General features: G+C 42.0%; 98 protein-coding genes, 7 tRNA genes, 1 other RNA gene, 1 pseudogene and 2 riboswitches (2 of these 109 cut by a window edge). Of the genes and pseudogenes, 60 read left to right on the forward strand and 47 right to left on the reverse strand.

Going from position 1 to position 115,343, the window contains the following annotated elements; all coding sequences use genetic code 11:
• The 3 genes from CHJ_RS09705 to CHJ_RS09715 all read right to left on the reverse strand — a co-directional run.
• On the reverse strand, positions 1 to 1,599 hold the 5' portion of the coding sequence (locus CHJ_RS09705; protein WP_317917566.1) for a fused response regulator/phosphatase. The gene continues 75 nt to the left of window position 1, outside the view; the window shows 1,599 of its 1,674 coding nt (coding positions 1–1,599); the start codon lies at positions 1,597 to 1,599; its stop codon lies beyond the left edge, outside the window.
• Positions 1,600 to 1,608: 9 nt separating this feature from the next.
• Positions 1,609 to 1,905, reverse strand: coding sequence for an STAS domain-containing protein (locus CHJ_RS09710; protein ID WP_171753207.1), 297 nt, complete (start codon positions 1,903 to 1,905; stop codon positions 1,609 to 1,611).
• A gap of 106 nt (positions 1,906 to 2,011) precedes the next feature.
• Positions 2,012 to 3,646, reverse strand: a complete 1,635-nt coding sequence (locus CHJ_RS09715) for a methyl-accepting chemotaxis protein (protein WP_317917567.1) — start codon at positions 3,644 to 3,646, stop codon at positions 2,012 to 2,014.
• A gap of 293 nt (positions 3,647 to 3,939) precedes the next feature.
• Between CHJ_RS09715 and CHJ_RS09720 the strand changes: the two genes are divergently transcribed.
• A complete protein-coding gene (locus tag CHJ_RS09720) occupies positions 3,940 to 4,089 on the forward strand; it encodes an MbcA/ParS/Xre antitoxin family protein (protein WP_317917568.1) in 150 nt (49 codons plus the stop codon).
• The gene (locus CHJ_RS09725; protein WP_317917569.1) at positions 4,086 to 4,595 is read left to right on the forward strand and encodes an RES family NAD+ phosphorylase; all 510 of its coding nucleotides are present in this window, start codon (positions 4,086 to 4,088) and stop codon (positions 4,593 to 4,595) included. Before CHJ_RS09720 ends, CHJ_RS09725 begins: the two co-directional genes overlap by 4 nt.
• 302 nt (positions 4,596 to 4,897) lie before the next feature.
• Here CHJ_RS09725 and dpaL read toward each other — a convergent pair whose 3' ends face one another.
• The 3 genes from dpaL to CHJ_RS24110 form a co-directional block, all read right to left on the reverse strand.
• On the reverse strand, positions 4,898 to 6,082 hold the full coding sequence (dpaL, locus tag CHJ_RS09730; RefSeq protein ID WP_317917570.1) for a diaminopropionate ammonia-lyase: 1,185 nt from the start codon (positions 6,080 to 6,082) through the stop codon (positions 4,898 to 4,900).
• 75 nt (positions 6,083 to 6,157) lie between these two features.
• Positions 6,158 to 6,544 (reverse strand): RidA family protein, encoded by a 387-nt coding sequence (locus CHJ_RS09735; RefSeq protein WP_171753202.1) that lies wholly within the window; start codon positions 6,542 to 6,544, stop codon positions 6,158 to 6,160.
• 16 nt (positions 6,545 to 6,560) lie between these two features.
• Entirely contained in the window at positions 6,561 to 6,791 is a 231-nt protein-coding gene (locus CHJ_RS24110; protein WP_411861542.1) for a helix-turn-helix domain-containing protein, read from the reverse strand.
• Between the two features lie 473 nt (positions 6,792 to 7,264).
• Between CHJ_RS24110 and CHJ_RS09740 the strand changes: the two genes are divergently transcribed.
• The 4 genes from CHJ_RS09740 (at position 7,265) to CHJ_RS09755 (ending at position 11,503) form a co-directional block, all read left to right on the forward strand.
• Positions 7,265 to 8,428 carry a M24 family metallopeptidase gene (locus CHJ_RS09740; RefSeq protein WP_216613391.1) on the forward strand — a complete coding sequence of 388 codons (1,164 nt, stop codon included), beginning with the start codon at positions 7,265 to 7,267 and terminating at the stop codon, positions 8,426 to 8,428.
• A 57-nt stretch (positions 8,429 to 8,485) separates the two neighbouring features.
• A complete protein-coding gene (locus tag CHJ_RS09745) occupies positions 8,486 to 9,256 on the forward strand; it encodes an aspartate/glutamate racemase family protein (RefSeq protein WP_317917571.1) in 771 nt (256 codons plus the stop codon).
• 68 nt (positions 9,257 to 9,324) lie between these two features.
• Entirely contained in the window at positions 9,325 to 10,281 is a 957-nt protein-coding gene (locus CHJ_RS09750) for a DMT family transporter (RefSeq protein ID WP_317917572.1), read from the forward strand.
• A gap of 559 nt (positions 10,282 to 10,840) precedes the next feature.
• The gene (locus CHJ_RS09755) at positions 10,841 to 11,503 is read left to right on the forward strand and encodes a transcriptional regulator (RefSeq protein WP_171753199.1); all 663 of its coding nucleotides are present in this window, start codon (positions 10,841 to 10,843) and stop codon (positions 11,501 to 11,503) included.
• Between the two features lie 434 nt (positions 11,504 to 11,937).
• Here CHJ_RS09755 and CHJ_RS09760 read toward each other — a convergent pair whose 3' ends face one another.
• Both CHJ_RS09760 and CHJ_RS09765 read right to left on the reverse strand, forming a co-directional pair.
• Complete coding sequence (locus CHJ_RS09760) at positions 11,938 to 12,345, reverse strand: hypothetical protein (RefSeq protein ID WP_317917573.1); 408 nt, start codon at positions 12,343 to 12,345, stop codon at positions 11,938 to 11,940.
• Positions 12,346 to 12,463: 118 nt separating this feature from the next.
• Positions 12,464 to 12,790, reverse strand: coding sequence for a hypothetical protein (locus CHJ_RS09765; protein ID WP_317917574.1), 327 nt, complete (start codon positions 12,788 to 12,790; stop codon positions 12,464 to 12,466).
• Between the two features lie 858 nt (positions 12,791 to 13,648).
• Here CHJ_RS09765 and CHJ_RS09770 point away from each other — a divergent pair.
• Entirely contained in the window at positions 13,649 to 13,831 is a 183-nt protein-coding gene (locus tag CHJ_RS09770) for a hypothetical protein (RefSeq protein WP_317917575.1), read from the forward strand.
• Between the two features lie 73 nt (positions 13,832 to 13,904).
• Here CHJ_RS09770 and ffs read toward each other — a convergent pair.
• Positions 13,905 to 14,001, reverse strand: an RNA gene (gene ffs, locus CHJ_RS09775) — signal recognition particle sRNA small type.
• Positions 14,002 to 14,254: 253 nt separating this feature from the next.
• Here ffs and CHJ_RS09780 point away from each other — a divergent pair.
• Entirely contained in the window at positions 14,255 to 14,557 is a 303-nt protein-coding gene (locus tag CHJ_RS09780) for an MGMT family protein (protein ID WP_317917576.1), read from the forward strand.
• 13 nt (positions 14,558 to 14,570) lie between these two features.
• On the opposite strand, the gene CHJ_RS09785 is transcribed toward CHJ_RS09780, so the two are convergent.
• Positions 14,571 to 15,017, reverse strand: coding sequence for a YbaY family lipoprotein (locus CHJ_RS09785; RefSeq protein WP_171753186.1), 447 nt, complete (start codon positions 15,015 to 15,017; stop codon positions 14,571 to 14,573).
• Positions 15,018 to 15,128: 111 nt separating this feature from the next.
• Between CHJ_RS09785 and tesB the strand changes: the two genes are divergently transcribed.
• Positions 15,129 to 15,989, forward strand: a complete 861-nt coding sequence (gene tesB / locus CHJ_RS09790) for an acyl-CoA thioesterase II (protein ID WP_171753185.1) — start codon at positions 15,129 to 15,131, stop codon at positions 15,987 to 15,989.
• Positions 15,990 to 16,055: 66 nt separating this feature from the next.
• Here the strand turns inward: tesB and CHJ_RS09795 are convergent, their stop codons facing one another.
• Positions 16,056 to 16,529 carry an Lrp/AsnC family transcriptional regulator gene (locus CHJ_RS09795; protein ID WP_171753184.1) on the reverse strand — a complete coding sequence of 158 codons (474 nt, stop codon included), beginning with the start codon at positions 16,527 to 16,529 and terminating at the stop codon, positions 16,056 to 16,058.
• 388 nt (positions 16,530 to 16,917) lie between these two features.
• Between CHJ_RS09795 and CHJ_RS09800 the strand changes: the two genes are divergently transcribed.
• Positions 16,918 to 17,058 (forward strand): hypothetical protein, encoded by a 141-nt coding sequence (locus tag CHJ_RS09800; RefSeq protein WP_171753183.1) that lies wholly within the window; start codon positions 16,918 to 16,920, stop codon positions 17,056 to 17,058.
• Positions 17,059 to 17,262: 204 nt separating this feature from the next.
• Here the strand turns inward: CHJ_RS09800 and CHJ_RS09805 are convergent, their stop codons facing one another.
• A complete protein-coding gene (locus CHJ_RS09805; protein WP_317917577.1) occupies positions 17,263 to 20,373 on the reverse strand; it encodes a multidrug efflux RND transporter permease subunit in 3,111 nt (1,036 codons plus the stop codon).
• A complete protein-coding gene (locus CHJ_RS09810; protein WP_411861543.1) occupies positions 20,373 to 21,470 on the reverse strand; it encodes an efflux RND transporter periplasmic adaptor subunit in 1,098 nt (365 codons plus the stop codon). The genes CHJ_RS09805 and CHJ_RS09810 overlap by 1 nt, the downstream gene beginning before the upstream one ends.
• A gap of 291 nt (positions 21,471 to 21,761) precedes the next feature.
• Between CHJ_RS09810 and CHJ_RS09815 the strand changes: the two genes are divergently transcribed.
• From CHJ_RS09815 to CHJ_RS09835, 5 genes are all read left to right on the forward strand, one after another.
• Positions 21,762 to 21,846: transfer RNA gene (locus tag CHJ_RS09815), tRNA-Tyr, on the forward strand.
• 103 nt (positions 21,847 to 21,949) lie between these two features.
• Positions 21,950 to 22,034, forward strand: a tRNA-Tyr gene (locus CHJ_RS09820).
• 103 nt (positions 22,035 to 22,137) lie between these two features.
• A tRNA-Tyr gene (locus CHJ_RS09825) sits at positions 22,138 to 22,222 on the forward strand.
• Positions 22,223 to 22,324: 102 nt separating this feature from the next.
• A tRNA-Tyr gene (locus tag CHJ_RS09830) sits at positions 22,325 to 22,409 on the forward strand.
• A 384-nt stretch (positions 22,410 to 22,793) separates the two neighbouring features.
• Positions 22,794 to 24,275 carry a peptide MFS transporter gene (locus CHJ_RS09835; protein WP_317917578.1) on the forward strand — a complete coding sequence of 494 codons (1,482 nt, stop codon included), beginning with the start codon at positions 22,794 to 22,796 and terminating at the stop codon, positions 24,273 to 24,275.
• 208 nt (positions 24,276 to 24,483) lie between these two features.
• Here CHJ_RS09835 and oppF read toward each other — a convergent pair whose 3' ends face one another.
• The 10 genes from oppF to moaA all read right to left on the reverse strand — a co-directional run bounded on the left by oppF (position 24,484) and on the right by moaA (position 33,321).
• Positions 24,484 to 25,473 carry a murein tripeptide/oligopeptide ABC transporter ATP binding protein OppF gene (gene oppF, locus CHJ_RS09840; RefSeq protein ID WP_171755034.1) on the reverse strand — a complete coding sequence of 330 codons (990 nt, stop codon included), beginning with the start codon at positions 25,471 to 25,473 and terminating at the stop codon, positions 24,484 to 24,486.
• On the reverse strand, positions 25,473 to 26,444 hold the full coding sequence (locus CHJ_RS09845; protein ID WP_171755033.1) for an ABC transporter ATP-binding protein: 972 nt from the start codon (positions 26,442 to 26,444) through the stop codon (positions 25,473 to 25,475). Before CHJ_RS09845 ends, oppF begins: the two co-directional genes overlap by 1 nt.
• 33 nt (positions 26,445 to 26,477) lie before the next feature.
• The gene (oppC, locus tag CHJ_RS09850) at positions 26,478 to 27,380 is read right to left on the reverse strand and encodes an oligopeptide ABC transporter permease OppC (protein WP_171755032.1); all 903 of its coding nucleotides are present in this window, start codon (positions 27,378 to 27,380) and stop codon (positions 26,478 to 26,480) included.
• A gap of 15 nt (positions 27,381 to 27,395) precedes the next feature.
• Positions 27,396 to 28,316 (reverse strand): oligopeptide ABC transporter permease OppB, encoded by a 921-nt coding sequence (oppB, locus tag CHJ_RS09855; protein ID WP_171755031.1) that lies wholly within the window; start codon positions 28,314 to 28,316, stop codon positions 27,396 to 27,398.
• Between the two features lie 100 nt (positions 28,317 to 28,416).
• Positions 28,417 to 30,045, reverse strand: coding sequence for an ABC transporter substrate-binding protein (locus CHJ_RS09860; protein WP_317917579.1), 1,629 nt, complete (start codon positions 30,043 to 30,045; stop codon positions 28,417 to 28,419).
• Positions 30,046 to 30,605: 560 nt separating this feature from the next.
• Positions 30,606 to 31,067 carry a molybdopterin synthase catalytic subunit MoaE gene (gene moaE / locus CHJ_RS09865; RefSeq protein WP_171755029.1) on the reverse strand — a complete coding sequence of 154 codons (462 nt, stop codon included), beginning with the start codon at positions 31,065 to 31,067 and terminating at the stop codon, positions 30,606 to 30,608.
• A 2-nt stretch (positions 31,068 to 31,069) separates the two neighbouring features.
• On the reverse strand, positions 31,070 to 31,315 hold the full coding sequence (moaD, locus tag CHJ_RS09870; RefSeq protein ID WP_171755028.1) for a molybdopterin synthase sulfur carrier subunit: 246 nt from the start codon (positions 31,313 to 31,315) through the stop codon (positions 31,070 to 31,072).
• A complete protein-coding gene (gene moaC, locus CHJ_RS09875; protein ID WP_171755027.1) occupies positions 31,312 to 31,791 on the reverse strand; it encodes a cyclic pyranopterin monophosphate synthase MoaC in 480 nt (159 codons plus the stop codon). Before moaC ends, moaD begins: the two co-directional genes overlap by 4 nt.
• Positions 31,792 to 31,797: 6 nt before the next feature.
• On the reverse strand, positions 31,798 to 32,310 hold the full coding sequence (gene moaB, locus CHJ_RS09880) for a molybdenum cofactor biosynthesis protein B (protein WP_317917580.1): 513 nt from the start codon (positions 32,308 to 32,310) through the stop codon (positions 31,798 to 31,800).
• Positions 32,311 to 32,331: 21 nt separating this feature from the next.
• Positions 32,332 to 33,321, reverse strand: coding sequence for a GTP 3',8-cyclase MoaA (moaA, locus tag CHJ_RS09885; RefSeq protein ID WP_171755025.1), 990 nt, complete (start codon positions 33,319 to 33,321; stop codon positions 32,332 to 32,334).
• Positions 33,310 to 33,449, reverse strand: a riboswitch (molybdenum cofactor riboswitch). Its footprint overlaps the gene before it by 12 nt.
• 160 nt (positions 33,450 to 33,609) lie before the next feature.
• Here moaA and yvcK point away from each other — a divergent pair.
• Positions 33,610 to 34,494: a uridine diphosphate-N-acetylglucosamine-binding protein YvcK gene (gene yvcK, locus CHJ_RS09890; RefSeq protein WP_171755024.1), complete on the forward strand. Its 885-nt coding sequence runs from the start codon at positions 33,610 to 33,612 to the stop codon at positions 34,492 to 34,494.
• A gap of 35 nt (positions 34,495 to 34,529) precedes the next feature.
• Here yvcK and CHJ_RS09895 read toward each other — a convergent pair whose 3' ends face one another.
• The 3 genes from CHJ_RS09895 to uvrB form a co-directional block, all read right to left on the reverse strand.
• On the reverse strand, positions 34,530 to 34,868 hold the full coding sequence (locus tag CHJ_RS09895) for an Hpt domain-containing protein (protein WP_171755023.1): 339 nt from the start codon (positions 34,866 to 34,868) through the stop codon (positions 34,530 to 34,532).
• A gap of 40 nt (positions 34,869 to 34,908) precedes the next feature.
• Positions 34,909 to 36,321: a quorum-sensing sigma-54 dependent transcriptional regulator LuxO gene (gene luxO / locus CHJ_RS09900; protein WP_317917581.1), complete on the reverse strand. Its 1,413-nt coding sequence runs from the start codon at positions 36,319 to 36,321 to the stop codon at positions 34,909 to 34,911.
• Between the two features lie 530 nt (positions 36,322 to 36,851).
• Positions 36,852 to 38,882 carry an excinuclease ABC subunit UvrB gene (gene uvrB, locus CHJ_RS09905; protein ID WP_317917582.1) on the reverse strand — a complete coding sequence of 677 codons (2,031 nt, stop codon included), beginning with the start codon at positions 38,880 to 38,882 and terminating at the stop codon, positions 36,852 to 36,854.
• A gap of 843 nt (positions 38,883 to 39,725) precedes the next feature.
• Here uvrB and CHJ_RS09910 point away from each other — a divergent pair.
• The 9 genes from CHJ_RS09910 to gloA all read left to right on the forward strand — a co-directional run bounded on the left by CHJ_RS09910 (position 39,726) and on the right by gloA (position 47,497).
• A tRNA-Asn gene (locus tag CHJ_RS09910) sits at positions 39,726 to 39,801 on the forward strand.
• 345 nt (positions 39,802 to 40,146) lie between these two features.
• A complete protein-coding gene (gene rsxA, locus CHJ_RS09915) occupies positions 40,147 to 40,728 on the forward strand; it encodes an electron transport complex subunit RsxA (protein ID WP_171755020.1) in 582 nt (193 codons plus the stop codon).
• Positions 40,728 to 41,309 (forward strand): electron transport complex subunit RsxB, encoded by a 582-nt coding sequence (rsxB, locus tag CHJ_RS09920; RefSeq protein WP_171755019.1) that lies wholly within the window; start codon positions 40,728 to 40,730, stop codon positions 41,307 to 41,309. The genes rsxA and rsxB overlap by 1 nt, the downstream gene beginning before the upstream one ends.
• An 8-nt stretch (positions 41,310 to 41,317) precedes the next feature.
• Complete coding sequence (gene rsxC / locus CHJ_RS09925; RefSeq protein ID WP_411861544.1) at positions 41,318 to 44,077, forward strand: electron transport complex subunit RsxC; 2,760 nt, start codon at positions 41,318 to 41,320, stop codon at positions 44,075 to 44,077.
• Positions 44,040 to 45,086, forward strand: a complete 1,047-nt coding sequence (rsxD, locus tag CHJ_RS09930; protein WP_317917583.1) for an electron transport complex subunit RsxD — start codon at positions 44,040 to 44,042, stop codon at positions 45,084 to 45,086. The genes rsxC and rsxD overlap by 38 nt, the downstream gene beginning before the upstream one ends.
• A 9-nt stretch (positions 45,087 to 45,095) precedes the next feature.
• Positions 45,096 to 45,731: an electron transport complex subunit RsxG gene (gene rsxG, locus CHJ_RS09935; RefSeq protein WP_317917584.1), complete on the forward strand. Its 636-nt coding sequence runs from the start codon at positions 45,096 to 45,098 to the stop codon at positions 45,729 to 45,731.
• Positions 45,724 to 46,413: an electron transport complex subunit E gene (locus tag CHJ_RS09940; RefSeq protein WP_171755015.1), complete on the forward strand. Its 690-nt coding sequence runs from the start codon at positions 45,724 to 45,726 to the stop codon at positions 46,411 to 46,413. The genes rsxG and CHJ_RS09940 overlap by 8 nt, the downstream gene beginning before the upstream one ends.
• 20 nt (positions 46,414 to 46,433) lie before the next feature.
• Positions 46,434 to 47,078 (forward strand): endonuclease III, encoded by a 645-nt coding sequence (gene nth / locus CHJ_RS09945; protein ID WP_171755014.1) that lies wholly within the window; start codon positions 46,434 to 46,436, stop codon positions 47,076 to 47,078.
• 2 nt (positions 47,079 to 47,080) lie between these two features.
• A complete protein-coding gene (gloA, locus tag CHJ_RS09950) occupies positions 47,081 to 47,497 on the forward strand; it encodes a lactoylglutathione lyase (RefSeq protein ID WP_171755013.1) in 417 nt (138 codons plus the stop codon).
• A 60-nt stretch (positions 47,498 to 47,557) separates the two neighbouring features.
• Here gloA and CHJ_RS09955 read toward each other — a convergent pair whose 3' ends face one another.
• Positions 47,558 to 48,157, reverse strand: coding sequence for a VOC family protein (locus tag CHJ_RS09955; protein WP_317917585.1), 600 nt, complete (start codon positions 48,155 to 48,157; stop codon positions 47,558 to 47,560).
• Between the two features lie 231 nt (positions 48,158 to 48,388).
• On the opposite strand from CHJ_RS09955, the gene argS reads away from it, so the two are divergent.
• Positions 48,389 to 50,122 carry an arginine--tRNA ligase gene (gene argS, locus CHJ_RS09960; RefSeq protein WP_317917586.1) on the forward strand — a complete coding sequence of 578 codons (1,734 nt, stop codon included), beginning with the start codon at positions 48,389 to 48,391 and terminating at the stop codon, positions 50,120 to 50,122.
• A 482-nt stretch (positions 50,123 to 50,604) separates the two neighbouring features.
• Positions 50,605 to 51,036, forward strand: coding sequence for an HIT domain-containing protein (locus tag CHJ_RS09965; protein WP_317917587.1), 432 nt, complete (start codon positions 50,605 to 50,607; stop codon positions 51,034 to 51,036).
• A gap of 106 nt (positions 51,037 to 51,142) precedes the next feature.
• Here the strand turns inward: CHJ_RS09965 and CHJ_RS09970 are convergent, their stop codons facing one another.
• The 4 genes from CHJ_RS09970 to znuA form a co-directional block, all read right to left on the reverse strand.
• On the reverse strand, positions 51,143 to 51,373 hold the full coding sequence (locus tag CHJ_RS09970) for a FeoC-like transcriptional regulator (protein ID WP_171752187.1): 231 nt from the start codon (positions 51,371 to 51,373) through the stop codon (positions 51,143 to 51,145).
• Positions 51,370 to 53,646: a Fe(2+) transporter permease subunit FeoB gene (gene feoB, locus CHJ_RS09975; protein ID WP_317917588.1), complete on the reverse strand. Its 2,277-nt coding sequence runs from the start codon at positions 53,644 to 53,646 to the stop codon at positions 51,370 to 51,372. The genes CHJ_RS09970 and feoB overlap by 4 nt, the downstream gene beginning before the upstream one ends.
• A gap of 2 nt (positions 53,647 to 53,648) precedes the next feature.
• Entirely contained in the window at positions 53,649 to 53,873 is a 225-nt protein-coding gene (locus CHJ_RS09980; protein ID WP_171752196.1) for a ferrous iron transport protein A, read from the reverse strand.
• 192 nt (positions 53,874 to 54,065) lie between these two features.
• A complete protein-coding gene (znuA, locus tag CHJ_RS09985; protein ID WP_317917589.1) occupies positions 54,066 to 54,983 on the reverse strand; it encodes a zinc ABC transporter substrate-binding protein ZnuA in 918 nt (305 codons plus the stop codon).
• Between the two features lie 114 nt (positions 54,984 to 55,097).
• Between znuA and znuC the strand changes: the two genes are divergently transcribed.
• The 4 genes from znuC (at position 55,098) to CHJ_RS10005 (ending at position 58,129) form a co-directional block, all read left to right on the forward strand.
• Positions 55,098 to 55,880: a zinc ABC transporter ATP-binding protein ZnuC gene (gene znuC / locus CHJ_RS09990; protein WP_171752184.1), complete on the forward strand. Its 783-nt coding sequence runs from the start codon at positions 55,098 to 55,100 to the stop codon at positions 55,878 to 55,880.
• Entirely contained in the window at positions 55,873 to 56,658 is a 786-nt protein-coding gene (gene znuB, locus CHJ_RS09995; protein WP_171752183.1) for a zinc ABC transporter permease subunit ZnuB, read from the forward strand. Before znuC ends, znuB begins: the two co-directional genes overlap by 8 nt.
• Positions 56,659 to 56,726: 68 nt before the next feature.
• Positions 56,727 to 57,248 (forward strand): VC2046/SO_2500 family protein, encoded by a 522-nt coding sequence (locus CHJ_RS10000; protein ID WP_317917590.1) that lies wholly within the window; start codon positions 56,727 to 56,729, stop codon positions 57,246 to 57,248.
• 200 nt (positions 57,249 to 57,448) lie between these two features.
• Positions 57,449 to 58,129, forward strand: coding sequence for an SDR family oxidoreductase (locus tag CHJ_RS10005; protein ID WP_171752181.1), 681 nt, complete (start codon positions 57,449 to 57,451; stop codon positions 58,127 to 58,129).
• Between the two features lie 150 nt (positions 58,130 to 58,279).
• Here CHJ_RS10005 and adhE read toward each other — a convergent pair whose 3' ends face one another.
• The gene (adhE, locus tag CHJ_RS10010) at positions 58,280 to 60,952 is read right to left on the reverse strand and encodes a bifunctional acetaldehyde-CoA/alcohol dehydrogenase (RefSeq protein ID WP_317917591.1); all 2,673 of its coding nucleotides are present in this window, start codon (positions 60,950 to 60,952) and stop codon (positions 58,280 to 58,282) included.
• 583 nt (positions 60,953 to 61,535) lie between these two features.
• On the opposite strand from adhE, the gene CHJ_RS10015 reads away from it, so the two are divergent.
• Positions 61,536 to 62,381 carry an ion transporter gene (locus CHJ_RS10015; RefSeq protein ID WP_171752179.1) on the forward strand — a complete coding sequence of 282 codons (846 nt, stop codon included), beginning with the start codon at positions 61,536 to 61,538 and terminating at the stop codon, positions 62,379 to 62,381.
• A gap of 110 nt (positions 62,382 to 62,491) precedes the next feature.
• Here CHJ_RS10015 and asd read toward each other — a convergent pair whose 3' ends face one another.
• Positions 62,492 to 63,604, reverse strand: coding sequence for an aspartate-semialdehyde dehydrogenase (asd, locus tag CHJ_RS10020; protein WP_317918103.1), 1,113 nt, complete (start codon positions 63,602 to 63,604; stop codon positions 62,492 to 62,494).
• 163 nt (positions 63,605 to 63,767) lie between these two features.
• A complete protein-coding gene (yejK, locus tag CHJ_RS10025) occupies positions 63,768 to 64,769 on the reverse strand; it encodes a nucleoid-associated protein YejK (protein ID WP_171752178.1) in 1,002 nt (333 codons plus the stop codon).
• Positions 64,770 to 64,854: 85 nt separating this feature from the next.
• Between yejK and CHJ_RS10030 the strand changes: the two genes are divergently transcribed.
• The 3 genes from CHJ_RS10030 (at position 64,855) to CHJ_RS10040 (ending at position 67,067) form a co-directional block, all read left to right on the forward strand.
• On the forward strand, positions 64,855 to 65,082 hold the full coding sequence (locus CHJ_RS10030; protein ID WP_171752177.1) for a YejL family protein: 228 nt from the start codon (positions 64,855 to 64,857) through the stop codon (positions 65,080 to 65,082).
• 23 nt (positions 65,083 to 65,105) lie between these two features.
• Positions 65,106 to 66,917, forward strand: coding sequence for a DUF3413 domain-containing protein (locus CHJ_RS10035; protein WP_171752176.1), 1,812 nt, complete (start codon positions 65,106 to 65,108; stop codon positions 66,915 to 66,917).
• A 73-nt stretch (positions 66,918 to 66,990) separates the two neighbouring features.
• Positions 66,991 to 67,067: transfer RNA gene (locus CHJ_RS10040), tRNA-Pro, on the forward strand.
• A 72-nt stretch (positions 67,068 to 67,139) separates the two neighbouring features.
• Here the strand turns inward: CHJ_RS10040 and add are convergent.
• From add to CHJ_RS10055, 3 genes are all read right to left on the reverse strand, one after another.
• Positions 67,140 to 68,138 carry an adenosine deaminase gene (gene add / locus CHJ_RS10045; protein WP_317917592.1) on the reverse strand — a complete coding sequence of 333 codons (999 nt, stop codon included), beginning with the start codon at positions 68,136 to 68,138 and terminating at the stop codon, positions 67,140 to 67,142.
• Between the two features lie 26 nt (positions 68,139 to 68,164).
• Positions 68,165 to 68,265, reverse strand: a riboswitch (purine riboswitch).
• 260 nt (positions 68,266 to 68,525) lie between these two features.
• The gene (locus tag CHJ_RS10050) at positions 68,526 to 69,032 is read right to left on the reverse strand and encodes an SRPBCC family protein (RefSeq protein WP_317917593.1); all 507 of its coding nucleotides are present in this window, start codon (positions 69,030 to 69,032) and stop codon (positions 68,526 to 68,528) included.
• Between the two features lie 34 nt (positions 69,033 to 69,066).
• Complete coding sequence (locus CHJ_RS10055) at positions 69,067 to 69,717, reverse strand: TetR/AcrR family transcriptional regulator (RefSeq protein WP_317917594.1); 651 nt, start codon at positions 69,715 to 69,717, stop codon at positions 69,067 to 69,069.
• A gap of 159 nt (positions 69,718 to 69,876) precedes the next feature.
• On the opposite strand from CHJ_RS10055, the gene CHJ_RS10060 reads away from it, so the two are divergent.
• The 3 genes from CHJ_RS10060 (at position 69,877) to CHJ_RS10070 (ending at position 72,938) form a co-directional block, all read left to right on the forward strand.
• Entirely contained in the window at positions 69,877 to 70,665 is a 789-nt protein-coding gene (locus tag CHJ_RS10060; protein WP_317917595.1) for an EAL domain-containing protein, read from the forward strand.
• A gap of 60 nt (positions 70,666 to 70,725) precedes the next feature.
• Positions 70,726 to 72,363 (forward strand): methyl-accepting chemotaxis protein, encoded by a 1,638-nt coding sequence (locus CHJ_RS10065; protein WP_317917596.1) that lies wholly within the window; start codon positions 70,726 to 70,728, stop codon positions 72,361 to 72,363.
• 422 nt (positions 72,364 to 72,785) lie between these two features.
• Positions 72,786 to 72,938 (forward strand): hypothetical protein, encoded by a 153-nt coding sequence (locus CHJ_RS10070; RefSeq protein ID WP_317917597.1) that lies wholly within the window; start codon positions 72,786 to 72,788, stop codon positions 72,936 to 72,938.
• A gap of 78 nt (positions 72,939 to 73,016) precedes the next feature.
• On the opposite strand, the gene CHJ_RS10075 is transcribed toward CHJ_RS10070, so the two are convergent.
• Positions 73,017 to 75,119: an alpha-galactosidase gene (locus CHJ_RS10075; RefSeq protein WP_317917598.1), complete on the reverse strand. Its 2,103-nt coding sequence runs from the start codon at positions 75,117 to 75,119 to the stop codon at positions 73,017 to 73,019.
• Between the two features lie 259 nt (positions 75,120 to 75,378).
• Here CHJ_RS10075 and CHJ_RS10080 point away from each other — a divergent pair, with 259 nt between their 5' ends.
• Positions 75,379 to 76,443 (forward strand): LacI family DNA-binding transcriptional regulator, encoded by a 1,065-nt coding sequence (locus CHJ_RS10080; protein WP_317917599.1) that lies wholly within the window; start codon positions 75,379 to 75,381, stop codon positions 76,441 to 76,443.
• Between the two features lie 88 nt (positions 76,444 to 76,531).
• On the opposite strand, the pseudogene galK reads toward CHJ_RS10080, so the two are convergent.
• The 8 genes and pseudogenes from galK to aceA form a co-directional block, all read right to left on the reverse strand.
• Positions 76,532 to 77,704, reverse strand: a pseudogene (gene galK / locus CHJ_RS10085) (galactokinase).
• A 23-nt stretch (positions 77,705 to 77,727) separates the two neighbouring features.
• A complete protein-coding gene (locus tag CHJ_RS10090) occupies positions 77,728 to 78,783 on the reverse strand; it encodes a UDP-glucose--hexose-1-phosphate uridylyltransferase (protein ID WP_317917600.1) in 1,056 nt (351 codons plus the stop codon).
• Between the two features lie 547 nt (positions 78,784 to 79,330).
• Positions 79,331 to 81,103 carry a solute:sodium symporter family transporter gene (locus CHJ_RS10095; RefSeq protein WP_317917601.1) on the reverse strand — a complete coding sequence of 591 codons (1,773 nt, stop codon included), beginning with the start codon at positions 81,101 to 81,103 and terminating at the stop codon, positions 79,331 to 79,333.
• A 390-nt stretch (positions 81,104 to 81,493) separates the two neighbouring features.
• Positions 81,494 to 81,581, reverse strand: a tRNA-Ser gene (locus CHJ_RS10100).
• 316 nt (positions 81,582 to 81,897) lie between these two features.
• Complete coding sequence (locus tag CHJ_RS10105; protein WP_317917602.1) at positions 81,898 to 82,257, reverse strand: glutathione S-transferase N-terminal domain-containing protein; 360 nt, start codon at positions 82,255 to 82,257, stop codon at positions 81,898 to 81,900.
• A gap of 71 nt (positions 82,258 to 82,328) precedes the next feature.
• On the reverse strand, positions 82,329 to 83,243 hold the full coding sequence (locus tag CHJ_RS10110; protein ID WP_317917603.1) for a GGDEF domain-containing protein: 915 nt from the start codon (positions 83,241 to 83,243) through the stop codon (positions 82,329 to 82,331).
• Between the two features lie 127 nt (positions 83,244 to 83,370).
• Entirely contained in the window at positions 83,371 to 85,797 is a 2,427-nt protein-coding gene (locus CHJ_RS10115; protein ID WP_317917604.1) for a GGDEF domain-containing phosphodiesterase, read from the reverse strand.
• Positions 85,798 to 86,503: 706 nt separating this feature from the next.
• Positions 86,504 to 87,808, reverse strand: a complete 1,305-nt coding sequence (gene aceA, locus CHJ_RS10120) for an isocitrate lyase (protein WP_171752160.1) — start codon at positions 87,806 to 87,808, stop codon at positions 86,504 to 86,506.
• 1,340 nt (positions 87,809 to 89,148) lie between these two features.
• On the opposite strand from aceA, the gene allE reads away from it, so the two are divergent.
• The 20 genes from allE (at position 89,149) to CHJ_RS10210 (ending at position 112,997) form a co-directional block, all read left to right on the forward strand.
• Positions 89,149 to 89,931 carry a (S)-ureidoglycine aminohydrolase gene (allE, locus tag CHJ_RS10125; RefSeq protein ID WP_171752159.1) on the forward strand — a complete coding sequence of 261 codons (783 nt, stop codon included), beginning with the start codon at positions 89,149 to 89,151 and terminating at the stop codon, positions 89,929 to 89,931.
• Between the two features lie 91 nt (positions 89,932 to 90,022).
• A complete protein-coding gene (locus CHJ_RS10130) occupies positions 90,023 to 91,063 on the forward strand; it encodes an aspartate carbamoyltransferase (RefSeq protein ID WP_171752158.1) in 1,041 nt (346 codons plus the stop codon).
• Between the two features lie 101 nt (positions 91,064 to 91,164).
• Positions 91,165 to 92,556 carry an allantoinase AllB gene (allB, locus tag CHJ_RS10135; RefSeq protein ID WP_171752157.1) on the forward strand — a complete coding sequence of 464 codons (1,392 nt, stop codon included), beginning with the start codon at positions 91,165 to 91,167 and terminating at the stop codon, positions 92,554 to 92,556.
• Positions 92,557 to 92,623: 67 nt separating this feature from the next.
• Positions 92,624 to 93,559: a carbamate kinase gene (gene arcC / locus CHJ_RS10140; protein ID WP_171752156.1), complete on the forward strand. Its 936-nt coding sequence runs from the start codon at positions 92,624 to 92,626 to the stop codon at positions 93,557 to 93,559.
• Between the two features lie 92 nt (positions 93,560 to 93,651).
• Complete coding sequence (locus CHJ_RS10145) at positions 93,652 to 95,001, forward strand: NCS1 family transporter (RefSeq protein WP_171752155.1); 1,350 nt, start codon at positions 93,652 to 93,654, stop codon at positions 94,999 to 95,001.
• A gap of 69 nt (positions 95,002 to 95,070) precedes the next feature.
• Positions 95,071 to 95,595 (forward strand): ureidoglycolate lyase, encoded by a 525-nt coding sequence (locus CHJ_RS10150; RefSeq protein ID WP_317917605.1) that lies wholly within the window; start codon positions 95,071 to 95,073, stop codon positions 95,593 to 95,595.
• 128 nt (positions 95,596 to 95,723) lie between these two features.
• Complete coding sequence (gcl, locus tag CHJ_RS10155) at positions 95,724 to 97,466, forward strand: glyoxylate carboligase (protein ID WP_317917606.1); 1,743 nt, start codon at positions 95,724 to 95,726, stop codon at positions 97,464 to 97,466.
• 78 nt (positions 97,467 to 97,544) lie between these two features.
• Complete coding sequence (gene hyi / locus CHJ_RS10160; RefSeq protein ID WP_317917607.1) at positions 97,545 to 98,327, forward strand: hydroxypyruvate isomerase; 783 nt, start codon at positions 97,545 to 97,547, stop codon at positions 98,325 to 98,327.
• A 17-nt stretch (positions 98,328 to 98,344) separates the two neighbouring features.
• Positions 98,345 to 99,232, forward strand: a complete 888-nt coding sequence (gene glxR / locus CHJ_RS10165) for a 2-hydroxy-3-oxopropionate reductase (protein WP_317917608.1) — start codon at positions 98,345 to 98,347, stop codon at positions 99,230 to 99,232.
• Positions 99,233 to 99,654: 422 nt separating this feature from the next.
• Complete coding sequence (gene allB / locus CHJ_RS10170; protein WP_317917609.1) at positions 99,655 to 101,034, forward strand: allantoinase AllB; 1,380 nt, start codon at positions 99,655 to 99,657, stop codon at positions 101,032 to 101,034.
• A gap of 83 nt (positions 101,035 to 101,117) precedes the next feature.
• Positions 101,118 to 102,581, forward strand: a complete 1,464-nt coding sequence (locus tag CHJ_RS10175) for an NCS1 family nucleobase:cation symporter-1 (protein ID WP_171752149.1) — start codon at positions 101,118 to 101,120, stop codon at positions 102,579 to 102,581.
• A gap of 190 nt (positions 102,582 to 102,771) precedes the next feature.
• Positions 102,772 to 104,007: a Zn-dependent hydrolase gene (locus CHJ_RS10180; protein ID WP_317917610.1), complete on the forward strand. Its 1,236-nt coding sequence runs from the start codon at positions 102,772 to 102,774 to the stop codon at positions 104,005 to 104,007.
• A 230-nt stretch (positions 104,008 to 104,237) separates the two neighbouring features.
• Entirely contained in the window at positions 104,238 to 106,163 is a 1,926-nt protein-coding gene (locus CHJ_RS10185) for a methyl-accepting chemotaxis protein (RefSeq protein ID WP_171752147.1), read from the forward strand.
• Between the two features lie 70 nt (positions 106,164 to 106,233).
• Complete coding sequence (locus CHJ_RS10190) at positions 106,234 to 107,379, forward strand: M20 family metallopeptidase (RefSeq protein WP_317917611.1); 1,146 nt, start codon at positions 106,234 to 106,236, stop codon at positions 107,377 to 107,379.
• 208 nt (positions 107,380 to 107,587) lie between these two features.
• Positions 107,588 to 109,189 (forward strand): diguanylate cyclase domain-containing protein, encoded by a 1,602-nt coding sequence (locus CHJ_RS10195; protein WP_317917612.1) that lies wholly within the window; start codon positions 107,588 to 107,590, stop codon positions 109,187 to 109,189.
• 160 nt (positions 109,190 to 109,349) lie between these two features.
• Positions 109,350 to 109,451, forward strand: coding sequence for a tryptophanase leader peptide (tnaC, locus tag CHJ_RS24115; protein ID WP_171752144.1), 102 nt, complete (start codon positions 109,350 to 109,352; stop codon positions 109,449 to 109,451).
• A gap of 144 nt (positions 109,452 to 109,595) precedes the next feature.
• Complete coding sequence (tnaC, locus tag CHJ_RS24120) at positions 109,596 to 109,697, forward strand: tryptophanase leader peptide (protein ID WP_411861562.1); 102 nt, start codon at positions 109,596 to 109,598, stop codon at positions 109,695 to 109,697.
• A gap of 202 nt (positions 109,698 to 109,899) precedes the next feature.
• Positions 109,900 to 111,306: a tryptophanase gene (locus CHJ_RS10200; RefSeq protein WP_171752142.1), complete on the forward strand. Its 1,407-nt coding sequence runs from the start codon at positions 109,900 to 109,902 to the stop codon at positions 111,304 to 111,306.
• 63 nt (positions 111,307 to 111,369) lie between these two features.
• Complete coding sequence (locus tag CHJ_RS10205; RefSeq protein ID WP_317917613.1) at positions 111,370 to 112,602, forward strand: aromatic amino acid transporter; 1,233 nt, start codon at positions 111,370 to 111,372, stop codon at positions 112,600 to 112,602.
• 14 nt (positions 112,603 to 112,616) lie between these two features.
• Positions 112,617 to 112,997 (forward strand): Rid family detoxifying hydrolase, encoded by a 381-nt coding sequence (locus tag CHJ_RS10210; RefSeq protein ID WP_171752140.1) that lies wholly within the window; start codon positions 112,617 to 112,619, stop codon positions 112,995 to 112,997.
• Between the two features lie 80 nt (positions 112,998 to 113,077).
• On the opposite strand, the gene CHJ_RS10215 is transcribed toward CHJ_RS10210, so the two are convergent.
• Complete coding sequence (locus tag CHJ_RS10215) at positions 113,078 to 115,012, reverse strand: DNA topoisomerase III (RefSeq protein ID WP_317917614.1); 1,935 nt, start codon at positions 115,010 to 115,012, stop codon at positions 113,078 to 113,080.
• A gap of 230 nt (positions 115,013 to 115,242) precedes the next feature.
• Between CHJ_RS10215 and CHJ_RS10220 the strand changes: the two genes are divergently transcribed.
• A protein-coding gene (locus CHJ_RS10220) for a hypothetical protein (protein ID WP_317917615.1) crosses the window boundary here: on the forward strand, positions 115,243 to 115,343 show its 5' end (the start). The gene runs 1,060 nt beyond the window's last position; only the first 101 of its 1,161 coding nucleotides appear in the window; it begins with the start codon at positions 115,243 to 115,245; the stop codon falls past the right edge of the window.

A 115,343-nucleotide genomic window follows, 5' to 3' on the forward strand; every position in this document is an offset into this window, starting at 1 on the left:
GCTTACAATGGCTATCCCCCTTCCACATACCTGGTTATTTGAGATGTCAGGTATTAGATTGCTATGCTCAAACCCTCTACCGTTGTGCTCAACGACCAACACAAAGTGCTTTTTATCTGAGTCATGCTTGGCATTAAACGTTAACCACTTTTCATCACTTAATTGGTTCAGTTTTTCCTGACGCTGTTGAAAATACAGATAAAAACCATCTTCTTCTTGTTTCAGGTCGGATTCAAGCTCTAGTAATCCATGATCAATCGCGTTACTAAGCAGTTCAGACAACACGGTACAGATTAGATCTAAATGACTTCCTGCAATGATACCGTTCAAAACTTTTCTGACTTCATTCATCAAAATGACCTCCCTGATCAACGAAGCATCGAAGTGGATTGACAGGTCGCAAGGCAACTGACTTATATGCGCTTCTGCGGCATCGGTTCTTTCCGGACAGCCACTTATCAATGGGAAATCCAAAATTAAAATAGACAGATCATCGTCTACCGATCTGTTCGAATGATTGTGAACAGAGTGGTAAATCTTTGAGATAGTCAGAGATGAACAGCTCAAAACCTCTTCCAGTCTTGCCTCTCCAAACAGTTCACCGTGAGCATTCTTCGCTTCAATAACGCCGTCGGTATAACAGCACAGTTTTTGCTGAGGAAGCACCTGAATGACTTCTATATTCGCTTCAAACTCATTGCTCTTTAAGACGCCAAGAGGCATATGTTTAGATTTAAGTCTGCTCGCTACTGTGCCATCAGCGTTCAGTAAAAATCCATCGGGTAACCCTCCTCCCCAGAATGCGAATTCAAGACCACTGGCCTTAATTTCAAATACGCTGGCAGCCAGCATCATTCCAACCGGAAGAAACCTCTCCATCACCGAGTTAAGCTCAGTTACGATCTCCCCTAATGACAACCCTTTTTTAGCCATGCTAAAGAAATCCCGAGCAGCCGGAAGCGTTGAAATTGCGGCAGGAAGACCATGCCCAGTCGCATCGGCAACCATAATGTAGGCTCCACCATGAGGACGGCAAGCCGCAATGATCAAGTCACCATTAAATAGAGTTGATGGGGTTGATAAATAGTCGACTCCTGAGATGTTCTTTAAATGTAAGTTCATCTCATTTTTTAAGTTTGAAAATATCGAATCCGCAACAGAGTGCTCATATTCAATCAACTCATGAAACTGTTTCAGTTCATCTCTTTGTTGTTTCACCTCGTTGTGCATATGAGATATTCTGAAATGCGCCTGCACCTTAGCTTGAATAACGCTTTTCTCTACCGGCTTAAGTATAAAGTCGTCACCCAGAGATAAGCATTGTTCGAATGATGAGTCGTCATCCAGCGCAGTTAAAAAAATGATAGGAATGTGATGCTGCGGGAACCGTTCTCGGATTTCACACGCCGCAATAAATCCATTCTTAACCGGCATCATCACATCCAATAAAATAACATCCGGTAAAGCAGAAGCGTTCAGTAAAGCATCGATCAACTCTTGCCCATTGGCGTACATCTTAATGTCGCTAGCAATAGGCTTTAACAGCAACCGGCAAAGCTCTCTATTACTAGCTTGATCATCTACAATAATTACATTCATCGAAGGCTCTTAATCAATAATAAACTTCTTATCAAACCTCGATATCATTAGTATTTTCTTTACCTGAGGTAATGGGTTAGTTATACGGATCTCTAAATCCTTTTTTTCCAGATAGTTTTGCATGTTAAGTAGCATCCCTAACCCGGCGCTATCGATATAGTCCACCTTTCGAAAATCAACAGTAAAATCATACTCCTTATACTCTACGTAACTATTTCGAAACTCACTCACCATGTTAAAGCCGAAAGCGCCTTCTGCTGAAATAGTAATATGATTGCCATTTGTATCTACATCTGTTTTTACCATCTTTGTCTATCCCCGAGTTATGGCCGACATACCGCCCAGCCAAAAGTCACCTATAGAAAGCGATAGCAACATCGCAAATGCTATCGACTTATTAATCAGTACCTAACTATTTGGTTGCCAGTGTGAACTCATTTAAGGTGGAAGAAATTCCCTTGGCCATATCGCTCATATCCACGGCAATCTGAGAACTGCTGGTGATTTTTTTATTGGTGTTCTCAAGCAAATTAGTTAAGTAATCCTGTGCTTTTTTAAGCTCATTAATACTCATTGACTGCTGTTCGATCAAAGACGCTATTTCGTTTTGCTGCCCCACCGTTAATTCAATTGAACTGGTAATAAGCTCAATGCTCTGCTCGGTTTCATGGCTGCACCTTTTGCTGTTTTGAACTTCGACCTGAAGTTGCTCTACAGAGTCGACAGATATTTTGACCCGCTCGGTTAATTGGTTAAGCAAGTTACTTATCTCTACGGTGGAGTGATTGGTTTTTTGTGCAAGAACACGCACTTCATCCGCGACAACAGCAAAACCCCGACCTTGTTCACCGGCTCTTGCCGCCTCAATAGCAGCATTGAGCGCCAGTAAGTTGGTCTGCTCAGCTATGGTTTGTATTACGTCAATAATACTGTAGACATGCTCTGCAACCGTGCTCAGTTCTTGAACATTGGCCGATACTTTTTCAGACTCGATTGATGCCAACTCAACGGTTCTAATGTTCTCACTCACTGAGTTTAAACCTTTGCTTGCGCTCTGTTGGCTCTGACTTGCTGATTCAAGGGTTTGTGTCACCGTAAATGACACTTTATCAAAGGTGGCTACCAGCTCATCAGAGATTGCCGAGATCTCTTCGTATTTGCTTTTTTCATCCTGATAACTGCTGTTTACTTCATGGGACAAGGTTTCGACACGAGAAGATAAGTTAGTGATATTTACCGCACTCGTCTTAAGGCCTTTTACAACGGAAGAGAGCGCATGCCTCATGGATTGAACGTTCTTGGCGAGAATACCTAACTCGCTATTGTTAACCAGCATATTTATTTCAGAGCGCTCTTCCAGATCACCTTTACTGGTTGCCAAACTTACATCAACGAGCTTATGAATCGGGTTGGTAATCGTTCTTCCTATTACTGCGGTAACGAGAATACATATCGTGACACCGATTAGAGAGATATAAATAATATCCTGTTTTAGTACCTGTATGTTTTCTCCTGCGTACTGATTATAAATAAGTACTGCGTCATTCATGGAGTTAAGGGTTTCTTGATTGGCAAGCATGAATTGATCGACTTGCGCTTCCGTTGGTTTACTCGTTGAACTGATAAGCGCATTGGCCATCGATTTTTGTCTGTCCCACAACTGCTCTGTTTTACTCACTTGGTTGATAAACAGTTGAGCTTGATTGCTGGGTAACTCTAGCGATTTACTCATGGATATATCTTCGAATGTCTCTCCTCCATTTTTTAGAGCATTCAGAGACAACTCATACAGTTTTCCTGTGTTGTTGTAGTCCAGCGTAGCGTGAACCGAACGGTGACCTTCATAGACTGATAACATGATTTCGCTCGCGTACTTGGTCGTGAGCGTTCGTTGACGAGTAGCGATATTCATTATCGTACTGTCAATTTTGTTTTTTTCTAATGTTAAAATAATATCCGTTGCGATGAGGATAGTGGTTACAGCAAATAGGAACACTATCACCCCCAAACGCCGCGTTACAGAGAGCTTGGAGAGTATACTTTTCATTATTCTACCTATTACATATTAGCCAACTTATTTAACGTAGTTTAGATTTTGAGCAATGACAAACTAACACCTCTATTAACAAAACTATCATTTCAATAAGGTTCTAAATATGTACCGGAGAAATTAGAGGCTATTGGGGTTAAGAAGCGTCAGCAAAAACAGAAGGATTTCATTGTCTTGTGCCGAGACTAGACGTTTAAGATACATGACTTCGACCAAAGCATCTGACCATCCCACAAAGTCAGGATATCAGTGATTTAACGGCTTTCTGGGCTGAAATGCGAGATGTGTTTATGGGTGATTCCGAGCTCATCGATGAATGGTTAAACGATGCATTGCCCTCTTTGGATGGACGAGCTCCCATAGAGTTAGTACAAACGTTGGCAGGTAGAAAGGCACTTCGAGAAGTTATCGAGCGACTGCGCTATGGTGATTTTTCATGATTTTGTTTCGAGCCCTACACAAAAAAAATGCAAAGACATGGACTGACTACAAAAAAGGCAGCTCTTACAAAGTGGGGGCACGTTGGAACGTAGCATCAACCCCAGTGATGTATTTTAGCAGCAACGTACAAAATGCGATGCTGGAGCTTGGCAGTTATGTCAAATCCCCAAAAATAGCGAATAAATTGTTCGCCATTGGTGTGTTCGAATGCCCTACTTTAAAGCTGAAGGAAATCCAGCCAGAAGAGCTCCCAACGAATTGGCAGCAGTACCCATTTAACATCGCGACACAAAAAAACGGCACCGAGATATTGAATGACGAGAAGTACGATGGGTTAATTGCTCCATCAGCGACTATTAATCCAGAACTCGCGGCTTCAATGCAGAACGAATTGCGAAACTGTATCTACGCGAATGTCATCGTTAATCCAGAAAAAGACGCTCTGAAACGTATGACTCTGCTCGAAAGTTTCGAGCCTATTTACTCAAACAGAATGTTCATATAAACACCGAGTGCGAACCACAAGGGAGCATCGTTTTAACTTAGCTTTTGGAGTGACGCAAGATGATAACGCGACGACAATTGGGTAACAGCTCCTGCTAGGACAGGCACATTAAGTAACACTATTTATATTGAATGAAATCAAACACAAATACGCCATTGCACCACAGCCATCGAAGCGCAACATTATAAAAAGTTGCGTAGCGAATTAAGACAAGTCGCTAATAAAAACAAATATATAAAAAAATTCCTCTCAAAACACTAAGGTCATGAGAGGAATATCAGGGTATCAAGAATACAGTTCCATTACTCCGCTAAAGGAAGCATGCCCTGCCAAACAATTTGATGGTAACGGATAGGGTTAGTATCTCCTTCGGTATTAAATAGCATGACAATAGAATCTTTGTTTAAACCGATTTCTTGTGCTGCTTTCTTACCCTCAGGATGATTAGCCAATAAGTAAAGCAAACCCGTAGTGATAGCACCAGACTCTCCACTTATTACAGCAGGATCACCAGACAAAGGATTACCTAGCATTCTCATTCCTGTAGCAGAAACGTTATCATCAACAGAAGCAAACTGTTGAGTACAATCTCTTAAGATAGGCCAAGTTACTGGGTTAGGTTCACCACAAGCCAACCCTGCCATAATTGAATTTAGATCACCCGTGACATTGACCATTTCGCCAGCTTCACTAGTCCCAGAGCGATAAATACAATCTGCTGCACTTGGTTCTGCAATAATTGTTTTGAATGTATCTGAGCCTAACTCATCTGCAAGGCAACCAAGTACACCACCAGCCATTGCACCGACACCTGCTTGCAAAATAACGTGAGTGGGTAACTGCTCTAATTCTTTAGCTTGTTCAACGGCTTCTAATGCCATTGTCATATAACCTTGAGAAATCCATGTTGGGATCTTGTCGTAGCCTTCCCATGCCGTATCTTGAACCAACATCCAGTTGTTCTCTTGAGCGGTTTGGTTAGCTAGACGCACCGTATCATCGTAATTTACATCGGTCACGATACATTCCGCGCCTAAGCCCTTAATACGGTCAACACTTGTTTGTGCAGCACCTTTTGGCATATATACAACCGCTTTTTGGCCCATTTCTCTTGCCGCCCAAGCAACGCCTGTTCCGTGGTTACCCGCAGTAGCAGTAGTAAATACCAAAGGGTTTTCTAACTTTGAAGCCACTGTTTTTAAATTGATATCTGAAATATCTTCACCAAGGTGTTCGGCCAGTAGCTTTCCTAAAGCGTAAGAGCCACCAAGGACTTTAAATGCGTTTAGTCCAAAGCGTTTAGATTCATCTTTCACTAGGATAGATTTCACACCAAGCTGCTCAGCTAATTTAGTTAAAGAAACTAAAGGTGTTTCTTGATAGCCTTCTATTTTTTTATGGAAATCAAGCGCTTCCCTAGCGACCGACTCATTGAAGAGTGGCGATGTCTTACCCGTGTAAAACGTATTTTTTGATATCTTCAGCATAATAACTTCTTTCAAATGAGTAGTTGATAATAAGTAAAAATCGAGCGGCCATAGTAACTATGGCCTTTCCCACGGCTACTTATTAATGTAAGCAACTGCTTCGATTTCAACGAGCGCGTCTTTTGGAAGACGAGCGGCCTGTACGCATGAGCGTGCTGGCGCGTTTTCAGTTCCAAATATTTCTGTATACATTTCATTGAATGCAACAAAATCTTCCATATCAGCTAAGAAACAGGTCGTTTTAAGAACTGTATCTATAGAAGCGCCACTTGCTTCCAGTACAGCCTTAAGATTTTTTAACGATTGTAGTGCCTGCTCTTTGATCCCGCCTTCAGGAAAAGCCATCGTTGCAGGGTCTAAAGGTAACTGGCCTGATGTGAACACGAGTTCCTGGAATGCAAGTGCTTGTGAGTAAGGGCCGATTGCTGCTGGAGCTGAGTCAGTGTGAATTTTAGTTTTCATTGTATATCTCTCTTGTTTATTTTTGTGTTTTGAACTCGCGGTTATATATGTATATAGCGTGACGAGTAGTTTCAAAGCATTTAGATACGAGTGCAGCCGTCTCTTTAAGCTCAAAAATTCCATTTTCACAAAGCCGTTTTGTTATGGCTCTAATTTTTCTTGTACGGTTAATCGTTGCATTGCTATTAACGTCAGCGATTACTTTCTCTAGAGCGCTCTTTGACTCTATTTGCGAGATGAGTATCAAATGGTCTATACGATAAAACGTTCATGTCTGACCACTAATTAAACAGCACCTCCCAGCCAATAGTAAACAAAAGTTAACCGGAGTCCACACTCAACCTAATAGTCAAATAATGTTAACTATTAATGCTTGTGCATACAATCTTTTTTCTTGCTTTTATTTAAAATCGTGATTTTAAATGTCCTTTTAGTGCATTGGAAAGCACTACACTACTCACTAAACTGTTGTAACCCCCTTTGATGACAGGGAAAAATACGTATTACAGCCACGGATATGAAACTCGTCGTAAGTATTGTTCTTATTGATAAAAGTAACATTTTGTAACCGAAAAGTTACCACAAGGGTTACAAATGTTAACCCTAGGAGCTTCATCACAATAATGAATAGATACAAGCATTCTAATCTTTACATATATGGTTAACTATATTTAACTGAAAAGGTAATCAAATAATCTAATAAGAAAAAAAAGGAATATCATGAATTTTGTAAAAAGAGGCTTTGAACAAGCCGAATTTGAAAACAGAACTGAAAGAGCCCAAAAAATCATGCACGACCAAAAACTGGACGCGATGATTTTTACTACCGAACCTAACGTGCGCTACTTTACTGGTTTTCACACTCAGTTCTGGCATAGCCCAACTCGTCCTTGGTTTGTTGTGGTTCCAGCAGAAGGCAAGCCAACGGCTATTATTCCTGAAATCGGCGCAAGTGGTATGGCTGGTACTTGGATTGACAACATCATTACTTGGCCGTCGCCACGTCCAGAAGACGACGGCATCAGCCTAGTCGCGAGTGTACTGAACTCTCTACCATGTAAGCATGGTCGTGTCGGTGCAACGCTTGGAATAGAGTCACATTTGCGTATGCCAGTGAACAACTACCTACAGTTGACCACAATGGTTAAAAAAGAGTTTGTTGATGTTTCTTTATCTATTCATGAACTTCGTCAAATTAAATCTCAAGCTGAAATCGAAAAAACAAGAGAAATTTGCCGTATCACCAATGTCGGTTTCGCTAAGATTCCAGAATATGCAAAAACAGGAATGACAGAACGAGAAATTTGTAAACAATTCCGTGTTGATATGCTTTTGGAAGGTGCAGACGAATGCCCATACATCATTGCTGGCTCTGGTGCTGACGGTTATGACAGCATCATTATGGGACCGACCGATCGTGTTATTGAGCATGGTGATGTACTAATCATCGATACTGGTGCTGTACGTGACGGTTACTTCTCTGACTTCGACCGCAACTGGGCATTCGGAGATGCAAGTGAGCAGACCAAAGCCGCTTACCGCGCAACATACGAAGCAACAACCAAAGGTTTTGAAGCAGCTCGTCCGGGTGCAACTACCACTGATATTTACAACGCAATGTGGAAAGTACTTGAAGAAAATGGTGCATTAGGAAATGACGTCGGTCGTCTTGGCCATGGTCTTGGAATGGAATTAACAGAGCGTCCATCAAACACCGCAACAGATAATACCGTTCTTAAGCCCGGCATGGTCATGACTTTAGAACCAGGAATGGTATACGCACCTGGTAAGTCAATGGTTCATGAAGAAAACATTGTCATCACTGAAGATGGTGCAGAGTGGCTGAGTGAACGCGCTGAACCTGAACTAATTGTCATTAAATAAACCGCTATAATTAGTCATATTATTCCTTGGATATGACATCCGAATTTGAGTGTATTTATGAAATCATTTGAAGAATTTAAAAAGTTTGAAGTGCCATTAGAACACGAACAAGCACCAAGAATTGACCGTGTGCATATTGGCTTAGTTCAGCTAAGCACCGACCATTCTTTAGAGATGGACTGGGCGAAGCTTTTAGGCACGCAAGCTGGGGTATTTAGCTCTCGTGTTTACTACAGCAGTGAAATGACACCAGAAGCGTTAGATCAAATCAAGATAGGTATCAGTGATGCGTCAGACTTGATAGCAACTGGATTGCCAATGGACGTAATGGCATTTGGGTGTACTTCTGCCTCGATCATTATTGGTGAAGAAAAAGTATCTCAGCTACTGACTAAAAACCGCGGTGATATCCCTGCCACCAACCCTTGGACGGCTGCTCAGGCGTCATTCAAGCATTTAGGTGCTAAGAAAATCGCCGTTTTTTCCCCTTATCCAACAGGTGTTAACTTTCCATTATATGAACAGTTAACCAATGCAGGGTTTGAAGTGGTTGTTCTGGGTTCTCTTGGAATCGAAAAAGACACCAACATCACTACAGTATCTAAAGAATCAATGCTGGCGGCTTTAGAAAAAATATTGCCTGAATCTGGTGCTGATCTTGTCTTTATGTCGTGCACCAATTTACGTGTTCTTGACCATATTCAGGAAATTGAAGACACGTTTAATATTCCAGTGGTGTGCAGCAATTCCGCTATGTTCTGGCACGCCATGCACTTAACTGGAAAGAAAGCTTCTTGTCCAGGTTATGGGCGTCTGCTGAATCAGTAATTAACAAATAATACAGGTGCCCTGTCTATGGGCACTCAATAAACAATAAACAAAAGAGAAATAAAATTATGAGTAATCAAGTTAAAGGTTGGTGCGCAGCAATTTTCATTGGCTTGCTTTGGGGCATCCCTTGGATTGTAGGCACACCTATTCTTGAAGTAATGGATGCACAGGTACTAGTATGGGTTCGTTATACGGTTGCATTTATTACACTTGGCACGGTTTTCAACATTGGCCTAGCAAGTGGAAAAATGGAAAGAAAGAAAAAATTTGAAATAAGCTGGGCCAACAGAAGTGATCTTTTCTGGACTGCAGCCTGTGGTATTATCGGTCAAGGCGCATTCAGCTATCTATCATTCCTATCTCTTGACTATATCACCGCATCAGAAAATGGCGTGATTCAAGGTCTAATTCCTATTCTAATTCTGTCAGTTGGTTTCCTTCGTCATAACGCACGTTTCACTGTTATGCAAATAGGAGCGGCTCTTGGTGCGTTTGCTGGTGTTGCCATTCTGGTTATGGATCCAACAGCAGAAACGAATGGATTTAACATCGGTCACCTTATCTGTCTTCTAAGTGCCGCTAGCTTCTCATGTACTGCATACAGCCGCGCAATCCTTGCTGAGAAGTATGGTTCTGTAGCAACCATGTTCCACCAGTTCATCTTTGCATCACTTGGTTTTGGTTTGTATTTGATGGTTTCTGGCGCAGACTTCTCTTCTGCACTAAACGTATTTAGTTCTCCTTTACGTATCTTAGCCATTTGTATTCTTGGTGTGGGCATCTCAGGTACAAGTTACCTTATCTACATCTACGCAATGGAACGTGTTGGTGTTGATGGTACAGGTATGGCTCTTAACTTAATGCCTCTATCTTCATTTGTTCTTGCTGTATTCGCACTAGGTGAAGAAGTGACTGTAATCCGTTTGGTTGCTATTGCTGTCGTTATCATCTCGATGGTCGCGTTTATGAAATTTGCAGCAAAAGACAAAGAAGAAAATCTAGAACTCGCAACTGAGTCATAAGTTTAAATAGTTTGTCCGATAAGCCTCTTCCTCAATAGAGAAAGGGGCTTATTTTTTTGCGTTTCATTAGATAGCGATTTTATTATTCTTACGGGTACTATTGCTTCAGGAGGTGTTTTTGTTAATAATATGGCTCCTGTTTCAAACGCATCAGCAGCATCTGTTAATAGGTAATAATTTCAGGACGATCTCCCACTGATGCAACTAAAGGTTTTTCTATTCAGCCACATTGTTCGCCGAACTATCAATTGCACTAATTGCTGGATAGAGGGAGAAATTACGAAAGTGAGTATTAATTTCAACTGACTAAAACACTTTCAAAATGTATAAATTAATCTGACTTATAATAGTCGTTTAATGAAGTAAATATTAGGAAAAGGGAGCAGTTGCTGAACGTAACTGCTCCCTTTTTAAAATTGTAGGCGTTAAAACAGCATATCATTCTCTATAACTGAATCGCTCCTACTTTCCTCGACAAATCAAACCACAAAGTTTTAATATTTGTTAGAATTTTGTGGTTGTGAAAATAGAAACATAATGCAATAAAACGGAGATTTTCATGTACAAATCTGCAAGCCGCTCTTTTAACTTTAACCAAGAAGATCAAGAAGTATTGGAGAAATACTTTGATATCGCAGATCTAGTGGCGTCAATAAATGGTGAACATTGCGAAGTTGTCGTTCACTCTCTTGAAGATGTTGAAATGTCCGTCGTAAAAATTGTCAATGGTGGTATCAGTCACCGTAAAGTAGGAGATCCCATTTCAGACAAAGCGTTACGAGTTGTATTTGAATATCAATCGACAGGTGAGAACCGAGTTCAGCCTTACTTTGTTGAGGTTGGTGACACTATGTTAAAGTCTTCGATACTGGTAATTACTAACGGTAGTAAGCCTATTGGCCTGATCAGTATTAACATTAACATGTCTGTACCACTCAATGAGTTCCTCGCCAGTTATACCATTCCTAATGAAAGTTCAAAAGCGAGTGAAGTTCTTGTTTCTGATCCAACTTCGAGCATAAAAAATGCACTTGACCAAGCAATTGAAACCGTTGACAACGCTAGTCATGTAACGGCTAAACGTCGAAATAAGTCAATTTGTGAAATCCTATATAGCAACGGTATTTTTGAATTCAAAGAATCTGTTCTTATAGTTGCTGGAAAACTAAATATTACCCGACATACTATCTATAAATTTATTCGCGAATTTAAAAAGGGATAAGTAAAGCAGCTGTTTTAACTCCATTTATATTTAGTTGTGCAAATCATTATGACGCGCTTACATTTTAACGACTTCATTAACGCTATAGGTATTCTTTAATTTGGCAAACGCTAAATAACAAAACGGTCAGTGCCCTGTAATTAGCTTTCATTAAATCAACAATGATACTCGGCACTGTCTAAGATAGGTTTCACTCTAACTACTACACCATTGCAATCAATCCGACAGTCCCTTGCATCTATTAAACATCATATTGCAGAGTATCGTTCTCTGAAACATTTGTGGTCAGTTTCAAGTTAGAACTGCAGATTTGGTAACGTCCTTGCTAAGTGGCTGACGACGCATAGCTAATCTGCTTGAACAAACCACCGTAAACACTATATCAAGCTAGAATCAAAATTGCCGAGCGTTAGCAGTCCATCTTAAGCAGTTTGTTAAGTGTCATAACCTAACTCTAGGCTACAGACTGTAAAACCAAATTCATTGGCAAGTTCAATTTGAACCTCACTCAACCATTCCAATGATTTAATTGAATATCTAGCACTACCTAATGATCCAATGCTGCGATTATTGAAACCATATGCTTCCAATGATACCCAACCTTGCCCTTTTGCAGGTTTTACATACTCTAATACTATTGAGTGGATATCCGCACGCTTACAGCAGAAACTTCTTAACACCTTTGATACACCAAACAGGTTACTATCGTCGGTCAGCCAAAAGCAAAGTTGCTTATCGCCATGTTGAATGTAGTAATCCGTAACATGTTGAGGAGCAGCCATTTCTGATTTTAGATCAACTTCAGAATCAATAGGGATTTTGATTTTCAACCAGTGGTTCATACATCCTCTGTCATATTTGATAGACACTTAACGCCGCATTAAGCGGACAAAAGTAGTTGGCTACACTTGTTGAGGCACGAAACAAAGCCAACTGTATTTGTCCCGTTTAAAGGCCTTGTTAGCTGTTGAACGGAAAAAACGCATCATTTTCGTAATAGTATTTTACAGCATTAAAAAGTTCGCTCTGACTGTGGCTGGTTCTTTGCTCAAGTAAGTTACCTTTGATACTTTGTAGGTCAGCAACACTCATAAAACTCTTATAGCCTTTTGAAGCAGGATAAAGTGGCTCATCATTTTCATCTCGCTCGTCTTCTTCGTCATCATCAATAATAAGTATTGAAGACGACATGCATAATGGCTCATTAGAAGATACATATGCATCCAGATGCCACTCAAAAGAGTCAATTTCACTCAATACGTTTTCAAGATTTGATTCTAGCCGCAAGATACCACCTTAATAAAAACAGCTAACATTCTTAATAACAGGCAGTCTCGTTTTCCTGTCTGCCTGACTTTCCATCAACTTATCATAACTCACTAAAAATTAAAGAAAATACATCGAACTATGTATTCTGTCATCACATAAAAACGAGCCAGCGTGTTATCACTTTTTAACAATGCGCTTCATCCTATGAAGAATAGTACCAATCCTTTTATTAACAATATGTTACTAAATCTTCTATCGACAAAACGAGACTGAACTGTCGATAAAATTAGCTGATCATCTGTAACGTATTTAGAAGCGTAACAAACAATGGGGTATTTCTGAGTTACGAAGTACCAACGGTGAAGGTTCTGGACAAAACAATTCAGGCGCTCAGGACGGAATAAACCTTTTAGATAACTTCTAGTATTGCAAAAAACCAAAAACCACTGACAATGGTGGTCATTGTGAAGAGTCTTGGGGGAAAAGTTATCCCCACCTGATCAATGAACTTTACCAAGGACATCTCAACGCAGAAAGCATAGATGCAACAGTCGTAGAACTATACAAATACGCCATTGCACCACAGCCATTCTTTTTATACCCTACTCCAGCACTGGCAAAATCCAGTGTCGGGTTTAGGACCCCGTTTACACTTAGAGCGCAGCAGAGTTTCACTCTGATTACTGCGTAGCTTTGTATACCTGATTTTAATAAATGCTCAAAAACGAAGTATTTGTAGAAATAATGGTGAGCTGGACGGGGCAGCATTTATGCTGACCGTTCCTAGGTGGCGGTAGTCCTAACCCTGTTCAGTTCACCACCCAAAGCTTAGGACCTTTCTGTGGTGAATATAATTAACCACCTATGGAGGCAACTATGCCTAACTTAATACCCAACCAAACCGAAATTGCCAATATGCCGCTATTAGCACGCGACTACTTAGTTACCCTACACTCAACGTTAACCGATGCTGATCAAAACGAACTTAATGCCGTTATGGTGTATTTGAACGAGTTGATTACTCTGGATGAGCAGCGGAGTGTTGAAGGGTTGGAGTAGTTTTGAGGAATGTGAAATGACATTCGCTAGATAGCAAAACGCCGCTAATAAAAGCGGCGTTTTAAATGGGTGGAAGCCCCAGCCACATCCCGGCACACAAGTCATTCACCCTGGCTGCTCCCTTCCGGGCCTGACCAATTAAACGAAGTATTGTTGCGAGAGGACCAGGGCCTCCATAGATTCTGTTTCGCGAGCTTATCAGCAGCGAGTGCGGAGGATTATCGACTATCCCACTTCTCATTGCAAGCCATCTAAGGTCGAAATCAACACATTCGAGTTTAAATGGCGAATAATTGCTCTTATTGACGTTTTATAACTCACACCATACTAAGCCAACTCTCATAAAAAGCGCTATTCAATCTCACCTTAACAAGGATATGATACATCGATATAAAGACAGTAATAGAACAATAAAAGGTGTGTATGGACTCGTTTTTGCAGCAGGTTTATATGGTTATTTATAAGATACCTGAGGGAAAGGTATCCACCTATGGTGAAGTGGCGAAAATGGCAGGCTATCCCGGCTATGCCCGCCATGTCGGAAAAGCGCTATCCAACCTACCCAAAGACTCAAAGCTACCTTGGTTTCGGGTGATCAATAGCGCTGGCAAAATATCCCTGAAAGGAGAAAGCTACCAGCGCCAAAAATTACGATTAGAATCTGAAGGCATTGCGGTGAGCGAATCCGGTAGAATTTCATTAAAAGTCTACCGGTGGCAGCTTTAAAACGCCCCTAACACTACTGCACTGTTATCAGCAATAGCTGCACATTGTCCGTTGAATGAACATCGGTAATCACCGGATAGCTGCTATCTGTAGTATAGATAAGCTCACCCTCTAGACGAATTTGCGCTCTAACACTATAGCGATGATTCGGTTGTATCTCATTTGCGTCATAACTTAACTCAAAGTCGAGCGGCACCTGATCACCATCGCTGGTAAAAGTTTGCTGGGCGATAACTTTAGAGGGTGCATCCGCCAGCGAGACATCTTCTAACGTTATTTGTACTTCAGCGTCAGGGTGCAATGCGATTCTTTCTCTATAAAATACAATTCCGGAAATTGCGCGCATCACTTCTTGCTGTTGTGCGTCTTTGTTTGACGTTGCAACTTTCTCTGTTGTTTCACAACCAACCAATAACCAAGCCAATATTACCGATGCAATAAGGTAGATAGTCCTTTTCATAACGCCCTCTCTATCAAAGTATTGTTGATAGACTATAAGAAGCACTTGATATTGGAACACTTAGAATGTATTTATTTAACAAAAGTTTGATGCGCGTCCAAAGAGGGAAATATGAGTAAGCCGTTACAAGCACTATTGGATCTATTACAGCTGGAACAATTAGAACAAGGCCTGTTTCGTGGACAAAGCGAACATCTAGGACTTCCACAAGTTTACGGTGGTCAGGTGATGGGACAAGCGTTATCTGCAGCAAGATACACGGTGGATAATGATCGTATCGCTCACTCCTTTCACAGCTACTTTCTTTATCCCGGAGATCCTGAGAAACCGATCATCTATGATGTCGAGAATTTACGAGACGGCCGCAGTTTCAGCACTCGCCGTGTCAAAGCGGTTCAAAATGGCCGACCGATATTTTACCTTACCGCTTCTTATCATGGCGAAGCAGAAGGTTTTGAGCATCAAAACCCGATGCCAACTATCGACAGCCCAGAGCATTACCAATCTGAAAGTGAGCTGGCACAGAAAATTGCAGAGTTTTTGCCTGAGAAGATCAAACAAGTTTTTTGTGGCGAAAAGCCCATTGAGGTTCGCCCTGTTACCGTCATCAATCCTTTAAAACCGGTAAAAGCGGAAGCGAAACAGTATTTGTGGATCAAAGCCAACGGTAGCGTACCGGACAATCAGATGATCCACCAGTATCTACTCGCGTATGCGGCGGATTGGGGCTTCCTTGTCACTGCCATGCACCCTCACAAAGTGACCCTGATGACACCGAACTTTCAGGTAGCCACTATCGATCACTCAATGTGGTTTCATCGCCCATTTAAAATGGACGAATGGCTGCTCTACTCCATCGAGAGCCCGACGGCATGTAATTCACGAGGCTTAGTCAGAGGGGAGATCTTTAATCAGCAGGGTGACTTAGTTGCGTCTGCTATCCAAGAAGGTGTTATGCGCTTTACTCAATAGCCAATTGAATCATGCCCAAGTGAATAGCTTATCGCTACGGCTTGGGCATGGTAATTAACTGGGGCACTATCTGTCATCAATCGGTAATGCTGTGGTGTACTTAAGGGGCTCCATGGCAAAAGTTGAGGTCACGTTTGAGATGCCTTCTACGCTGTTTACCAATCTTTTATAAAACTCATCAAAACACTTCATGTCTTCAACTTGAACTTTCATCATGTAGTCATACTCTCCCGCCATGCGATAAAACTCCATCACTTCAGGAAAAGGGGTAACAGTTTCTACAAATTGATGGTACCACTCATGAGAATGATCAATGGTTTTGATCAACACAAATGCGGTAAACAGTAAGCCAAGCTTCTCGGGGTTTAACAGCGCGACACGCTTACTGATCACCCCGTTGTCTTCCATTCTTTTTAATCGCTTCCAACACGGTGTGGTGGTTAAGTTTACGGTTTCAGCTAACTCATTTAATGACACTGTGCTATCTGTCTGTAATATCGACAGTAGTTTTCGGTCGGTTTTATCTAATTCGATTTTCATTGCTCTGCTTTATTTAGAATAATTTTCTCCATTTTATCGTTTATAGAGAAACATAACCAGAAATAGATTGTGCGCGGTTAATAAATACGGTTATGCGGACCCCTTGTTAATGCTGCCACTTAACGCGGCGTATTTACGCCTTGAAAGATCAGCAATAGGATCATGGTGATCCTGCCTTAAAAACAGCCAAAATCGCTCACTAATTGTACGATTTCTATGCGATTTTTCCGAAAAGCTCGTTTAAAAAAAATAATCTCCACTTAATGTGACATTTTGATTGCAATTATATTTCAGTGTATATACAATCAAAATACACTTGATAGACGCAGTATAGCGAAAGTTAAAGGTACTTCACTTTATGAGTTAACCCAAAATGGGAGAGAGAATTATGGTAAACAGAGATCTACGCAACGCATTACAAACTTGGCACGACAGTGACATCAGAGAGTATAACCAAGCACCTTTAGGTCTACGTGTTATCGGCGCAATTATCGTTGCTGCTTCAACAATGCTTGCTCTACTTAACTAATTGATATCATTCATTAATTCAGTTAATTAGGTTATTAAAGGAAGGGCATTCACATGCCCACCCTTTAACCTTCCCTTCAAAATTATTTCGTTTAATCCCTCTAAACATAAATCACCTGTTCCATTCATTATTTTCTATTTTTTTAAATATAAAAAAACCAGACACTGTTTCCAATGTCCGGCTGTTTGTATTAATTATCGTCTATCAGTGACTGATTCTGGCTTTTACTTCATGCTCTAATTGCTTAGTTAGCTCATGTTCAACATGTCCCGGTGCTCTAGTTGCAGCAGAAAGTACACGATACATTGCTGGAATAACAAATAGTGTCACCAGTGTGGCAAAGGCCATTCCAAAAAAGATAACCGTACCTACCGCAACACGACTTTCATAACCCGCACCGCTAGACGTAATCAGCGGAATTGCTCCGGCCAGTGTAGTAAACGCGGTCATCAAAATCGGACGTAAGCGTCGAGCTGATGCGTCTATGATCGCTTTTTCAAACTCAATTCCTTTATCTCGAAGCTGGTTGGCAAACTCCACAATCAAGATACCGTTCTTTGTAACCATTCCAATCAGCATGATCATGCCTATCTGACTGTAGATGTTCAGTCCTTGACTCATTAAAAAGAGTCCTAAGAACCCACCAAAGACCCCCATAGGAACAGTGAACATCACCACCAGCGGGTTAACAAAACTTTCAAACTGAGCGGCCAAGACTAAATACGCAACCAAGAGAGCCAATGCAAACACCACCAAAATACTCGACTGATTCTCTTTATAGTCTTTTGATTCACCGGAGTAGCTTATAGAGATGTCTCCGGGCAGCGTTTCAATGGCCTTATTGTCAAGGAAGTCCAATGCTTCGCCAAGAGTGACCCCTTCCACTAGGTTTGCAGTAACAGTAATGGCTTTCTTCTTATTGTAGTGAGAAAGACGAATGGCAGAGGCGACTTCATCAACACGCGTAACAGCATCTAACGTGACTAATTCGCCCGATGAGGTTCTCATGTAGATCTGGCTAAGATCTTGCGCATTGTTAAAGTTATTCTCATCCCCGCGTAGGTAAACATCATATTCCTCGCCACGCTCAACAAACGTGGTCTCGCTCTTACCACCCAGCATGATCTCTAGCGTATTGGAGATGTCAGAGACTTTAATACCCAACTCAGCTGCTCGTGGCTTATCAACGGTAACAACAAGCTCCGGCGTTTTCTCTGAGTAATTTATATCAGCGCCTTCCATTAGTGGGCTATCTTCTGCGGCTTGTTTAAGAACCTCAGCCCACTCTTTAAGCTCTACATAATCGGAACCACCCAATACAAACTGAACCGGCTCACTTGATCCCCCTCTAAAACCGGGTGTAAAAGGAATCACACGCGCATCAGGGATCCCTGTTAACGCTTTTCTTACCACACCAAGCGCTTGTTGAGCCGACTGAGTTCTCACATTCCAGTCTTCCAATATCATGATAACAAAGCCCGTTTGGTCACCGGCACTGCCACCAAAAGCTGGCGTCTGAATGCTAAATGACTTCAATAGCCCCTGTCCTAATAATGGCAACAGCTTTGACTCAACCAAGTCCATATTTGCTGACATTCTATTGTAACTTGTCGCATCGGCCCCTCTGACAAAGGCCAACAACACGCCTCTATCTTCAGCCGGAGCTAACTGTGAAGGCACCTGCTTCATTAGGCCATAGCTACCACCAATACACGCTAAGATGACCAGCGGCGCAATTAACCGCACACGCATTGCTTTCACTAATAGGAATCGATAGCCCTTTTCCAACTTGCTGAATAGAAACTCTACCCCACGATTAAAGGCGTTGGGCTTTACATTCGCTTTTAGAATTTTACTGCCCAGAACTGGAGTCAGGGTTAGTGCTATCAAAGACGAGAAGATAACGGACATTGACAGCAACACTGAGAATTCAGTGAACATTAGGCCAACCATTCCATCCATAAATGAAATAGGCAGGAATACCATCACCAAAACCAGAGTGGTCGCAACAACCGCAAAGCCCACTTCTCTTGCCCCTTTATAGGCAGCGACAAGTGGTGACTCTCCCTTCTCAATATGGTGGAAGATGTTTTCTACCACCACAATGGCATCATCAACCACTAAGCCTATAGACAATATCAGTGCCATTAAGGTAATTAGGTTAATCGAGAAGCCAAAAAAGTAGGCGGAGATAAAGGCCGAGATCAGCGAAACGGGAACGGTTATCGCCGGGATGATTGTTGCTCTAACTTGACCAATAAAGATGTAAAGAACAAGAACAACCAAACCACCGGTAATAAATAAGGTGTTGTATACCTCAGTAATTGAGCGGTCGATGAAAATAGTCGAGTCATAATCTATCGCCAGTCGCGTTCCGCTAGGAAGAAACTTCTGTATATCCTCTACTTCTTTATGCACCATCTGCGCGACTTCTAGAGGGTTAGCGTCCGACTGAGGCACAATACCCATACTAACGTTAACCACACCATCGCTTTTAAAGGTGGAGTTTTCGTTTTGTGAACCAATGTATACATCCGCAACATCGCGTAAATAAATAGGCGACCCATCGCTTGAACGTTTAATCACTAGCGCTTGGAAATCGTCAACTTGGTTATAGCTTCTGGCGGTACGTACCGACATAACAATTGAGTCGTTACGTACTTCTCCCCCTGGGCTTTCAAGGTTTTCTGATTTCAGCGCAGCGGTGATATCCGCGGCTGTCACGCCTCGACCAGCCATTAGCTCAGGTTTTAACTTAACGTACATCACTTTATACAGTGCGCCTGAGATATCAACCGAGCTCACTCCTGAGATCAAACTGAAGCGATCCACCAACACACGTTCGGTATAGTCGGTGAGCTGTGTTCTATCCATCTCTGACGAACTTAGATTGATGTATACCGATGCTTCCCCACTGCCATTGTTTTTGTATACCAGTGGTTCATCTGCTTCGTCAGGAAGACGACGTTGTGCTCGCGCAACGGCATCACGTACGTCACTTACCCCTGAGTTCAAGTCATAACCAAGCTCAAAAGTCACTTTAATTCGAGACGAGCTATTACGAGTGGTTGACGTGATTTCATCAATACCGCTAATGCCAGAAAGCTGATCTTCTATTACAGATGTAATCTGGCTTTCGATAATCGTCGCTGAAGCACCTTCATAGCGTGTAGATATAGAAACAACCGGGTTTTCAATATCTGGCATTTCTCTTACTGCCAGCTTATTAAAGGAGACAATACCAAATACCACCAGCAATAAGCTCAACACCACAGCGGCAACTGGCCGCTTTACAGAAATATCTGATAACAACATTATTCTGCACCTTTGCTAGCGTCTGTACCCTTACTCGCAATCGCCGCTTGCTTTTGCCCCTGTTCGACAACCGTAATACCATCGCGAATATTCACTATGCCTTGTACTACGATTCTTTCACCGATCTCTAGCCCCGTTTCAATCACCACTTCATTACCAATACGAGCGCCTAAAATTACTTCTGTGCGTTTGGCTTTATTATTGTCATCAACCACATACACGTATCGCTTCGTACCGGAGTATTGCAACGCTTGTACAGGAATAATAGCCGCTGATAGGGCAGGAAACTCCATCGTGCCAGACATCAACATACCCGGTTTAAGTTGATTATCCGGGTTATCAAATTTAATTCTCACTCGTAAGTTCAGAGTCTCGCTATTAATGCGAGTATCAATGCCCATCAGTTTGCCCGAGAATTCACGGCCACCCCAAGCGTTCGTTGTCGCTTTCACATCCATACCCTTTGAAAGCATAGATAAATAGCGCTCTGGAATTTGCAAGTCCAGTTGCATCACCGATAAATTATCCAGTGTAATCAACTCAGAGCCTGCACTAACCATTTTTCCTCGGCTAAAATCGACAAAACCCACGGTGCCAGAAAATGGAGCGGTAATGTTAAGATCCTTTAAGCTGGCATTGGCCGCATCAAGTCTTGCTCTTGCAATATCGACACTGGCTTTTTGAGCGTCTATTTCTGTTTGGGTAATTGCTCCCTTCTTCGCTAGCCGTTCAAACTCGGCCAGTTTTCTCTGCTCATCACGCAAATAAGCCTCAGCTTCCGAAAGGACCGCTTTGGCTTTATCGTCATTCAATTGAATCAACAGTTGCCCTTTATCAACCTTCTGATTGGCAGAGACATTAATAATGTTAATTTTCCCTGAAACTTCAGGAGCGATCACAACCGATTCTTCTGCTTCCAGTTTGCCAACTAAGGTGAGTGTCTGAGAGATTTGATGAGTGGCAACCGGTTCTGTCACTACGGCGATGGAACGAGACTTAGAAGGCCCAGATGCTTTTCCTTGTCCAGCGGCAAAAGTGGCACCTGACACTAACATCAAGATGCAGCCAAACGCAGAAATCTGTTTTATGTTGTTCATTATTGGTCTCTTAAAAATGGTTTTCGACATTTTATCAGCTGAAATAATACGCTACGTAAACTAATGTAAAGATGAAGAAAGTTTTTGTAAACATATCTGATCTAAAGCGATAAAGGAGCGAAACGGTTACTTTCTGGCATCATTGCCCAAAAAGGCAGCAACCGAGTCAAAATCGCAATAAAATTCTTTACAGCACATTCGATTTTGCTATTATGCGCTCCTCACTTGAGAGCGGCTGGAATTGGGACTAGCCGAAGGTTAGTATAACGAATGAGTTAACCTTAAAACCCTGGAGGGGTTCCCGAGTGGCCAAAGGGAGCAGACTGTAAATCTGCCGGCTCCGCCTTCGATGGTTCGAATCCGTCCCCCTCCACCATACAATTTGATTTGTGCCTTATTTTAATAGTAACGCACAAGTTGATATAAAGCGGTTAGAATTGGGACTAACCATAGTAAATATTTATTTACTTAAATACCCTGGAGGGGTTCCCGAGTGGCCAAAGGGAGCAGACTGTAAATCTGCCGGCTCCGCCTTCGATGGTTCGAATCCGTCCCCCTCCACCATACAATTTGATTTGTGCCTTATTTTGATAGTAACGCACACGTTGATATAAAGCGGTTAGAATTGGGACTAACCATAGTAAATACTTATTTACTTAAATACCCTGGAGGGGTTCCCGAGTGGCCAAAGGGAGCAGACTGTAAATCTGCCGGCTCCGCCTTCGATGGTTCGAATCCGTCCCCCTCCACCATACAATTTGATTTGTGCCTTGCTTTAATAGTAACGCACACGTTGATATAAACGGTTAGATTTGGGACTAACCTTGGTAAATACCTATTTACTTAAATACCCTGGAGGGGTTCCCGAGTGGCCAAAGGGAGCAGACTGTAAATCTGCCGGCTCCGCCTTCGATGGTTCGAATCCGTCCCCCTCCACCATATTGAAAAGCCAGCTCTTAGAGCTGGCTTTTTTTATTGCTGCTATCTACTGATAATCACCCTCGACGAATAGACACTTTCAGCCCCTTAAACTTGCCAGATAGTGTGCAGCGTAACGAATTAGCCCTACATTCCTTTCATTAGAATAAATTATTAATAATCTACTAATAATACACTCAATAAATAACCCTGACCGCCAGCCCCAATAGCTGACTGAAAAAGCATCAGATATTATTTCAGATCAATTTAACACCAACTAATACATGAAAAAAACTAATACCAAGAAAAGTTATTCTCATCAATACGTAACATTATATACAACTGGAAAATGATACAATCACAACCCTTTTGCTCTTTCAATCTTAATACAATGAGACTTTTATTATGTGGAATAGACTAAATAAGTCGATGATGTTCTGCCAAATGATGTTTGGCTTATCTTTCTATGGTGTAATGATCATCCTGACTCGTTTTTTCCTAGAAGATCTAGGTTATAACGAAGCAGATACTATGATGGTTGTCGGCGCTTTCTCTTCAATTGGTCCGCTGTTCGCTATCGCAGGTGGATTTATCGCTGACAAATTCCTTGGTGCTTACCGCTCACTTACCATTAGTTACTTTGGTTTTGCTGCCGGTTATACCTTACTTGTTTTAGGCGCATCAGCACAAAATGTTCCAATGAGCTTAGTCGGTATTGCACTTGCTAGTTATTCACGTGGTTTAATGTCTCCTTCTTACCCAAGCCTTTATAAGCGCACTTTTGCTACAGAAGAAGACTTTGAAAATGGTTACCCAGTAAACTACTCTGTGAACAACCTAGGTGCACTTATTGGACAATATATGTTCCCAATGTTTGTGCTAGTGATCGGCTTTAATGGCAGCTTTATGATTTCAGCCACTATGGCGGGTCTAGCGTTCTTAACCTTAGCCATTTCAAGAAAGCAACTGGTAAACGTTGGTGCAAATATCGACCAAAACCCAGTAAGCAGCAAAAACTGGATTGCATTTGCCGCAACATCCGCTGCGATGATTGGTCTTGTTTTCTTCATGTTCTCAAATATGGACATTGGTAAAAATATTGTTTATGCCATTGGTGCAGCAGCAATTTTGTACTTCATCTCTCTAATGGTGAAATCAAAGAAATCAGATGCGCTAAAAATGGGCACTATTTTGATTATCATGGCGTTAACAACCGCTTTCTTCGTCTACTACGGTCAAATGATGACATCCATGACTATGGTAACCATCAATACCATGCGTGGTGACCTATTTGGTATCATTCCGATTGCACCAGAAGCTGCAATGGCGATGAACCCATTATGGTGTATGGTCGCTGGCCCAGTGATTTCCATTACGTTCTCTACTTTAGAGAAAAAAGGAATCAACTTCTCGACAGCAACAAAAGTTGGTTTCGCTTTTGTATTAACCGCGATTGCATTTGGTATTCTCGCAGCAGCAGTACTCGCTATTGGTGAGAATGTGATCATTCGCCCTGAAGTGTTCTTTGTTATTCACTTCTTCCAAGCATTCGCAGAAGTGATTGTAGGAAGCTTGGTAGTGGCATTTATTCTGTCTGTTACTCCAAAGCACATCGAAAACTTCTCTGTTAGCTTGTTCTCTGTTGCCATTGCCTTAAGTGGTATCGTTGGTGCGGTATTCTCCACCTCTATCGCATTAGAGAAAGGCCAAGAGATTACCCAAGAGATCGTACAGACTGTTTATGGTGGTTACTTTACCACGCTAACTATTTGGGCAGTTGTGATGGTCGCCATTGCTCTAGGCTCTTCTTACGTGATTCGTAAGATGCTAGAAAAAGCGAACGAAAGTGATTCTGATAGTAAGCGTATGGAAACAGCCGAAGTCTAACCCACAACGACTAGTACGTTACTCATAAATCAGGCTCCTATTGGAGCCTGATTTTTTTGTGCTTAATAAATGCCGTCTCTGTTTAGAAGCAAATCGCTAACGTCAATAACCGACGCCAATAACCAACCTCTGTTCATTAGCGATAAAAAAAGCGCGGTTCAATTAAGAGACCGCGCTTAAGCCCGTCACAGGCTGAATTAATCTAATGTTAGCTTACATGTAAACAAGATACCGCATGCACCTCAGAGCCATTCAGAGACGGCTTAGTTTTCGCACACTCTTCTGTTGCTATTGGACAACGAGTTCTGAACACACAACCAGACGGTGGGTTAATAGGAGAAGGTAAATCCCCTTCCAGCATCTGAATGGTTTTATTGCGTTCTATTTCCGGATCAGGAATAGGAACCGCTGACATTAATGCTCTTGTGTATGGGTGCTTAGGATCGGCAAATAGTGCTTTTGCTTCACCAAGTTCAACCGCATTACCTAAGTACATAACCAGTACACGATCTGAAATGTGTTTTACCACAGACAGGTCATGAGCAATAAAGACCAAACTTAACCCTAGCTCATCTTGAAGCTCTTTAAGTAGGTTAACTACCTGAGCCTGAATAGATACATCAAGAGCCGAAACAGGCTCATCACAGATGATCATTTTCGGGTTTAGAATAAGTGCGCGAGCAATACCAATACGCTGACACTGACCACCAGAGAATTCGTGAGGGTAACGGTTGATAAGGTTAGGTAACAAGCCCACCTTAGCCATCATCTCTTTTACTCGGTCTTTTACCTCTTGCTTAGTTAAGTTTGGGTAAAACGTCTCTAACGGTTCAGCGATAATATCGCCAATGTTCATACGTGGATTAAGTGAAGCGAGAGGATCTTGGAAAATCATCTGAATCTCTTTACGAGTTTCACGACGCTGAACCTCTTGCATGCGAGTTAAGTCTTGACCTAACCACATGACTTCGCCCTCTGTTGCTTCTACTAAACCAATAATAGCGCGAGCAAAAGTAGACTTACCACAACCTGACTCACCAACAACACCAAGTGTTTCGCCTTCATACAGTTTGACATTAACACCATCAACCGCTTTTAAGTTTGAAGGTTTAGTCCAAGGCCATGCAGATTTTGCAGCAATGCTAAAGTGAACTTTTAGTCCTTTAACATCTAATAATAAATTTTTATCAGCACTCATTATTTCTCCCAAGCCTCCCAGTCAGAAAAACAGGCACGTTGACGATCATCACCGAACGGTAACAAGATAGGTGATTCTTTCATGCAACGGTCCGTTACGCGATGGCAACGCTCTTGATAAGGACAGCCTGTTGGCAAACGCAATAAGTTAGGTGGATTACCCGGTATCGTCGGTAAAACATCGCCTTCAGTATCCAATCGAGGGATAGCTTTCAGCAAACCTTCAGAGTATGGGTGGCTAGGGTTATAGAATATTTCATCTACCGTACCGTACTCCATGGTACGGCCAGCGTACATAACCAGTACTTTTTCACACGAACCTGCAACAACACCAAGGTCGTGAGTAATCATAATAATGGCGGTATTGAACTCTTTTTTAAGTTCGTTCAATAGATCCATTATTTGCGCTTGAACTGTTACATCAAGCGCGGTCGTTGGTTCATCTGCAATCAACAGTTTTGGTCGACATAGCAGCGCCATGGCAATCATCACACGCTGGCGCATGCCACCGGAGAACTCGTGAGGGTACATAGTAATACGCTTACGAGCTTCAGGAATTTTTACCGCTTCAAGCATGCGAACAGACTCTTCAAATGCCTCCGCTTTACCCATTCCTTTGTGCAACATCAACACTTCCATCAACTGATCACTCACCTTCATATAAGGATTGAGTGACGTCATTGGGTCTTGGAATATCATTGCAATTTGCTCTGCACGAACTTTGTTTAGCTCTTTCTCCGGCAGATTGAGTATTTCATTGCCTTCAAACTTAGCACTACCTTTAATAATGCCGTTTTTAGCAAGTAGGCCCATAATGGCAAACACGGTTTGTGATTTACCTGAACCTGACTCCCCAACTATGCCCAAGGTTTCACCTTGATTTAGCGAGAAGTTTAAATCGTTTACTGCGGTAACAATACCATCTTGAGTGGTGAACTCTACGCGCAGGTCTTTGACATCTAATAAACTCATTTTTCTTTCCAGTATATTTTCTAAGCCCTAGGCTTATCTGTCTTTTGGATCTAACGCGTCACGTAGACCGTCACCAACGTAGTTAAAGCAGAATAAGGTCACAACCATAAAACAAGCTGGGAAAATTAGCTGCCAAATTGCCAGTTCCATAGTTTGAGAGCCTTCTTGCAGTAACGCACCCCAACTTGTCATTGGTTCTTGTACCCCAAGACCAAGGAAAGATAGGAAGGACTCAGTCAGAATCATGCTTGGAATTAATAGCGTTGAGTATACGGCAACAATACCCAGTACGTTTGGTACGATATGGCGGGTAATGATTTTCCATTTACTGACACCACTTACATGCGCAGCTTCTATAAATTCTTTGCTACGTAGACTTAATGTCTGACCACGTACAATACGTGCCATATCAAGCCAAGCAATCGCACCAATTGCAACAAAGATGAGCACAATGTTTCGACCAAAGAAGGTGACGAGTACAATAACCAAGAACATAAACGGTACAGCGTATAAGATTTCCAGAATACGCATCATCACACGGTCAGTACGACCGCCGATAAAACCAGATGTCGCACCATACAGAGTACCAATAAGCACGGCAACTAACGCACCAAGCACCCCTACCATCAATGAAATTCGTCCACCAACAAGAGTACGTACGTAAATATCACGGCCCAGGCTATCGGTGCCAAATAAGTGTTCCGCTGATGGTGGTTGGTGTAATGCGTACCAATCCGTGTCGTCATAGGTAAATTCAGCCAACATTGGCAAGAAAATTACCGCCAGTACCATCATTGTTAAAATTGCAAGGCTCACCATCGCTGCTTTATTGCGCATAAATCGGATACGAGCATCTTGCCATAGGCTGCGGCCTTCAATTTCCAAGTTCTCAGCGAACTTTTCTACCGCATCAAGATTGTCTTTTTTCGTTAACATAATATCCGTTCCCAATTAATAACGAATTTTCGGGTCAATTGTCGCCAGTAAAATATCAACGATTGTGTTGAATAGAATAAATAGGAAACCAATTAAGATGGTCACTCCCATTACTAGCGAATAGTCACGGTTAAATGCAGCGTTAACAAACAACTTACCGATACCCGGCAAGCCAAAAATCGTTTCGATAACAACAGAACCTGTGATAATACCGACAAATGCCGGTCCCATATAAGAAACAACAGGCAACATAGCAGGCTTCAAAGCGTGCTTAACAACAATATATGGGTAGCTCAATCCTTTAGCTCTCGCCGTACGGATAAAGTTACTGTTTAGTGTTTCGATCATGCTTCCGCGAGTGATACGAGCAAATGTCGCAACATAAAGTAAGGACATACCTATCACGGGCAGGAACATATATTTAAAGGAGCCATCTAGCCAACCACCGGCAGGAAACCAACCGAGGTTAATCGAGAACAGATAAATAAGTGCCGGCGCAAGAACAAAGGAAGGCATCACCACCCCAATCATGGCCGTAGACATAATGGTATAGTCAATCCATGTGTTTTGCCGCAGTGCGGCTAACGTTCCGACGCTTACCCCCATAATGACGGTAAAGATAAAGGCGGTAAAACCGATTTTCGCCGAAACAGGCAATGCACTGGAAACCAGTTCATTTACGGTGAAATCTTTATATTTGAATGATGGGCCAAAATCGCCCTGAACAATATTAGTCAAATAGGTTAAGTACTGTTCATGAACAGGTTTATCTAAACCATATTTAGCATTGATGTTAGCCATAACTTCAGGCGGTAACGGACGTTCAGTTGAGAACGGGTTGCCTGGAGCAAAGCGCATAAGAAAAAAAGATATTGTGATCAATACCAACATCGTTGGGATTGCTTCTAATACTCTTTTCGCGATGAATTTAAACATAAACTCACTCTATTCGGTCTGTGACAGTGTTTAGTAAACAAGTAGGCGCTGCATGAGTTCCCTCATGCAGTGCCTTTAATTATTATTTTTATTAAGAATATTACTCTTTGATATATAAATCTTTAGAGTAGATTTTTTCTTCCGCATTGTTGTATGGGAAGCCACCTACTTTAGGACTCAATAGTCGAGATTTAACATATTGATAAATTGGAGCAATCGGCATGTCTTTAGTTAGCAACGCTTCAGCTTTTAGGTACGTCTCTTCACGCTCAGCTTCAGATGTTGATGACAATGCTTTATCAATCAATGCATCGTACTCTTTGCTTAGGTAGTGAATACCACCCGTAGTGTTAGTACTTTGCATTAGTGTTAGGAATGTAGACGCTTCGTTGTAATCGCCACACCAACCTGCACGAGCCACTTCAAAGTTACCTTGATCTTTCGAGTCTAGGTAAGTTTTCCACTCTTGGTTCTCTAGCGTAATATCTACACCAAGACCTTTTTTCCACATAGATTGTACCGCTGCAGCGATTTTCTTGTGGTTTTCAGATGTGTTGTAAAGCAGAGTAAACTTAAGTGGGTTCGATTTAGTATAACCCGCATCTTCAAGCAGTGCTTTCGCTTCAGCTAGACGCTCTTTTTGCGTTAACTTGCCGTAAGCGGGTGTCACTGGGTTGAAGTTAGCTGTGATTTCTGGAGTTAGGAAGTAAGCCGGTTTTTGACCTTGGCCTAATAGCGCGCCAGATACGATATCACGATCGATCGCATAAGAAAGTGCCTTACGGACGCGAAGATCATCAAACGGTGCTTTGTTACCATTGAAGATGTAGTAGTAAGTACATAGGTTACCTACCGTTACTAACTCTTCTGGGTTGTTTTTCTGCAAGCGCTTAAAGTGCTCGTTTGGTACATCGTAGCTGACATCGATTTCACCAGCTAAGAAACGGTTCATTTCCGCTACTTGGTTTTCAATCGGTAAGAAGGTAACTTTTGTCAGTACTGTATTTTCATTGTCCCAGTACATCTCATTTGGAACCATCTCAATACGCTCATTCACTACCCAGTTTTTCAGTACAAATGCGCCATTACCTACAAAGTTCTCAGGCTTGGTCCACTGATCGCCAAATTTTTCTACTGTGGCTTTATGAACTGGCTTAACTGTCGTGTGACCCATCATTTTAACAAAGTATGGGATTGCAGATTCTAGTTCTACTTTAAGAGTGTAAGGGTCAACCGCTTCTACACCAAGAGTAGATTTATCCGCCTTTCCAGCAATGATGTCGTCAGCGTTCTTCATGGTAGTCATTTCTAGGTACCATGCGTATGGAGAAGCTGTATTTGGATCAACTGCACGTTGGAAGCTATAAACAAAGTCTTCTGCTGTTACAGGATCGCCATTAGACCATTTCGCGTCTTTGCGAAGATGGAAAATAAAGGTTTGGTTATCTGTTGTTTCCCAAGATTCTGCTACACCAGGGATGCTATTGCCATCACCATCTTGGTTTACTAGTCCTTCGAAGAGATCACGAATAACGTGAGATTCTGGAACACCTTGAGTTTTTTGTGGATCAACAGATTGAATTTCTGTGCCATTACCACGCACTAGCTCTTGTTTTTTTGCCAGTTTAGTACCTGCTGGAACATCCGCAGCTAGAGTAGTAAAAGAGGTGGCTGCTACTGTTAAGCTAGCACCCAATAGTAGAGCTTGTGTAATTTTATTTTTGTACATGCATTTAACTCCAAATCATTTTTAGTTTGCATCCATGACGCTTTATTAGCAGCTAGAACGGTCAGCCAATTTAGATTATTTACATGGTCAATCTATGACCAATAAAACCTAAAGCTAATAAAGATTGCCGCACAACTTAGCAATCCCTGACCAATTTTTCCATAAAAGGAGCCAACAGAACCGTTATTATATCGACTAGGTCAATCTTTTGAGCTTATTCGCCGTCCATTATTCACATCACGATTACAAATAGCTTTTTGCATTAGTTATGCATATATAAGTGATCCAAGTCACGTTATTTTTTGTAGCAAATGACCTTTTCTTTAAAATTCACTGAGTTATGTTATGCATATAATTCGATAACAGGTTAAATATAATCAGTATTAAAATTCTGCAGATTAAGCAAACTTCAGATACATTCGCTACCTACTGACAAAAAAAGAAAAATATTTCCCTACAATTTGTACATATTATTTTACAATCGAAAATGAAATGTAAAAAGGGCTAGGTTTCCACCTAGCCCTTTCTCGTTTTTTAACCATCGTTTAAAGATAATGACGTTACTTATCTTGCCAGCGGGAAGCCGCCTTGTGATCGGACTCTCTGGATTCGATCCAACGTTGCTCGTCATCGGCGGTTTTCTCTTTCTTCCAAAATGGCGCTTTGGTTTTTAAGAAATCCATAATGAATTCGCAAGCTTCAAAGGAAGCACCTCGGTGAGCACTCGTGACTCCAACAAATACGATTTGGTCACCAATATTAAGATCGCCAATACGATGAATTACCCGCACTTTCTGTAACGGCCAACGGTCTAACGCTTGCTGGCAAATATCGCTAAGTGCTTTTTCTGTCATACCGGGATAGTGCTCTAACAATAAACCCGTCACATTGTCACCAAGATTCATGTCTCTTACTTTACCTGAAAACATGGCGACAGCTCCGGCAGAGGTACCTTCAGCCAACAGTTCATATTCAGAACCGACAGAGAAGTCCTCTTTCATCACGGAAATACGGTAGCTCATCATTAGCCTCCTGTAACCGGAGGGAAAAACGCCACTTCATCACCGTCACTGATTTCAGACTCTAGTGGTGAGATAGTTTGGTTAATCGCCGTCAGTAGCTTACCGGATTCAAGGGCAAGCTCCCATTTACCACCTTGACTCACCAAGTGCTGACGCAACGCTTCTGCGGTAGGGAAAACGGCTTCCACCTCAACGCTATCAACACCAACAAGTTCTCTTGTTTGCGCAAAAAAAAGTACTTTAATCATGACGCCACCTTAAAATGACCTGATTTTCCACCCGTTTTTTCTAACAGACGAACCTGTTCAATAACCATATCTTTCTGCACGGCTTTGCACATATCGTAAATCGTCAACGCTGCCACAGATGCTGCGGTCAGTGCTTCCATTTCCACACCGGTTTTTCCCGCCAACTTACATACGGATTCGATTCGAACTTTATTCTCGCTCTCTATCGCCTCTAACTGTACTTCCACTTTAGTGAGTAAAAGTGGGTGGCAAAGAGGGATAAGATCCCATGTTCTTTTCGCAGCTTGAATACCCGCAATACGAGCGGTCGCAAACACATCACCCTTATGATGACTGCCTGAAACAATTAAATTCAATGTCTCAGCAGACATTTGAACATAAGCTTCCGCTCTTGCCTCTCTAACGGTTTCATCTTTTGCCGATACATCGACCATGTTGGCTTCGCCTGAAGCATTAATATGAGTAAACTGTTCCATAGTCATTTACACCTTTAAATGAGGCATAAAGTTACAAGGACGATGACTGGCATCAAGCTGCTGCTTGATTATCTTCGTCCATGCGGTTTTACAAGCACCTGTAGAGCCTGGTGTTGCAAATATAACCGTGTGATTGGCAAAACCGGCAATAGCACGCGATTGAATCGTTGAGGTGCCAATTTCTTCATAGGAAACTTGACGGAACAACTCACCAAAGCCTTCCACTTGCTTATCAAACAGAGGAGCAATGGCTTCTGGAGTGCTGTCGCGGGATGTAAACCCTGTACCACCAGTGATCATAATTACCTGAACATTTTCGTCAGCTATCCATTGAGATACCACTGCACGAATTTTATATTGGTCATCGATAACAATTTTTTTATCCGCTAGGTTGTGCCCTGCTTCTTGTAGCTGTTCAACAAAATATTGGCCTGATGTGTCATTTTCTTCAGTACGAGTATCCGATACCGTCAATACTGCAATATTTGCAGGCTTAAATTCACTTACTGCGTGTCCCATTAATTCACCTTAATTTGTTTTTTATCCGCCAATTGACGCGAGATGCGGTGTCATTCCGGTATTACCATCTTGAAGAAAATGGCTAACAGACTTAGTTTGCAACTCTGATTGGATTCGATTGATTAGTTGTGACGACTGGTTGTCATCTTGCAATAGGTCTCGTAACTCAACGCCTTGCTCGCCAAACAAGCATAGGTGCAGCTTACCCATTGCAGACACTCTTAAACGGTTACAACTTTCACAAAAGCTTTTTTCATACGGCATGATCAATCCGATCTCACCTTGATAATCAGGGTGAATAAAGACTTGCGCGGGCCCATCATTGGACTCTTTTACTTTTTGAATCCAACCTTCTGCGATAAGTTTGTTACGGATACTGACACCAGATTGATGATATTTATTAAACAGTTCATCCATCTCTCCTGTCTGCATTAGTTCAATAAAACGCAGCTGGATCGGGCGATCTTTAATCCAATTTAAGAATGAGGGAAGCTCAGTGCTGTTTAAGTTTTTCATTAAAACAACATTCACTTTAACTTGTTGATAGCCGACTTCAAACGCTCTATCTATTCCTGACATAACACTGGAGAATTTGTTCTCACCAGTAATCTCATAGAACATTCTTGGGTCCAAACTATCAAGACTTACGTTGATATGAGTAAGGCCAGCCTCTTTCCAGTCTGCAACTTGGCTAGCCATACGGTAACCATTGGTTGTCATGGCCACTTTTTTAATGCCGTCAGTAGAGGCAATAGTATGGACAATATCGTTGAAGTCTTTACGGAGGCTTGGTTCTCCACCTGTAATTCTAACTTTGGACGTACCACAGTTAGAAAACGCGCTAACAACACGTTTTATCTCGGGTAGAGTAAGAAATGAGGAGTTCTTTTTACCCGACGGTTTATACCCGTCTGGTAAACAATATGTGCACTTAAAATTACAGACATCTGTAACTGAAAGACGCAAATAATAAAATTTGCGGTTAAATTTATCTTCTAATTGTATCGCCACGGAACACCTTTCCAAATACGGGAGGCCCATTCATTTCTAAACGAACCCTGGTGACAAAATGTCACTGGCTATGAAGGCTTATTGAACATCTAACTTAGCGAACATAGCTCGGAGTTACGCCTGTCGAAAAAATAACGACGGCTTGATAATTAAAATACTCAATAATAGGGTAAAATTCTACTATCGAAGGCGCAAAACCCCGTGAATACCTCAAAATAGTTATGGCTATTGTGGTTTTGCAACCAGTTAATATAAATTGTCACTCCATATGTAAAAAAGAATAAATATATGAAGAATTATAAAAACAAAAAAATCGTTGCTGTAGGCGGAGGCCATGGGCTAGGTCGTATGTTAGCTGCGCTGAAAACATTTGGTTCAAACGCAACCGGCATTGTGGCGACGACCGATAATGGTGGCTCAACCGGACGCATTCGCTACTGTCAGGGTGGTATCGCATGGGGAGATACCAGAAACTGTATCAATCAGCTTATTACTGAGCCTTCAATAGAATCAATGATGTTTGAGTACCGCTTTAAAGGAGCAGGTGAACTCGACGGTCATAATCTTGGCAACTTAATGCTGGCATCTTTAGATAATTTGTCTGTCCGCCCATTAGAGGCCATTCAGCTTATCCGCAGCATGCTCAAAGTGGATGTGAAAATTGTCCCTATGTCCGAGCACCCTGCGGATTTAAAAGCCCTATCTCTTGATGGCAAGTGGGTTGTTGGAGAAACCAGCGTTGACGAAATGGAATCGGATCTATTGCGATTAGATCTTGAACCTGTCGTGCCTGCCACCAGTGAAGCGATCTCTGCAATCAATAAGGCGGACTGTATTATTCTTGGCCCTGGCAGCTTCCTAACCAGTATCATGCCGCCGTTGCTGATGCCCGAAGTAGGCAAAGCGATTATGCAAAACCAAAACGCCAAGCTGATTTTTGTTGAGAACTTGTCGCCAGAATATGGTCCAGCAGGACGAATGGAGTTGAGACAGAAGTTACAGTGGTGTGAGCGAGCTTGCCGCGACAGAAAGATTGATATTGTATTAGGCGACCAACCCCACCCTGAACTTGAATCAGAATGGAACTGCGTAACCACAGACCTCGCATCAACGAATAGAAGTTGGCGTCATGACCGTGAGAAACTCAAAAACGCCATTATCGAGCAGCTATAAAAGTATCAACGTAACAGCGTCAGTCGAATAGAGTGTCAGTCAAACAGAGAATCGTAAGCGCTTATGGTTTTTTCTAAGCTGGACATCATTGACTGACGATTTTCTGATGTATTGATTTTTCTTCCTGCTTTGACTTGGGCATCTATCCCTGTTGCTATTTGGCAAAGATTCTCTGCTCCGAAACTCGCGGCACTGCTTTTGAGTGCATGGCTTATATCCCCTAGCCGAACTTCTAGCTCACTTTTGTCTTCCGCCAATTCAACTTGATACTCATTCAACTCACCCAAAAAAATATCCAAAAGCACAGGGAAAGTCTCTTGCCCTATTTCATTGCATAGGTCATCAATCTTAGTTTCATTTAAGTACTTAGTCACAACAGTAACGTCTCCTTTGAGTACTTACATCGATATCACGTTATTCAGCGTTTGCATTCCAAGACTGAATTTTTCTATAGAGTGTTGAAGGGCTAACTTCTAAGGCATTTGCTGCTTTAGGAATATTTCCTCCACACGCTTCTATAGCTTGCTCAATCGTTCTTTTCTCTACTTGCCATAACGGCGCGATATCTTGCATTCGATAAACAACTCCTTGTTGAGCAGAATTGTCTCCTCTCTCTTCTAAAGCAATTTTTGTGCTAGGTTGATTAATTGGAGGAGGAAGCATGCGCAAATTGATCTCTTTACCCTGATTTAACACCACGGCATTGCGCAATACATTTTGTAACTGACGAACATTTCCCGGCCATTCATAGTCAACAAAACGCTCCACAACCTCTTCAGAAAAACGAGCAAAATCTTTTCCTTCCTCTAAAGACATATGCCCTAATAAAGAATAGGCTATTTCTACCACATCTTCTCCCCGCTCTCTTAACGGCGGCAAATGTAATGGGATAACGTATAAACGATAGTATAGATCTTCACGAAAACGCCCTTGTTGCACCTCTTTCCATGGGTCGCGGTTAGTGGCGCAAACAAAGCGTACGTCGACTCGCTTCATTTTTGAGGAGCCAACCTTTTGAAAAGTTCCGGTTTGAATAAATCTCAGCAGTTTGGTTTGCAAATCCAGATCCATCTCACACAGTTCATCTAGGAACAGCGTGCCACCATCAGCCATTTCTGCCGCGCCCTCTCGCTCTGTCGCAGCGCCGGTAAATGCGCCTTTCACGTGGCCAAACAGCTCACTCTCTATTAGGTCTTTCGGTATTGCTGCACAGTTAATGGCAATAAAGGCTTTGTCACGACGCTTACTGGCGGCATGAATCGCCTCTGCACATACCTCTTTACCAGTACCACTTTCTCCAGTGATAAATATACTGGCTTTACTGGTAGCTGCGGAGTCTATGGTTTTGTACACGGCTTGCATCTTGTGGCTGCTGCCGATAAAACCTTGGTAATCACCTAGCTGGTTAGGTTTTACTTGCTCTCCGGTCTTAATTTTATTGGCTTTTCGAAGAGCGTTATTAACGGTAACCCGCAACCGGTCTGCTTCACAGGGCTTAATCAGGAAATCTTGCGCACCGTATCTCATTGCATCGACGGCGGTATCGATCGAGCCGTGAGCGGTCATAAAAATAATCGGCACATCGGGATAACGTTGCTTAGTCGCGTGAAGTACATCCATCCCCGTCATATCGGGTAATCTCAAATCCAGCAATATCAAATCAGGAGTATTGTCTTTTAAACTATTGAGAGCTTCCTCACCAGTGCCAACAATATTGATATCCAGACCAAGAGGAGAAAGGAATGATCGGTATAACGCCGCGACTGAAGCGGTATCTTCCACCATCAGTAATTGTTTTGCTTTTGGAACAAGTGTCGAATTATTCATAGTCTAGCCATCACTGAAACAGGCATTTTTGCAAATGCCATCATCTATTTTTATTTGCATATTGACAATATGATTGCAGCATGCATTGCAAAATGCAACAAACAACCGCTTGCACATGGCATAATTGCTACGATTCGCCACTTATTCCCGGCTTATATAATGAAAATAATATCGCTCGTACTTTCATATAAAAAACACATATAGGCACTTAATAGCCGGAATAAGCAACTAATATAGCAAGGCATAAGTGAATAGTGAGTCTAATAGGTTGATTTAACACCGCTCGATGGAAAAGTGCCGGACTGAGTGATTAACTAGCAAAACGAGTGGCGATTTTACTGCAATGATTAATTGGCACGCATCCTGCTAATATAAATATGACCTTCGGGTCACCTAGCCAACTGACGTTGTTTGTGGATTTAGTGTTCACAAAATAGAGCCAACCGGAGTCTTTTTCCAGTTGGCTATTTTTTTGCCTGTTATTTGGCCTACAAGCTGCAAAAATTATCGCGATAGGTCAACAGACGACCCTAGCTATTAGCAATGAACTGTGCCCGCAACGCTTCCATCTCATCGCGCTTTTTAGCCGCAGATTCAAATTCCAAATTCTGTGCATGTTGGTACATCTCACTCTCAAGTTTTTGAATCTCTTTCTCTAACTGTTGAGGTGATAAAACTAAGTATTCCTCTGATGGCTCGGCCACTTTTGATAAAGGAACTTGTTTTGACTTGCGCTGATTTCTGGATTTGGCGATGTCACCAATTTCCATTATATCTTTAACGCTGCGTTTCAGTGCTTGAGGCTCTATGCCATTCTCTAGATTATACTGTTGCTGCTTTTCTCTGCGTCGACGGGTTTCTCCCATCGCTTTTTTCATCGACTTAGTAATCGTGTCGGCATACAAAATCGCCTTACCTTCAATATTACGCGCAGCACGACCGATAGTCTGAATGAGCGAGCGTTCCGACCGTAAAAAGCCCTCTTTATCTGCGTCCAATATAGCCACCAAAGAGACTTCCGGCATATCTAGACCCTCTCGAAGTAAGTTAATACCCACTAACGCATCAAACTCCCCCAGCCTTAAGTCACGAATTATTTCTACTCGCTCCACGGTATCTATATCCGAGTGAAGATAGCGAACCCGAATGCCATGCTCATCAAGATACTCGGTGAGGTCTTCTGCCATACGCTTGGTGAGAGTTGTCACTAGTACCCGCTCATCTTTCGCTGCTCGTATACGAATTTCAGACAGAAGATCATCAACCTGTGTCGACACTGGTCTCACCTCAAGAACAGGGTCCAATAGGCCAGTAGGACGCACAACCTGATCGGCGATATCATTGTCGGATTTCTCAAGTTCATAATTACCCGGAGTGGCCGAAACAAAAATGGTTTGAGGAGATATAGATTCAAACTCTTCAAACTTAAGAGGTCGATTATCTAGCGCCGAAGGCAATCGAAAACCAAATTCGACAAGCGTCTCTTTTCGTGATCGGTCACCCTTAAACATGGCCCCTATTTGAGACACTGTGACATGGGATTCATCAATAATTAACAAGCCATCTGTAGGCAGATAATCAAACAAGGTTGGTGGTGGCTCACCCTCTTTACGCCCACTTAAATAACGTGAGTAGTTCTCTATGCCAGAGCAGAAGCCCAGTTCGTTCATCATCTCAATATCAAATTGAGTACGCTGTGAAATTCGTTGCTCTTCTAGTAATTTATTATTGTCGAGTAAATACGCCTGACGACTTTTGAGCTCTTCTTTAATATGCTCAATAGACTCTAAAATTCGCTCTCTCGGCGTAACATAGTGTGTTTTTGGGTAAACGGTGTAGCGAGGAATATCTCGTTGGGTAATGGCCCCTGTTAGCGGGTCAAATAAACTGATGCATTCCAACTCATCATCAAACAACTCTATACGTACCGCTTCTTGATCCGATTCCGCAGGAAAAATATCAATGACTTCACCCCGAACCCGAAATTGGCCCCTTTCGAATGCCACATCATTCCTACTATATTGCAGCTCTGCTAATCGACGTACGATATCTCTTTGATCGACAATATCTCCCCGACAGATATGCAGCATCATTTTCAGATAAGAGTCAGGATCACCCAAGCCGTATATCGCTGACACCGATGAGACGATAATAGTGTCGTTTCGCTCCAGCAGTGCTTTGGTCGCAGAGAGGCGCATCTGCTCAATATGGGAGTTAACTGATGAGTCTTTCTCTATAAAAGTATCCGTAGTGGGTACATACGCTTCTGGTTGGTAGTAATCGTAGTATGAAACAAAGTACTCCACCGAGTTATTAGGAAAGAAACTTTTCATTTCACCATAGAGCTGCGCCGCCAAAGTCTTATTAGGCGCCAATATGATCGCAGGACGATTTGATTCTGCAATAACATTAGCAAGAGTAAAGGTTTTACCTGACCCAGTTACCCCTAACAACGTTTGATGCGCTAACCCCGAATCAAGGCCGTCAAGTAGCTGTTTGATTGCTTCAGGCTGATCCCCTGACGGCTGATAATCTGAAACTAATTCGAATTCTTTACTCATTTTAACCACTCTTATAAAAACCAAGATGGATTACAATTGCTGTGCTAACCCTAAAAACCACCAGTTCTTCATCACCGTTTTAATTAAAAACCGGCAACGTCTCACTAAACGAACATCTTGAGATCACTTTCACCTTGAGTGCACTCTCACCTTGAGGTGACATACACCTTGAAAGCAACTAGATAAAAAAACATCCGCTTAAGCATCAAATAGTACCTTATCTGTATAAAAATACAGTACTTACCACGGGATTTTTTTATAACTAGAATCAATAGAAAATATCCACTTCATAACCTAATGAATTTAAACGAAAAAAAACCATAGAGCTAAAGCGTTAAAATTGTTCCTACAAAACGTTTTTTAGAACAAAAAGTAATATTACTAAATTAGATAAAAAAACAGCACTTTTGTAATAGCATCTAATCTATTTTTTTGATAAAGTCCCTAGCCCTTTATCTAGACACCCTTCATTTTTGTCTATATTTAATCCACCTGTTTTCCCCAGTTTGTAGCCAAAAAGCCTTAAAATTTCAATTTTTAAAAGTTAACCACAATTGCAGAAAAAACAGCACTTTTTGAAAATCTTCATATTTACAACAAGATAGAACCAATTCACCTTGGTATATTTACTCTACAATTTTCAGTCCAGCAGTTGTTAAAGATTCATTAACACACTTATCCACAAATTTGGTGGATAACTGCCATCACCCTTTTAGCACTCTCGCGTACAAAAAAAGCAATGTTTTTTTTAACTATTTTTTTATTATTTTTTTCAATGATCTCACTCGTGTAGTATTGACAGGTTTTGTTAGTATCGCTAAGATTCGCAGCACTGAAATCGATTCCCCCTTAGTTCAGTTGGTAGAACGGCGGACTGTTAATCCGTATGTCGCAAGTTCAAGTCTTGCAGGGGGAGCCAAATTTAGAAAAAGACGTCTTCGGACGTCTTTTTTCGTTTTAAATCTTATAACTATAAATCCAAGTTCCATATCAAGCGCCATTTATCTCTGGCAGTGCAGAAACAATACCCCCCTTCACTTGAGCAATACTTCATCAATTTAATTAAGCTCTGTTAACCTCTCTGGTAATTTTTTACCGCTTTTTGTGGCCATTTTATACAAAACAGCGTCTATGCCGTGTAGTCTGAACAGTGAATTTTGAATTAAAAACCTCTTAACCTTAATAACCTTAACGATCTCTGGTTGTTATTCAGCGATCAAAACGAGATAATACGCAATTCAGGTTCTCCTAATACGTATCAACCATGACTGATTATTTATTGTTGTTAGTTGGCACTGTGCTAGTTAACAACTTTGTGCTCGTTAAATTTTTAGGTTTATGCCCATTTATGGGGGTTTCCAAAAAACTGGAAACCGCTATAGGTATGGGGCTAGCAACGACGTTTGTTCTAACTTTGGCGTCGGTATGCGCCTACCTTGTTGAAGCATACATTTTAAAGCCTCTTGGAATAGAGTATTTGCGTACCATGAGCTTTATTTTAGTGATCGCTTTTGTGGTGCAATTTACAGAAATGCTGGTGCATAAAACCAGTCCAACATTATACCGCCTACTTGGTATATTTTTGCCGTTGATCACCACCAACTGTGCCGTTCTTGGTGTTGCGCTATTGAATATCAACGAAAATCATAATTTTATCGAATCGATCATTTATGGATTTGGTGCCGCTATTGGTTTCTCTTTAGTGCTGATTTTATTTGCATCTATACGTGAACGTATTGCCGCAGCCGATGTTCCTGCGCCATTTAAAGGCGCATCAATCGCAATGATCACCGCAGGGTTGATGTCCCTCGCCTTTATGGGCTTTACTGGATTGGTGAAACTATAATGAGCACCATTCTCATCGCGATTATTGCTATTGCTATACTTGCTGCCATATTTGGCGCTTTTCTCGGTTTCGCTTCTGTACGTTTTAAAGTAGAAGCGGATCCCATCGTCGAACAAATTGATAGCATACTACCGCAAACTCAATGTGGTCAGTGTGGGTATCCCGGCTGCCGTCCTTATGCCGAAGCGATAGCCAATGGAGATGAAATAACTAAGTGTACCCCCGGTGGTCAAGCGGCCATCGAGAACATTGCCGAGTTAATGGGGATAGATCCTGCCGAGCTTAGTTACGATGAACAAAGCCCAATTAAAACCGTCGCCTTTATTCATGAAGATATGTGTATTGGCTGTACAAAATGCATTCAAGCTTGTCCGGTAGATGCTATTGTGGGAGGAACTAAGGCATTGCATACCGTGATTAAAAATGAGTGTACCGGGTGTGATTTATGCGTCGCTCCCTGCCCTACTGATTGTATAGAAATGATCCCAGTAGAAACCACTATCTCCTCTTGGAAGTGGCAACTCAACACCATACCAGTAACCGACATTACTGATAACAAGCTATCTGAAAGCGCGAAGTAAGGACCATTATGTTATCGTTAATTGAACAAATTCGTCATGGTCAGATCTGGACATTTCCCGGCGGTATTCATCCGCCCGAAAACAAGATACAGTCGACTCAATCGGCCATTGCTGACGCCAAAATTGCTGACGAATTTGTTATCCCACTTAAACAACACATAGGCCGAAGTGGAGACCTACTAGTAAAAGTGGGTGACAGCGTTCTTAAAGGGCAAAAGTTAACTCAGTTTACCGCCAGTTTCATGCTTCCTGTTCATGCGCCAACATCAGGCACAATTACCGCCATAGAACCGCGAACAATGGCGCATCCTTCCGGCTTATCAGAACAGAGTATTGTCCTTAAACCAGATGGTCTGGATAAATGGATAGACAGACAAAGCATCGATAACTATCAAAATACCCCTGTAGAAGATCTTATCGAAGTCATACGCCAAGCTGGTATTTCTGGAATGGGTGGAGCAGGTTTTCCAACCGCTCGAAAAATGCAATCAGGTATAGCAAAAACCGACATTCTCATTATTAATGCCGCAGAGTGTGAGCCCTATATTACCGCTGATGATATGTTGATCCGAGAGCAAGCGGAGCAAATTGTTGAAGGCATAAAGATCGCCAACCATATTCTCAAAGCAAAACTGGTCGTGGTTGCCATCGAAGATAACAAGCCAGAAGCGATCAAAGCATTAGAGAAAGCGGCGCAAAACATAGATATTGTAATACGAGCAATTCCAACTAAATACCCATCCGGTGGTGAGAAACAGTTAATAAAAATTCTCACAAACAGAGAAGTCCCTAAAGGGGGTATTCCTGCTGACATCGGTGTATTGGTGCAAAATATCGGTTCTATTTTTGCCATAAAACGAGCAGTTGTTGATGGTGAACCATTAATTGAGCGTGTTGTTACCTTAACCGGAGCCACCTTCCCGACGCCACAAAACGTTTGGGTCCGAATAGGAACACCTGTTAGCGCTCTATTAAAACAGTTTGGGTATAAAGCCGAAAAAAGAGATCCCCGAGTCATCATGGGTGGACCAATGATGGGCTTCACTCTACCCACTGTTGATGTGCCAATAACCAAAACATCCAACTGCATACTGGCTCCAAAGAGAAAAGAGATTGCTCCGACTACGCATCCAGTTGAATGTATTCGCTGTGGTCAGTGCGCAGAGGCGTGTCCCGCCTCTCTATTACCACAACAGCTTTATTGGTATGCCAAAGATAATGACCATGACAAATGCCAGCAATTAAATATCGCAGACTGTATTGAATGCGGTGCTTGCGCTTACGTCTGTCCGAGTGAAATCCCTTTGGTTCAGTATTATCGCCAAGCAAAAGCAGAAATACGTATCACAAAAGAAGAGAGCAAGGCATCCGAGAGAGCCAAAGCTCGATTCGAGCAAAAACAGCAACGCTTAGAACGAGACAAGCAAGCACGCGAAAATCGATTTAAAAAAGCGGCAAGCAGCCGAAGAAAAGAGATGAGTTCCTCTTCTGAAGGCGATGCGGTTGCCGCTGCCATCGCAAGAGTAAAAGCACAAGCGGCCAATAAAGATGATAAGCCGGCCGTTAAACCTGCCGTTGCCGCCGCTATTGCCCGTGCAAAAGCCAAGCAAGCAGAAGCCGCTCAAGCTGGAAGCGCCACCCCAGATAACAGTGAAATGGCAAAGCTGAGAGAAGAACGTAAAAAAGAAGCCCGAGCGAAAAAAGCACAACGAGAAGGTGACACGCAGCGAGAAAGTGAAGCGCCTCAATCAAGTACCTCGGACTCTTCCTCAACAACAAAAAAAGACGCCGTTGCCGCTGCTATCGCCCGTGCGAAAGCCAAAAAAGCACAACTCGCTCAGCAAGAGTCGCAACAGGCAACGCCTAGCGAGCCTGCTACAGAGCAAGCTTCGGACACCGATACCGCTGCCGGAAATGACAAGAAGAAAGCAGCCGTTGCTGCCGCGGTTGCCCGAGCAAAAGCTAAAAAAGCTCAACTCGCTCAGCAAGAGCCACAACAGACAGCGCCTAGCGAGCCTGCCACAGAGCAAGCTTCGGACACCGATGCCGCGGCTGCAAATGACAAGAAGAAAGCAGCCGTTGCCGCCGCGATTGCCCGAGCAAAAGCTAAAAAAGCTCAACTCGCTCAGCAAGAGCCGCAACAGGCAACGCCTAGCGAGCCTACTACAGAGCAAGCTTCAGACACCGATGCCGCAGTTGCAAATGATAAGAAGAAAGCAGCCGTTGCCGCCGCTGTTGCCCGAGCAAAAGCTAAAAAAGCACAGCTAGCTCAACAAGAGCCACAACAGACAGCGCCTAGCGAACCTGCCACAGAGCAAGCTTCAGACACCGATGCCACGGCAGCAAATGACAAGAAAAAAGCCGCCGTTGCTGCCGCTGTTGCCCGAGCGAAAGCTAAAAAAGCACAGCTAGCTCAACAAGAGCCACAACAGACAGCGCCTAGCGAACCTGCCACAGAGCAAGCTTCGGACACCGATGCCGCTGCTGCAAATGATAAGAAGAAAGCAGCCGTTGCTGCCGCGGTTGCCAGAGCAAAAGCTAAAAAGCTCAACTCGCTCAGCAAGAGCCACAACAGGCAACGCCTAGCGAGCCTGCTACAGAGCAAGCTTCAGACACAGATGCCGCTGCTGCAAATGATAAGAAGAAAGCAGCCGTTGCTGCCGCTATCGCCCGAGCAAAAGCCAAAAAGGCTGAGAAAGAGATGCAACAAAATAGTAAGGAGAATGACTAGTGGCTTTATTTATCACCAGTTCGCCACATGCTCATAGCCGGAAAAAAACATCCGACCTAATGAAATGGGTGTTACTTGCCGCATTACCCGGTTTAGCGACACAAACTTACTTTTTTGGCTGGGGAACCATCATTCAGCTAATGCTTGCGTTAGTTGTCGCACTAGCGATGGAAGCAACTATCATGTTGCTGCGTCGAAGAGCACCCGTAGCTGCATTACGAGATTACAGTGTATTGGTCACGGCATGGTTACTTGCCATTGCCATTCCACCTCTTTCACCATGGTGGGTCTTGGTTATTGGTCTTTTCTTTGCTGTTGTAATTGCTAAACATCTATACGGTGGAATAGGACAAAACCCATTTAATCCGGCCATGATTGCCTACATAGTGCTACTGATATCTTTTCCTGTACAGATGACAAGCTGGATTGCTCCCTCAGATCTTAGCCCCAATAGTGTTGAGTTTTATGATGCGTGGAAGCTTATTTTCACCGGTTTTGACAATGACGGCTTTTCCTTGCAACAGGTCCGAACCAGCATAGATGGCATTACCATGGCCACACCACTGGATGAGTTTAAAACGTCGGTTAAAGCAGGAATATCCGCTAACGACATACTTAGTCAAAAGACCTTTTCTATTGTCGCAGGTGTCGGTTGGGAGTGGGTAAATATCGCGTATTTGCTTGGCGGTCTACTGTTAATAAAAATGCGAGTTATTCAGTGGTATATTCCCGCTGGTGTATTAGCGAGCTTATTGGTGATAAGTGGCGTGGCTTATATCGTGTCACCTGAGAGCGTTGCCTCTCCTCTTGTGCACCTTTTCTCTGGTGCAACCATGTTAGGCGCTTTCTTTATTGCGACAGATCCGGTTACCGCCTCTACCACAGTAAAAGGACGCTTGATATTTGGTGCTCTTATTGGCCTCATCATTTATGTTATTAGAACTTGGGGCGGGTTCCCGGACGGAGTGGCATTTGCGGTACTGTTAGCAAATATGACCGTACCTCTGATCGACACCTACACCAAACCAAGAACTTATGGTCACTAGAGGATTAATATGCTAACCGCAATGAAAAAAAACGGTGCTACGCTTGCCATATTTGCCTGTGCCTGTACTGGTTTAGTGGCCGTTACCCAATACCTGACTAAAGACACGATTCACGCTCAAGAAGTCGCGCAGTTAAAAACAACACTTAATCAGGTTGTTCCTCATCAAATGCATGACAATGAGTTATACAAAGCCTGCACTCTGGTCAAATCAGATTTGCTGGGATCTGACAAAGCTCTTCATGCCTATATTGGAACGCTATCGGGTCAAAACAGTGCCATCGCAATTGAAGCTATCGCACCGGATGGTTACAACGGAAAAATTAAGTTAATCGTAGGATTAGATAACAGTGGCACCGTTACTGGTACTCGAGTGCTTGCACATAATGAAACGCCGGGATTGGGCGATAAAATTGATAGCCGTGTCTCCGATTGGATCTCAGTTTTCAAAGGCAAACAAGTTACTGATAGCAACCTAGATTCTTGGCAAGTAAGAAAAGATGGCGGCGAATTTGACCAATTTACAGGTGCCACAATTACCCCAAGAGCAGTAGTAAAAGCGGTAAAAAATACTATTCTATATTTTAATCAAAACCGTGATGCTATCTATTCACAAACACAAGCCTGCGGAGGCAATGATGAGTGAGAACCGTGAACTGTTCAAAAATGGCATGTGGAGCAACAACCCTGCGCTTGTGCAGCTATTGGGTTTGTGCCCTCTTCTCGCGGTATCCTCCACTGTGACAAATGCGCTAGGCCTAGGTATCGCAACAACCTTAGTATTAATTGGTTCTAACCTAGCCGTTTCATTAGTCCGAGAGTCTGTACCAAAAGAGATTCGACTGCCGGTATTTGTGATGATCATCGCTGCGCTAGTTACCTGCGTTCAACTATTAATGAACGCTTATGCCTATGGTCTCTATTTATCTCTGGGCATTTTTATTCCTCTTATTGTCACCAACTGCATCATCATCGGTCGCGCTGAAGCCTACGCTGCCAAAAACAATCCTTTACCTGCTACATTAGATGGATTGTGGATGGGGTTAGGCATGACTACGGTTTTAGTGGTTTTAGGCGCACTTCGAGAAGTTCTTGGTAATGGAACCTTATTTGATGGTGCCGACCTATTGCTCGGGAGTTGGGCGTCAGTATTGCGAATTGAAATATTTGCCGTAGAAAGTAATTTCCTACTGGCTCTGCTTCCACCCGGTGCATTCATTGGGGTAGGATTCTTAATCGCATTAAAAAATGGCATTGATTCGCAGCTAGAGTCGCGCCAGCCTAAAAAGCCTAAAGTAGAAATTGAACGAGTAAGAGTCACCAATTAGTTAGCAAAATTAAGCGGCTTATGAATAATACTAAAAGAGTTGAAATATTGCAGAGATTGAGGGAAAACAACCCCAATCCCGAAACAGAGTTAAACTGGAGCAATCCTTTTGAACTACTCATTGCGGTACTACTGTCAGCGCAAGCCACAGACGTCAGCGTGAATAAAGCCACTGATAAATTATATCCGGTAGCAAACACTCCAGAGGCACTCTACAACCTCGGGGTAGATGGCGTTAAAGAGTATATAAAAACCATTGGTTTATTTAACTCCAAAGCGGAAAATGTCATTAAGACCTGCAAAATTCTTATCGACAACCACAACAGCGAAGTTCCAGAGAACCGAGAAGCGCTAGAAGCCCTGCCCGGCGTAGGACGAAAAACCGCCAACGTGGTACTGAATACGGCGTTCGGCTGGCCAACTATTGCGGTGGATACTCACATTTATAGAGTCTCTAACCGAACAAAATTTGCGATGGGTAAAACCGTAGATGATGTTGAGCAAAAGCTACTTAAAGTGGTGCCAAAAGAGTTTAAATTAGATGTACACCATTGGTTAATTCTGCACGGCCGATATACCTGTGTGGCAAGAAAACCGAGATGTGGTAGTTGCATTATTGAAGATTTGTGTGAATTTAAAGATAAAATCTACCCAGAGGAAGAATAACAATGTCGAATGGCCGAATTTTACATACTATGCTGCGTGTTGGAGATTTAGATCGCTCCATCGAATTCTATACCAAGGTAATGGGGATGGAGTTACTACGCAAAAACGAAAACACCGAATACAAATACACCTTAGCCTTTGTCGGTTTTGGTGATGAATCCCAAGGGGCTGTCATTGAGCTGACTTATAACTGGGGAACAGAAGAGTACCAAATGGGCAATGCATTTGGTCATATCGCCATTGGTGTTGACGATATTTATCAAACTTGTGATGCAATCAAAGCTGTTGGCGGTAACGTAACCAGAGAGCCGGGACCCGTTAAAGGCGGCAGCACTGAAATTGCATTTGTGAAAGACCCAGACGGATATATGATTGAGTTAATCCAAAATAAAGCTGGCAGCGCTGGCTTAGAAGGTTAAACGCACTCATTAGCGCCATTGGCCGACTGTCGGCAGATGGCGCTATATTTTTGGCTATGTTTATGCCATCTGCTCAGACTCAACAACGCGTTTTAATGAGTGAGGATGTAATTTAATACACACACCGTCACGCTTAAACGCCACCGTTGGATTCGCTAATCGCTCACCTTCCCCTTTAGGGCTCGATAGTTTGTAGCTAATACCTCTACGATCCAATTGTTCCCATGCATCATCAAGCTGCGGATAACGCTGCTTAAGCTCAGCTAAATATCCTTCAGCGGTTATTTGTTGAGATGGAATAACAAACTCAATATGTTCCCAACCTTCTGCGGGGTAAAGTTTTCCTTTCGCTGGGTATGGCAACTCAAGACACTCGATCGACCACCGTTCCGTTTGCAATGGTTGATGAAACTGAATAACAATAATCGGCCGGCCATTTATTAGCGCCGATGAAATTTCATTGCCATAAGATAACCACTCGTTATGTAACGTTTTTGCTAATATCTCATCATTTATTCGCAAAGCAATATGGTCCGCTTGCAGCGTTGAAACATCAATCCCAATATCATCTGCCAATAGCAGCAGTTTTTGCGTAAAAGCTGCTATGTTTTCTATCATTAATTGTGGTTGTAAATTGTTTGTTAACAAGGGATTGCTCATAATTCTCTATCCAGATACGAAGATACAGACGGATATTATCAGTAACTGATAAAAAGTAGAAAAAATACCTGTTCTTTATCTGTTAGCAGTAGAATTTCCTTGATATCATGAACACCATTTTATGAATCCCAATACGATATGCATTCATATTGCTAAGGCGAGTATTCTTCCACCAAAGCGATAATGGGCGTATTGCATAACGAACAATTCTCAGAATTGAAGGAAGCGCGTGTGAATATCCAAACACTGATTAATGACAAAGTATCTCAGGCTCTAGAAGCCGCTGGCGCACCAGCAGGAAGTCCTGCCGCGGTTCGACAATCAGCCAAACCACAATTCGGTGACTATCAGGCAAATGGCGTGATGGGCGTAGCGAAAAAGCTAGGCACTAACCCACGAGAATTTGCTCAAAAAGTATTGGATGTTCTGGACTTGGATGGTATCGCTAGCAAAACAGAAATCGCTGGCCCTGGTTTTATCAATATTTTTCTTAGTGAAGAGTTTCTTGCTAAACAAGCAGAAAGCGCTCTTGCTGACCCACGTCTAGGTGTTGCAGAAGAACAGCAAAAAACAATTGTTGTAGACTACTCTGCGCCAAACGTAGCAAAAGAGATGCACGTAGGTCACTTGCGCTCAACCATTATCGGTGATGCCGTAGTACGCACCCTTGAGTTTCAAGGTCATAAAGTAATTCGTGCCAACCACATTGGTGACTGGGGTACTCAGTTCGGTATGCTAATCGCTAACTTAGAGCGCGTGCAAAATGAGTCTGAAGAAGTATCAATGGAACTCTCTGACTTAGAAGCTTTCTACCGTCAATCGAAAAAATTCTATGACGAAGATGAAGAATTTGCTGCTAAAGCAAGAAACTACGTAGTAAAACTGCAAGGTGGTGATGAGTATTGTGCAGACATGTGGCGCAAACTTGTCGACATCACAATGGTTCACAACCAACGCAACTATGACAGACTAAACGTCTCTTTGACTAACAATGATGTCATGGGCGAAAGCATGTATAACGACATGCTGCCAAGCATCATCGAAGATTTGAAAGCGAAAGGTATCGCTCAAGAAGATGATGGTGCACAAGTTGTTTTCCTAGACGAGTATAAGAACAAAGATGGCGAAGCGATGGGTGTTATCATCCAGAAACGCGACGGTGGCTTCTTATATACCACTACCGATATCGCCTGTGCTAAGTATCGCTATGAAACACTCGGTGCTGATCGCGTTCTCTATTTCATCGACTCACGTCAACATCAGCATCTAATGCAAGCTTGGACAATCGTGCGTAAAGCAGAATATGTTCCAGAAGAGGTTACTCTTGAACACCACGCATTTGGAATGATGCTAGGTAAAGATGGTCGTCCATTTAAAACTCGCGCCGGTGGCACCGTTCGTCTTGCTGATCTCCTTGATGAGGCAGAAGTACGTGCTCAACAGCTTATCGAAAGCAAAAACCCTGAACTTGCAACCGAAGAGAAAGCAACCATTGCCAATACTGTTGCAATGGCTGCGGTTAAGTACGCTGACCTATCTAAACACCGTACTACCGATTACATCTTTGATTGGGACAACATGCTGGCGTTTGAAGGTAACACTGCACCATACATGCAGTATGCTTACACTCGTGTAGCATCTATATTCGCTAAAGCGGGTATCTCAATGGATAACGTTGAAGGTGAAATTAAGATCACTGACGATAAAGAGAAAGTGCTGATCGCTAAGCTGCTGCAATTTGAAGAAGCGGTTGAAATGGTTGCTCGCGAAGGACAGCCACACATTATGTGTAGCTACTTATTTGAACTTGCGGGTCAATTCTCTAGTTTCTATGAAGCTTGCCCTATCCTAGTGGCTGAAGATGAAAGCACCAAACAGAGCCGATTGAAGCTGGCAGCATTGACAGCTAAAACCATTAAGCAAGGCTTATCTTTGCTTGGCATCGAGACTCTAGAGCGTATGTAACATACCCTCCTGTAAATGGAGCTCTTTCTAGAGCTCCATTTTCTAATTAGTTTACCCCAGCAAAAAATCTCATCACTCATTATTTCTAGCACAAAATCACAGCTATACTCAAGTGACCTCAAGATGCAAGATTCAGAGCAACATCAACAAGTTCAGTTCAAGAAAGATAATTGAAGGAATGGCATTCCCTTTCAAGATTATCTGACGCAGAAATGGGCGTGTTGATGTGCTCCCAAAGGGCGAGTTTTATTGGCTCCTGCTCTGTGTTACTGATTCTTGCCGTAGAATGACTATGCCTTCAAATCAGTGCCTTGATCAGCAGCCAATAAATTCTCGCTGAACAAGCACCTTGAGGTCACTTGAGTATATTCACTGCAACACTTTCTTTAATCAATAAAAACGACCTTTGTGGCACGAGTGCGTTTACTTGATGGCTTAATTGACTAAAATAGATCCAATTTCCAACGCTAGGGACAAAGCCGGTGAACTTTACTCTTCATCCACAACTCAAAAACGACACCACCCATCTGGGAGATTTTACCTTGTGTACTGTACTGCTCAATCGAGATGACAGTGTGCCTTGGGTGATATTGGTACCGAAAATAGAGAACCTTCGAGAAATTCATCACCTTCCGATGGAGAAGCAACAACAACTTCTAATTGAGAGTCAACATATTAGCAGTATGTTAGAGACACTGTTTATGCCTGACAAACTGAACCTCGGCGCTCTAGGTAATGTTGTCCCTCAACTTCATATCCATCATGTCGCGAGATTTATATCAGACCTAGCATGGCCGGGACCGATTTGGGGACAAGCTGCGGGAAAATACAGAGAGTCAGCCGTTCAACAACAGTTGGCAGAAAAAATTCTCGCAGAACTGAGTAAACAACGGCTGTTTACAGCGGCAGGCTAATCACAGTAACCAACCTGATAGCTCAGATCCTAACTGACTAAAATGAGCCACCATTAAAAAAGCGCTTTCAATCGAAAGCGCTTTTTAGATTAATTAAATAGGTAAGCTATGAATACGTTGTTAGCTGTATATCGTCATGTTTAACAGGCCGATAGCGGACTCTTTTCACCTGATTATGTTTATCTAGATCAACCAGTCGCGATAGCTGACCTTTTTTAATCCACATCTCTAGCATGGCATCAACACCATCTTCTGATAGAGCAAAGTGCTGAGCTAGGTTCGACTGGGTCACACAACCGTGTTCAAATATATACGCTTTCAGTTCAGAGAGTATCACGCTATCGCCACCTCGATTTTCATCGCCTTTTCACCTTTTCTCTTCAACATAATATAAGTTCCGATCCAAGTTGCGATAATAGCGACTATCCAAATGCCACTCACCGTTGGAGTCTCGGCAAAGTGCATCACATTATGATAGAAAGCCGCTCCGGTATACGCCAGTCCCATAGTCCATATGCCAATGAAGGCGGCAAACGGTCGACCAAACTCTTTTACATATGCCCCCATTGCAGCAACGCAAGGAGTATAAAGTAAAATGAAAATCAGATAAGCAAATGCAGCATGAGCAGAGACAAATTGAGATTTAAGATTACCGAATATGCTCTGGTCAACACCCTGCTCTTCGGCAACGGCCGATGCATCTGTTAGGTCACCAACTTCAATGCCTAACGGGTCACTGTAGCTAAGCCCAACAAGGTTATCTGAAATACTTGCCACGGCCTCTTCAAGGCTTGCAGCCAAGTCAAACTCTGCTTCTTCTGACTCTGGGTTGGAATAGAGGCTATTTAATGTCCCGACAACCGCTTCTTTAGCAAAAATACCGGTAATAATACCTACCGTCGCAGGCCAGTTCTCTTGCTCAACTCCGATAGGTTCAAATATAGGTGTAACAACTTGTGCTGCTCTCGACAGTACCGATTTATCGCTATCTTCATTGCCAAAGGTGCCGTCTGTCCCTAATGAGTTGAAGAAGCTTAATATTGTAACGACCACTACAATGGTTTTACCTGCACCCAATACAAAGCGTTTCAGTTTTTGCCAGGTTTTGATCAGCACATTCTGAATGGTTGGAATTTCATAATCGGGCATTTCCATTATTAACGCATCACTAGAACCCGGATAAAGTGTTTTCTTTAACACTAAACCCGTTAGTACGGCGGCTAAAATTCCCAATAAATAAAGCAAGAACACGATATTCTGTCCGCTATTTGGGAAAAATGCTGCAGCAAAAAGGGCATACACAGGTAAGCGGGCACCACAGGACATAAATGGAGCCATTGAAGCCGCTAGCTTTCTTTCTCGTTCTTGATCAAGAGTACGAGTCGCCATAATAGAAGGAACATTACAGCCAAAGCCAAGAACTAGTGGGACAAATGCTTTGCCCGGCAGGCCAATTTTTTGCATTACTTTATCAAGCACAAAGGCGGCTCTTGCCATATAACCAGAACTTTCCAGTACCGCCAAGAAGAGATAAAGACACGCAATAACCGGAATAAAAGTGGCGACCGTTTGAATACCACCACCAACACCATCGGCTAGTAATGTCGCTAGCCAGACCGGTAAATGGTCATCCAGTAAATAGTGCCCTCCATCCACCAGCAAAGCACCTACGCTGATATCAAAGAAGTCGATAAATGCACTACCGATGTTAATCGAGAACATAAACATCAAATACATAACAACAAAGAAGAAAGGAATACCCACCCACTTGTTTAGTATTACTTGGTCCGCTTTTTCGGTAAAGCTGCGACTGAGTTTACCTTCGGTTTTTCTTAGCTGTTTTAGCTGCTCATGCAAATAGGAGTATTTGGTATCCGCGATTTGTAGATCAATATCTATGGTCAGAGAAGCAATGGTTGAAGTTACTTGGTTTCTGCCCTCTTCTGCTAAGCCATTAATAACTAAAGCATCGTTCTCTAAAGCGCGTATCGCTAGAGCACGGCTAGATACCGCTTCATCATTCCATAGTCCACTCAGCGCAGCAATTGCACTCTCTAACTCGGTTCCATAGTCAAGCGAGTGGCTCGACATAGGAACACCCTGAACCACGGTTTTATGTAGACGAGCTTTAAATCTTGCTACCTGTTGAGAGTCGTTAGCCGAAAGGCTAAGTACTGGACAACCTAAAGCGTCTTCCAGTCCTTTAACATCAATAACCTGACGCTCACGCTTCAACGCATCCATTTTGTTCAATACAACAATCATCGGACGGCCAAGCTCTCTGAGCTGCAGTGTCATATAAAGACTACGCTCTAAGCAACTTGCGTCAACAACGTTAATGATTAAGTCTGCGGGGTGCGTAAGTACAGCTCGAGAAGCGATGGACTCATCGATGCTATTGGCATCATTGCCACTATCTAGCGCATAAATGCCGGGCAGATCAGTGAGACTAAATTTGTCTCCAGAGTGATAAAAACGACCGGTTTTCTTTTCAACAGTAACACCAACCCAGTTACCAACTTGCTGTTTAGCCCCTGTTAACGCATTAAATAGTGTTGTTTTACCACTGTTTGGATTACCAACAGTTAAAATATTATATTGCGTCTGCATGACTAAACCTCAACTTCAATTTCTAGCGCTATATTTTTACGTAAGGCTAAAGAGACCCCTCTCACTTCTACTTGAAGCGGATCTCCCATCGGCGCACGCCTAATTACACGAATCTGGGTTTGAGGCAGTAGACCCATTATCATTAGTTTTTTCTTTAAATCGGAAGAGAGCCCAGAAAACGCAGTCACCTTTGCGCTTTCACCGTCTTTAAGATCCGTCAGCTTCATCACTCGCCTCTACTTAATATTAATTCTGTAAATGATAACCATTATTATTACAGGAATGATATCAAGTTCAACTCTATTCAGGTTTGTTTTGAATCAAATTCCGTATTATAAATCGTTTTCATTTAGCTCTTTTCTAGCGAGTTAACAGAATCTATGCTGGTAAACGTCATATTTGGCTATAACAGCTTTAAACTAAGGGCTCTTGGCAGATAGGCAATCGATGTATTGTTGACTAAGAGTGTCTAGAAAAAGGACATATCCCCCGGATACAGCATCAATATCAGTCGCCAACGGATCCAGTTCACCAACAGCCACATCTGTTCCTCTGGTGACGGATTTAACAATAGAGGGTTTGAACTGAGGCTCGGTAAAGACACAACTGGCATGGCCAGATTTTAGTTCACTCTGAATTTGAATAAGCGTTTTTGCTCCCGGCTTTCTTTCTGGAGACAGGGTAAAGTAACCCACTTTATTAAGTCCAAACTGCTTTTCAAAGTAACCATAACCATCATGAAAAACAAAAAATCCAACCGACTGATATGGTGAAACTCGATGTTCGATATCCAGAACTTTATTATCAACGCTCGCGATAAATGAGGATAGATTTGCTTGATACAGTGCTGCGTTATCTGGGTCAAGTTGAACTAATTTCTCGGCAATAACCTTCGCAGACTGCTTCGCTTGCTTTGGCCCTAACCAAATATGCGGGTCACGCCCTTCGTCTCCATGATCATGCCCGTCATGCGAATCATGTCCATGGCTTGAATGCCCTTCTCCCTGATCTGAGTAGTAATGAAACGTAATGTTATCTGCATCAGAAAGAGCTAACGAATTATTCTGTTTCGCCATAACTTTAGGCAAAAAAGACTCCAACTCTGCCCCAAACCAAATGACTAAATCAGCTTGCATGACTTTTTTAACATCTGAGGGTTTTAATGCGTAATCATGGGGAGAAGCCGTCGAACTAATTAACAGTTCAGGTGTTGTTACCCCTTCCGTTATTTCTAAGGCTATCAGTTGTAGCGGTTTAATACTTGCAACAATATTCATTGCCGACGCCATAGGCGACACAAGCAGCATAGCAAGTAGACCACATACTATATGTTTCATTTATTACTCCAGTATTTATACTCGACCTAGAAATATGCATGACAAGGAAATGCAGTTTCCATCAGAAGTGAAATGTTATACTATAACAATTCACTTTGTAAATGAGATTTATTTATGCCGCAGTTAGTCAATATGTCTGACATTACTGTACGCTTTGTTGATAGAAATGTACTCAACGCCGTTAATCTGAAGATTAACCGTGGCGAAATCACCACAATTATAGGGCCAAATGGTGCAGGGAAATCGACCTTAATTAAAGTACTGATTGGTTTAGTAAAACCTACATCAGGAACCGTCAGCAAGAAGAGTTCACTCTCGATTGGTTATGTGCCGCAGAAACTCAAACTCAATGATACTCTCCCCCTTAATGTTGATCGCTTTTTACAACTTGCCGGTAAATATAGCCGCCAAGAAAGAGTCGATGCGCTACGTTTGGTTGGTGCAGAGCATCTGGTTAAAAATGATATGCACCGACTCTCAGGTGGAGAAAACCAGCGAGTGTTATTAGCCAGAGCGCTATTGTTGAGACCTGATTTACTGGTATTAGATGAACCCGCTCAAGGGGTAGATGTTCAAGGGCAGATAGAGCTCTATAACTTAGTTGATACCATTAGGCACCGTTTTCAATGTGCCGTGTTAATGATTTCTCATGATCTGCATTTGGTGATGGCTAAAACAGATAATGTTGTCTGTCTTAACCACCATATTTGCTGCTCTGGAAAACCCGATGCCATAGCTAAGCATCCCTCATATATCGAACTTTTTGGTCATCAGCACAACAACTCGCTGGCTTTTTATCATCATCAACATACAGGTCATCACGATCTCTCTGGTTATCCATCGGATAACGATGATTGCGATTGTTCTTCACACCAAGGTGACCATCATCATGATTGAGTTATTACTGCCAGCACTGCTTGCTGGATTAGGAATCGCATTAATTGCCGGGCCACTTGGATCTTTTGTAGTTTGGCGCCGAATGGCCTACTTTGGCGATACACTCGCCCATGCTTCGCTACTCGGTTTAGCCCTTGGCTTTTTGCTGGATATTAATATCTATCTCGCCCTTGTGCTGTGCTGTCTCGCCATTGCGGTCATCTTAGTTGCGCTGCAAAAACAACAATCTGTCGGCACCGATACATTACTGGGCATATTGGCTCACAGCTCCCTCTCCCTTGGTTTAGTGGCGGTTAGCTTTCTTGACGATGTGCGTATCGATCTAATGAGCTACCTATTTGGCGACCTTCTCTCAGTCTCTATTCACGATATCTACTTTATTTATTTGGGGGTGTTTGCCATAGGTTTGATTCTCTACCTGTTCTGGCAACCGCTACTGTCATCATCTGTGAGTGAAGAACTTGCCGCAGTTGAAGGTATAAATATCTCTCTTATGCGTCTCATACTTATGCTTCTCGTGGGGACGGTTATTGCGGTCGGAATGAAGTTTGTCGGGGCACTGATCATCACGTCACTATTGATCATTCCCGCCGCCAGTGCGCGTAAATTTGCCACCACACCTGAGCAAATGGCCGCTCTAGCCTCACTATTTGGTTGCATAGCGGTCGTTGCTGGTATCGCGCTCTCTTGGCAGTTTGATACACCAACTGGGCCATCGGTTGTTGTCAGTGCCGCTGCGTTATTCATACTTAGTCAGTTTAAAAAAACAACCTCATAAAAAAACCATTTAAACATTAAAGCTCCTGTCATTAGTGCCGATACATAAGCATCAATACAGGAGCTTACATGCAACTTCAACAATCCGTCCCGACAGAGCTGCCAACATCAACAGCCATTAATGAGTTACATTTTGGTAACGACATTAATACCGCTGTTGAACAGAGCCGTCGTGCTGATTTTTCGTTGTTATTGGCTATGTTTTCAGAAGATGTAAGAGAAACAACGCCGATAGAGCAATTTAATACTGCTCCGTCAGAAGAGTCCGATCTCCGATCTCAGCTTGATGTTCCACAAGCCCGTCCTCTCGCATCCGATCAATCCAGTTACTCATCAGCAGCAGAAATTGCCAAGCATTTCCATGCTGGCGGCATACAAAGTGCGCAGCTTCAAGCAGACCTGCGCCCAGATGCATTAGCCTACATTGCAGAAAACACACATGGCTTAGGTGAAGAGACCTATCGTAACCTCTCATTCCATGCAAAACGACAGCTTATCAATCAAACCACCGAGACATTAAAACCTGTCCATTTGTATCAAGATCTGGTTGTTGCCAACCGAAAAAATCAAATCCATAACGTCACTGCATAAACTTTAAGCTCATCGCCTCCCCTCAGCTTGGCTGCAACAGCAAGCCACTGATCTACAACAATTGTGAGTTACAGCAAAGGTTAACCATCTTATTGGTGCCAATTCGTTTTTTCATGATGGTTTTCACACCGTACGGTATTTATTTTTACCACTATCACATAGAGAGAAACACAACTTCATCATGATATAAGGCATCTGAAATGGACATCGGGACATCGGTTATCTTAATTACCTCAGCAGGCACAGTATTAGGAAGTACTCTGGCACACCATTTTTCTGCGCAAGGTGCCACGGTTATCGTCACAGACTCTGATAAATTTGCCCTTGAGCAGACCATTAACCGCTGCAAAGATAATCCCGATAATCTTATCCTCTACCCTTTAGCAGACAGTTCATTTGAAAGCGTCAATAGCTTGTTTAGAAAAGTAGAATCTGATCTTGGTATCAGTATCGATGTCATAGTGAATTACTGGCCTAGTCAGCCATTCCCATCTTTGATTAGTCACACTAACCAACAAGAGTTGTCCAACACCATCAGTACCCTTGCAACACCGTTTTTCAGTATTGGACAAGCGGGTGCCGAACATATGCGCAGTAAGCAAACAAACGGCGTCATTATTAATGTTGTTACCTACGATCATGATCAAAACAAAGCGGGTATTGAAAACACCTCATCGATGATATCTGGCTTCACTAAGAGTTGGGCTAAAGAGTTGGACCCTTTCAACATACGCGTTGGCGGTGTGATCCCATCAATCTCAATCAGCAGTAAAGAAGAGGCCAATATTGAACACTGGGCACAGTTGCAAGATGAGTTAATTCGCAGTACAGAGTACATCGTCTCTAACGAATATTTTAATGGTCGTGTTATGGCAGCATGATACTGGCTTTATTTACCCACTAAGGCAGAGAAGCAAACAGAAAACAATTAACCAAAAAAAGCCCTGTATCTCTACAGGGCTTTGTTGTTTATAAAAATAAGAACTTTATAAAGGTAAACGTGCTAGCGAAAACCTCTCTTTAACGAACTCTTACTTCTTTTTCGCTGGCTTTTGGTCAGCTTTTTTCTTAATTACTGTTGTACCTTCAAATGTCTCACCTTCTACGTATGGCTTACCGTAGTATGCCGCAGAAAGAACAGCTTTCAGCTCAGAGATTAGAGGGTAACGAGGGTTCGCACCAGTACATTGGTCATCGAACGCTTCAACAGATAGATCATCTAGTTTCGCAAGGAAATCAGACTCAGCAACACCAGCTGCTTGGATAGATGCAGGGATGTCTAGATCTTGCTTCAATTCATCCAACCAAGATAGAAGACGTTCAATCTTCTGAGCAGTACGGTCACCAGCTTGGCTTAGGCCTAGGTGGTCAGCAACTTCAGCATAACGACGACGTGCTTGTGGACGGTCGTATTGAGAGAATGCAGTCTGCTTAGTTGGGTTATCGTTCGCGTTGTAACGAACAACGTCTGCGATAAGTAGTGCGTTTGCTAGGCCGTGTGGAATGTGGAACTCTGCACCCACTTTGTGAGCCATTGAGTGACATACACCTAGGAATGCGTTAGCAAATGCAACACCAGCAATTGTCGCTGCGTTGTGTACTTTCTCACGAGCGATTGGGTCGTTTGCACCATTCGCATAGCTTGAAGGTAGGTACTCTTTAAGCATCTTAAGAGCTTGTAGAGCTTGGCCGTCTGAGTACTCATTGGCAAGAACAGAAACATAAGCTTCTAATGCGTGAGTTACCGCATCGTAACCACCAAATGCAGTTAGAGACTTAGGCATGTTCATTACTAGGTTAGCATCAACGATAGCCATGTTTGGCGTCAACTCGTAGTCTGCTAGTGGGTACTTAGCACCTGTTTTGTCGTCAGTTACAACCGCGAATGGCGTTACTTCAGAACCAGTACCAGATGTAGTAGTCACACATACTAGCTCAGCTTTTTGACCCATTTTAGGGAACTTGTAGATACGTTTACGGATATCCATAAAGCGCATTGCTAGTTCTTCAAATGCTGTTTCTGGGTGCTCGTACATAACCCACATGATCTTAGCAGCATCCATTGGAGAACCACCACCCAACGCTAGAATAACGTCTGGTTGGAAGCTAGCCATTTGTGCAGCACCTTTCTCAACAACAGACAGTGTTGGATCCGCTTCTACATCAAAGAATGTTTGAACTTCCATTCCTTGAGCTTTAAGTAGGCTTACGATTTCGTCAGCATAACCGTTGTTAAATAGGAAACGGTCAGTTACTAGGAATGCGCGTTTCTTACCTTCTAAATCACCAAGCGCGATTGGAAGGCTACCACGACGGAAATAGATTGATTTAGGTAGTTTATGCCACAACATATTTTCAGCTCGCTTAGCAACAGTCTTCTTGTTGATTAAGTGTTTAGGACCTACGTTTTCAGAGATAGAGTTACCACCCCAAGAACCACAACCAAGCGTTAGAGAAGGCGCTACGTTGAAGTTGTAAAGGTCACCGATACCACCGTGAGTAGTAGGGATGTTCACCAAAATACGAGCTGTTTTCAGCTTGTCACCAAAGTAACGAATGCGATCAGCGTTTACGTCTTGGTTTGTGTATAGGCCAGATGTATGACCGATACCGCCAATTTCTACCATTGTCACGGCTTGCGCTACTGCGTTCTCAAATGAAGACGCACGGAACATACCAAGAGTTGGAGATAGTTTCTCATGAGCGAACTCGTCATCGTAAGACACTTCGCCTAGACCTTCACCAACAAGAATCTTAGTATCAGCAGGAACTTTAACACCCGCCATCTCAGCGATAGCTGTTGCTGGCTGACCTACGATTTTCGCGTTTAGTGCGCCATCGATAAGCAGTACTTTACGTACTTTATCTGCTTCAGCTTTAGAAAGAACATAACCTTTGTGAGAAGCAAAACGCTCTTTCACTTCGTCATACACTTCATCCATAACGATTACTGCCTGCTCAGAAGCACACACTACACCGTTATCAAACGTTTTAGACATAAGAACAGAAGCTACCGCACGTTTAACGTCTGCTGTGTCATCAATAACAACAGGAACGTTACCAGCACCAACACCGATTGCAGGCTTACCAGAAGAGTAAGCGGCTTTAACCATGCCTGGACCACCAGTTGCAAGGATAAGAGCAATGCCATCGTGTTTCATTAATGCGTTAGAAAGCTCAACAGATGGCTGGTCAATCCAACCAATGATGTCTTTTGGTGCACCAGCTTCAACCGCTGCATCTAAAACCAGTTTAGCCGCATCGTTTGTTGAATTTTTAGCACGTGGGTGTGGCGAGAAGATAATACCGTTACGAGTCTTAAGAGAGATAAGAGACTTAAAGATAGCTGTAGATGTTGGGTTAGTTGTTGGAACAATACCACAGATGATACCTACAGGTTCAGCGATAGTCATTGTACCTAGGCTTTCGTCTTCATCTAGGATGCCACATGTTTTTTCATCTTTGTATTTGTTGTAAATAAACTCAGACGCAAAGTGGTTTTTGATAACCTTGTCTTCAACAATACCCATGCCAGATTCCGCTACTGCTTGTTGAGCAAGAGGAATACGAGCTTGGTTTGCTGCTAATGATGCTGCACGGAAAATTTTGTCAACTTGCTCTTGAGAGAAAGTTGCAAACTCTTCTTGTGCCGCTTTAACACGAGCAACAAGAGCGTCCAGTTCAGCCAAATTAGTTACAGGCATAATTGATCTCCAATAATTTAAAAATTTAAAAACTCTTTAGTAAGGCTATTGTTTTCTTACTTTGCCGACATTTTCACAGTTACGTCACATTTTGTAAGAAGGCTACATACTTAGTAAATTGCTTTCAGGACTGAGTATAATATTTCACACCACGAAAAATATTGACCCAGATCAGTTCTGAAAATTTATTTACCCCTAACGGGGTAAGCAATCGTTAAAATTAAGCATAACCAACTGTTTAATAACAACTTATATAGTTATCTCAATTAAACTCTTTTTAGTGATATCAGTAGTTTAATTTCTTGCCGAGATACTATTTATGTAAAAAAATTTCACTTTGAATAAAAAAGCTACAACGGGAAATGATTTTACGTGCTACAAGGAGTATATCTTTTGTTAGCAACTTCACCAATGAGTTTACGATTTTTTAGCGAAAGTGTGCTCTTAGTAACAACTTGAAACATTAATAATGAATATAGCCACTTTTCTATTGATATCCACCGAGGTTACCTCGTCTCACACTAACATCCCGTTGCTGATAAGGTTATGATAACGACGAAATAAAAAACGCGACGAAATAAAGATGAATAAAGACACCTTAAAACACAAAACTTATGTGGTTATTTTTGGCACGCACACCCCAGCCGGCAAAGCATTTGACCTACTTCTAATCACCGCTATCGTTGCTTCTTTAATTGTACTTTTGCTCGATTCTCTACCTAATATTTCTCAACAATGGAAGCCGTTACTGCGCTATCTTGAGTACAGTTTTACCCTACTTTTCACACTGGAATATTTAGTACGGATGTGGTGCTCACCGAAACCAAAAGCCTATGCCAAAAGCTTTTATGGCGTGGTCGATTTGCTCTCAATATTGCCAACTTATCTGACACTATTCTTCCCTACTGCCAGCTATATGGGAGTGATAAGACTGCTACGTGTCTTACGGATTTTTCGCATACTAAAACTTGTAAGATACTTACAAGATTCCAATATCTTGTTGCGTTCAATCCTGATGTCACGACGAAAAGTGTTTATTTTTTTCAGTGCAGTGGCCATTTTGGTTACCATTTTTGGCGCGCTGATTTTTGTAGTAGAAGGGCCAGAGAATGGCTTTACCAGCATTCCACAAAGTGTCTACTGGGCAATAGTGACCATAACAACAGTGGGTTACGGCGATCTGGTTCCACAAACCGCACTAGGAAAAGCGATTGCATCTATCACCATGCTGTTTGGTTACTCTATTTTGGCAGTCCCCACCGGCATTATCACCGCCGAACTTAGTCAGGAAATGAAAGCTCATAAAAACTTAGTTAAATGCCCAAACTGCATGAAAAACGGTCATGAGTCTGACGCACTTCACTGTAAACATTGTGGCAGCCAATTGGCCGATCCAGATAGCCGTGTGGTTTCTGTAGAGGATGAATAGCGCACTGTTTTGTAGCGTGGCACAACTTAGTTAGTTTTCTGACCAAAAACAGCAGACAAAAAAAGAGCAACGATTTCGTTGCTCTTCTACATTTTGATTTGCTTAATTGCTTACTTCTCTTGAAGGATAATTCGTAGAGTTCTGCGAAGTGGCTCTGCCGCGCCCCACAATAACTGGTCACCTACGGTGAACGCATTCAAGAAGTCATTACCCATGGTCATTTTACGTAGACGACCAACCGGCACAGACAACGTACCGGTAACCACTGCTGGGCTAAGCTGTTGAGCTGTGATATCTCTGTCATTTGGAATGACTTTTACCCACTCATTATGCGAAGCGATGATGTCTTCAATTTCATCCATTGGTACATCTTGCTTCAGCTTAATCGTCAGTGCTTGCGAGTGACAACGCATTGCGCCAATCCGTACACATGTGCCATCAATAGGTACTGGAGTGTCTTGTAAACCAAGAATCTTGTTTGTTTCAACGGTGGCTTTCCACTCTTCTTTGCTTTGACCATTCTCACGCTTCACGTCGATCCAAGGGATAAGTGAACCTGCTAGCGGCACACCAAATTGATCGGTTGGGAAAGAAGATGAACGAAGGGTATCCGCCACTTTTCTGTCAATATCAAGTATTGAACTAGAAGGATCAGCCAGCTCGGAGCTCACTGAGTCATTAATCACACCCATTTGAGAGATGAGCTCGCGCATATTTTTTGCACCAGCACCAGACGCGGCCTGATAAGTCATTGCGCTCATCCACTCGATTAACCCTTTTTCATAAAGGCCGCCTAACCCCATCAGCATCAAGCTTACGGTGCAGTTTCCTCCCACAAATGTGGTGGTTCCACCAGCAATACCTTGCTGAATTTGGCTAAGGTTAACAGGATCTAACGTTATGATTGCATCATCTTTCATGCGCAGTGTAGAAGCTGCATCAATCCAGTAGCCTTTCCAACCCGCTTGTTTTAATGCTGGGTACACTTTTTCAGTGTAGCTACCACCTTGGCAGGTAATAATGGCATCTAGCTGTTTTAAACTGTCGATATCATAAGCATCTTGCAACATACCGGCATCTTTACCAAGCTGAGGGGCAGGAATACCCACTTGAGATGTGCTGTAAAAAACAGGTTCAATATGGTCAAAATCTCGCTCTTCAACCATTCGTTGCATAAGTACAGAACCAACCATACCTCGCCAGCCAACTAAACCTACTCTCATCATTTGTAACGCTCCCTGTGAATTAAAATTTAACCCTTCCATCTTTAATGATTTATGCAGAAGAAAACAAGCTTTTTTTACCCCTTAACAATAAAAAAATCACTAACCCTATATTTTGATATAAAAAGGGCAGCGAATTCGCTGCCCTAGGTCAATAACTCTCTTATCGGTTTCGCACTAACTGATCTTTCAAGTTAGGAGGCGTCCCCTTAATGGTCAGGGTATCCGTCTCTGGATCGTAAAATATACGTTCACCCAAAAGCATGCTGTCAAAATTAATGCTGAGACCACCGCCTGCGCCCACATATTTTGTCAGTTTTCTTACCGCGGTTCTGTCTGCGGGAAAACTCTCTTCAAGTTCATAACCGCGCTGTTCTGTATAATCAAGAAAGCTTGTTCCGTCGTCACTGGCAGGTAATTCACCTGACAGTTCTCTTACTTCAACTTCTTCATTTGCTTTTATCTGTTCAGAGCAGTAATCAAAAACCTGTTTTTTATAACTGCTGGTCTCTTCTTTATCTAGCTGAGCGTCGGCACAAAAATCATCCACCGCTTGCATCAATACCAGATTTTGCTGCTTGGAATCTAAACCGATTTCCGCTTGCAAAAAGTCTAGGAAGAAATCTGCAACTTTACGCCCTACCCGTCCTTTAATGTACGAAAGGTAGCGGTTAGATTCTGCATCTGTTTCTAATGTAGACAGGTCAATTCTTGCCGCAATATCCATTTTACTGATATCAAGATAATCAGTAGCACCAATATTGAGCCCTTCTGTGACTTTTAAACTTTGATTAGAAGGCAGCAGTGCAATAAACAAGTAATCGGTCGCAAGCGACTGATATTCAGCTAAAACCAATATTCCTTCGTCGGAAAATGGGTATTTAACCAGCTCATCTTTGAGCCTTGAAGCACAGTTTTGCGAAAAATCGTAAAAATTTAGCTTACCTTGGCGAACTTCTTGCAACCAGTGGTTAAAATTACTGTCAGATTTAAATGAGCCAAAGCCTTTACCCGCTTTTGCGTTAAAGACACGGTGCAGTTCCGAAACAAGATCTTGTGAGAAAACATCGTTTTCTAAAGACTCGGAACGAAAGTTTACAATAAGCTCGTCTTGATCGTTTTTTGTTAACTGATGCAAGATTACGTTTGAAAGATTCATACTCATAGCGAATAAATTGTTGTTCAGATTTCAGTTGTGAGGGAGAGTAGGTTATCATAAGCCGCTTTCACTATCATTAATTAGAGTCACTATGCCAATTACATCAAAATACAGCGATGACCAAATTGAACTTATCCTGACAGAAATAGCCGCCGTGCTAGAAAAACATGGGGCAAATTCAGAACTGACACTTATGATCGCAGGCAACATCGCGACCAACGTTCTAAATGACAATGTTCCGGGCGCTCAAAGAAAAGCCATTGCAGAGAAATTTGCACAAGCACTACTGTCTTCATTAGAAGCCGGCAAGACTCACTAACTAAAGAACAAGAACGAATATAAATGGTTGATAGCGGAAATACATACGGTGAACGCGTTTCTCGATTAGTAAGTTGGGGACACTGGTTCTCTTTCTTTAACATTGTCGCGGCAATGTTAATAGGGACGCGATATATTGCGCAATCACCTTGGCCAGAGACACTGTTGGGACAAGCCTACTTAGTGCTATCTTGGTTGGGTCACTTCAGCTTTTTGGTGTTTGCACTTTATCTACTTATTCTATTTCCGCTCACCTTCGTTATCCCCTCTAAAAAACTATTCCGGTTTGTCTCGGTATGTTTTGCCACCGTTGGGTTAACGTTATTGCTACTTGATACGCAAGCCTACCAACAGGTCAGCTTGCACTTAAACCCCGTGGTTTGGGAGCTACTATTAGAAAATGACCAGAGCAATATCGCCACAGAGCTTCAACAGCTGTTTATCGTATTGCCCGTTATTTTCTTATTGCAGCTAGCACTATCCGAATGGATCTGGCATAAACAGCGCAAACTTTCTAACAAGCGCATTGGACGTACAATAACCTCGGTCTTCTTTATCAGTTTCATCTTCAGCCACCTGATTTACATGTGGGCTGATGTTGTTCTTTATAATCCGGTAACCGTTCAAAAAGCCAATTTCCCACTGTCATACCCAATGACAGCTAAATCCTTTATGCAAAAACATGGCTTATTTGACCGTGAAGAATACATAAAGAAACAGGCTGAAAACGATAAAAGATTCGTTAACTTAGTCAGTTATCCAATCGAGCCCTTAACGTTCGACAACCCAGCTAACAAACTCAATGTATTAATGATTGTGGTGGATAACCTGCGCGCAGATGCCTTAACCGCAGAGAAAATGCCACACACCCAATCATTTGCGAAAGATAATATTAACTTCTCTAACCACTACAGTTCCGGGAATAGTGGTAGCAGCTTATTTGGGCTTTTTTATGGTATTCCAAATAGCTATAGAAGTAGCATAGAAGCGCAAGGCACGTCACCACTAATGCTCGATACGCTTAAAAACAACGGCTATCAGTTTAGTTTAATTAGCGGCAGCAACTTTATTGCCAGTGACTACAATCCGGTGGTATTGGAAAATTTAGGTATTGAATTAACCAATAACAACAGCGCGGAATACAAAGACGAGCATGCAATCAATGACTGGAATGCTTGGTTGGCATCGCAACCAAATTCACCTTGGTATAGTTACATAGAACTCTCCACGGTAGAGAACTTTGAAGACTATCAAGCGAAGCAGAGCGAAGGCTCAACTGAAGAGAGGCTACACCTAGCCTACTCGCAAGCGGTTAGCAAAGTCGATATAAAAATTAATACCATTATCGAGCAGCTAAAGCTAAACAATCTATTAGACAGTACGGTTGTGATTATCACCTCCAACCACGGTACTGAGTTTAATGAAACCAAAACCAACAGTTGGGGCTCGGCGTCAAACTACAGCCGTTATCAACTAGGGGTGCCTCTTGTTATTCATTGGCCAGAGAAAAAGGCACAAGAGATAACTTATAAGTCGAGTCATTTCGATATTTCAGTAACACTACTGCAAGAGTTAATGGGGGTTTCCTCTAACCCTATGGAGTTTAGCAGTGGTAAAAACCTGTTTGATCCAGGTAAGAGACGCTGGGTCATTGCGGGTGGCAATAAAGACATTGCACTCATCACCGATGATACAACGACCGTTGTTGATAAGTATGGTAACTACAAGGTGTATGACAATGACTATAAGCGCCAGAAAAAGTCGAAAACAAAACTGTCTATTTTGATGCAAGGGCTCTCGGAGTTAAAACGTTTTTATAGCAGAGAAATTGATTAGTCTGGATTAACGTATTGATTTCATTTAGACTTGTAACGCTATAAAAGAGTGTATTGCACTCAATTATGGTTTTCGGACATTAGCGCAGCTTGGTAGCGCACATCTCTGGGGGAGATGGGGTCACAGGTTCAAATCCTGTATGTCCGACCAAATAATAAAGGCAAGAGCTCTCGCTCTTGCCTTTTTTCGTATAGCTATAGCACGACTCGAATCGAGCGATACTTATGCAGGTAAAAAGCCTCGTAGGTACTGCTTCGTCTCTTTACTGGCAAATGCACCCTCAACACTGTATTCATAGATCTGATAATACTGCTGCTCGGTTAACTCAAACTCTTCCATAACCTTTCTGACTTCATCTGTCATGGTGGTGTTAGATACCGTACGGTTATCAGTATTAATAGTGACGGGAATTCCATTCACTAAAAATGATTTCATTGGATGTTCGGACAAACTCGCTACCGCTTTAGTCTGTACATTACTACTTGGGCAAGTCTCTAGTGCGACATGCTCATTTTTCACTAATGAGTATGCTCCATCATGCCCAGTGATATGAATACCATGACCAATACGTTCAGCGGACAATAAGCGAATCGCATCGAATACGTTCTTACCGACACCCTGCTCTCCTGCATGTATGGTTACATGATAGTTCTTGCTCTTTGCATACTGAATATAAGGAACAAATTCGTGGCAAAAATCCGCGACTTCACTGCCTGCAAGATCGATGGCGACAACGCCGTTCTCTAGGTAGTGGGCGCCTGCATCAATCAACTCATTAATTTGATCTTTAGCTGCCGTTCGCAATATAGAAAGAATGTAGTTTCCGCGAATATCATACTGCTTCTCCGCTCTCTTCATTCCATTAACTGCGCTTGAAATGATCTGATCTAAAGTGAGTCCTTCGCTCATATGCAGTAACGGAGCAAAACGGACTTCTAAATACTTAACGTTCTCGTTAGCCGCATCCTCGAATAACTCAAAAGAGATTCTCTCAATAGCTTCTGCTTTTTGCATTACCGATAATGGCAAATTAAAACGCATTAGGTACTCATCAAGATTCAAACAGGTTTCTGGTGCAACCATAAGATCGCGAATCTCACTAATATCATTAGTTGGCAACTGGAGGTTTTGTTCCATTGCTAGATCACGAATAGTTTCAGGGCGAACGCTACCATCTAAATGGCAATGTAGATCAATTTTAGGAAGGTCAAAATAGTTCATGAGTCTCTACCTTTATTAAGTGGTAAAAATAAAGTTACAGACTTCATAATCAAGAAGTTTAAGGCTCTTGGTAGAAACTCCCGAACCGTATTATCGGGATTATACGAAGTGATAAGTAAGCCTTTTTCACTAAGGCTTAACTGTCACATATTAATCATACGTTCTCTTCTGTCCAGTATTTTATAACAAAACTTTCACGCAATCGTTACCTTACTAGTGATATAGCCAAATTGCCTCAAAGCACTTGTTTAGCGGGCATTTATCAACTGAAAAACAACCAACAATCCTACAGAGATAAACCGTAAAACATGCCCTGCTTACACGACGGATTTCCTAATAACAAGATTGGGTACAGTGGTTATTTCAGCAAACTTTACAAAGTGCTTATTAACCTAAAACTAACTTCTTCAAATCATCAGAAGAGGGTAATTTATTGTTCACTTTCTGGCCTGTTTCACAATAATAGGCTAAACAATTCATCTGCTTTTTAAAGATATTTTTCATCATTGGTCGCATTATTACTAACCCCATCAACCAGCCAAACGGGCCTGCTTTGACAACAAACTCTGTCGACATAAATAGCGTGCAACTGTTTGAATCAATGGCCTTTACTGCAACTTCAGAGTTCATATATTTTAGGGGAAAAGAGAAATCGGACAACTTCATTTTGTAGCCCTGACCTTGCTGATATTCAGTAACCTCTTCTATAAGGCTACTACCATCATAAAACGTGTTTTTCCTCTTAGCCCCTAGCCCTGACTCAATATTCCCAACAATCGATGTCGATTCTACCGTTGACGCATAATTTTCAAGACTGTTGTATTTGCCAAGGACTTGCCAGATCTTGTCAGCAGATACATTAACATTTAGCGATTGGGTAACCTTATGTTTCATAAAAACTCCTTGATAAACGTGTTTTCTGATGGTTTTAATTCTGTGTTTTAATTCCACGAATAATTATTTCTATAGAATGTGTTAAATCTTTATCAAAGTTCATTTCTAGAGCTTTGAACTCTTCTTGCTGATATATCTTTGTCAAAGATTCATTTTGTGTCGATCCAGCCCAAAAGCTCGACGTTGCTGCAAAGCTGAGATTTAAGAAACTAAACGCATCGTCCATACGGAAATCGGGGTAAATCCTGATGATCTCTAGTGCTATTTCACTCAGCAGATTTTTCGCTAGCCTCTTAAATATGACTAGTTGCTCATATGAGCTATTTCTTTCTAAAGACACGAATAGGATCGTTGTAAGGTCAAGAAATTGATGGTGATTGTTATGAGATTTAACCCAGGAGTTAGCAAAGGTACTCATTGCCACATTCGTATCTAGGTTCCGCAGCATTTCAGTACAATCATTAACCCAATCTTTAAAAAGGTCTGAAAAGATACTTAAGAATATTTCTTCCTTAGAAGAAAAATAACGATACATATTAGACTTTGTAAATCCAGCTTCAGAAGCAATGCCATTGAAACTCACCTTGTCATATCCATTATTCTTGAACAGTTCTAAGGCAGCTTCGTGTATAGCTTTTTTCCTTTCATTCTTTGTCTCGTTCGTTCTTGCTCTTTGCCAATTCACATTGACCCTCCCTCTTTAGTGACCATCAGTCTCTTACAATAAGAGACCAACGGTCACTTGTCAAGGCAATTGTGTCGTTATCATTCAGTGAAAGAAAAACCGCTCGCTTCGGGTCTTGTGTAATGTTGGCTATAGATCTAACTATAAATAGGGCAAGTTATGCATTCTGATCATGTTGAATTAAAGGCAGTTGATAAACAGAGACAAACTTTGTGGAGCAGTCAAAGTGCAGATAAAACATCACCGGACGGAGCAAGTGACTTAAAGCGAGTATTAAACTCAAAAGCTTTAATCTCTTTCTCTCAATCCATTCGTAATATAAAAGAACAGCATATTTATGGTTATGAAATGTTAGTTCGTGGCCCGATCGACTCTGATATACACCGCGCCGATCAACTGTTTCAGGCAGCAAAGCAGCATAAGTTAACCGACCTTTTGGAAGTACTCAGTTTAGAAACTCATCTGCTCAATATCGCTGCTATTCCGCCAGAGTGTGATTACACGGTGAACATTGCTCCTCACTTACTGTTTGATAAACGAGTTGAGAAGCTATTGATTGCTCACCCGCATGCCAAGCGAACCAAAATAGAACTGACTGAACACCTAAAAGTAGAAGATTGGCTGCCCATTAACAAAAAAATGGATCAGCTGCGGCAGCTCGGTTATGAATTTTGGCTTGATGATGTCGGATGTGGTTTCTTCGATTTTGAGTTAATCGAGGTCGTGAAACCAGAAGTGGTAAAGCTATGCATCAAAATTGTCAGCCAGTTACCGTCAAATCAAAGCATTAAAACCGATATAAAAGCGGTCGTTAACGCTGTTCATCAATATGGTGGAAAAGTACTAGCGGAAGGAATAGAGACTCAAGCTCAGCTCTCTATCGCTCAGTCATTAGATATCGATTATGCACAAGGCTATTACTTTGATAAGCCCAAAAAATTTAAATAACTACATTAATTTCACTGGATATAACCAGTAAAGACCCATCATTTAGGAGTAAAAACAAGCATGTTATCAAAGCTTAAAGTCCGAACCCGATTACTATTGGGGTTTGGTATTCTGGTCGGCCTAATGCTCACCCTGACGATATTAGGTATTCAAAAAGTGAATATTATCGACAAAGATCTGTCGGTTATTACCGATATTAACTCGGTGAAACAACGCTATGCGATTAACTTCCGAGGCAGTGTTCATGATCGGGCAATAGCGCTACGAGACGTGGTACTTGCCAGAACACCGCAAGAGATACGAGCTCTTGAAGAGGAAATAAAAACGCTGGCAGAATTTTATCGCGAAGCAGAAAACAACTTCCAGAAAATGCTTTCCAGTAACGTGATGTTCTCTACTGAAGAGCACCGTATTCTTAAAGAAATCAACGATATTAAGAATCGTACTGAACCTATTATCCAGAAGATATTGGCAGACAAAGCCAATGGCATCTCAGACACCAATATCATTCTTGATCAAGCAAGGCCTGCCTTTATTGCGTGGCTTGATACCATTAACCAATTCATCGACTATCAGGAAAACCTGAATCAAACACTAACACCTCAAACCCGAAGCGTTGCCGGTGGCTTTCAGAATCTCATGCTAGCATTGAGCGCTATTGCCTTAGTTATTTCCGCAATCATCGCCATCGCCATAGAAAGAAGTTTTCATACCTCTCTTGGCGGAGAACCTTATGACGCGCAAAGTGCGATTAAACGCTTATCTGAAGGTCAGTTAAAAAATGAGTTCAGCAAGTCCATTCCAAACAGCATTATGGATTCGCTCTCCGAGATGTCGAAAAAAATGACTCATACCGTTGGCAATATTATTTCTGTGTCCCATAACCTAACGGAGCAAGCCAATCAAGTATCACAAGGCTCAACCCGAGTACTGGAACTGACCCAACAACAAGCAAAACTGACACAAGATACCGTAGGTGAGCTGGAAGATATGCGTCAAAGCATTGATCAAATTTCCGAGCTAGCTAGCCAAACGGAGAATAACTCTGTTATGACGTCAGATAACTCGAAGAAAGGCCGAGAGCTGGTCTTCTCTGTTGCTCAGGAGATGGAAAACATTGCCGTTACCGTCAACCAGACTGTTGAACAAGTGCAACAATTAGAACAGAGAACCAACGATATTGGCGGTATTGTGAGTGTCATTAGCGGCATTGCAGAGCAGACCAACCTGCTAGCCCTTAATGCTGCAATCGAAGCTGCGCGTGCTGGGGAGTCTGGTCGAGGTTTTGCCGTGGTTGCGGATGAAGTCAGGCAGTTGGCAAGTCGTGCCACCGAATCGACTACACAGATCGAAACCATGATTAGCGAGATCCAGCAACAGACAACCGAAAGTGTGCAAGCCATGGCGAACACCCAGCCACTTATTGAACAGGGTAAAGAAAAGACCACCCTAGCGAGTACCCTTTTGGTAAACATCGAAGGAGAAGCAAAAGACACATTGGGCCGAGTGAAAGATGTGGTGCAAGCGACAAACGAACAAGCCAGTTTTGTCCGAAAAGTCGCCTCATCCATCGAGCAAATCTCGGTTATATCTGATGAGTCTGTACAATCGATGACCAGCAATCGCGATGCCGCTCTGACAATGAGTGAACAAGCAAACCGATTAAAACAGGAAGTAAACTACTTCAGTGTTGATTAACTGAATCCCTTTAAGCAAAACAGCCAACAGAGTAAAACTGTTGGCTGTTTTTTTATGAGAGCTAAGCGAGCAAATACCCTCTCCATCACCAATTGATTTGACACTCTATCTCAATAAATCATATGCTTACCCCGCACTGGCAAAATCCAGTGTCGGGCGTAGGAACCTCGTTTAAAATTTCACAAGGCGTATAAGTACCAGCTGTTTTCTGGTTTTCATATATGCAGCTTTAGCACACCCAAAATTTGTAGATTTGTTCAATAAGCAAACAAATTACTAAATAATGGTGAGCTGAGCCGGGGCGCTTCGGCGCGCCGCGACCTTGTGAGCGGTAGTTCCTAACCCAGTTCAGTTCACCACCCAATGATTAGGAACCTTTGCGTGGTGATAGATGTTGTATCTTCATGCACAAGGACCCCATCATGATCAATCAAACCGAACCCGATTTTTACCTTCAAGTTGAAGACTTTATTTTAAACTCCGACATCCCCGAGACGGATCAAGCTCAATGCAATGAAATACGTCTATTTTTGCTCACCCTGCTCAATCATTATAAGCAGTTGGATAAAGGTTAAAAGAAACGCATAAAATAAGCCCCAGCATTTCTGCTAGGGCTTATTAATTGTAACCGAGAAAGCTTGTGCTTATCCCAACTAGATTTTCTGTAAATGAACAATCAACGCGGATTCTGGATCAAGAATCGGTAATGTTATTCCAATCTCTTTAAGGTTGTCACCGCTGAGCGTTAGGGTTTGGTCTAACCATTTCGGACGCTGCTTCATTAGCTGGAAACTGGTTTGTGGCATTTCCACCAGCTTCACCTGATAACGAGACTCAGGATCAATACAGCTGATACGAAGCGGAGATGGTAATGCATGATCAGGCATGGCAATTTGGCACACAGTGATCAGCATTTCTTGCTCATTTTGCACACCATAAATACGTTGATTTAGATCAGCAGGGTCGATGCGGAATGAACGACCAGAATGAAGCAGAGAACGATATTGTTTGTGTAGCTTAATGTAGTGAGCAAATGCCTGTTTCTCTTCGCTTGATTCTTTAACTGGGTCGAGTTCAACACCCATGTGTCCACCCAGCGCAGTAACGCCACGCATGTTAATACTATGACGACGATTAGTCGAGTGACACTCTGCTGGGCCAATATGCGCCCCCATAACTTCAGGTGGGAAGAAATAACTCATACCACGCTGGATAGTTTGTCGTTCCAAAGCATCATTACAGTCAGAAGCCCAAAAACGATGTGTACGTTTTAAGATTTCAAAGTCGATACGACCACCACCAGACGAGCATGATTCTATTTCAACTTCCGGATGAGCCGCGAGTAACTGATCAAAAAGTTTATAAAGCGCTTGAGTTTGTCCATGTACAGCAGGCTTTCCGTTGTGACCCGGTTGAACGAGTTCGCGGTTCATATCCCATTTTAAGTAGCTGATGCGATAGGAAGTTAACAGCTCATTAAGGCGATCAAACAAGTAGTTAAAACAGTCTGAATTTTGTAAATCCAGTACATACTGCCAACGACCTGATGGCTGATGATACCCTTCTAAACCAAGTACCCATTCAGGGTGATTTCGGTAAAGCTCTGAGTCTTGGCTAACCATTTCAGGCTCAACCCACAAACCAAACTCCATTCCCTTATCATTAACATGGGCGATTACAGGCTCTAGCCCGTTAGGGTATTTCTCTTCATCTAGATACCAGTCACCCAATGCAGCACGCTCACCATTGCGTCCAACAAACCAACCATCATCAATAATAAAACGCTCTACACCCATTTCCGCAGCTTCGGACGCCATTTGCATGATGTACTCTGGCTTATGGTCAAAGTAAATTCCTTCCCAAGTATTAAGGTGAACAGGACGAGGTTTGTCGACAGGGAAACTAAGAATGTTTTCTCGAACAAACTGATGAAAACGGTCAGAAATTCCATTTAAGCCTTGGGAGCTATAACAACCATACAACCAAGGTGTTTGATAGCTGTCTCCTTGAGCAAGTAGTTTTTCACCGGCTAATAGCAGCTCACCCGCTTGAACAAAACGTCGACCATCACTTCTTACATCTGCACGCAGTTGGTGATTACCACTCCATCCCAAATGAAAACCCCAAACCTGCCCCTGTTGCTCAGCAAAACTGTGAGTACCGACAAACAGTCCTGGGAAATTTTCATGAGAGGTGCGTCCGCGACGGTTCTCTTGCATAAATCCACCATGTTCAAAACGTTGACGTTGAGTTTGAAACTCTCGACACCAACGACCATGGAAGGTCATTAATTCATTAGCATGATTTGGCAAAGGAAGAGTAGAAGAGAGTTTCTCTAGGTTGTACACCCCCTCACCTTTGTTAATCACCATTATGCGCTTTTGTACAACGTCCGTTTCAAAATCAAGTTTCAACTCAATATCCAGCTCTAAGCTCGATGTATCATCTCTTAGAGTAAATAGCACATGATTGTCGAATACTTGCTGAGTTTTCACCTCAAAAACAGGTGCCCAATCATTGCCATCTCTATGACCTTCGATTCCCGGTGCATTAAAGTGACCGCTACCTAACTCAGGGCAAAGCGACAATGGAACATCAACATCCAAACGCGCCTGTGATATTGGACGCTCTGTTGATAACAGCAAGTCTTCGTCTAGCTGAGTGATTCGAGCCCCCCAATGAAGAATTTCCGGCACACGATCAACTTTAATGATCAAACTGTGGTTTTTACTTTTGAGATGAATAAAACGATTCATAACGCCTCCAACAAAGTTTTCGCAAACAAATTTATAAAACAATTAATGAAATGATTGTGTATGAAAAAAGAAGATAAACGGAGTTATCACAGTATTAATGTGATCTAAGCATGCATCCACTGGCCTACCATGTGACAAGGTTCAATCTGTTTTCGAGAACAAAAAATGATGTTATTACTACAATTCTTGAGCTAGTTCCCAGAAAAAAAAATAAACGACCTTACAATATTGTCTACCGTAAACATCGAATATAAATGTCATGACGATCACCTTTAAAGACGTTGCAAAACTCGCAGGCGTATCTACTCAAACAGTGTCAAGAGTAACGAATGGCGCAGATAATGTTGCAGAAAGTACCCGTAAAAAAGTAAACGATGCAATTAAACAACTGGGTTATGTTCCTAACAAAGGAGCCCAGATGTTAAGCCGAGCTAAATCCAAAATTATTGGCATCGTATCCCTAGATATCTCATTGCACGGGGTGGCATTAATTATTAACGGCATTCGCTCTCAGTCCCACGATAATGGCTACGCAACTGCGCTTTCAATTGTCGAAAATAATGACTTCGACAATGTCCGTGAAGCAATAAGAGAACTGATTTCTCAACAAGTTGATTCGATTATCTTAAACGTTCCTCTTGATGGTCACGCTGCTGAAGCGATTGTCGAACAATACCAGCATTTGCATTTAGTTTTTATTGATGTACCAGAAGATGCCAAGGTGCATTATGTTTGCGGTGCCCATAGCGAGGGCGCTAAATTAGCCGCTCAACACCTTATCAACTTAGACAGAAAACAGTTTGTACTGGTTACAGGGCCAAGCGAATCTACCGCTTCACAAATTCGCCAGCACAACTGGGTTAACTCAATTGAATCTAGTGACGCCAAAATTAATGGTCAGTTCGAAGGTGACTGGCAGGCGAGCAGCGGCTACATGGCCATTCGAGATTTTGTTGCTAAGCAGGTACCCTTTGATGCTGTTTTAGTAGCCAGTGATCAAATGGCGCTAGGCGTACTCTGCGCACTCAATGAACTGAACATTCAAGTACCGGATCAAGTCTCTGTAATGGGGTTTGATGGTATAAAAGACAGTGCGTTCTTCACTCCTCCCCTTACTACGGTAGAGCAAAACTTTATTGAGATAGGTAAACAGGCAGTAAGTTTGTCACTAGAGAGCAGCGATCAGCCTGTCATCAATATGCAGAAAACTGTACCGGTTCAGTTATTAGTACGACAAAGTACGGCTGCCAAAAAAGAAGTGACTTATCAAAAGAAAGATATTCTAGCCAGATTAGATGAAATCCGAAATTTACTACCCTCTTAGCCCTAACCTACCATGCATAATAAAATGAGTCAGATACCGTGTTTCAACAGCCCATCTGACTCATCTATTTTAATAATTATTTCGTCTCCTATACGTTTACAACACCAGCACCAGCCGTTGCATTACAAACATAAATCGTCTCTTTTAAGTTAAACATAACCTGATACTTTTCTGCTAGAGCGGCTTTAACATCGTTAACTAACACGTAAGGCATAACTGAAACAACACAACCACCAAAACCGCCACCAGTCATACGCACACCACCTTGATCGCCTATCACCTCTTTCACTGTTTCAACAATAAAATCAATTTCAGGAACGGTAATTTCAAAGTCATCACGCATAGAAACGTGAGATTCACGCATCAGCTCACCAATGCGTTTCATATTGCCATGACTAAGCGCTACAGCGGCTTCTTCGGTACGATCATTTTCCGTAATTACATGACGCGCCCGCTTCGCGACCAACTCATCCAGTTCTGACGCACGGGCGTTAAACTGTTCAATAGTTACATCACGCAATGCTTTAACATCTAAGATACGCGCCGCCTCTTCACATTGTTCGCGGCGCGTGTTGTACTCACTATCAACTAAGCCACGTTTCTTATTGGAGTTGATGATCACCACGGCCATCTCTTGTGGTAAAGAGACCGCTTTAGTCTCTAATGAACGACAATCAATAAGCAGCGCATGATTTTCTTCACCTTACGCTGAAATTAATTGATCCATAATCCCACAGTTACAACCAACAAATTCATTTTCAGCTTGCTGACCATTTAGAGCAACTTCTTGCTGAGAAATAGATAGGTTGAAAAGAGCTTTAAATGTCTGTCCAATAACCACTTCCAGTGCCGCAGAAGAACTAAGACCTGCGCCTTGCGGTACGTTACCGCTAACAGCAATATCAGCACCAACAAATGCATAACCTCGGCGACGTAAACTCGTCACCACACCCTTGATGTAGTTAATCCACATACAGTCGTGGTCAAAAAGAATCTCTTCATTGAGATCAAATTCTTTCATCTCACTATCGTAATCAACGGATACAACGCGAACAATATTGTCATCGCGACGTGTAGCAGCAACAACCGTTTGGTAATCAATGGCGCAAGGTAGAGCAAACCCATCATTGTAGTCGGTGTGCTCACCAATTAGATTTACCCGACCAGGTGCTTGAATGATATGCGTTGCTTGGTAACCAAATACATCAACAAAAGAAGTGGTTACTGCTTTGATGAGAATTTCTGATCTTAGATTGTTCATTTTACCTTCCTACTCACTTACGCTCATTCTTCACGAAAATGAACATCGCTAAGAGAACGCAGCCTATCTGCGGCCTGTTCAGCGGTCAGGTCACGCTGGTTTTCCGCCAGCATTTCGTAACCCACCATAAACTTACGTACTGTCGCAGAGCGAAGCAATGGCGGATAAAACAGTGCGTGTAGCTGCCAATGATCCGTTGACGTATCGCCTTCTTTAAAAAACGGTGCATAATGCCAACCCATTGAATATGGGAATGAACACTTAAATAAATTGTCATAACGGCTCGTTAGTTTCTTAACAGCAAGTGCTAAGTCATCACGCTGTTCACTGGTCAAATCATTCATACGAGGGATGTGTGTCTTAGGCATAAGCATTGTTTCAAAAGGCCAAGCAGCCCAATATGGGACAACCGCTATCCAGTGCTCAGTTTCAACTACAACGCGAGACCCATCCTCCATTTCAGCTTTCGCATAATCGACCAACAGGTTAGTACCGTTATCTTGGTAATAGGTGCGTAAGTTGACGTCTTTACGTGAAATCTCATTAGGCAAAAAGCTGTTTGCCCAGATCTGGCCGTGCGGATGTGGCTGTGAACAGCCCATGCTAGAACCTTTGTTCTCAAATGCTTGAACCCAAATATACTCCTCACCCAACTCTTCTATCTGCTCGTTCCAAGTATCGATAACACTACGAATGGCAGACACAGGTAGCTCAGGCAATGTCTTACTGTGATCAGCAGAGAAACAGATTACTCGGCTTAGGCCTCGAACACTCTCGCAACGAAACAGCGGTGATTTAGGTTCTGGAGCATCGGGTGTATCTACTGTTAACGCAGCATGGTCGTTATTGAATACATAGGTTCCTTGATAATCTGGATTTTTATCGCCAGAGACTCGAGTATTCGTTGGACATAAAAAACAGTCACCATCGTAATTTTTTTCTACAGCCGCTTCAGGTTTTTCATCAGCCCCTTGCCAAGGACGTCTAGCACGATGAGGAGAAACAAGAACATACTGACCTGTAAGTGGGTTATACCGACGATGTGGGTGTTCAACCGGATCAAATTTACTATTCAACATCTTATTATCAATACCTTATAGCTCAATAATGAGCAGTTTATTTTTGAGGGGTAACCTAGGGAAAGTTTCTGGAATGAGCCTTACTCTCCCCAGATTACAATTTAATTAATAACCTTTCGGATGATTTGACTGCCAACAACATGTACGTCGCGTCATTACTTTAATCGCAAGCTTCTCTATTCGCTTTCGATGTCTCTGCCACCTCGGTTAGCAGGAAGTTTATCAACACTCACACCCATTTTACCGTGATCCAAGTCAATTTAGTGTAAACGTTTACACAACTTTCTTTCCCCCTGAAACGAATCCGTCCTAACCAACAATACAGCTGGAAGCATCCATTCTATAACCAGTTAGTCCCAGCAATGAATACCATAGTAACTCATTGATAATATGATAATAAAATTAAAACTCAGGAAGAACTGAAAAAGAAAAATGAACTATAAGGTTTCAAAATAATATGAACAGGCTCTAAAAAACCAGTTCAAACAAGACACCTTAGCAAAGGCAATGAAGCAGAGTGAAATCACTCTGCTTATTAGATTAGAAGTTATTTCGCAGTTTGTTGCTGTAACTGAGCAGAACGACTCTGTTTTTTCTTAATTCTGGCAAATATACCTGCAAGAATTACAATACCGCATAGTGCATAAGTCACCATAAATGCCGTATCACCAGCCACAAGACCTAGGTCAGAGAAAGTTATATAAGCACCTAGAACCATGTACAGAATAACGGCAGACGCTTCGAAGCGGAATTCCCATGGTTTAATATCCATCGATTCATTAACTGGCAGAACATAATCAGTATCACGAGGGCGAATCTTGCCAATGATTAGCATTAAGCTACAACACAGAACAAAAAGTACTGCTAATTGGTGAAAAAAGTGCAGTTCAGCAATAGGTTTAAGTGGTCCTAAGTAACCTTGATAGGCGCTAGGAGTAAACTGAATAATACCGTAAGCAACTACAAATACAGTCAGAGATACCTTAGCCGCAAATGCCGGTACTCGCTTAGTAATGTAGCCCATGAATACGATGGTGAAGATTGGCACGCTGAATAGACCCGCTAAGCGTTGCAACAAATCAAACAAACCATTTGGCGCAAACATAATGAAAGGAGCAATACCAACAGAAAGAATGGCAATAAACAGACCGAATGAACGACCTTTATTAACCAATTCCTGATCTGAAAGTTTGTCTTCTTTATCAAACAATGGTTTATAAACGTTAAGAGTAAATAGCGTTGTTGATGAGTTTAATACACCGTTAAAGGTAGACAAAATTGCACCAAACATAGCCGCTAAGAAGAAACCAACTAAAGGCTTAGGAAGTACTTCATTTACTAAGCGTGTGTACATTGTGTCTGCTTCGTAGCTCTGACCAGATGCATCTACAGTACCAAACATATGGTAAGCAATGATGCCAGGAATAATAAGGAACAGCGGAGTAATCACCTTAATAGCACCCGCTAAAATAACACCTTTTTGGCCTTCTTTGAGGTTTTTGGCTCCCAATGCTCGTTGGATTATCGCTTGGTCAGTACCCCAGTAATAAAGGTTAACAAGCAATAGACCAGTAAACATCGTTGAAAAAGGAACGTTGGGATCATCTTCTGCACCAACGGCTTGTAGTTTTTCAGTCGCATTGGTAGAGATTGTTTCCCATCCATCCATAAAGCTACCGTCACCAAGCACAATAAGACCAAAGATAGGAATCATCAAGCCGCCAACAATAAGGCCTACACCATTTAGCGTATCGGCAATAACAACCGCTTTTAGCCCGCCATAAATGGCGTAGAACAGACCTAATAGACCAATAATGGACGCAATAAGAAGTATCGCAGCGAAACGGCTAATTCCTAGCATGGTTTCAATATCGAAAATACCACCGATCACCATGGCACCCGCATACAGTGTATTAGGCAGCAAGTTAACGATATAACTGAGTAAGAACAATACGGTTACAAATTGCTTAACCGATAGGTCATAGCGCGATTCCAGAAAATCTGGAATGGTGGTAATACCCTGTTTTAAGTAGCGAGGAACAAGGAATAAAGCAATGATGATTAGCGTAATACCCGATGCAACTTCATAGCCCATTACAGACATATTGCCTTTAAATGATAGTGCACTCATACCGACAAAACTGGTCGCAGAGAGGTTGGTCAGTATAAGTGAACTTGCAATTAAACCGCCTGTTAAGCTACGGCCACCTAGAAAGAAGCCATCTTTAGAGTCATCTTTCTGATTCTTGACACGAGACCATGTGTAGATAACCACAAATCCAGTGAAGAAGAAGAATGACAAAAGAATAGTCATTGGCATGATATTTCTCCAAATTGTTAAGATTTAAAATAAGATTAGAATTAAATGATGTTTTCGCAAACTTTGAGCAAAGCTTGCAATGGAAACGTTTACATAGCAAATCACATTGCTGCAGATGAGATCTAGCTCAAATTATAATCTCTATTCAATTTTCCCTTTGTATTGCCAACACTAATGAATGTTATCGCAAACATAGTCATTTACAACGTTAAAGAATGAACAAAATATCAAAGGTATTCAATACTAGGAGGCCTAACCAGATCAGGAGATATAAAGGTTTATTACAGCGACAATCTCTACAAACATATTGAAGTTTATATAAGTCAATTTTTCTAAAGAGATACAACCAAAAAGCCCAAGCTCTTTTTAAAGGGCTTGGGCTTTAGAATATGGCGGAGAGATAGAGATTCGAACTCTAGGACGGTCGCCCGTCGCCTGATTTCAAGTCAGGTGCTTTCGGCCACTCAGCCATCTCTCCGTGTGGCTGAAATAATATAGAGGTTATATTTACTTGTAAACCCCTGAATATGCTGTTTGCTTGAAATGTGAACAAATTAATATTGTTAACCTTAACTCTGCGTCATCTTGTCTTCATCGCTGTACTGATTCTCAAGGTTAAACTCACCCTTTATTGTTTGCTAAATGCGTTCACATCCACCGCTACCACAACTGCTTTCGTGACAGAACGTCAATAGAATTTACCCCGCTTCAGATACAACAAAGCCGCTGGCAAGCAACGGCTTTTCATCAATAATATAAGGTGGTAACCCGTTTCTACATCAACACCAGAATCGTTAAGCAAACTCTTTTTGTAAGTAGGTGATAATATCTGATGACTCGTACATCCACTCAACTTCACCTTCTCGCTCTATACGTAGACAAGGCACTTTAACGGCGCCACCACCAGATAGTAGCGCTTCTCTATGCTCTGTATTTGTTTTGGCGTCTCTAAGTTCAATGTCAATCGACTGGCGCTTCATCGCACGTCGAACTTTGACACAAAATGGGCACGCTTCAAATTGATACAGCGCCATTGAGCTCGCTTTATTATCTACTTCTTGCTGTTCTTCTGCTGTACGGACAATACCTTTGGGGCTAAAAACACTATTTAACGTTAATATGATTTTTCCTAAAAACCAACGTATGAACTTCATAACTTCTCTTTATTATTAAACCAAGCATTAACAACAGTGTAACATCGTTATCAGTCAAGAAATAGCCTTCATTATGTCGCTTGATGGAGCTCTGACACCAATACATAAGGAGACTGAGTGACCTTAGCGTGATACATGGCTTTGTCTGTTTTCTCAATTAATGCCGACAGCTCTTTTTCATCATGAGGCAAAATACCAACCCCCACACTCACACCGACAGAAACCTGATGATCCAGATTGTCTATCGTTATTGGCGCAGATATTAATGTGTTTAATTTCTTGCCAATGCCCCTCGCCTCTTCAATGTAATCTTGGTGATCATTAATGGTAAATAGCACCAAAAACTCATCACCTCCAAGACGAAAACAGATATCGCTGCTACGCAACTGCTCCGATAACCTATTGGCCACCTCTACCAGCAACTGGTCTCCGGCATCATGACCATAGGTGTCATTTATCTGCTTAAAGCCATTTAAATCCATGTACGCCACCCCTAAACAACCCGAGTCATGGACAGCGAGGTATTGTCTTTCCATCACATTTTCTAGGTGACGTTTATTAAATAGATTGGTTAAAGGGTCAGTACTTGCTTCATTTTTAAGGTCATCAATCAGTTCTTGTACGGTAGAGTAGTCCTGAATTGTGGCAATCGCGCACGGTTTGCCTTCAAAGATAATATTTGCAATGGATATACGAGCATTGAACCCTTCACCATTTGCATTTATACAAGGCATAATACTTCGAGACATCATGGCTCTGGCTTGGGATTTATTGGAGATAAAAGTACTTACTTTAGACTCATGCGCCTTGACCATATTTGGCTTCATCAAATCCAGTAGTGTAAGAGTGGCAAACTCATCTCGCGGGTATCCAAACAATGTACTGCACGACTTATTGGCAAAAACAATATTAGACTGCTGATCAACAATCAGTATGGCATCTACCAAGAAATCTAAAAATTGTGATATTTCATTCGATTGTTGCATTACTAACCCCAATGTAAACCTGTGACATATTTATAACTTAACTATATTAGCGCAAATTAGGCGAATAATTTACGTTTTCTAGCTCACAAGAATGCATCGCATTGTCTAATTACAGAAGCATAGACGGTTACCGAGTACAGTTCGTTCGTCGGGTGTAGTTCTGTTTCTCTAGCCAATAAGTGACATCTCGTTCAGGCATTGGCTTTCCGTAATAAAAACCTTGTACTTGCTCACAACCTAACGTGTTTAAAATGTCCGCTTGACGCGCATTCTCAACCCCTTCGGCGATGATATCCAGATGCATCGCTTGCCCAAGGGCAATAATGGATTTGGTGATCAATTTACTGTCTATATCTTTCTCTATATCCAGAATAAAAGAACGATCAATTTTTAACTTGTTCACCGGCAAACTTTTTAAATAACTCATGGATGAGTAACCCGTACCAAAATCATCTATTGAGATGTCGATACCCAAATCCCGTAACTGAGTTAACTGGTGTATGCTCTCTTCCGCTTGATTCATCACAAAGTCTTCCGTGATTTCTAACTCCAACCAGTCAGCTCGAAACTCAGTCTGTTTTAATATTGTGATGATCTCGTCTTGGAACTGACACTGTTTCAGTTGAATACCAGACACATTCACCGCTAATTTACCAAACGGCACACCCGCTAATTGCCATTTTCGTCCTTGTTCACAAGCGTTTCTCAGCACCCAACGACCAATGTCCCACATTAATCCCAACTGTTCGGCCATGGGAATAAAAACGGAAGGAGAAACAGAGCCTAGTTCTGGATTGTGCCATCGCAACAGCACTTCAAAGCCAATGCACTCTGTCTGGCCTAATATCAACTGAGGCTGATAAAACAGCTCAAACTCATCTCTATGTAATGCCCCACGAAGCGCATTTTCTATCGCCATTCGCTGTTTTATTTCGCTAGCGTTCCCCTTGTTAAAAAAGCTAAATTGATTGCGCCCAAGTTGTTTAGCGCTATACATCGCTTCATCCGCATAGCTGATTAACTGATTACCATCTTCGCTGTCTGCGGGATATTGACTGACACCAATGCTGGCGGTCATAAACAACGAATGTTGATTGATCTGAAGAGGGGAATTAAAAGTATCTATCAAACGCTTCAGCGTTTGCAGTATTTCATAAGGTTGCTCTGAGGCTTCAACAACCACAACAAACTCATCACCACTCACTCTCGCGGCAATATCGGTTGACCGAATGCACTCCTTAAGTTTACTCGCCACCGACGCCAGTACCGAGTCACCTACACTATGACCAAAGCTATCATTAATGCTTTTAAATCGGTCGAGATCGATAAATATCACATAAACGAGATTACTGTTTCGTTTCGCACGTTTAATATATTCGTCTAGCCGTTCCGTTAATAACAATCTATTTGGCAGCTTTGTAAGAATGTCATGATGAGCAAGATACTCGAGCTTCTCTGCTGCTTGCTTAAAATAACTGATATCTCGCACAATACAGACATAGCATTGAGTCACTTGATTTTTGTCCGTGACTTTGTCAATCGTAGCGGATAAAGGAACCACCTTATTGCAGCAAGATTTGAGCGTCATCTCTCCTCGCCATGGAGTAACAAGCCGACTTAACTCGATATCATTACTCACTCTAGAGACATCTTGCAGCAAATCATTAAAAGAGAGAGCCAATAGATGAGAACGAGAAAGGCCGCTCATATGGCTAAGAGCCGGATTACTGTCGATAATCGCTCCATCTTGATCCACGACTAAAATCCCTTCAGCCGTTGACTGATAAACCGTTTCTGAAAGTTTCAGCTGTGCTTCTGCTTGCTTTTTCTCGCTAATATCCCTTAATACGCCAACAATACCCACTTGTTTGCCTTTATGATCAAAGAAAGGAAAATAACGTGTTTCAATATACATCTCAGCATTTGTTGATGTGATATGGCGACGCTCATATTGGACCAGCTCGCCTTTCATGGCCTTGATCAAATACGGTTTATATGAGGCATAGGCGCCAGCATCCAATACCGAGTCTGCGGAGCAACCAATGACCTGTTCAGATGATTTGCCCAGCATCTCTAAATAGGCATTATTGGCAGCCAGATAAACAAATTGCTCATCTAGCACAATTAACATATCAATCGAGGAGGTAAAAAGTTGCGCATAAATATTGAGCTGCTTTTCCGCCCGAATTCGTGGGGTGATATCGTGGATAACGCTAAATAGCTGCTTCTCTCCTCTAAAGTCTATAGGGCTTGAGTAAACTTCGACATTCCTAATCTCACCATTAGCCAACTTGTGAGGAAAAACAAAATAGTTGCGCTTTAACGAATGCGCCTGCTTTATTTCTCGTTCTACTTGTTTCGGTGTTAGCTGGTTTATGTCTTTAATGTTGAGGGTTTTAATATCACGACTGTTATAACCATAAAATTGACAGGCGGCACTATTGGCTTGCAGGATCTGACCATTTTGGGGTGAGATTAGCAGCATAGGAATATGGCTTTCATCAAAGACATTTTGGTAGGTCTCTCTCATCGCTACTAACGTTGAACTTGTCACGACATCACACTCCTTGTGATACTACCTTTACACAAAAACACAACGTTCTCCTGGCAAATTAAGCCCACGAACTTATTTGATGTATCTGTTTAATGAATGCGCCAATAACCACAAATAGAGAGAGGCTATATCTACTCATTTAGTATAGGAGTGATTACTAATATTAAACTTAAAATAGCAAGGTAAGATTGCAAAGATGTGTGATAGGTTAAGTTTTGACAAAGAGAAACAATGAACCAGGCGGGCTTATTTTACGGTTAGGGCTAGAAAATCAAGCAGACAGTCCGATAACACAACCACTCTCATTTCTAAACCCAACCCCAAAATATCAACATGCTAGAGTTGATCAACACTACTATAAGTGAGAAAAGCTTATACGAACACTTATCAAATTCCCTACAAACCAATAAGTTACAATATAAAATTTATGTTCAAATACAGTAGGCATAATTACACTAGAACAAGGCAATTACTTAAAATATGTCAACGACATATTTATGCTAAGAAGTAGTCTAATTAAATATCAATTAGAGATTACTCCTTATTAAGATGAACTCAGAATCGTGTTCATCTTAGTAAGGAAAGTGGTTTTCTGTTCCACCAAAACAAGCATTACAAACGCAGTGACTACAAAATCTATTGGTTAAAAGAGAGGCTTCCCAAGGGGCAAAACGGAAGCCTCTATAAAACTTGATACGTTTAATGGTTAAAACTGATCTTCTTCAGTAGAGCCCGTTAACGCCGTCACCGATGACTCGCCACCTTGAATGGTATTGGTCATTTTATCAAAGTAGCCAGTGCCCACTTCTTGTTGGTGTGCAACAAATGTATAGCCACGTTCAGCCGCTTCAAACTCAGGACGCTGTACTTTTTCTACGTAGTGGCGCATTCCTTCACCTTGAGCATAAGCATGAGATAGTTCAAACATGTTGTACCACATGTTATGAATGCCCGCTAAAGTGATGAACTGATATTTAAAGCCCATATCAGACAGTTTTTGCTGGAACTGAGCGATGGTTTCAGCGTCTAGGTTTTTCTCCCAGTTAAACGAAGGAGAACAGTTGTAAGCTAATAGCTGATCAGGGTACTGAGCATGAATAGCGTCAGCGAACTTTTGCGCTTCTTCTAAACAAGGCGTTGCGGTTTCACACCAAATAAGGTCAGCGTATGGTGCATAAGCCAAACCACGAGAAATAGCTTGGTCAATACCAGCACGTACACGATAAAAACCTTCAGACGTACGCTCACCCTCAATGAAATCGCGATCATAAGGATCGACATCGGAAGTCAACAAGTCTGCTGCATTTGCATCTGTTCGAGCAATAACAAGCGTTGTGGTTCCGGATACATCAGCAGCAAGACGAGCCGCTACTAATTTTTGTACCGCTTCTTGTGTTGGAACAAGAACCTTACCACCCATATGGCCACATTTTTTAACTGATGCAAGCTGGTCTTCAAAGTGAACACCGGCAGCGCCTGCTTCAATCATTCCACGCATCAACTCATAGGCGTTAAGTACGCCGCCAAAGCCGGCTTCAGCATCCGCTACGATAGGCAGAAAATAATCCACACCCTCTTCTGGGTTCCCACCGGTAGACCACTGAATCTGATCCGCACGACGGAATGAGTTATTAATACGTTTTACAACCGCTGGAACAGAATCCGCAGGATAAAGCGATTGATCCGGATACATTGTCGAGGCGGTATTATTGTCGGCAGCTACCTGCCAACCAGAAAGATAAATAGCTTCTATGCCCGCTTTGGCTTGTTGTACCGCTTGACCACCAGTCAACGCGCCTAAGCAGTTAACATAACCTTTTTTAGATGAACCATTAACCAAATCCCAGAGCTTGTCTGCTCCACGCTGCGCGATAGTATTTGCCGGTGCAAAAGAACCTCGAAGATTAATGACTTCTTCTGCGGTATAAGTACGTTTGACGTTCTTCCAACGTGGATTTTCTGCCCAGTCTTTCTCTAGCGCTTCGATTTGCTGCTGACGACTTAATGTCATATCAGTTTCCCTCGTGTCATTAGTGATAAATAGATTAACGTATACTCAAGTACATATATGTTGTTAATTAATATTTCCGCTGACAATAGTAATAGTGAAATAATTACATTGCCGATAATCAGGAACTCATTGGATACTGATATAGATGAAAAAATGCACCAAGCCTTTCCTGACATTTACAGCCTAAACACTTAAGCCATATAATTTATTTAATTCATGTTTATGACAATGTCTTTATACGGACAATGTAATTACACAGACAATGTAATCACAATTCTCTATTTTTGACGTGGCTTATGATAAAGGCCAACACCATAAAACAGCAACACTATTTACAACATGAATATAAGAAGGATTTAAATAAAATAGCATTAATGAAGTAATGTAAATAGAAACAAGAACACAGTACTTTTTAATATATTTATTTTTACTCCTAACGGTATATCTACATTCTTCAAGAATCAGATAGCTTAATCAGTGAATCTGGTCACACTTTACCAGAAAACAGCAAATACCAGACTTAGATCACATTTATCAATATCTATCTTGGTCCGCTCAGGTTAATTGGCGAATTTCTTCCAAAATGCATATTTATTTTTAATTTATAAGAATAGATTTATAGTTTTCAGATATATTTTAAATTCAAACACACGGCTGTTTTTGCTGAAAAAACAGCCACTAATCACGCAGTAAAATCTAAATTTCCAAAATTATCACATTTGACAAAATCCTGACAAAACCCTGACTAAACAAGGCTTACAAAACATTAGCAAACACAGAAAACAGACATTTCTCGAACCTCGCTCACAATTATCCAATTAAATTTAATAAGGTGATCAACTTCACTGAAAACCTTTTTTGAACATGCATTTTGTCTTTGTCAAATAAATTTCGTGACCGCCAACCAGATTCCAATAATTATCCATATTAGTGTGACCAACTTCACTGACACACACCACAAACACACATGTTTTCGATAATGTCAACAAAACATGGTGACCCTCATCACATATTTTAAATTAGCCAAAAAAGCGTGATGAGGTTCACTGAATAGACCCCATTAATATCTCAATATTGACGCAACAGAGTTATTTAGAAAGGTGAAAGACCATTTATAAAGCGGTGATTAATCTGAAAGAAATTACTTGTAGTTATCCATTATCATTAATTGCAAATAATTAATCCTAGTTAGCACTGCAATAATATCAAATGTTATATAGCTATTTATTACCTGCCTTGTCGCTTAAGAATATTAGCTATCTCTTATTCTAATGTTACTTTTTCATGCAGATTATTATCTGTACGTATTCCTTTTACTTAAATTTTACAGGTGAAGCCCTATGTTTCCAGAATTAAAAACCAGGTCTAAAATCAGACTTAATGAATATGCCGTTATTCCAACTGAGGGACGTGTTATCAATGTTATTCCGGGAATTGAAAACTGTGAATTAACTATTGTTGGCTCTCCTCAACTTACTTGTCCATTTGTTCAGCTTGTTGGCTTGGTAAAACCTGATGGCCACACCAGCCGTCCTTACGCTGCAGAAGAAAACGTAGAGTCATTTATCTATGTCATTGATGGCGCGGGAAAATTAAAAGTAACCGTTGAAGAAGAAACGCAAGAACTGGTTGAAGGCGGTTACGTTTATGCTCCACCGGGAGCGGGCTTACAATTTAGCAATGATACAGACCAACCAGTACGAGTGTTAATTTATAAGCAAAAATATCAACCTGCTGAAGGCTGCGCACCTTACCGTGTATTCGGTAATGTTAACCATTCTGATTATATCCAATACATGGATCTTCCTGGTATCTGGGTCAAAGATTTACTACCAACCGATATCAATTTCGATATGAACTTCCATGTTCTCTCTTTTGAGCCAGGACGCTGTCACCCATTCATTGAAACACACCAGCAAAACCACGGTGCATATGTTCTAGAAGGCCAAGGTATTTACCTATTAGGGGAAGACTGGATCCAAATCATGCCAGAAGATTTCATCTATTTCGCACCATTCCAACAACAATGTTCATACGCCGTTGGTGACTCATATATGGGCGAAAAAATGCCGAATTTCACATACATATATTCAAAAGATTGCAACCGCGATCCAATTTTATAACGCATCCAATACTGAAATAGAAACACTAACTACACGGGTTATTTAACCTCTCGTTAAATAACCTAAGAAACAAATACTGAAGGAGAACCACATGGCTTTAGGTAATGATTTTACTACATGGGACATTCGTAAAAATCTCGAAGCAACAAATTTAAAGGGTAAAAACCTCGAGTTTGTTGATGATATGACTAAAGACGAGATCCTAGCGCTGTTTCGTGCAGCGGAGCAAATCGAACCTTTCTTAAAAACAGGTTGTAACCTACTTGAAGGTAAAACGCTATATACCCTGTTCTATCAACCATCTACTCGTACTCGTAGTTCACATGAAGCTGCAATGTTAAGACTTGGTGGTCGCGTTATCTCTGAAGCATCACCTAAAACTAACTCTGCGACAGCAAAAGGTGAATCACTGTATGACGGTCTTAGAACCATCTCTAACTACGCTGACTGTATTGTGCTTCGTCACCCTGAGTTTGAAGAAGTAGATGAAGCGTTGGCCTACGGCAAGAAAACCGGTGGCATTAGCCCAATGATCTCCGGTGGTTGGGGTCACGTTACTCACCCAACTCAAGGTTTATGTGTAGATGCATACACTTGTTACCGCGCATTTGGCAGTAAGTTTGAAGATATGACTATCGTTGTATCAAGCCCGGATCTCTCTCGTGCTCGTTCTGGTCAATCATTCGCTCTAACACTCGCAGCACTTGGTGCTCGTATTGTTTATCACGGATTAAGCGAACTAAAAACGCCACCAATCGTTAAAGATAAGTTGGATACATTAGGCGCGAACTATGTGGAATATAACAATCTGTCTATTGGCGAGTATGAGCAAATGTTGGTTGATGAAAATGTCGACATGATCTATTTACCAGGCTCTTCAGTAAAAGACGACGATCCACTGAAAGCCCTATTTATGGACAACATCGATAACTTCTATGTTTCTTTAGACATGCTAAACCGCGTGAAAGAAAAAACAGGCAAAACCATCGGTTTGTCTCACTCGTTACCTCGTAACGCTGGTGAATTCGATTACGAATTCGATACATCACCAAACGAAATGTACTTCAAGTCTCTGGATTTCTCAGTGGCGTGTCGTGCAGCACTTATCGCGGCAATTATCGGCGTCGCGTAACTCGAGTTTAAGGGAGGAGTTAGAGTCTTCTCCTCCCTTAATTATTTATTAGCACTACCGTTCATAAAGTCTATTCGCAAAGCGAATGCTAAGGATGTTAGATGAAGAACCAAGTCGATTTAGTCATCAAGAATGCCAAAGTAGTTTTAGAAAATGGTGTTATCGACGCTGTAGTTGCGGTCAAAAACGAACAAATCGTTGCTATTGCGGATGCACAAATGGAGTTTGACGCAGCAAGCGTAATCGATGCTCAGGGTAAATACCTCATGCCGGGCGCCGTTGATCCTCATGCCCACATTTGGGAGCCAACTAATTTTCCACAACGTGAAGATTGGTTTACTGGTACTCAAGCTGCTGCCGCTGGCGGTGTTACAACACTTGTAGAGATGCCTCTGTCAGTTCCACCGGTCACCAACACTGCTACATTTGCGTCAAAAAACCAGATCATCAGCAAAAAATCCATCGTAGATTACGCTCTTTGGGGAGCACTATGTAAACACTCGGTGGGCAATTTCGAAGAACTTCATGAGTGTGGTTGTACCGCCTATAAAGGCTTTACTCCGTTCGCGAGCCCAGACTATCCACATGTAGAAGATTACGATCTATTGCAAGCGATGGAACAGATCAAACAGTTTGATGGTTTGGTTGGTATCCACGCTGAAAACGCCGACATCGTAGACAAAGCTCAAAAACACTATTCCGAGCACGGTCCATTTAACGGCGCGACCCACAATATCGCAAGACCAGAAATTGCTGAAGTTGAAGCGATTCAACGTGTTTTGCTATTTGCTAAAGAGACTGGCGTTCGCATTCATATTTGTCACGTAAGCACCGCAAAAGCATGGCAAATGGTAGAGCGCGCAAAACAAGATGGTGTTCGAGTGACCATCGAAACTTGTCCTCACTATTTAGTACTTGATACCGACGATCTCGATACCCATGGCGGATTTGCCAAGTGTAACCCACCACTGCGTACACCTGAAAATCAGACAAAGCTATGGGAAATGGTTCTAGATGGTCGAATCGACATGATTGGTACTGATCACACTCCTTATACCGATGAAGATCGTCTTCAGCACGGTAAAGACATTTTCAAAATGCCTCCAGGTATTGGCGGAATGGATTTAATGGTGCCGTTGATGCTGGACGAAGGGGTCAACAAACGTGGTCTTTCAATGCCACGATTGGCGAAATTACTTGCGACGAATCCAGCCAAGCTTATGGGCCTTTACCCTCAAAAAGGCGTCATAGCGATAGGTGCAGATGCTGACTTTGCACTGGTTGATTTAGAAAAGTCGTGGACATACAGCTACCAAACTTCTTACGCAAAAGCGAAGTGTGAAAACAATCCATACCAAGGCAAACAACTAAAAGGTCGAGTAGAAATGACCTTCGTACGTGGCCGCTGTGTATTTGATGGTGAAAACGCAATCGACGATGCCGGGTTTGGTCAATTAATCAAAAAAGGACAACACCAAGAACTGAGTTCCTGATGTTATCCCTGCTGTCTGCGGGAACGATTATCCGCAGACAACAACCCAAAATTATAGGTAGAAGAACATGAGAATAGTATTAGCTCTGGGTGGCAATGCCCTACTCCAACGTGGTCAAGCTTTAACCGCTGAGAACCAACGTGAAAACATCAGAAAAGCAGCAGAAAGCATTGCCGCTATTGCCAGCGATCACGAAGTGGTCATTGTGCACGGTAACGGTCCTCAAGTAGGACTACTTATTGAACAAAACGTAGCTTATAACGAAGTATCCCCTCAAACCACGCCTTACCCAATGGATGTGTTGGGTGCAGAAACATGTGGAATGGTTGGTTACATGCTTCAACAAGAGCTTCGTAACGCAACACCAGAGCTAAATGTAGCAACCCTTTTAACTCAGACATTAGTCAGTCGCGAAGATAAAGCATTCCAAAACCCAACAAAATTTGTTGGCCCGGTTTACACAAAAGAGCGCGCAGAAGAACTAATGGCTGAAGACAAATCCGTAACCTTTAAGGCTGATGGAAGTTACTACCGCAAAGTTGTTCCGTCTCCAATGCCAAAAGACATCCTAGAAACCAAACAGATCGAAACACTGTTAGCAGCGCAAAACGTTGTTATCGCGTGTGGCGGTGGTGGTGTTCCAGTGACTGTCGATTCAGATGGCAAAGCAACAGGGGTTGAGTGCGTTATCGATAAAGACCTTACTGCTGAGCTTCTTGCAGAACAAATTAAAGCCGACCTATTCATTATTCTGACCGACAACTCTGTTTACCTAGATTTTGGTACAGAGAATCAACGAGAAATGAAAAATGCAGCACCTACTGCACTGGCTGAAATTGAATTTGCTGCGGGCTCTATGGGGCCAAAAATCGACGCTGTGTGCGCATTTGTTAATGCCGGACTAGGTGAAGCTGCCATTGGTTCGCTTTACTGTCTGTCTGACATTATTAAAGGAAAAGCAGGGACTCGTATTTCAGGAGGGAACGGAATCGAGTTTTATTAATTACCAAGCAAACAATTGCTGTTTGTGTTCTTCATAGTAGTACTAATTAGAAGTTCGGAATTTTTATATTATTGTATAAATAAGGATTGACAATGATAGAGTCTGAAATTAATCAAGTAGTTCAAGAAGATACATCCGTAAGTAAAAAAGAAGATTCTTTAGCACCAACAGAAAAAAGAATCATGGGACGTATTTCCTATTTCCTCGCATGGTTTGGGGGATGTGTTTCAATCGGTACTTTTGCCATGGGCTCAAGTATTGTCGGTGAATTAAATTTAATCCAAGCAATATTAGCAATCACCATCGGCTGTTTTGTTATCGGTATTGCATTAAGCATTAACGGTGCAGCTGGATATAAATATGGTATTCCTTTTATTGTTCAAACCAGAAGTGCATTTGGTATTACAGGCACACGACTACCCGGTATTATAAGAGCTGTACCAGCTATTGTTTGGTACGGTTTTCAAAGCTGGATAGGTGCAGGTGCATTAAATGCGGTTTCGGTCACCTTATTTGGTTTTGATAATTTGATACTTTTCTTTATCGCATTTCAATTTTTCCAAATAGGATTATCAGTACTAGGTTTTGAAGGTATTAAATGGTTAGAAAATATAGGTAGTGGTTTTATTTTAGTTGCACTTACTTATATGTTCTACAGTGTTGTTGATCGCTACGGAACAGAGATAACCGACAACCTAATTAATATCGAAGGAAGCTGGGGAGTACCATTTTGGGGAGCAACAATGCTGTTCCTAGGTATTTACAGCACCATGATACTGAACGTAAGTGACTACTCCAGAGAGTTACAAAAAGGCACTGGTCGAGGAATATTAACCACTATTTACGCCTTCTCAATCTTGCCATGTACCATATTTATGGGGCTTATTGGTTTGATGGTTTCGGGTGCAACAGGGGTAACAGATCCTATCCAAGTATTCTCCAGCGCGGTAGACAATACACCGCTTCTAGTGACTACTTTGACCTTTATTGCCTTTGCTCAGGTCACCACTAACGTTCTTAATAACGTAGTACCACCGACTTATATCTTAATGGATGTCTTTAAGATGAAGTTCCGCACAGCCACCATTCTAGTTGGTCTACTTGCTTTTGCTACCTTCCCTTGGGAACTGGTAAAAGATGAGTCTTCCGCTGGCTTGCAAATGTTCGTACAGTTTTATTCTGCTTTCCTTGGTCCAATATTCGCCATCATGGCTGTTGATTACTACATCATCAGAAAAAGAGAGTTGAACGTGGCAAGCTTGTACGACAATGAAGGCCCTTATAAAGGTGTAAACCCAGCAGCCGTTATCGCGCTAGTTGCCGGTGTTGTTGTGGCATTTACATTCCCAACTATTTCTTGGTACGCAAGTTTATTACCTGCCGGTATTACTTACTACCTATTAATGAAAAATTGGAGTGTTTGTCAGCGATTCCGTCAGTAACTGTTATACCCAGGTAACTGGGTATATTTAAATTAGCCTGTTTTAATCTATTTTTGTGGAGAATTAACCATGCACAAAGTGCTTACCATCGAACCATTAACTGAAGAAGCTTATTCTGAATTTGGTCAAGTCATTGAGTTTGATATTAATGAAAATGATGACTACCAAATAAAAAATGATGGTTCTGCTAAGCGCTATAGAGATTTTACTCAAGCAGGCTATGCCGTGGATGATGATACTGATATTGGTATATTTAAAATCATACCTTTGCATGATTCTAATAATGTTCCAATGTTAGAGCGTCATCCACTTGGCAAACAATCTATGATTCCTTTAAACCAACAGAAATTAATTATTGTTGTTGCTCCCCCTTCTGATGAACCTCAGATTGATAACATAAAAGCATTTATTACTAATGGCAGACAAGGAATCACCTATAACACTGGTGTGTGGCATTGCCCATTAAGAACACTAAGTAAAACCGATGATGATTACATATTAGTTATTGACCACAAAGGCGGAAAAGATAACTGCGATATGGTGTATTTCGACGAAAAAACAAATGTCGAGTTAATTTTTCAGCTTTGGCATTAATTAATAATGCCGCTGAAGTAACTATTAAAAATAGTAATTTAGGTTTAATCGCAATTAATTTAACTGAAATGTTATTCGGGTCCATTCATATAAACGGATTTATCACAATTTAAAAGACTGGAAAAATTATGACAAAAATACGTGCAATAGAAGCAGCTGTTCAAATCCTTAAAAAAGAAGGAATTGATACCGCATTTGGTGTTCCAGGTGCTGCAATCAATCCAATGTATGCTGCGATGAAAAAACTCGGTGGTATTGACCATGTTTTGGCTCGTCACGTTGAAGGCGCGTCTCATATGGCTGAGGGTTATACTCGCACCAAAGATGGCAATATCGGTTTATGTATTGGTACTTCAGGCCCTGCCGGTACTGATATGATCACAGCGTTGTACTCAGCGTCGGCGGATTCTACTCCCATTCTATGTATTACAGGTCAAGCGCCTGTCGCGAAGTTGGCAAAAGAAGATTTCCAAGCGGTCGATATTGAGAGCATCGCTAAACCTGTGACCAAGATGGCGGTGACTATCTTAGAAGCCGCTCAACTTCCGGGGACGTTCCAAAAAGCATTTTTTGAAATGCGTTCTGGCCGACCAGGTCCGGTACTACTCGATCTTCCAATTGATGTGCAAATGACAGAGATCGAATTTGACATTGACCTGTATGAGCCAATGGTTCCTCACAAGCCTGTCGCAACACGCGCACAAGCAGAACGCGCTCTTGCAATGTTAAATGAAGCAGACAAACCGCTGCTTGTTGCTGGTGGTGGCATTATTAACGCCGGTGCATCTGAACTGTTACAAAAATTTGCTGAAATTACAGGCGTCCCTGTTATTCAAACCCTGCGCGGTTGGGGCACCTTGTCCGATGAGCATGAGCTTATGGTTGGACGTATGGGCATGCAAGCAAACCACCGTTGTGGCAATGCAACCTATCTAGAGTCTGACTTTGTATTTGGTATTGGTAACCGCTGGGCAAACCGCCACACTGGTGACCTTAAAACCTATACCAAAGGTCGTAAGTTCATTCACGTTGATATCGAGCCAACACAGATAGGACGCGTATTTGGTCCTGATCTTGGTATTGCGTCTGATGCGGGTGAAGCTTTGAAGCTATTTATCGAAGTCGCAGAAGAGATGGCTCAACGTGGAGAACTTAAAGATCGCAGCAAATGGACAGCGGACTGCATTGAACGTAAACGTACCATGCTGCGTCGTGATGACTTTGATGACAAACCAATCAAACCACAACGTATCTACCATGAGATGAATAAAGCATTTGGTCCTGAAACTCGTTATGTTTCAACCATTGGTTTGGCTCAAATTGCGGCTAACCAATTCTTACACGTTCATCACCCTCGCCACTGGATCAACGCGTGCCAAGCTGGGCCACTAGGTTGGACCATGCCAGCAGCACTTGGGGTGGTAAAAGCAGATCCAAGTAAGCCTGTTGTCGCCATTTCTGGTGACTACGACTTCCAGTTCTTAGTTGAAGAGCTTGCTGTGGGAGCGCAATTTAAACTTCCATACGTACACGTATTAATCAACAACGCTTATTTAGGATTAATTCGACAAGCTCAACGCGGCTTTGATATCGACTACTGTGTGCAATTGTCTTTCGAAAACATTAATGCTCCAGACCTTAACGGCTACGGCGTTGACCACGTCTCAGTTGTTGAAGGACTAGGCTGTAAAGCGATTCGCGTGACAGAACCTGAAGAGATTGGTCCAGCATTAGAACAGGCTAAGCAGATGGCACATTACCACCGAGTTCCTGTGGTAGTAGAAGTGATTACAGAACGAGTCACCAACATCGCCATGGGGCCCGATATCGATAAAGTGGTTGAGTTCGAAGAGATCGTAAACGTTAAGTAATAAACGTTACTGATAATCAATCCTTTTTAATTTCGACAATGTGGCTCGAAAGAGCCACAAAATATCTTAGGAGTTATTATGCCAAGAGTTGCTGCTAATCTATCCATGCTCTTTACTGAACTGGATTTTATGGCTCGCTTTGAAGCTGCCTCCGCCGCTGGATTCCGCGGCGTGGAGTACCTATTTCCTTATGATTTTTCTGCACAAGAAATCGCAGAGAAATTAGCATCAAATGATTTAACCCAAGTACTTTTTAATCTTCCCGCTGGAGATTGGTCTAAAGGCGAACGTGGTATCGCATGCCATCCAGACAGAGTCGAAGAGTTTCGTGCAGGCGTAGACAAAGCGATCGAATACGCCAAAGTTCTAAAATGTAACCAAGTGAACTGTTTAGCGGGTATAAAACCAGACTCAGTTGAACACGATCTTGCCCATAAAACCTTGGTAGAAAACTTATCGTTTGCTGCATCAAAACTGCAACAAGCAGGCATCAAACTGGTTATGGAATCCATCAACACTCGAGATATTCCAAACTTTTTTGTATCAAACACCAAACAAGTACTGGCTATTTTAGACCAAGTTAACAACGACAATTTGAGCTACCAGTACGACATCTACCACATGCAAATTATGGAAGGTGATATTGCGCGTACTGTAGAAACAAACCTCTCTTCTATTGGCCATGTTCAGCTCGCTGACAATCCAGGCCGACATGAACCAGGCACAGGCGAAATAAACTACGGATTTTTATTTAAGCATCTCGATTCTATCGGTTATCAAGGTTGGATTGGGTGTGAGTACGTTCCTGCGGCTGGTACAGAAGCAGGCTTAGGTTGGTTGAAAGACCACAATCTTGTTTAATTATTAGGAGTATAAAGATGGCGAATATCGGTTTTATTGGTACTGGAATAATGGGAAAGCCTATGGCAAAGAATCTGCAAGATGCAGGTTACTCCTTATATTTTTCAGAGCATTACGAATCTGCTCCTGCTGAGCTTCTTGGCGACAATGGCTTCTCTTGCCCAACACCTACGGCTGTAGCCGAAGCGTGTGAAATCATCATCATCATGGTGCCAGATACACCGCACGTAAACGATGTGTTGTTCAGTGACAATGGCCTCATTCATGGGCTTTCTAACGACAAAATCGTTATTGATATGAGCTCAATTTCTCCTATCGAAACGAAGAAGTTTGCCGCAAAAGTAGAAGAAAAAGGCGCTTGGTATCTTGATGCACCGGTATCTGGTGGTGAAGTTGGTGCTAAAGCTGGCAGCCTATCCATTATGGTCGGTGGTCGTGAAGAGGTTTTTGCTAAAGCACAGCCGCTATTTAATGTAATGGGACAAAATATCACTTTGGTAGGCGGGAACGGAGATGGCCAAACCTGTAAAGTAGCAAACCAGATCATCGTAGCACTGAATATTGAAGCCGTGTCAGAAGCTTTGTTATTTGCATCCAAAGCCGGTGCAGATCCTGCCAAAATTCGTCAAGCACTGATGGGAGGATTCGCCTCTTCTAAGATATTAGAAGTTCACGGCGAGCGTATGGTTAAAGGGACGTTTGAGCCTGGCTTCCGTATTTCATTGCATCAAAAAGACCTGAACTTGGCACTTGAAGGAGCGCGTGCATTGCAACTTAACTTGCCAAACACCGCGACAGCACAAGAATTATACAACACTTGTGCAGCTTTAGGTGGCAGCAACTGGGATCACTCTGCAATGGTGAAAGCATTAGAGCATTTATCTAATCATTCAATTAGAGATTAATATTATTAATTTAATTATTTCTATGATTAATATTTTGCAGGATAAAGATTAATTAACAAATGGATTTTCTAAACAATCCATTTATGTATTAATTACAATAATGGGGTTTAACAAACTAACCCCATTAATTAACCTCACCTTTAACAAATATAACTTTATATTTATTAAGGGGAGGATTAATTCGCCCATATATTTATAAATACAGAATATATGACCGAATTAACAAACAAATAAATAAATTTATATTGTTATATTTAATTTGAAGCTGATCTCACTATATTGTTTTTTACTTGTTACTATACGGTATCAGCCAATTACAGCATTATTATAATGCAATTAGTTTTATAAAGTGTGTCTATAATTAAAGTAGTTAAAATTCACACTGATTAAACCATTATACATTCCGAATAGGGATTAATATTATGATTAATAACAGCACTGAAATGGATCTAGTGATATCCGGTGGCACATTAGTATTGAATACTGGTGCAGTAGAAGGAAATATCGCCGTTAAAGACGGAAAAATAGCCGCGATTACCACACCTGATGTCGTACTACCTAGCCAAGAGACCATTGATGCGTCTCACCAATTGGTTTTTCCGGGAGGCGTTGATCCTCACGTCCATTTTAAAGAGCCTGGTGCTGGCAATGTTAGAGAGAACTTTGGTAGCGGTACACGACAAGCCGCAGCCGGTGGTATTACCACCACCGTTGAAATGCCATTAAGTGATCCATTGGTCACCTCTAAAGAAGCGTTTGATCTAAAAGTAAGTACGGCAAATCCACAAGTTGTTACCGATTACGCACTATGGGGTTTATTGCCATCTAATGAACTGCACCGATTAGAAGAGCTCATTGAATGTGGCAGTGTGGCATTTAAAACATTTTTGTCTACCGACCCTGATGCCCCTAAGTTGACTGACTACCACTTACTAGAATCAATGAAAGCGATTCAAAAGCAAGGCCGATTCATCGGATTCCATGCTGAGAATGCCAGCATTATTGATTTTACCGCTGCACAAATGGAAAAAGAGGGTATCACCGGTGGCTTAGCGCATTTGCAGTCACGACCTGATATCGCTGAGATCGAAGCTATTTCACGTATTGCCTTATTTAGTGAAGCAACCGGATGCGATATTCATATCTGCCATCTATCTAGCGGCCAAGCGCGGGAAACCATCCGAGCAGCGAGAAATCGTGGCGTGTCTATGACGGTAGAGACCTGCCCTAGCTATCTTGTTCTTGATGATGGCGATCTGGACCATTGGGGAGTATTTGCAAAATGTAACCCACCTATTCGTCAAAAAGCGAATCAAGACATTTTGTGGGACATGTTGTTTAAAGGTGAAATCAATATGATCGGTTCCGATCATTGCCCTTACACCGATGACGACAGACTAAAACACGACGGAGATATATGGAAAGTGCCTCCGGGTTTACCAGGAATAGAATTGATGTTTCCTGTGATGTTAGATGCCGGACTAAATAAGCGCGGCATGTCACCAGAAATGATTGCCAACTTACTGTGCTACGCACCTGCGAAACGTTTTGGTCTTAGCCATTGTAAAGGTAGCTTACGCGTCGGAGCTGATGCTGACATTGTACTCGCTGATCCAAAGAAAACTTGGACATACGAAGGTGCAAAATCGCTGGGCATGCAAAAAAGCAGCCTGACGCCATGGGAAGGTAAGCAATTTACCGGCCAAGTAAACACAAGCATAGTGCGGGGCAACCCCGTCTATAGAGAGGGAGAAATACTCGTCGATGCTGGGTATGGACGACTTATTCTTCCTACGTTCTGAAAGTAAAAAAAATAACAAAGGCATAGGGGCAAATATATGCCCCATACCTCAAAACCTACACATATATAATAAAGGAGCACAACATGTCCTCTAACCAAGATTTTGACATTAAAAAGTGCGATCCCGGACTCTATAACGAAGACTTAGCACCATTAGAGCCTAAAGATAGAAACTGGGGTTCATTTGAAATTTTTAACGTATGGGCCAATGATGTCCAGAGCCTGTTCGGTTATACGCTGGCAGCCTCTCTGTTTATCTCATACGGGCTTAATGGATGGGCGGTAATGGCAGCCATCATCCTAGCCGCGATCGTTATTATGTTTTTATGTAACTTAGCAGGTAAACCGAGTATTAAATACGGTGTTCCAAGCCCAGTACTGGCTCGCGTCAGCATGGGTGTTAAAGGCGCTAATCTACCGGCTATGACTCGTGGTGTTGTCGCAATGTTCTGGTACGGTGTTCAAACCTATTTTGCATCGACCGCAGTCACTCTTTTACTCAGCAGTTTATTTACCTTCGACACCACCACCACTTATTTAGGTATGTCCGGAGTAAGCTGGTTCTCGTATGTCGCTGTTTGGTTGTTCCAATTAGCCATGTTTATGCGCGGTATTGATTGGATAACTAAATTCTTAAACTGGGCTGGCCCATTTGTCTACGCGGTGATGATCGCACTAATGGTGATGATCTGGTTTAAAGCAGGTGACAAAATGTTGCCAGCTGTAAGCAGCATTTTCCAAGGCACCGGTGATTATGAAGCGGGCCCAATCGCTGCATTCTTCGGCGTAATGGGAACCATGATCGCCTACTTCGCAGCTGTAGTTATTAACTTTGGTGATTTCTCTCGTTTTGTTAAAGATGAAGGCCAGTTGAAGAAAGGAAACTGGTGGGGACTGCCTGGTAACGTGGCTCTCTTCTCTTTCATCGCGTTGTTTGTTACCGCAGGTACGGTAGTGGTATTTGGTGAGAAACTCACTAACCCAGCAGAAATCATTGAGCGCGTAGACAATATTTACCTAACCATCATTGCTGCGACTTGTTTCTTTGCTGCCACAATCGGCATCAACATGGTGGCTAACTTTATCCCGTCTGCTTATGGCCTTGCTAACCTTATGCCTAGCAAAATCAACTTTAAAATGGGTGGCATCATTACCGCTATCATCTCATTTTTCATTGGTGCGCTTTGGGTATCTCTGATTAGCCAAATAGGTATTGCAGGGTTTGTTAATACCTTAGGTGCTATCTTAGCTCCAGTGTACGGTGTAATGATGGTTGACTACTACATCCTGAAGAAAGAAGACTTGAACATTCAAGACCTATTCTCTTCTGACCCTGATGGTGAGTACTACTACAACAATGGTTGGAATAAGAAAGCCATTCATTCCATTATCATTGCTGCAGTCTTCGCCATTGGTACTGTTTGGGTGCCAGCATTAAGTGCGCTAGCCGGATTCGGTTGGGTTATTGGTGCAGGTTTAGGCGGTATCATCTATTACATTATGATGGGTGGACAATCCGCCGCAGTTAAGGTGTCAAATCAAGCATGATAAATTGCCAAACATGAATTGATTGACCAATAGCCAGTTGCTTTATTGCAACTGGCTTCTCTGCTCTAAAATCCCAGTGCTAGAGCAGGAGAAAAAGTAACAAATAATATATGTGTAGAAATCTTGGTTAGAGTAAATAGAACAAAATTAACAACGACAGTGAGTAACAACAACAGTGAGTAACATTGTAATGGAAATAAATATAGATAGGCTAGAAACACACCTTAGCCACTTAAAGAAGATAAGCGCAACTCACGGTGAAGGCGTTACTCGCCTCACTTACACAGAGCAATACAAACAAGCTTGCGACTATTTTATTTCTCAATGTCAGCAGCTAGGTCTGGAGACAAGAGTGGATGCTATTGGTAATATTTTTGCCACATGGCACGGCTCCTCTCCTGACAGTAAAAAGATTCTCATTGGCAGCCACCTAGATACCGTCGTCAACGGCGGTTATCTCGATGGAATTCTTGGCGTCATCGCTGGGCTAGAAGTGGTACAAACCATGAAAGAGCAGCAGCTTAGCATTGTAAACAGCATAGAAATTGCCTGTTTTGCTGAAGAAGAAGGTATCAACTTTCGCTGCCCGTTGGCCGGTTCAAAATTAATAATGGGTGAAGTGGACAGCGACACGCTATTAGCGTTGACTGACCGAGATGGCCGTAGTTATGCAGAAGTACTGACGGCCTATGGCTTAGACCCAACAGGCCTAAACGACACCCGCTTAGATCCATCTCAATATATCGCCATGCTAGAGCTGCATATCGAACAAGGGGTGGTGTTAGAGCAAGAAAATACCAGTATCGGTATCGTCAACTGTATTGCAGGAAGCTACAACTGCGACATGACATTCCATGGAGTTTCCAACCATGCTGGGGCCATTCCTATGCCGTTAAGATTTGACGCGTTAACCGGAGCGGCACAATATATCCAAACCGTCGAATCATACGCCAATCAAAGCTTGTCAGAAACATTAGTGGCAACGGTAGGTAAAATGGATTGCATCCCCAATGCGGCAAATGTCATTCCTCGAAAAGTAACCCTGTCTCTTGATGTAAGAGATATCCAAGCCTCTTCATTGCATAAAGCCGAACAGGCGCTCAAAGAGCAGCTTTATCACATTGGTGAGCAACGAGGGTTGGATATCGATTATCAGATCAAAGCCTTTTCTAATCCGATTCATCTGGATGATCACCTTGTTTCTCTTATTCAGAACCAGGTTGAACAGAGAGGATATCGTTATAAAGTGATGCACAGTGGAGCGCTTCATGATGCGGCCATATTTGCCGCTCACATTCCTACCGCAATGATATTTGTACCCAGTATTGGAGGACGTAGTCACGTTCCTCAAGAAGAGACCGATAAAGAGGATATTCATAAAGGCGTAAACCTATTGTTAGATTGTACCGTCAAATTAAGTTGTTGATATCTCGAATAGGATTTATTAAGCAATAAAACATGCCCAATTGCAGCATAGAGAAAATATAACGACCTGTGCTGCAATAACAATTTTTTAATTAAATACATCTCAATTGATTTCGACATCAGTAGAGAAAGCGTTCGATCATTTAGCAATCAACAAGTAAATAATTAACATTAACTCAAATTAATTAATAAATAAAAAACACATTACCGTCATTTAAAAAAGGAACACCCATGAAACTTGGTTTTAAAGTATCATTAATGGTGTCTGTATCACTGTTAGTGGCTATATCCGTCAGCGTGGTCAGTTTTGTCTCTTATATGGAGAGAGAAAAGGAAATTAAAGACAACGCTATTCAACGTACACATTTACTTATAGAGCGAGAATCGGAATCGATTAAGAGTTTTATGCAAAATAAAACCGTCGCGATAGAAAAAGTAATCCAAATTTATAATCAAAAAGGCTACGACGTAGGCGAGCATAATATTACAAATATGGAGCTAGGGGCTCAAACAAGTGGCGTTGACAATTTGCAAGTCACCTTTGAAACGGGTGAGTCCTATGCGTCGGTTAATTTCCCCGGATGGCAGAACAATCAACCACCAAAAGGATACCAACCAAAAGACCTACCTTGGTATGCTCAAGGCCGAAACGCCAACGGCGTTGTGTACACTGCCCCTTATACGGTTCAGCTCACTAATAAACTGTCCATTAGTGCTGTTGGCCCTATCAATAATGGCGTAATGCTCGCAGATATCGGCCTAGATATTATTGATAAAACAATCGCCAGAACAAAATCATATCCGGGTACGCAAGCTTACTTGATCAACCAAGACTCGACCATACTCGCAACATCATCAGAACAGATATCTGCCGGAGAGAAACTAAACCGTCTCCCTGCGTATAATAAAGTCTATTCCGCCTTATCCTCGCAAAACAACCGTTCAGATAACGTTGAGTTTGGAGAGCACACCATTAACGACAAAGAATCTATGTTCTTTGTTAAAAAAATTCAGTTCAGCAACGCTAGCTGGTACTTAATTATTGATGTAGAAAAAGAGGTGGTTTTTGCGCAACTTTCCGATACTCTCTTCTCCGCCGCACTTACATCATCCATTCTTGTTGTACTGAGTATCGTGGCCGTGTTCTTTCTGCTTTCGATTCTATACCGTCCTATTTATGCCCTAAAAAGAACCGTAGCCGATCTCGCCGGCGGAAATGGTGATCTCACCCAACGGTTAGAGGTAACAACCAAAGATGACTTAGGTTTTATCGCTCGAGATATCAATACCTTCATCGACAATTTGCAGACGCTAATGCTGGAGGTCTCAAAATCTTCCGACTATATCTTTACCAGCGTGGAGCAATTACGAGAGCAGACAGAGAAAAACAGCCAGATACTAGCCACGCAAACCACCGAAGTGGATCAAATCGTGGTTGCCATTGAAGAGATGAGTACAACGGTTGATGAAGTTGCCAACAACGCCTCTCAAGCGTCTCAATACACCAATCACACCAACGAGCAAGTACGTAACTCAAGCAATGTAGTAACAAGCACCTCCAATACGGTTTCTCAACTGGTCGATGATGTTGAAAATACCTCTGGAAGTATTGAAGCAATAGGAAAAGACATTGCTGAGATTGCCAATGTTCTCAATATCATCGGAGAGATAGCAGAACAAACCAACTTATTAGCTCTTAACGCCGCCATTGAAGCCGCAAGAGCGGGTGAGCAAGGAAGAGGATTTGCTGTTGTCGCTGACGAAGTCAGAGCACTTGCGGCAAGGACACAAACCAGCACCGCAGAGATTGAAGCGAAATTAACCAATTTACGCAATGGTTCTGAGTCAGCCATATTGGCAATGAACACGACACAATCAAGCTGTCAAAAAGCCACCGACAATACCTCTCAGGTCACCAGTGAGCTGGCAACCATTACTCAGTCTGTCACACACATCAATGACTTGAATACTCAGATTGCCACCGCTGCAGAAGAGCAGAGCTCTGTTGCTCAAGAGATCACTAAAAATGTGACCGCCATTCGTGAGATAGTTTATCAATTGTCCGAGACAGGTGATGCAACATCCGCTGAATCGGTGAACCTGACCACAGCAAATAGACAGTTAAAAGCGATTGTCGGCCAATTTAAATTATATTAATCCATCATGCCGTCATTGATGATTTTTTAATAGGTACTGTATGCACAACTTCAATATTGAGAATAACTTAATGAATTTAAGAGACTATTGTACTTCTGTACGACATCATCTTCATCGAATTCCAGAGCTATCCGGCGAAGAATATAAAACCTCCGCTTATTGCAAAGAAGAGCTGAGAAAAGCAGGCTATGACATTGTTGAGTTTGCAGATTACACCGGTTTTTATGTCGATTTAACTATCGATGACAGCTTTGATCGTATCGCCTTTCGTGCCGATATGGATGGGCTTGATATGCCTGACCATACTGATAATGATCACACCTCCATTCATTCAGGAAGAGCTCATAACTGCGGCCATGATAGCCATATGGCCATCGCCATAACGACCGCTTGTTATCTGGCCGAAAACAAAAAAGAGCTAAAGTATAATGTTCGTTTTATCTTCCAGATGGCAGAGGAAGACATCCGCGTTCCCGGTGCTTATAAAATGGTAGAGCTGGGGTGTATGGAAGGCGTGGATGAAGTATACGCACTGCACAACGATGCCTCGTTAGACTGGGGCCGAATTTACATTAACAACGGCATCATGTCTTCTTATGGCTCAGCTTGGACGTTAGAAGTTCATGGTAAATCATCCCACGGCTCTACCCCACATTTAGGGTTAGATGCGGTAAGGGAAGGCATGCGCATCGTCACGGAGATGGATTACCTGATAGCAAAGACGGTGAGTCCATTTAAGCCTGCGGTTTTTGGCTGTGGCCTATTTAATGGCGGAACGGTCGCCAATGCTATTCCAGATTATGTTTTTGCCCGTGGAACAATTCGAGCTATGGACAGCGAAACAGATTTACACCTTAAAAAACAGTTTCAGAAGCTGATAGAAGAGAGTAATCAACGAGGATTTACCACAACCTCTGCGGTCGCGGGTTATCCCGCTGTTATCAACCATAAAAAAGCTTATCAACGAGTACTACGTGCAGCGGAAAGTACCGTACCAACGGATTACATTAATGAACAATGCCAACCCATGACAGGAAGTGAAGATTTCAGTGAAATGATTAACGCCTGCAAAAATAAAAATGGCGCGATGTTCTTTTTAGGTGTAGGCAATAGTAAAAAAGGCATTAACAATTACTTGCACAGCAATCCTTACTACATTGACGATGATGCCATGCTTATTGGTGTTCAACTCTTTATTGAGCTGGCTACCAGCTAAGGTGAATTCATTTTTTCCATAGTATGAATTGCTAACCGCTTTTAACTGCTCAATAGATAAGCAAAAAATGAATAAAAAGCACAAAACGCATTGATTTTTGTGCTTTTTTTTCTAAAAAACTAGTCATTTATCCATACAAGGTTCTAAACTACTAATTGCACGACAATGTTGTCGTTAAGATAAATTACTGCAAGGTTTGCTGTTGTTAATGACTGGTATATTTAAACGAACGCTTATCATTCCTTTAATAGTGATAGTATTTGGTCTCATCCTTTCTGCATTTAGCAGTTGGTCTGTGTATCGTTCAGAACGCAGTTCGGTTATGAATGAATTTCGTCATGATGTCGACGTTAGAGTTGCGTCCCTTTACCGTGCTGTCGTGGTTAACTTTGAAGCCTTGAGAGCTTTATCTATTCTCTTTAACCAAGATAAAACCCCATTAAAATCTGAGTTCAGCATAGAAGCAAAACGAATTCTTGCCCGACACGACGACATACAAGCGTTAGAGTGGATCCCTATCGTCAAAGCTCCCATGCGAGCAAAGTACGAGCAAGCACAGCAGAAAGATTTTCCCGGTTTTGAATTCATAGAAGTACGCACGCAAGGAGAGATGGTTACCGCTAAACAGCGTGATGTACACTACCCCGTCTATTTTATCGAGCCTATTGTCGGCAATGAAGCGGCTATTGGTTACGATTTAGCATCCAGTAAAACACGCCTAGCGGCGTTAGAAGAGTCTCGTGACTCTGGCTCACCAATGGCCACAGCTTCTATTTCCTTAGTACAATCAGTCGACAAACAAAAAGCCTTTTTGGCGTTTTTGCCCGTATATAAAGAAGTCTCTATCACTAAGAAAAACCGACAAAATAACTTAAAAGGGTTTGTATTGGGTGTATACAGAATTAGAGACATATTTAATAGTTCCTCTCTAACGGATACACCACTAGGTATTAATATGACGTTGGTAGATGAGAGCGAACCTGAACAACCCGAGGTGCTTTTTCAACATCTATCAAGATCCAACGAAGAAGCGTACCACGGCTTGGACTATAAAAAGGTGTTACCAGACATATGGGGAAGAACTTGGAGTATTCTTGCCACACCAACCACCAGCTATATGACCACCAGAATAACATCACTGCCGATAGTCATTGCTGTTTTAGGCTGCCTCTTTTCCGTCACTATCGCACTGTATATCTATATTCTCACTAACCGAACCAGCACGATTAAACGTCTTGTGGCAGAGCAGACTCAAGAGCTTACTGAAGCAAATGAAAAACTGGCATTAATATCGAGAACTGACGGCCTTACCGGAATTTCAAACCGAGGCTATATGAATAAAGTACTGGAGAAAGAGTGGCAGTTAGCTTATCGCAATAAAACTGCGCTTTCATTTATCCTTATTGATATTGACTACTTTAAACCTTACAACGATAAATATGGTCACCCTGAAGGGGATCTCTGCCTGAAACGTGTCGCCAAAAGATTAAAAAGAGTGGTTAGTCGTCCATCAGATTTGGTTGCCAGATATGGCGGAGAAGAGTTTGCACTTATTCTTCCTGATACAACCAATGCTGAATCCATTGCAGAAAAGTGTCGACTCGCAGTTCTCGACTTGCAGATCCCTCATGAAGATTCGCAAGTTTCTAACGTTGTTTCTATTAGTATCGGTTTTTGTACCATGATCCCTCAACAAAATGGCGACTTTAACGTCATAGTGGATGCAGCGGACAAAGCGCTTTATCAATCTAAAGAAAATGGCCGAAACCAAGTTACCCGTCATCAGTTCAATGCATCAATAACACAGTAAAATACAAAATAATTGAGATGTACCTCGAAATAAAATTAATTATTAAGATTAATTATTTAATTCGATCACATTTATTGACAACTAGCATAGTTTTATTTTTTCCACTATAGGATACTCTGACCATTCTTTGATAACGTTGCTTTAAAATAGGATTTACAATATGAATTTGTACCTCAGATGGCAATCATACGCGCTGCTAACTTTGTTAGCGTGGTATAACGTTGATCACAGATTATCTTTCGACCTTCCTTCGTTCTACTAAACATCAAGTACTTTTGTATTTGGCGTTATTCCTGTTAAGTATAATTTATCCACCACTAAACTAGAAACTTAAAGAAAACTCTTTAAGAACAACTAGTTATGTGAATTTAACCCATTGATTTTCATATAGGTCTACAGTGTGAACATGTATCTTAAATGGCAATCTATTTCATTGTATCGAGGTAAAACTTGGTACAACGAAGATGGAAAAATCTCGGACTACTTCCCGATAACGTCGCGACGATAACATCGGGCTATTAAAGCCATACAATCAAATCCTTTATTTACGTTATTTAATTAATTAGCGCGAGTTGTTACGCCTAAAAATTATTTAACTTAGATAAAACAGTAAAAAATTCGTTTAGAAACATATTAAAAAAGTGATTGTTAATATAATTAAAGTTTATTTAACTTCACTTTATACATACAATTAAATTAAGGGTAATATCATGAGTAATATTAAACATCTTCCAGAACCATTCCGTATCCGCGTTGTTGAACCAATTGTTCTTAAAACACTAGAAGAGCGTCAGGAAGCGATCAAAGAATCGGGCATGAACCCATTTGCACTAAGATCAGAAGATGTATTTATTGACCTATTAACCGACTCAGGTACTGGTGCGATTACTAACACAATGCTTGCAGCTGGTATGCTAGGGGACGAAGCTTATGCTGGTTCTAAGTCATACTACAAATTGTCTGCTGCTGTAGAAGATATCTTTGGTTATAAGCACACTATCCCTACTCACCAAGGCCGTGGTGCTGAACAGCTAATCATCCCAACGCTAATTGAAAAACGTAAGCGTGAAAAAGGCATGACAGAGCCAGTATCTATCTCTAACTGGCACTTCGATACCACTCAAGGTCATACTCAAATCAACGGTGCTGTAGCCGTGAATGTTGTTATCGACGAGTGTATGGATACAGGTACTTACCACCCATTTAAAGGTAACTTTGATATTGATAAGCTTGTGGCAACTATCGAAGAAAAAGGTCCACAAAACGTTTATACCATTATCTCTACCATCACTAACAACTCAGCGGGCGGCCAACCTGTTTCAATGGCAAACCTAAAAGCGGTATATGAAGTAGCTCAACGTTTTGAGATTCCAGTTATTATGGACTCTGCTCGTTTCTGCGAAAATGCTTACTTCATCCAACAACGTGAAGAAGGTTATCAAGACAAGTCTATCGGCGAAATCGTAAAAGAAATGTATCAATACGCTGATATGCTAGCGATGTCTGCGAAGAAAGATGCCATGGTTCGTATCGGTGGTCTGCTATGTGTTAAAGATGACACTTACCTAGACGAGTTCACTGAGTGTCGTTCTCGTTGTGTTCCTATGGAAGGTTTCCCAACTTACGGTGGTCTTTCTGGTCAGGCGATTGAAGAATTGGCACGCGGCCTATACGACGGTCAAGATCAAGATTACCTTGCTTACCGTATTAGCCAAATTGCTTACCTAGCCAACGAGTTAGAAAAAATTGGTGTTCCTTGTCAAACGGCTGGTGGACACGCAGTATTCGTTGATGCTGGTCGTCTTCTTCCACACATTCCAGGCGATCAATTCCCTGCACACGCACTTGCTTGTAAGTTGTATGAACTAGGTGGTATCCGTGCTGTAGAAATTGGTTCACTTCTATTAGGTCGTGACCGCGACGGCAAGCAAATTGAAGCGCCAATGGAACTACTACGCTTGACTGTTCCACGTATGACTATCACTAAATCACACTGTGATTACATTGTTGATGCATTTAAAGATGTTCTTGAAAATGCACATACAGTGAAAGGCTTGCGTTTAACTTATGAGCCAGCAGTACTTCGTCACTTCACTGCTCGTTTAGAAGAAGTTTAATAACTTACTCGATTTTGGGGAGTATTTTGCTCCCCCTTTTTTTAGTTTTATAGGGCGTTTAACATGAAAAAAGAACCTTCGATTATTGGTGGCTCTTGCATAATTGCGAGTGTCTGTGTGGGTGCTGGCATGCTAGGTTTACCTAGTGCAGGTGCTGGCGCATGGACCATCTGGACTCTACTCGTTATTCTATTGACTATGGTTTTAATGACCATGTCAGGCTGGATGCTATTAGAGACATTCAAAAAATACGATTTTAAAGTTTCCTTTGATACGGTAACTAAAGATCTCCTCGGTGAAAAAGTTAACTTTATTAACAACCTAGCGGTTTACTTTGTTGGTGGCATTCTTTTATATGCCTATATCACAACTTCTGGCCTTATTCTGCAAGATGTACTTGGTCTTGACAGCAAATTGGCTTCCATCCTTTTTGTGTTGGTATTTTCATTATTAGTATGGCACTCCACCAGAGCCGTTGACCGTATTTCTGTTGTTCTAATCTCCTTTATGGCATTGAGTTTTGTCTTTGGTGTATCTGGACTCGCAATCAAAGTCGATATTGGTACGATACTAGACACAGGCAGCACAACTAGCTCTTACAGTCCTTACGTATTTGGCCTATTCTCTGTTGCATTGGCTTCTTTTGGCTACCACCACTCAGTATCATCAATGCGTGATTACTACGGCTCTGAGCGCACAGCGAGCAAAGCTTTAATGTACGGTACGCTTATCGCACTTACCTTATATGCACTATGGATTGTATCTGTATACGGTAACTTACCTCGCGATCAATTTGGTCCTGTTATCGAAAAAGGTGGAGACGTTGATGCGTTACTTGCAGCACTAAGCAACGTGATTGACTCTGACAAAGTATCTAACGCGATCAGCATGTTCTCAATGGCAGCAATTTTGTCATCATTTATTGGTGTAGGCTTGGGTGTATTTGACTTCCTTGCTGATTTCTTCAAGTTTGAGAACAACCGTCAAGGTCGTACTAAAGCGTGGGCAGTAACCTTTATTCCACCACTTGTACTTTCTTTACTGTTCCCATTTGGATTTGTTATCGCTATCGGTTATGCCGGCGCAGTAGCCACAGTATGGACATGTATCATCCCTGCTCTGTTGGTTCGTAAATCACGCGCACAATCTAAAGCAAACGGTGAAGCTGAAACCGCTGATGACTTTAAAACACCGGGTGGTAATGCATTGATTTATGCACTTATCGCATTTGGTACTTGTACTGCACTATTCCACTTTATGTCTATGGCCGGTTACTTACCGTCATACGCAGGTTAATCAAGGTTTAAACAATGACTGCAATTAATACAAAACACGCTCCAGCAGCGATTGGCCCTTATGTTCAAGGTGTTGATTTAGGGAGTATGGTAATCACTTCAGGTCAGTTGCCTATCAATTCTGAAACAGGATTAATGGCAGAAGGCATTGAGAACCAGACTATTCAATCACTCTCTAATGCCGTTGCTATTCTGCTTGAAGCAGGATTAGACATTCACAACATCGTTAAAACAACTGTGTTTGTGAAAGACTTAAATGATTTCCCGGTTATCAATGCCGCTTATCAACGTTTTTTCGAGCAAAGAAACGCGCCATACCCAGCACGCTCTTGTGTTGAAGTCGCTCGTCTTCCTCTCGATGCTCAGATAGAAATAGAAGTCATCGCCACTCGATAATTTCTATTGAATAATAAAACAGAAAGCCTTGCTAATATGAAGCAAGGCTTTTTTTTGATCATTCGTTGGTAATATGAAGACTAGGCACTCTTTTTAGCTGGTCTTCTTCCTCTGCGTTTAAACTTGGTTCGCTCTACTTTGGGCAGCGATTGTAACGACGACGGCACTGGTGCAATTTTCACCGTCTCTATCAACTGTTCTATCCGGCTCTCTAGCGCTTGCATAAATGGTTGATAGGCTTGATTTCTCTCCGCCATTCCTTGCAACTGATGCTCCCAATGTGCCGTCATATCTGGATAGGTTGACTCATTAGGTAACGCGTAGATCAATCCACGTCCTGCGGCACTACTAAGAATAGTTTTACCTTTTCGAGTTAACAGTTGGCGTTTAAATAGCGTATCTAATATGCCCGCTCTTGTTGCTTCTGTTCCTAAACCATCGGTTTCTCGTAGAATTTTCTTTAATTCTTTATCTTCAACAAATCGAGAAATACCTGTCATTGCTTGTAATAAAGTGGCTTCAGTAAAGTGCTTTGGCGGTTCCGTTTTTTTCTCTTTTATTTCTCCCTCTCGACACAATAACGTCTCTGCTTTTTTTACTGGCGGGACGGTATCAACGCCTTGGTCCTCTTTTTCGGTGGCTTTTCCCATTAAGGCTTTCCAACCTTTCTCTACTAACTGTCGCCCTTTAGCAATAAAGCAGCCTCCGGCAATATCAAACACCAACTTCGCCTCTGCATATACCGCATGCGGGTAGAACTGCATCACATACTGTCTTGCTATTTGTTGGTAGATTTTCATCTCATTGCCCGACAGAGCATTTAACGACATTGTCTTCGGTGTAGGGATAATCGCATGGTGAGCTTCGACTTTATTGTCATTCCACGCTTTTGATTTGATCGTCAGATTGGCATGAGCAATATCATCTCGCATCTCATTAATATTGCTACTTAATGCCTGCATAATGGAACCCGCTTGGCCATAATGTTCTTTAGGCAAATAACGGCAATCTGACCGAGGGTATGTAATTAACTTATGTTTTTCATACAGAGATTGGCAACAGTTTAGTACCTCCTGCGCACTCATTGAAAAACGTTTTGATGCATCAATTTGAAGAGCTGAGAGTGAATAAGGCAATGGCGGAGCTTGTTTAGTCTGCTTTTGCTCAGAGTCCGTCACTGTTGCCGGTTGACCCGCAATGCGCTTGGCTACGTTCTCTACCAAACTCTTATGAACAACCCTGCCCTCTTCATCCTGCCATGGCAAACACGCTTCGCTTGGCTTCCAGCGTGCACGAATATCAAATGTCTTCCCGTCGTGTTGATAGGGAATGAGCGCATGCAGAGTGAAATAGTCTTTGGCAACAAAATTGGCAATTTCATCGTCTCTTCGTACCACTAAACCTAGCACTGGCGTCTGTACTCGACCAACAGACAATACGCCTTGATAGCCCGCTTTTTGGCCTAATAAGGTATAAGCTCGAGACATGTTCATGCCATACAGCCAATCTGCTCTTGAGCGTGCCAAAGCGGAAACGGACAGAGGAATAAATTCTTTATTGCTACGCATAGAAGTAAGCGCACGCTTAACCGCTGGTAAGTTTAAGTCGTTAATCAGTAGTCGCTCAATGGACGACTTCTTTTTCGCCGATACTTTTAGGTAGTCTATCACTTCATCCACCAGCAATTGCCCTTCTCTATCAGGGTCTCCTGCATGCACAATATGTTGCGTCTCTTTCAGTAGTTTTCTGATAGTTGAAAGCTGTTTACTGGCCGTTTTTCTCGGTTTTAGCTGCCACTGCTGTGGCATTATCGGTAGGTCTTGTAGATTCCATTTCTTGTATTTCTCATCATACGCATCCGGCTCCACTTGCTCTAATAGGTGTCCAATACACCAAGTGACAATATCGCCGTTACCGCAACGAATACAACCTTGTTCTTTTTTTTGTGGATTTGGCAGTGCCGCCGCAATGGCTCTGGCTAGACTCGGTTTTTCTGCAATATATAAAGTCGACATACAGCACGGAAGAGTAATGAAAAGGCTAGATTAACTAATCTCACCCTAATAGATCAAGAAAATACTGACTTTATATACAGTATTTTTATCCTATTCCTTTGTAACAAAAAAATTTAGGCCTACCCGTATCAACGTGTTTATTTGCAGTTATATCTGTGAGCGAGTTGCATAGATTGTGTTTTTTCAATGGGTTATAGTTATGTGCATTGATGACTATAGAGAGCCCAATAGTGCACGAACAAGATCCATTTCTTTCCTATAAAATTTTACTCGCGACAATATTTGCTTTTATGTTAGGTGCGATAGTTACTGGCCTAATTGGTATAGCAAT

It is taken from the genome of Vibrio sp. MACH09, assembly GCF_033238805.1.
In the GTDB taxonomy this organism is placed as follows: domain Bacteria; phylum Pseudomonadota; class Gammaproteobacteria; order Enterobacterales; family Vibrionaceae; genus Vibrio.

What these genes read in the sequence shown, in the direction of transcription:
- CHJ_RS10080 (WP_317917599.1), top strand. Translation starts at nt 75,379, where the DNA reads ATGACGATCACCTTTAAAGACGTTGCAAAACTCGCAGGCGTATCTACT.
- CHJ_RS10215 (WP_317917614.1), bottom strand. Translation starts at nt 115,012, where the DNA reads ATGTCGACTTTATATATTGCAGAAAAACCGAGTCTAGCCAGAGCCATT.
- luxO (WP_317917581.1), bottom strand. Translation starts at nt 36,321, where the DNA reads ATGAATAATTCGACACTTGTTCCAAAAGCAAAACAATTACTGATGGTG.
- arcC (WP_171752156.1), top strand. Translation starts at nt 92,624, where the DNA reads ATGAGAATAGTATTAGCTCTGGGTGGCAATGCCCTACTCCAACGTGGT.
- CHJ_RS09755 (WP_171753199.1), top strand. Translation starts at nt 10,841, where the DNA reads ATGTACAAATCTGCAAGCCGCTCTTTTAACTTTAACCAAGAAGATCAA.
- CHJ_RS09760 (WP_317917573.1), bottom strand. Translation starts at nt 12,345, where the DNA reads ATGAACCACTGGTTGAAAATCAAAATCCCTATTGATTCTGAAGTTGAT.
- CHJ_RS10060 (WP_317917595.1), top strand. Translation starts at nt 69,877, where the DNA reads ATGCATTCTGATCATGTTGAATTAAAGGCAGTTGATAAACAGAGACAA.
- CHJ_RS10210 (WP_171752140.1), top strand. Translation starts at nt 112,617, where the DNA reads ATGACTGCAATTAATACAAAACACGCTCCAGCAGCGATTGGCCCTTAT.
- gcl (WP_317917606.1), top strand. Translation starts at nt 95,724, where the DNA reads ATGACAAAAATACGTGCAATAGAAGCAGCTGTTCAAATCCTTAAAAAA.
- znuA (WP_317917589.1), bottom strand. Translation starts at nt 54,983, where the DNA reads ATGAAACATATAGTATGTGGTCTACTTGCTATGCTGCTTGTGTCGCCT.
- uvrB (WP_317917582.1), bottom strand. Translation starts at nt 38,882, where the DNA reads ATGAGTAAAGAATTCGAATTAGTTTCAGATTATCAGCCGTCAGGGGAT.
- oppF (WP_171755034.1), bottom strand. Translation starts at nt 25,473, where the DNA reads ATGAGTGCTGATAAAAATTTATTATTAGATGTTAAAGGACTAAAAGTT.
- allB (WP_171752157.1), top strand. Translation starts at nt 91,165, where the DNA reads ATGAAGAACCAAGTCGATTTAGTCATCAAGAATGCCAAAGTAGTTTTA.
- rsxB (WP_171755019.1), top strand. Translation starts at nt 40,728, where the DNA reads ATGAGCACCATTCTCATCGCGATTATTGCTATTGCTATACTTGCTGCC.
- hyi (WP_317917607.1), top strand. Translation starts at nt 97,545, where the DNA reads ATGCCAAGAGTTGCTGCTAATCTATCCATGCTCTTTACTGAACTGGAT.
- CHJ_RS09785 (WP_171753186.1), bottom strand. Translation starts at nt 15,017, where the DNA reads ATGAAAAGGACTATCTACCTTATTGCATCGGTAATATTGGCTTGGTTA.
- CHJ_RS09835 (WP_317917578.1), top strand. Translation starts at nt 22,794, where the DNA reads ATGTGGAATAGACTAAATAAGTCGATGATGTTCTGCCAAATGATGTTT.
- CHJ_RS10145 (WP_171752155.1), top strand. Translation starts at nt 93,652, where the DNA reads ATGATAGAGTCTGAAATTAATCAAGTAGTTCAAGAAGATACATCCGTA.
- CHJ_RS10095 (WP_317917601.1), bottom strand. Translation starts at nt 81,103, where the DNA reads ATGCCAATGACTATTCTTTTGTCATTCTTCTTCTTCACTGGATTTGTG.
- rsxA (WP_171755020.1), top strand. Translation starts at nt 40,147, where the DNA reads ATGACTGATTATTTATTGTTGTTAGTTGGCACTGTGCTAGTTAACAAC.
- CHJ_RS10195 (WP_317917612.1), top strand. Translation starts at nt 107,588, where the DNA reads ATGACTGGTATATTTAAACGAACGCTTATCATTCCTTTAATAGTGATA.
- CHJ_RS10185 (WP_171752147.1), top strand. Translation starts at nt 104,238, where the DNA reads ATGAAACTTGGTTTTAAAGTATCATTAATGGTGTCTGTATCACTGTTA.
- CHJ_RS09740 (WP_216613391.1), top strand. Translation starts at nt 7,265, where the DNA reads ATGAATTTTGTAAAAAGAGGCTTTGAACAAGCCGAATTTGAAAACAGA.
- CHJ_RS10030 (WP_171752177.1), top strand. Translation starts at nt 64,855, where the DNA reads ATGCCAATTACATCAAAATACAGCGATGACCAAATTGAACTTATCCTG.
- gloA (WP_171755013.1), top strand. Translation starts at nt 47,081, where the DNA reads ATGTCGAATGGCCGAATTTTACATACTATGCTGCGTGTTGGAGATTTA.
- CHJ_RS10150 (WP_317917605.1), top strand. Translation starts at nt 95,071, where the DNA reads ATGCACAAAGTGCTTACCATCGAACCATTAACTGAAGAAGCTTATTCT.
- aceA (WP_171752160.1), bottom strand. Translation starts at nt 87,808, where the DNA reads ATGACATTAAGTCGTCAGCAGCAAATCGAAGCGCTAGAGAAAGACTGG.
- CHJ_RS09780 (WP_317917576.1), top strand. Translation starts at nt 14,255, where the DNA reads ATGGACTCGTTTTTGCAGCAGGTTTATATGGTTATTTATAAGATACCT.
- feoB (WP_317917588.1), bottom strand. Translation starts at nt 53,646, where the DNA reads ATGCAGACGCAATATAATATTTTAACTGTTGGTAATCCAAACAGTGGT.
- nth (WP_171755014.1), top strand. Translation starts at nt 46,434, where the DNA reads ATGAATAATACTAAAAGAGTTGAAATATTGCAGAGATTGAGGGAAAAC.
- moaD (WP_171755028.1), bottom strand. Translation starts at nt 31,315, where the DNA reads ATGATTAAAGTACTTTTTTTTGCGCAAACAAGAGAACTTGTTGGTGTT.
- CHJ_RS10065 (WP_317917596.1), top strand. Translation starts at nt 70,726, where the DNA reads ATGTTATCAAAGCTTAAAGTCCGAACCCGATTACTATTGGGGTTTGGT.
- allB (WP_317917609.1), top strand. Translation starts at nt 99,655, where the DNA reads ATGATTAATAACAGCACTGAAATGGATCTAGTGATATCCGGTGGCACA.
- CHJ_RS10075 (WP_317917598.1), bottom strand. Translation starts at nt 75,119, where the DNA reads ATGAATCGTTTTATTCATCTCAAAAGTAAAAACCACAGTTTGATCATT.
- CHJ_RS09980 (WP_171752196.1), bottom strand. Translation starts at nt 53,873, where the DNA reads ATGAAGCTGACGGATCTTAAAGACGGTGAAAGCGCAAAGGTGACTGCG.
- CHJ_RS09715 (WP_317917567.1), bottom strand. Translation starts at nt 3,646, where the DNA reads ATGAAAAGTATACTCTCCAAGCTCTCTGTAACGCGGCGTTTGGGGGTG.
- CHJ_RS10015 (WP_171752179.1), top strand. Translation starts at nt 61,536, where the DNA reads ATGAATAAAGACACCTTAAAACACAAAACTTATGTGGTTATTTTTGGC.
- CHJ_RS10175 (WP_171752149.1), top strand. Translation starts at nt 101,118, where the DNA reads ATGTCCTCTAACCAAGATTTTGACATTAAAAAGTGCGATCCCGGACTC.
- CHJ_RS10005 (WP_171752181.1), top strand. Translation starts at nt 57,449, where the DNA reads ATGGACATCGGGACATCGGTTATCTTAATTACCTCAGCAGGCACAGTA.
- CHJ_RS10180 (WP_317917610.1), top strand. Translation starts at nt 102,772, where the DNA reads ATGGAAATAAATATAGATAGGCTAGAAACACACCTTAGCCACTTAAAG.
- CHJ_RS10070 (WP_317917597.1), top strand. Translation starts at nt 72,786, where the DNA reads ATGATCAATCAAACCGAACCCGATTTTTACCTTCAAGTTGAAGACTTT.
- CHJ_RS09750 (WP_317917572.1), top strand. Translation starts at nt 9,325, where the DNA reads ATGAGTAATCAAGTTAAAGGTTGGTGCGCAGCAATTTTCATTGGCTTG.
- znuC (WP_171752184.1), top strand. Translation starts at nt 55,098, where the DNA reads ATGCCGCAGTTAGTCAATATGTCTGACATTACTGTACGCTTTGTTGAT.
- yejK (WP_171752178.1), bottom strand. Translation starts at nt 64,769, where the DNA reads ATGAGTATGAATCTTTCAAACGTAATCTTGCATCAGTTAACAAAAAAC.
- yvcK (WP_171755024.1), top strand. Translation starts at nt 33,610, where the DNA reads ATGAAGAATTATAAAAACAAAAAAATCGTTGCTGTAGGCGGAGGCCAT.
- rsxG (WP_317917584.1), top strand. Translation starts at nt 45,096, where the DNA reads ATGCTAACCGCAATGAAAAAAAACGGTGCTACGCTTGCCATATTTGCC.
- moaE (WP_171755029.1), bottom strand. Translation starts at nt 31,067, where the DNA reads ATGAGCTACCGTATTTCCGTGATGAAAGAGGACTTCTCTGTCGGTTCT.
- CHJ_RS10200 (WP_171752142.1), top strand. Translation starts at nt 109,900, where the DNA reads ATGAGTAATATTAAACATCTTCCAGAACCATTCCGTATCCGCGTTGTT.
- CHJ_RS09720 (WP_317917568.1), top strand. Translation starts at nt 3,940, where the DNA reads ATGGGTGATTCCGAGCTCATCGATGAATGGTTAAACGATGCATTGCCC.
- CHJ_RS09860 (WP_317917579.1), bottom strand. Translation starts at nt 30,045, where the DNA reads ATGTACAAAAATAAAATTACACAAGCTCTACTATTGGGTGCTAGCTTA.
- tnaC (WP_411861562.1), top strand. Translation starts at nt 109,596, where the DNA reads ATGTATCTTAAATGGCAATCTATTTCATTGTATCGAGGTAAAACTTGG.
- CHJ_RS09745 (WP_317917571.1), top strand. Translation starts at nt 8,486, where the DNA reads ATGAAATCATTTGAAGAATTTAAAAAGTTTGAAGTGCCATTAGAACAC.
- znuB (WP_171752183.1), top strand. Translation starts at nt 55,873, where the DNA reads ATGATTGAGTTATTACTGCCAGCACTGCTTGCTGGATTAGGAATCGCA.
- moaC (WP_171755027.1), bottom strand. Translation starts at nt 31,791, where the DNA reads ATGGAACAGTTTACTCATATTAATGCTTCAGGCGAAGCCAACATGGTC.
- CHJ_RS10190 (WP_317917611.1), top strand. Translation starts at nt 106,234, where the DNA reads ATGAATTTAAGAGACTATTGTACTTCTGTACGACATCATCTTCATCGA.
- CHJ_RS10050 (WP_317917593.1), bottom strand. Translation starts at nt 69,032, where the DNA reads ATGAAACATAAGGTTACCCAATCGCTAAATGTTAATGTATCTGCTGAC.
- glxR (WP_317917608.1), top strand. Translation starts at nt 98,345, where the DNA reads ATGGCGAATATCGGTTTTATTGGTACTGGAATAATGGGAAAGCCTATG.
- CHJ_RS10105 (WP_317917602.1), bottom strand. Translation starts at nt 82,257, where the DNA reads ATGAAGTTCATACGTTGGTTTTTAGGAAAAATCATATTAACGTTAAAT.
- moaB (WP_317917580.1), bottom strand. Translation starts at nt 32,310, where the DNA reads ATGGGACACGCAGTAAGTGAATTTAAGCCTGCAAATATTGCAGTATTG.
- CHJ_RS09955 (WP_317917585.1), bottom strand. Translation starts at nt 48,157, where the DNA reads ATGAGCAATCCCTTGTTAACAAACAATTTACAACCACAATTAATGATA.
- tesB (WP_171753185.1), top strand. Translation starts at nt 15,129, where the DNA reads ATGAGTAAGCCGTTACAAGCACTATTGGATCTATTACAGCTGGAACAA.
- CHJ_RS09845 (WP_171755033.1), bottom strand. Translation starts at nt 26,444, where the DNA reads ATGAGTTTATTAGATGTCAAAGACCTGCGCGTAGAGTTCACCACTCAA.
- CHJ_RS10130 (WP_171752158.1), top strand. Translation starts at nt 90,023, where the DNA reads ATGGCTTTAGGTAATGATTTTACTACATGGGACATTCGTAAAAATCTC.
- CHJ_RS09810 (WP_411861543.1), bottom strand. Translation starts at nt 21,470, where the DNA reads ATGAACAACATAAAACAGATTTCTGCGTTTGGCTGCATCTTGATGTTA.
- oppC (WP_171755032.1), bottom strand. Translation starts at nt 27,380, where the DNA reads ATGTTAACGAAAAAAGACAATCTTGATGCGGTAGAAAAGTTCGCTGAG.
- adhE (WP_317917591.1), bottom strand. Translation starts at nt 60,952, where the DNA reads ATGCCTGTAACTAATTTGGCTGAACTGGACGCTCTTGTTGCTCGTGTT.
- CHJ_RS10000 (WP_317917590.1), top strand. Translation starts at nt 56,727, where the DNA reads ATGCAACTTCAACAATCCGTCCCGACAGAGCTGCCAACATCAACAGCC.
- oppB (WP_171755031.1), bottom strand. Translation starts at nt 28,316, where the DNA reads ATGTTTAAATTCATCGCGAAAAGAGTATTAGAAGCAATCCCAACGATG.
- allE (WP_171752159.1), top strand. Translation starts at nt 89,149, where the DNA reads ATGTTTCCAGAATTAAAAACCAGGTCTAAAATCAGACTTAATGAATAT.
- CHJ_RS09805 (WP_317917577.1), bottom strand. Translation starts at nt 20,373, where the DNA reads ATGTTGTTATCAGATATTTCTGTAAAGCGGCCAGTTGCCGCTGTGGTG.
- CHJ_RS09800 (WP_171753183.1), top strand. Translation starts at nt 16,918, where the DNA reads ATGGTAAACAGAGATCTACGCAACGCATTACAAACTTGGCACGACAGT.
- CHJ_RS09735 (WP_171753202.1), bottom strand. Translation starts at nt 6,544, where the DNA reads ATGAAAACTAAAATTCACACTGACTCAGCTCCAGCAGCAATCGGCCCT.
- CHJ_RS09795 (WP_171753184.1), bottom strand. Translation starts at nt 16,529, where the DNA reads ATGAAAATCGAATTAGATAAAACCGACCGAAAACTACTGTCGATATTA.
- CHJ_RS09940 (WP_171755015.1), top strand. Translation starts at nt 45,724, where the DNA reads ATGAGTGAGAACCGTGAACTGTTCAAAAATGGCATGTGGAGCAACAAC.
- CHJ_RS09710 (WP_171753207.1), bottom strand. Translation starts at nt 1,905, where the DNA reads ATGGTAAAAACAGATGTAGATACAAATGGCAATCATATTACTATTTCA.
- tnaC (WP_171752144.1), top strand. Translation starts at nt 109,350, where the DNA reads ATGAATTTGTACCTCAGATGGCAATCATACGCGCTGCTAACTTTGTTA.
- dpaL (WP_317917570.1), bottom strand. Translation starts at nt 6,082, where the DNA reads ATGCTGAAGATATCAAAAAATACGTTTTACACGGGTAAGACATCGCCA.
- CHJ_RS10035 (WP_171752176.1), top strand. Translation starts at nt 65,106, where the DNA reads ATGGTTGATAGCGGAAATACATACGGTGAACGCGTTTCTCGATTAGTA.
- asd (WP_317918103.1), bottom strand. Translation starts at nt 63,604, where the DNA reads ATGAGAGTAGGTTTAGTTGGCTGGCGAGGTATGGTTGGTTCTGTACTT.
- rsxC (WP_411861544.1), top strand. Translation starts at nt 41,318, where the DNA reads ATGTTATCGTTAATTGAACAAATTCGTCATGGTCAGATCTGGACATTT.
- CHJ_RS10205 (WP_317917613.1), top strand. Translation starts at nt 111,370, where the DNA reads ATGAAAAAAGAACCTTCGATTATTGGTGGCTCTTGCATAATTGCGAGT.
- add (WP_317917592.1), bottom strand. Translation starts at nt 68,138, where the DNA reads ATGAACTATTTTGACCTTCCTAAAATTGATCTACATTGCCATTTAGAT.
- CHJ_RS10090 (WP_317917600.1), bottom strand. Translation starts at nt 78,783, where the DNA reads ATGTTGAATAGTAAATTTGATCCGGTTGAACACCCACATCGTCGGTAT.
- CHJ_RS10110 (WP_317917603.1), bottom strand. Translation starts at nt 83,243, where the DNA reads ATGCAACAATCGAATGAAATATCACAATTTTTAGATTTCTTGGTAGAT.
- CHJ_RS09770 (WP_317917575.1), top strand. Translation starts at nt 13,649, where the DNA reads ATGCCTAACTTAATACCCAACCAAACCGAAATTGCCAATATGCCGCTA.
- CHJ_RS09725 (WP_317917569.1), top strand. Translation starts at nt 4,086, where the DNA reads ATGATTTTGTTTCGAGCCCTACACAAAAAAAATGCAAAGACATGGACT.